Annotated in this window: 77 protein-coding genes, 16 pseudogenes and 1 riboswitch; of the genes and pseudogenes, 75 read left to right on the forward strand and 18 right to left on the reverse strand. The window is 40.4% G+C overall.

Annotation, left to right across the window (positions count from 1 at the left end; genetic code table 11):
- Positions 1–304 (reverse strand): IS1182 family transposase (locus tag MFLO_RS02840; protein WP_036096240.1); only part of this gene is annotated, 304 nt, incomplete at its 3' end.
- A gap of 206 nt (positions 305–510) precedes the next feature.
- Between MFLO_RS02840 and MFLO_RS02845 the strand changes: the two genes are divergently transcribed.
- The 11 genes and pseudogenes from MFLO_RS02845 to MFLO_RS02895 all read left to right on the forward strand — a co-directional run bounded on the left by MFLO_RS02845 (position 511) and on the right by MFLO_RS02895 (position 10,763).
- On the forward strand, positions 511–702 hold the full coding sequence (locus tag MFLO_RS02845) for a hypothetical protein (protein WP_036096241.1): 192 nt from the start codon (positions 511–513) through the stop codon (positions 700–702).
- 13 nt (positions 703–715) lie between these two features.
- Complete coding sequence (locus MFLO_RS02850; protein ID WP_051993457.1) at positions 716–1,348, forward strand: DNA-processing protein DprA; 633 nt, start codon at positions 716–718, stop codon at positions 1,346–1,348.
- Between the two features lie 285 nt (positions 1,349–1,633).
- Positions 1,634–3,714, forward strand: a pseudogene (gene topA / locus MFLO_RS02855) (type I DNA topoisomerase).
- Between the two features lie 89 nt (positions 3,715–3,803).
- Positions 3,804–5,108, forward strand: a complete 1,305-nt coding sequence (gene trmFO / locus MFLO_RS02860) for an FADH(2)-oxidizing methylenetetrahydrofolate--tRNA-(uracil(54)-C(5))-methyltransferase TrmFO (protein WP_036096243.1) — start codon at positions 3,804–3,806, stop codon at positions 5,106–5,108.
- Positions 5,109–5,334: 226 nt separating this feature from the next.
- A complete protein-coding gene (xerC, locus tag MFLO_RS02865; protein WP_036096245.1) occupies positions 5,335–6,237 on the forward strand; it encodes a tyrosine recombinase XerC in 903 nt (300 codons plus the stop codon).
- Positions 6,238–6,258: 21 nt separating this feature from the next.
- A complete protein-coding gene (hslV, locus tag MFLO_RS02870) occupies positions 6,259–6,798 on the forward strand; it encodes an ATP-dependent protease subunit HslV (protein ID WP_036096247.1) in 540 nt (179 codons plus the stop codon).
- Between the two features lie 11 nt (positions 6,799–6,809).
- Positions 6,810–8,219 carry an ATP-dependent protease ATPase subunit HslU gene (hslU, locus tag MFLO_RS02875; RefSeq protein WP_036096248.1) on the forward strand — a complete coding sequence of 470 codons (1,410 nt, stop codon included), beginning with the start codon at positions 6,810–6,812 and terminating at the stop codon, positions 8,217–8,219.
- A gap of 23 nt (positions 8,220–8,242) precedes the next feature.
- Positions 8,243–9,022: a GTP-sensing pleiotropic transcriptional regulator CodY gene (gene codY / locus MFLO_RS02880; protein WP_036096250.1), complete on the forward strand. Its 780-nt coding sequence runs from the start codon at positions 8,243–8,245 to the stop codon at positions 9,020–9,022.
- A 124-nt stretch (positions 9,023–9,146) separates the two neighbouring features.
- Positions 9,147–9,578: an acyl-CoA thioesterase gene (locus MFLO_RS02885; protein ID WP_036096252.1), complete on the forward strand. Its 432-nt coding sequence runs from the start codon at positions 9,147–9,149 to the stop codon at positions 9,576–9,578.
- On the forward strand, positions 9,578–9,898 hold the full coding sequence (locus MFLO_RS02890) for a hypothetical protein (protein ID WP_036096254.1): 321 nt from the start codon (positions 9,578–9,580) through the stop codon (positions 9,896–9,898). The genes MFLO_RS02885 and MFLO_RS02890 overlap by 1 nt, the downstream gene beginning before the upstream one ends.
- Positions 9,891–10,763, forward strand: a complete 873-nt coding sequence (locus MFLO_RS02895; RefSeq protein WP_036096256.1) for an aldose 1-epimerase family protein — start codon at positions 9,891–9,893, stop codon at positions 10,761–10,763. The genes MFLO_RS02890 and MFLO_RS02895 overlap by 8 nt, the downstream gene beginning before the upstream one ends.
- A 52-nt stretch (positions 10,764–10,815) precedes the next feature.
- Here the strand turns inward: MFLO_RS02895 and plsY are convergent, their stop codons facing one another.
- Positions 10,816–11,412: a glycerol-3-phosphate 1-O-acyltransferase PlsY gene (gene plsY, locus MFLO_RS02900; RefSeq protein WP_036096257.1), complete on the reverse strand. Its 597-nt coding sequence runs from the start codon at positions 11,410–11,412 to the stop codon at positions 10,816–10,818.
- A 216-nt stretch (positions 11,413–11,628) separates the two neighbouring features.
- Between plsY and MFLO_RS02905 the strand changes: the two genes are divergently transcribed.
- The 4 genes and pseudogenes from MFLO_RS02905 to MFLO_RS02920 all read left to right on the forward strand — a co-directional run bounded on the left by MFLO_RS02905 (position 11,629) and on the right by MFLO_RS02920 (position 17,363).
- Entirely contained in the window at positions 11,629–12,036 is a 408-nt protein-coding gene (locus MFLO_RS02905) for a CoA-binding protein (RefSeq protein WP_036096259.1), read from the forward strand.
- Between the two features lie 141 nt (positions 12,037–12,177).
- A pseudogene (parE, locus tag MFLO_RS02910) lies at positions 12,178–14,146 on the forward strand (DNA topoisomerase IV subunit B).
- Positions 14,143–16,605, forward strand: coding sequence for a DNA topoisomerase IV subunit A (parC, locus tag MFLO_RS02915; protein ID WP_036096260.1), 2,463 nt, complete (start codon positions 14,143–14,145; stop codon positions 16,603–16,605). Before parE ends, parC begins: the two are co-directional and overlap by 4 nt.
- 293 nt (positions 16,606–16,898) lie before the next feature.
- Positions 16,899–17,363 (forward strand): S-ribosylhomocysteine lyase, encoded by a 465-nt coding sequence (locus MFLO_RS02920; RefSeq protein ID WP_036096261.1) that lies wholly within the window; start codon positions 16,899–16,901, stop codon positions 17,361–17,363.
- A 40-nt stretch (positions 17,364–17,403) separates the two neighbouring features.
- Here MFLO_RS02920 and MFLO_RS02925 read toward each other — a convergent pair.
- Positions 17,404–19,274 (reverse strand): annotated as a pseudogene (locus tag MFLO_RS02925) (acyltransferase family protein).
- 513 nt (positions 19,275–19,787) lie between these two features.
- On the opposite strand from MFLO_RS02925, the gene MFLO_RS02930 reads away from it, so the two are divergent.
- The 6 genes and pseudogenes from MFLO_RS02930 (at position 19,788) to glnA (ending at position 26,162) form a co-directional block, all read left to right on the forward strand.
- Positions 19,788–21,473 (forward strand): glycerol-3-phosphate dehydrogenase/oxidase, encoded by a 1,686-nt coding sequence (locus MFLO_RS02930; protein WP_036096263.1) that lies wholly within the window; start codon positions 19,788–19,790, stop codon positions 21,471–21,473.
- 144 nt (positions 21,474–21,617) lie between these two features.
- Complete coding sequence (gene miaA / locus MFLO_RS02935; protein WP_036096264.1) at positions 21,618–22,541, forward strand: tRNA (adenosine(37)-N6)-dimethylallyltransferase MiaA; 924 nt, start codon at positions 21,618–21,620, stop codon at positions 22,539–22,541.
- A gap of 108 nt (positions 22,542–22,649) precedes the next feature.
- On the forward strand, positions 22,650–22,868 hold the full coding sequence (gene hfq, locus MFLO_RS02940; protein ID WP_036096267.1) for an RNA chaperone Hfq: 219 nt from the start codon (positions 22,650–22,652) through the stop codon (positions 22,866–22,868).
- Between the two features lie 120 nt (positions 22,869–22,988).
- Complete coding sequence (locus tag MFLO_RS02945) at positions 22,989–24,233, forward strand: methionine gamma-lyase family protein (RefSeq protein WP_036096268.1); 1,245 nt, start codon at positions 22,989–22,991, stop codon at positions 24,231–24,233.
- Between the two features lie 161 nt (positions 24,234–24,394).
- Positions 24,395–24,763 (forward strand): MerR family transcriptional regulator, encoded by a 369-nt coding sequence (locus MFLO_RS02950; protein WP_036096271.1) that lies wholly within the window; start codon positions 24,395–24,397, stop codon positions 24,761–24,763.
- Positions 24,764–24,826: 63 nt separating this feature from the next.
- A pseudogene (gene glnA, locus MFLO_RS02955) lies at positions 24,827–26,162 on the forward strand (type I glutamate--ammonia ligase).
- Between the two features lie 102 nt (positions 26,163–26,264).
- On the opposite strand, the gene MFLO_RS17130 reads toward glnA, so the two are convergent.
- Genes MFLO_RS17130 through lexA form a run of 3 tightly spaced genes read right to left on the reverse strand, consistent with a single transcriptional unit; the run spans position 26,265 to position 27,395 of the window.
- Positions 26,265–26,582 (reverse strand): GNAT family N-acetyltransferase, encoded by a 318-nt coding sequence (locus tag MFLO_RS17130; RefSeq protein WP_077913142.1) that lies wholly within the window; start codon positions 26,580–26,582, stop codon positions 26,265–26,267.
- Positions 26,515–26,727: a GNAT family N-acetyltransferase gene (locus MFLO_RS14495; protein WP_051993462.1), complete on the reverse strand. Its 213-nt coding sequence runs from the start codon at positions 26,725–26,727 to the stop codon at positions 26,515–26,517. Before MFLO_RS14495 ends, MFLO_RS17130 begins: the two co-directional genes overlap by 68 nt.
- A 53-nt stretch (positions 26,728–26,780) precedes the next feature.
- The gene (lexA, locus tag MFLO_RS02965; RefSeq protein ID WP_036096272.1) at positions 26,781–27,395 is read right to left on the reverse strand and encodes a transcriptional repressor LexA; all 615 of its coding nucleotides are present in this window, start codon (positions 27,393–27,395) and stop codon (positions 26,781–26,783) included.
- Between the two features lie 155 nt (positions 27,396–27,550).
- Between lexA and yneA the strand changes: the two genes are divergently transcribed.
- The 20 genes and pseudogenes from yneA (at position 27,551) to era (ending at position 46,688) form a co-directional block, all read left to right on the forward strand.
- On the forward strand, positions 27,551–27,880 hold the full coding sequence (gene yneA, locus MFLO_RS02970; protein ID WP_036096275.1) for a cell division suppressor protein YneA: 330 nt from the start codon (positions 27,551–27,553) through the stop codon (positions 27,878–27,880).
- Positions 27,881–27,984: 104 nt separating this feature from the next.
- A pseudogene (locus tag MFLO_RS16220) lies at positions 27,985–28,219 on the forward strand (DUF896 domain-containing protein).
- Positions 28,220–28,345: 126 nt separating this feature from the next.
- Positions 28,346–30,343, forward strand: coding sequence for a transketolase (tkt, locus tag MFLO_RS02980; RefSeq protein WP_036096277.1), 1,998 nt, complete (start codon positions 28,346–28,348; stop codon positions 30,341–30,343).
- 125 nt (positions 30,344–30,468) lie between these two features.
- Positions 30,469–30,723 carry a YneF family protein gene (locus MFLO_RS02985; protein WP_036096278.1) on the forward strand — a complete coding sequence of 85 codons (255 nt, stop codon included), beginning with the start codon at positions 30,469–30,471 and terminating at the stop codon, positions 30,721–30,723.
- Positions 30,724–32,018: 1,295 nt separating this feature from the next.
- On the forward strand, positions 32,019–32,438 hold the full coding sequence (locus MFLO_RS02990) for a DUF4064 domain-containing protein (RefSeq protein ID WP_036096280.1): 420 nt from the start codon (positions 32,019–32,021) through the stop codon (positions 32,436–32,438).
- Positions 32,439–32,564: 126 nt separating this feature from the next.
- Positions 32,565–33,692: a radical SAM family heme chaperone HemW gene (gene hemW / locus MFLO_RS02995; RefSeq protein ID WP_036096282.1), complete on the forward strand. Its 1,128-nt coding sequence runs from the start codon at positions 32,565–32,567 to the stop codon at positions 33,690–33,692.
- Between the two features lie 147 nt (positions 33,693–33,839).
- A pseudogene (hrcA, locus tag MFLO_RS03005) lies at positions 33,840–34,878 on the forward strand (heat-inducible transcriptional repressor HrcA).
- Between the two features lie 42 nt (positions 34,879–34,920).
- Positions 34,921–35,487, forward strand: coding sequence for a nucleotide exchange factor GrpE (gene grpE / locus MFLO_RS03010; RefSeq protein WP_036096287.1), 567 nt, complete (start codon positions 34,921–34,923; stop codon positions 35,485–35,487).
- A gap of 34 nt (positions 35,488–35,521) precedes the next feature.
- Positions 35,522–37,371 (forward strand): annotated as a pseudogene (dnaK, locus tag MFLO_RS03015) (molecular chaperone DnaK).
- Positions 37,372–37,510: 139 nt separating this feature from the next.
- Positions 37,511–38,654, forward strand: a pseudogene (gene dnaJ / locus MFLO_RS03020) (molecular chaperone DnaJ).
- A 68-nt stretch (positions 38,655–38,722) separates the two neighbouring features.
- Positions 38,723–39,664, forward strand: coding sequence for a 50S ribosomal protein L11 methyltransferase (prmA, locus tag MFLO_RS03025; protein ID WP_036096289.1), 942 nt, complete (start codon positions 38,723–38,725; stop codon positions 39,662–39,664).
- Between the two features lies 1 nt (position 39,665).
- Positions 39,666–40,434 (forward strand): annotated as a pseudogene (locus MFLO_RS03030) (16S rRNA (uracil(1498)-N(3))-methyltransferase).
- A gap of 186 nt (positions 40,435–40,620) precedes the next feature.
- The gene (rpsU, locus tag MFLO_RS03035; protein ID WP_036074031.1) at positions 40,621–40,794 is read left to right on the forward strand and encodes a 30S ribosomal protein S21; all 174 of its coding nucleotides are present in this window, start codon (positions 40,621–40,623) and stop codon (positions 40,792–40,794) included.
- Between the two features lie 20 nt (positions 40,795–40,814).
- A complete protein-coding gene (locus tag MFLO_RS03040; protein ID WP_036096291.1) occupies positions 40,815–41,258 on the forward strand; it encodes a GatB/YqeY domain-containing protein in 444 nt (147 codons plus the stop codon).
- Positions 41,259–41,409: 151 nt separating this feature from the next.
- Positions 41,410–42,366: a PhoH family protein gene (locus MFLO_RS03045; RefSeq protein WP_036096293.1), complete on the forward strand. Its 957-nt coding sequence runs from the start codon at positions 41,410–41,412 to the stop codon at positions 42,364–42,366.
- A gap of 15 nt (positions 42,367–42,381) precedes the next feature.
- Positions 42,382–44,517, forward strand: a complete 2,136-nt coding sequence (locus tag MFLO_RS03050; RefSeq protein ID WP_051993464.1) for an HD family phosphohydrolase — start codon at positions 42,382–42,384, stop codon at positions 44,515–44,517.
- Positions 44,517–44,996, forward strand: a complete 480-nt coding sequence (gene ybeY, locus MFLO_RS03055; protein ID WP_036096295.1) for an rRNA maturation RNase YbeY — start codon at positions 44,517–44,519, stop codon at positions 44,994–44,996. Before MFLO_RS03050 ends, ybeY begins: the two co-directional genes overlap by 1 nt.
- Positions 44,974–45,373 (forward strand): annotated as a pseudogene (locus tag MFLO_RS03060) (diacylglycerol kinase family protein). The gene ybeY and the pseudogene MFLO_RS03060 overlap by 23 nt, the downstream one beginning before the upstream one ends.
- A 15-nt stretch (positions 45,374–45,388) precedes the next feature.
- The gene (locus MFLO_RS03065) at positions 45,389–45,799 is read left to right on the forward strand and encodes a cytidine deaminase (protein WP_036096297.1); all 411 of its coding nucleotides are present in this window, start codon (positions 45,389–45,391) and stop codon (positions 45,797–45,799) included.
- Entirely contained in the window at positions 45,783–46,688 is a 906-nt protein-coding gene (era, locus tag MFLO_RS03070) for a GTPase Era (protein ID WP_077913145.1), read from the forward strand. Before MFLO_RS03065 ends, era begins: the two co-directional genes overlap by 17 nt.
- A 31-nt stretch (positions 46,689–46,719) precedes the next feature.
- Here era and MFLO_RS03075 read toward each other — a convergent pair whose 3' ends face one another.
- Complete coding sequence (locus MFLO_RS03075; protein ID WP_036096301.1) at positions 46,720–47,322, reverse strand: DUF4352 domain-containing protein; 603 nt, start codon at positions 47,320–47,322, stop codon at positions 46,720–46,722.
- Between the two features lie 109 nt (positions 47,323–47,431).
- On the opposite strand from MFLO_RS03075, the gene recO reads away from it, so the two are divergent.
- From recO to MFLO_RS03125, 10 genes and pseudogenes are all read left to right on the forward strand, one after another.
- Positions 47,432–48,199 carry a DNA repair protein RecO gene (recO, locus tag MFLO_RS03080; protein WP_036096303.1) on the forward strand — a complete coding sequence of 256 codons (768 nt, stop codon included), beginning with the start codon at positions 47,432–47,434 and terminating at the stop codon, positions 48,197–48,199.
- Between the two features lie 285 nt (positions 48,200–48,484).
- Positions 48,485–49,369 carry a glycine--tRNA ligase subunit alpha gene (gene glyQ, locus MFLO_RS03085; RefSeq protein WP_036096363.1) on the forward strand — a complete coding sequence of 295 codons (885 nt, stop codon included), beginning with the start codon at positions 48,485–48,487 and terminating at the stop codon, positions 49,367–49,369.
- Positions 49,362–51,428, forward strand: a complete 2,067-nt coding sequence (gene glyS, locus MFLO_RS03090; RefSeq protein ID WP_036096304.1) for a glycine--tRNA ligase subunit beta — start codon at positions 49,362–49,364, stop codon at positions 51,426–51,428. The genes glyQ and glyS overlap by 8 nt, the downstream gene beginning before the upstream one ends.
- 72 nt (positions 51,429–51,500) lie before the next feature.
- Positions 51,501–52,325, forward strand: coding sequence for a pyruvate, water dikinase regulatory protein (locus MFLO_RS03095; RefSeq protein WP_036096306.1), 825 nt, complete (start codon positions 51,501–51,503; stop codon positions 52,323–52,325).
- A 183-nt stretch (positions 52,326–52,508) separates the two neighbouring features.
- Positions 52,509–52,970 carry a YaiI/YqxD family protein gene (locus MFLO_RS03100; RefSeq protein WP_036096308.1) on the forward strand — a complete coding sequence of 154 codons (462 nt, stop codon included), beginning with the start codon at positions 52,509–52,511 and terminating at the stop codon, positions 52,968–52,970.
- Positions 52,970–54,872: pseudogene (gene dnaG, locus MFLO_RS03105) on the forward strand (DNA primase). The gene MFLO_RS03100 and the pseudogene dnaG overlap by 1 nt, the downstream one beginning before the upstream one ends.
- Positions 54,873–54,952: 80 nt before the next feature.
- Positions 54,953–56,074, forward strand: coding sequence for an RNA polymerase sigma factor RpoD (gene rpoD, locus MFLO_RS03110; protein ID WP_036096309.1), 1,122 nt, complete (start codon positions 54,953–54,955; stop codon positions 56,072–56,074).
- A 66-nt stretch (positions 56,075–56,140) separates the two neighbouring features.
- Entirely contained in the window at positions 56,141–56,842 is a 702-nt protein-coding gene (locus MFLO_RS03115; RefSeq protein ID WP_036096311.1) for a tRNA (adenine(22)-N(1))-methyltransferase, read from the forward strand.
- Positions 56,839–57,961 (forward strand): annotated as a pseudogene (locus MFLO_RS16935) (Nif3-like dinuclear metal center hexameric protein). Before MFLO_RS03115 ends, MFLO_RS16935 begins: the two are co-directional and overlap by 4 nt.
- Positions 57,962–57,983: 22 nt before the next feature.
- Positions 57,984–58,760, forward strand: a complete 777-nt coding sequence (locus MFLO_RS03125; protein ID WP_036096314.1) for an alpha/beta fold hydrolase — start codon at positions 57,984–57,986, stop codon at positions 58,758–58,760.
- A 64-nt stretch (positions 58,761–58,824) separates the two neighbouring features.
- Here the strand turns inward: MFLO_RS03125 and MFLO_RS03130 are convergent, their stop codons facing one another.
- Complete coding sequence (locus MFLO_RS03130) at positions 58,825–59,820, reverse strand: 4-hydroxy-3-methylbut-2-enyl diphosphate reductase (RefSeq protein WP_036096315.1); 996 nt, start codon at positions 59,818–59,820, stop codon at positions 58,825–58,827.
- A gap of 147 nt (positions 59,821–59,967) precedes the next feature.
- Here MFLO_RS03130 and MFLO_RS03135 point away from each other — a divergent pair, with 147 nt between their 5' ends.
- The 3 genes from MFLO_RS03135 to MFLO_RS03145 are packed head-to-tail and all read left to right on the forward strand — an operon-like array spanning position 59,968 to position 63,131.
- Positions 59,968–61,284, forward strand: coding sequence for a DEAD/DEAH box helicase (locus MFLO_RS03135; protein WP_036096319.1), 1,317 nt, complete (start codon positions 59,968–59,970; stop codon positions 61,282–61,284).
- Positions 61,281–62,180, forward strand: a complete 900-nt coding sequence (locus MFLO_RS03140; RefSeq protein ID WP_036096321.1) for a deoxyribonuclease IV — start codon at positions 61,281–61,283, stop codon at positions 62,178–62,180. Before MFLO_RS03135 ends, MFLO_RS03140 begins: the two co-directional genes overlap by 4 nt.
- Before the next feature lie 24 nt (positions 62,181–62,204).
- The gene (locus tag MFLO_RS03145; protein WP_036096322.1) at positions 62,205–63,131 is read left to right on the forward strand and encodes a manganese-dependent inorganic pyrophosphatase; all 927 of its coding nucleotides are present in this window, start codon (positions 62,205–62,207) and stop codon (positions 63,129–63,131) included.
- 45 nt (positions 63,132–63,176) lie between these two features.
- Here the strand turns inward: MFLO_RS03145 and MFLO_RS03150 are convergent, their stop codons facing one another.
- Entirely contained in the window at positions 63,177–63,875 is a 699-nt protein-coding gene (locus tag MFLO_RS03150) for a tryptophan-rich sensory protein (RefSeq protein ID WP_036096324.1), read from the reverse strand.
- Between the two features lie 164 nt (positions 63,876–64,039).
- On the opposite strand from MFLO_RS03150, the gene MFLO_RS03155 reads away from it, so the two are divergent.
- From MFLO_RS03155 to MFLO_RS03165, 3 genes are read left to right on the forward strand one after another with little or no spacing between them, the layout of a single operon-like run.
- Complete coding sequence (locus tag MFLO_RS03155) at positions 64,040–64,816, forward strand: metal ABC transporter ATP-binding protein (protein ID WP_036096326.1); 777 nt, start codon at positions 64,040–64,042, stop codon at positions 64,814–64,816.
- Positions 64,791–65,669, forward strand: a complete 879-nt coding sequence (locus MFLO_RS03160; RefSeq protein ID WP_036096328.1) for a metal ABC transporter permease — start codon at positions 64,791–64,793, stop codon at positions 65,667–65,669. The genes MFLO_RS03155 and MFLO_RS03160 overlap by 26 nt, the downstream gene beginning before the upstream one ends.
- Positions 65,650–66,084 carry a Fur family transcriptional regulator gene (locus MFLO_RS03165; RefSeq protein WP_036096330.1) on the forward strand — a complete coding sequence of 145 codons (435 nt, stop codon included), beginning with the start codon at positions 65,650–65,652 and terminating at the stop codon, positions 66,082–66,084. Before MFLO_RS03160 ends, MFLO_RS03165 begins: the two co-directional genes overlap by 20 nt.
- 22 nt (positions 66,085–66,106) lie before the next feature.
- On the opposite strand, the gene MFLO_RS03170 is transcribed toward MFLO_RS03165, so the two are convergent.
- From MFLO_RS03170 to MFLO_RS03185, 4 genes are all read right to left on the reverse strand, one after another.
- Positions 66,107–66,433 (reverse strand): AzlD domain-containing protein, encoded by a 327-nt coding sequence (locus tag MFLO_RS03170; protein WP_036096331.1) that lies wholly within the window; start codon positions 66,431–66,433, stop codon positions 66,107–66,109.
- Positions 66,430–67,125 carry an AzlC family ABC transporter permease gene (locus tag MFLO_RS03175; RefSeq protein WP_036096333.1) on the reverse strand — a complete coding sequence of 232 codons (696 nt, stop codon included), beginning with the start codon at positions 67,123–67,125 and terminating at the stop codon, positions 66,430–66,432. Before MFLO_RS03175 ends, MFLO_RS03170 begins: the two co-directional genes overlap by 4 nt.
- A 136-nt stretch (positions 67,126–67,261) precedes the next feature.
- Entirely contained in the window at positions 67,262–68,380 is a 1,119-nt protein-coding gene (gene ispG / locus MFLO_RS03180; protein WP_036096335.1) for a flavodoxin-dependent (E)-4-hydroxy-3-methylbut-2-enyl-diphosphate synthase, read from the reverse strand.
- A gap of 168 nt (positions 68,381–68,548) precedes the next feature.
- Positions 68,549–69,337 (reverse strand): DUF1189 domain-containing protein, encoded by a 789-nt coding sequence (locus tag MFLO_RS03185; protein WP_036096337.1) that lies wholly within the window; start codon positions 69,335–69,337, stop codon positions 68,549–68,551.
- Positions 69,338–69,643: 306 nt separating this feature from the next.
- On the opposite strand from MFLO_RS03185, the gene MFLO_RS03190 reads away from it, so the two are divergent.
- The 8 genes and pseudogenes from MFLO_RS03190 (at position 69,644) to MFLO_RS03225 (ending at position 79,726) form a co-directional block, all read left to right on the forward strand.
- A complete protein-coding gene (locus MFLO_RS03190; RefSeq protein ID WP_036096339.1) occupies positions 69,644–70,252 on the forward strand; it encodes a superoxide dismutase in 609 nt (202 codons plus the stop codon).
- A 158-nt stretch (positions 70,253–70,410) separates the two neighbouring features.
- A pseudogene (locus tag MFLO_RS16720) lies at positions 70,411–72,580 on the forward strand (peptidoglycan D,D-transpeptidase FtsI family protein).
- Positions 72,581–72,683: 103 nt separating this feature from the next.
- Complete coding sequence (locus MFLO_RS03200; protein WP_051993467.1) at positions 72,684–73,769, forward strand: aspartate-semialdehyde dehydrogenase; 1,086 nt, start codon at positions 72,684–72,686, stop codon at positions 73,767–73,769.
- A 13-nt stretch (positions 73,770–73,782) separates the two neighbouring features.
- Positions 73,783–74,996: pseudogene (gene dapG, locus MFLO_RS03205) on the forward strand (aspartate kinase).
- Between the two features lie 27 nt (positions 74,997–75,023).
- Positions 75,024–75,908, forward strand: a complete 885-nt coding sequence (gene dapA, locus MFLO_RS03210; RefSeq protein WP_036096341.1) for a 4-hydroxy-tetrahydrodipicolinate synthase — start codon at positions 75,024–75,026, stop codon at positions 75,906–75,908.
- A 15-nt stretch (positions 75,909–75,923) separates the two neighbouring features.
- Positions 75,924–77,592: pseudogene (locus MFLO_RS03215) on the forward strand (ribonuclease J).
- Between the two features lie 96 nt (positions 77,593–77,688).
- Positions 77,689–79,018 (forward strand): annotated as a pseudogene (locus MFLO_RS03220) (dihydrolipoyl dehydrogenase family protein).
- A gap of 51 nt (positions 79,019–79,069) precedes the next feature.
- Positions 79,070–79,726, forward strand: a complete 657-nt coding sequence (locus tag MFLO_RS03225) for a DUF4352 domain-containing protein (RefSeq protein WP_036096342.1) — start codon at positions 79,070–79,072, stop codon at positions 79,724–79,726.
- 37 nt (positions 79,727–79,763) lie between these two features.
- Here MFLO_RS03225 and MFLO_RS03230 read toward each other — a convergent pair whose 3' ends face one another.
- Positions 79,764–81,365 carry an ABC-F family ATP-binding cassette domain-containing protein gene (locus MFLO_RS03230; RefSeq protein ID WP_036096343.1) on the reverse strand — a complete coding sequence of 534 codons (1,602 nt, stop codon included), beginning with the start codon at positions 81,363–81,365 and terminating at the stop codon, positions 79,764–79,766.
- Positions 81,366–81,470: 105 nt separating this feature from the next.
- Between MFLO_RS03230 and MFLO_RS03235 the strand changes: the two genes are divergently transcribed.
- Positions 81,471–81,842, forward strand: a complete 372-nt coding sequence (locus MFLO_RS03235) for an MmcQ/YjbR family DNA-binding protein (RefSeq protein ID WP_036096344.1) — start codon at positions 81,471–81,473, stop codon at positions 81,840–81,842.
- 65 nt (positions 81,843–81,907) lie between these two features.
- A riboswitch (TPP riboswitch) is annotated at positions 81,908–82,016 on the forward strand.
- A gap of 70 nt (positions 82,017–82,086) precedes the next feature.
- On the forward strand, positions 82,087–82,653 hold the full coding sequence (thiT, locus tag MFLO_RS03240) for an energy-coupled thiamine transporter ThiT (protein ID WP_036096345.1): 567 nt from the start codon (positions 82,087–82,089) through the stop codon (positions 82,651–82,653).
- Positions 82,654–82,697: 44 nt separating this feature from the next.
- Here the strand turns inward: thiT and MFLO_RS17135 are convergent, their stop codons facing one another.
- Positions 82,698–82,907 (reverse strand): hypothetical protein, encoded by a 210-nt coding sequence (locus MFLO_RS17135; protein ID WP_036096346.1) that lies wholly within the window; start codon positions 82,905–82,907, stop codon positions 82,698–82,700.
- Between the two features lie 35 nt (positions 82,908–82,942).
- Positions 82,943–84,646, reverse strand: coding sequence for a cation:proton antiporter (locus MFLO_RS03250; protein ID WP_420912511.1), 1,704 nt, complete (start codon positions 84,644–84,646; stop codon positions 82,943–82,945).
- Between the two features lie 275 nt (positions 84,647–84,921).
- Here MFLO_RS03250 and MFLO_RS03255 point away from each other — a divergent pair, with 275 nt between their 5' ends.
- The 6 genes from MFLO_RS03255 (at position 84,922) to MFLO_RS03280 (ending at position 90,728) form a co-directional block, all read left to right on the forward strand.
- Positions 84,922–86,100, forward strand: a complete 1,179-nt coding sequence (locus tag MFLO_RS03255) for a betaine/proline/choline family ABC transporter ATP-binding protein (protein WP_036096347.1) — start codon at positions 84,922–84,924, stop codon at positions 86,098–86,100.
- Positions 86,101–86,103: 3 nt separating this feature from the next.
- Complete coding sequence (locus tag MFLO_RS03260) at positions 86,104–86,757, forward strand: ABC transporter permease (protein ID WP_036096348.1); 654 nt, start codon at positions 86,104–86,106, stop codon at positions 86,755–86,757.
- A 13-nt stretch (positions 86,758–86,770) separates the two neighbouring features.
- Positions 86,771–87,697, forward strand: a complete 927-nt coding sequence (locus tag MFLO_RS03265; protein ID WP_036096349.1) for an osmoprotectant ABC transporter substrate-binding protein — start codon at positions 86,771–86,773, stop codon at positions 87,695–87,697.
- Between the two features lie 13 nt (positions 87,698–87,710).
- Positions 87,711–88,382, forward strand: a complete 672-nt coding sequence (locus MFLO_RS03270; RefSeq protein ID WP_036096350.1) for an ABC transporter permease — start codon at positions 87,711–87,713, stop codon at positions 88,380–88,382.
- 64 nt (positions 88,383–88,446) lie between these two features.
- The gene (locus MFLO_RS03275) at positions 88,447–89,778 is read left to right on the forward strand and encodes an Nramp family divalent metal transporter (protein ID WP_036096351.1); all 1,332 of its coding nucleotides are present in this window, start codon (positions 88,447–88,449) and stop codon (positions 89,776–89,778) included.
- A 119-nt stretch (positions 89,779–89,897) separates the two neighbouring features.
- Positions 89,898–90,728 (forward strand): hypothetical protein, encoded by an 831-nt coding sequence (locus MFLO_RS03280; RefSeq protein WP_036096352.1) that lies wholly within the window; start codon positions 89,898–89,900, stop codon positions 90,726–90,728.
- A gap of 53 nt (positions 90,729–90,781) precedes the next feature.
- On the opposite strand, the gene MFLO_RS03285 is transcribed toward MFLO_RS03280, so the two are convergent.
- Both MFLO_RS03285 and MFLO_RS03290 read right to left on the reverse strand, forming a co-directional pair.
- The gene (locus tag MFLO_RS03285; RefSeq protein WP_036096353.1) at positions 90,782–92,299 is read right to left on the reverse strand and encodes an ABC transporter permease/substrate-binding protein; all 1,518 of its coding nucleotides are present in this window, start codon (positions 92,297–92,299) and stop codon (positions 90,782–90,784) included.
- Positions 92,296–93,276: an ABC transporter ATP-binding protein gene (locus MFLO_RS03290; protein ID WP_036096354.1), complete on the reverse strand. Its 981-nt coding sequence runs from the start codon at positions 93,274–93,276 to the stop codon at positions 92,296–92,298. Before MFLO_RS03290 ends, MFLO_RS03285 begins: the two co-directional genes overlap by 4 nt.
- A gap of 191 nt (positions 93,277–93,467) precedes the next feature.
- On the opposite strand from MFLO_RS03290, the gene murB reads away from it, so the two are divergent.
- Complete coding sequence (gene murB / locus MFLO_RS03295) at positions 93,468–94,382, forward strand: UDP-N-acetylmuramate dehydrogenase (protein ID WP_036096355.1); 915 nt, start codon at positions 93,468–93,470, stop codon at positions 94,380–94,382.
- Between the two features lie 78 nt (positions 94,383–94,460).
- Positions 94,461–94,747 (forward strand): alcohol dehydrogenase catalytic domain-containing protein (locus MFLO_RS03300; protein ID WP_036096356.1); only part of this gene is annotated, 287 nt, incomplete at its 3' end.

Below are 94,747 nucleotides of genomic sequence, written 5' to 3' on the forward strand. Positions count from 1 at the left end.
AATTTTCATCGATAAAATCATAGCCTAAAAACCATCGATACGCTACATTGGTTTCGATTTCTTTAATCGTTTGGCGCATTGAGCGAATCCCGAATAAGTATTGGATGAGCACGAGTTTGATCAGCACCACAGGATCCACACTAGGTCTTCCTGTATGCGAATAGGTATGTTCGACAAGGGGGTAGATAAAATCAAAATCAATCACCGCATCCACTTTTCGAACTAAATGGTCTTCTGGCACTAAATCATCCATGGAGATGGCCACCATTTGGTGGCGAATATCGTCTTGATGTTTGGATAACATGTTCTTCACCTCTTGTTTTTTATGTCAGTTCTCTCCTTAGTATAATCAAAAAAAAGACTGTAAACAAAGTTTTTTCACTACTTTGTCTACAGTCTGAGACCATTTTCAATTGAAAATGGTCTTTTTATAAAGCAAGAAATTCAATTTTACTGATTTTACAGTTTGACATTTCCTCGCTATGATGGGCAAAAAGGAGATGCTGAAAAATGGATTTAAATAAAAAAGAAACATGGCTTGAATTGCTTCATTTGCCTGCACGCATTCGTGCTGAAATTTGGGATTTTGCACGAACTTCAAATGAATATCAGACAAGCAGTTATAAAATGAAAAAGCGATTTGGTTCTTATTTTAAAAAAAGAAACGGGATCATCATCATTAAACGCACAAATTCAAAATGAGGACAATCAAATCTTGTTTTATCACGATAAAGAATATCCTATTCAGTTGAAAGAGATCAGTTTTGCGCCGCCTATTCTTTTTTATCGAGGCAATCTTAGTCTACTGCATTCGGATATTATTGGAATCGTTGGATCACATGCGATGCGTCCATATGGTCGAGCTGTAACTCGCTTGTTTGTAAATGGTTTATACGGCACATCTTTTAACTTGATGAGTGGTTCCTTACATGGAATTGAAGAATTAACTTTACGAATAGCGCTACAATGCGGCGGACGAATTATTTGTGTGCTGACAACTGGGATCGATCAAGTGTTTCCAAGGTGCAATCAACAACTGGTGAATCAGGTCAGCGAATCAGGATTAATCATTAGTGAATATACGCCAGAAACAGTTTTTCAAAGAAAAAACCTTGAAGAAAGAAGCAGGTTGATTAGCGGAATTGCACGAGGGATTTTAATACCAGAAGCTGCTAAACAAAGCAGTTCGCTTCGAACAGTTTATTATGGTGTTGAGCAAAATCGGGAAATTTTTGCAGTGCCGGGAAATATTTTCTCAGAAGAATCTGGTGGAGCAAATGCCTTAATTGCGGAAGGCGCTCAGATGGTTACTAAACCAAAAGAAATTGTAGAAAGCTTCAAATTTTGAGTCATTAGATTAATTTTTAATGAGAAAAGAGTAGTTTGGCTTGCATTTCTGTTTTTTTTTAAGATAAGTTTGCTAAAGAATGATTAAAACCTTCTATATAATAGCTTGTAAAAACGGCAGTCTAAAAAATATAGATTGACAAACTTTTTTTTACGGGCTATGATTGACTACTGAATTGAGCTGTTCGTATTTCTTCGTAGTTTGCGAACACGAAAACGAGGCAGAAAGTAATAGATAATGATTATTTAGCCCGTTTATTTGACCCAATTAGGGAGGAAAAATTTTATGGCAGACTATCTTGTTATTGTAGAATCACCGGCAAAAGCAAAGACGATTGAGAAATATTTAGGAAAGAAATTTCAAGTGAAAGCTTCGATGGGACATGTTCGCGATTTACCGAAAAGTCAAATGGGTGTTGACACTGAACATGACTTTGAGCCACGTTATATTACGATTCGTGGTAAAGGGCCGGTTCTAAAAGAACTTAAGCAAGCTGCTAAGAAAGCAAAAAAAAGTCTATCTCGCAGCCGATCCCGATCGCGAAGGAGAAGCAATCGCATGGCACTTGGCAAATAGTTTAGATTTAGACCAAACAGATGATTTACGTGTTGTGTTTAATGAAATCACAAAAGATGCAGTTAAAGAATCATTTAAGCATCCTCGTAAAATCGACATGGACCTTGTCGATGCGCAACAAGCTCGACGAATTTTGGATCGCTTGGTCGGATACAATATTAGTCCAATATTATGGAAAAAAGTAAAGAAAGGACTAAGTGCGGGGCGTGTGCAGTCGATTGCACTGCGATTAATCATTGATCGTGAAAAAGAAATTAATGACTTTAAACCTGAAGAATATTGGACTATTGACGGCAACTTTAAAAAAGGCCGCAAAAGTTTTCAAGCCAACTTCTATGGCGTAGACGGGAAAAAGAAAAAAATTGCAAAATGCAGAAGATGTTAAAACAGTGATGGCAAAAATTAAAGGTAAGTCTTTTGATGTTATAGATGTAATGAAAAAAGAACGTCTTCGAAATCCGGCTGCTCCTTTTACGACTTCTTCACTTCAACAAGAAGCAGCGCGCAAACTCAATTTTAGAACACGTAAGACGATGATGCTTGCGCAACAGCTTTATGAAGGGATTGCACTTGGGCGCCAGGGTACAGTTGGTTTAATCACTTATATGCGTACTGATTCGACAAGGATTTCCGATACCGCAACAGCAGAAGCGTTGAACTACATTGAAGAAAATTATGGAACGGATTTTACCCGAAAGAAAAAACGGCAAGATAAGAATCAAAAAGGTTCGCAGGATGCCCATGAAGCCATTCGTCCAACAAGTATACTTCGTTCACCGCAAGAAGTGAAGGAATATTTGAGCCGTGATCAACTGCGTCTTTACCGGTTAATCTGGGAACGCTTTGTAGCGAGCCAAATGGCACCGGCAGTTCTCGATACTATGCGAGTAGATATGGAAAATAACGGTGTCTTATTCCGTGCTAACGGTTCCAAGGTGAAATTTGCCGGATTTATGAAAGTTTACGTGGAAAGCAATGACGACAATAAGGAAGAAAAAGAAAACATCTTGCCTGATCTTGAAAAAGGCGACAAAGTAACTTATGAAACGCTTGAACAGCGTCAACATTTCACCCAGCCGCCTCCACGCTATACAGAGGCGCGCCTTGTTCGAACGCTTGAAGAAATTGGAATTGGCAGACCTTCCACTTACTCCCCGACGCTTGATACAATTCAGCGGCGAAACTATGTCTCGCTTACGAATAAGCGTTTTATCCCAACGGAGCTTGGGGAAATCGTAAATGAAATGATTGAAGAGTATTTCCCTGAAATTCTTGATGTTAGTTTCACAGCGAATATGGAAAATGAGCTGGATGAAATTGAACATGGAAAAATGGAATGGGTTAAAGTTATTGATGAATTCTATAAGAGTTTTGAACCGAATGTAATACGTGCGGATAAAGAAATGGAAAAAATTGAAATCAAGGATGAGCCGGCAGGGATCGATTGCGATGTTTGCGGCGCACCGATGGTTTATAAGATGGGGCGTTATGGTAAGTTTTTGGCTTGCAGTCGTTTCCCAGATTGCCGTAATACAAAAGCGATTGTAAAAGAAATCGGTGTAACTTGTCCAAAATGTCGCGAAGGTCAAGTTATTGAAAGAAAGAGCAAGAAAAAGCGAATTTTCTTTGGCTGTAATCGATATCCAGATTGTGATTATGTTTCTTGGGATAAACCTGTGGAACGTCCATGTCCAAAATGTAATGAACATGCACTTGTTGAGAAGAAACTTAAAAAAGGAATTCAAATTCAGTGTACCAACTGTGATTATAAGGAAGAAACACAAAAATAACCGGAAGCCAAGATCGTCAAATTGTGAATAGGCGATTTTGGCTTTTGTCTCGAACTAGAGAATCGGCTTTTAAAAGAGGAGGAAGTAATGTGGAGAAAAAGGTAAACGTGATTGGGGCAGGGCTTGCTGGAAGTGAAGCAGCTTGGCAGCTCGCTAAAAGAGGGATTGAAGTCCATTTATACGAAATGCGACCTGTTAAGCAAACACCCGCACACCATACGGATAAATTTGCTGAACTTGTATGTACAAATTCACTTCGCGCGAACGGCTTAACAAATGCAGTTGGGGTTATTAAAGAAGAAATGCGCATGCTTGATTCCATTATTATCGAGGCGGCAGATCAAGCAGCGGTTCCAGCAGGAGGTGCTCTTGCTGTTGATCGTCATGAGTTTTCCGGCTATGTTACTGACAAAGTGAAGAATCATCCGCTTGTGACGGTTTTCAGTGAAGAAGTTACTGAGATTCCGGAAGGACCAACGATTATTGCGACTGGTCCGCTAACAAGCGAGGCTTTGGCAGAAAAAATCAAACTTTTAACTGGCGAAGACTATCTATATTTTTATGATGCAGCGGCTCCTATCATTGAAAAAGACAGCATTGATATGGACAAGGTTTATTTGAAATCGCGCTATGACAAGGGCGAGGCGGCTTACCTAAATTGCCCAATGACAGAAGAAGAATTTAATGCTTTTTACGAAGCGCTTATTAGTGCGGAGACTGCTGAACTTAAAAGCTTTGAAAAAGAAGTGTTTTTCGAGGGATGTATGCCGATTGAAGTTATGGCGAAGCGAGGTATTAAAACGATGTTGTTTGGCCCGCTTAAGCCTGTTGGATTAGAAGATCCGAAAACCGGAAAGCGCCCATATGCAGTGCTGCAACTGCGTCAAGATGATGCTGCAGGAACACTTTATAATATGGTAGGCTTTCAAACGCATTTGAAATGGGGCGAGCAGAAACGAGTCTTTGGTTTAATTCCTGGGCTTGAAAGTGCAGAAATCGTGCGCTATGGTGTCATGCACCGTAATACATTTATCAATTCTCCAAAAGCAATGCTTGCTACTTACCAACTGAAATCGCGTCCTGATTTGTTCTTTGCTGGTCAAATGACAGGAGTAGAAGGATATGTGGAGTCTGCTGCGAGCGGGCTTGTAGCAGGAATTAATGCTGCTCGGTTCGTCCTTGGCGAAGAACCAATTATTTTTCCAAAAGAAAGCGCGATCGGCAGTATGGCGAACTACATCACAGCAACAAATACGAAAACATTCCAGCCGATGAATGTAAACTTTGGTCTATTCCCAGAGTTAGGTGAGAAAATTCGTGCGAAACAAGAAAGAAATGCAAAACTTGCTGAAAGAGCGCTCGATTCTATAAAAATTGTTGCAGAACAATTATAAAGCGACTATAATGATAGGGGCTTCACTTGTGCAGCTCTTATCATTGTGCTATTTTGAATCGTTAGACTTTTAGAATGTTTCATTAATGACTAGAAAATAAGAATTATTGAGCAATTGAATTGAAGCGTATTCTAGTTTAATTGGAAATGTTGCGAAAAATGTGGAAAATTGTTGCAACTCATTCTCTCGTATGTTACGATGATAGTGTTTGAGAGGTGTGTCAATCATGCAGGAAGAACAATGGGTATCAAAGTTCATGGATTATCTGCGTGTCGAAAGAAACTATTCCGATAATACGGCAATTGCCTATTATGAGGATATTCTGGATTTTCAAACTTTTTTAAATCAACAAGCAATTTCAGAATTTGAAAAAGTTGATTATTTAGAAGTTCGGCTATATTTAACTACGCTTAAGGAACGTCGATTTGCTAGGACTTCTGTGGCGCGTAAGATTTCTAGTTTGCGAAGCTTCTACTACTTTCTTGTTAGAGAAGAAGCAATTTCAAGCAATCCCTTTACTTTTGTCTCACATGCGAAAAAAGAACTCAGGCTTCCAAAGTTTTTCTACAATGAAGAAATGGAGGCTTTATTTCAGGTGGTTTACGCGGATGACGAGCCGCTTACACTTCGGAATAGAGTGATTTTGGAGCTGTTATACGGCACGGGTATTCGTGTCTCTGAGGCTAGCGATGTGCGTCTTTCGGATATTGATGAAACCTACCAAGCGATTTTAATTAGGGGAAAAGGAAATAAGGAAAGATATGTACCGTTTGGCTCTTTTTTACAAGATGCGTTAACACTTTATTTGGAAAAGGGAAGGTCTGTTCTTTCACAAAAATATAAGAAGCAACATGATTATCTGCTGATCAATCATTATGCGGATCCGCTTTCTGCAAGAGGGATTCGTTATTGTTTGACGAAAACTATTGAAAAAGCAGCGCTTACTCGGAAAATCCATCCGCACATGTTGCGCCATACTTTTGCAACAGATCTGCTTAATAATGGGGCGGACATGCGAACTGTGCAGGAACTACTCGGTCATGCCAGTTTATCGTCGACACAAATTTACACGCATGTGACGAAAGAGCATTTGAAAAGCACTTATATGAAACATCATCCTAGAGCTTAAAGAATAGGAGGAAGTGGACTAATGGAAATGCATGCAACGACTATTTTTGCTGTGAAACATGAAGGGAAAGGCGCGATGGCCGGAGATGGTCAAGTGACGCTTGGTGAATCAGTCATTATGAAACACACGGCGAGAAAAGTAAGACGTTTGTTTCACGATCGTGTGATTGCTGGTTTCGCCGGTTCAGTAGCTGATGCGTTTACCCTTTTTGAAAAATTTGAAGGTAAGCTTAATGAATTTAACGGCAATCTTGAACGAGCAGCCGTTGAGCTAGCGAAGGAATGGAGAAGCGACAATGCCCTCCGCAAACTTGAAGCTATGCTGATTGTCATGGATGAAGAAACACTTTTGCTTGTTTCTGGAACAGGTGAAGTGATTGAGCCAGATGACGGTATCCTTGCGATTGGTTCAGGCGGTAATTATGCACTTGCAGCTGGACGAGCTCTTAAACGGTATAACGGAGCTGAGATGGAAGCAAAAGAAATTGCTCAGCATGCGCTTGAAATTGCTTCGGAAATCTGTGTTTTCACGAACAGCAATATCATTGTCGAGGAATTATAAAGGAGTGATAGATGTTGGAGAACGGAGAAACTTCAAAATTAACGCCGCGGCAAATTGTCGAACGGCTTGATCAGTATATTGTTGGGCAAAAGGGAGCGAAAAAATCTGTGGCGGTTGCCCTCAGAAATCGCTATCGTCGCATGATGATGGATGATGCCATGCGTGATGAGGTTATCCCTAAAAACATCTTAATGATCGGGCCAACCGGAGTTGGAAAAACAGAAATTGCCCGTCGAATTGCTAAAATTGTCAAAGCACCGTTTACGAAAGTCGAGGCAACAAAGTTTACTGAAGTCGGTTATGTTGGCCGAGATGTTGAAGCAATGGTTCGTGATTTAGTCGAAGTTTCAGTTCGGCTTGTGAAGGAAGAAAAAATGCAAACTGTTCGTTATCGGGCAGAGAAAAACGCGGAAAAACGCATCATCAAATTGCTTGCGCCGGCACAAAAGAAAAAACAAACGACATCACAAAATCCATTTGAAGCTCTTTTTCAAAACGCGGCGCGACAATCTGAAGAGGAATCCGAAGTGGTTGATGAAGATTTACGGCAAAAACGTAATCAGCTTGAGGATCGGCTTGAACGCGGTGATCTCGATGAGGAAATGGTGACGATTGAAGTTACGGAACAGCAAAATCAGATGTTTGATTTGATGCGCGGAAGCGGGATGGATCAAATGGCTGGAATGCAAGAAGCGTTTTCCAATTTGCTGCCTAAAAACAAAAAGAAACGTAGAGTAACCGTGAAAGAAGCTAAGCAAATTTTGTTTGAAGATGAAGCTTCTAAGTTAATTGATTCAGACGAAGTGGCAGCACTTGCCGTTAGACGTGCGGAACAAACAGGCATCATCTTTATTGATGAGATTGATAAAGTAGCGGTTAAAAGCGGTGCTGGAAGCGGTCAAGTTTCGCGTGAAGGTGTACAACGTGATATTTTGCCGATTGTAGAAGGTTCGCAAGTCGCAACTAAATATGGACTCGTCAACACAGAGTTTATTTTGTTTATTGCTGCTGGAGCATTTCATATGTCGAAACCCTCAGATTTAATTCCAGAACTGCAAGGTCGTTTTCCTATTCGAATTGAGCTTGATAAATTATCACAAGAAGATTTTATCAAAATTTTAACAGAACCAGATAATGCCTTAATCAAGCAATATAAGGCCTTACTTCAGACAGAGGGAATTGACTTGATTTTCACGAAAGAAGCGATTGAACGTATAGCTGAAATTGCCTTTCTTGTCAATCAAGATACAGATAATATCGGAGCAAGAAGACTCCACACTATTTTGGAAAAACTGTTAGAGGATTTGCTGTTTGAAGCACCAGATATCAATCTAGAATCAGTAACCGTAACTGAAAGTTACGTTAATGACAAACTGGAATCCATTATCGAAAGCAAAGATTTAACGCAGTTTATATTATAATAAAAATTTAGGAGGATCTAATAATGAGTTTATTAGAAAAAACAAGAAAGATTAATTCAATGTTACAAAATGCGGCAGGAAAAACGGTCAATTTTAAAGAAATGGCAGATACATTAAGTGATGTAATCGAAGCCAATACTTATATTGTAAGCCGAAAAGGGAAATTGCTCGGCTATTCTGAAATGTTGCCAATTGAAAATGAACGGATGAAACAAATGCTGACTGAACGTCAATTCCCAGAAGAATATACACAAAGTCTTTTTAATGTAAACGAAACTTCGCCAAACTTAGAAGTTTCAAGTCAATACACAGCTTTTCCAATTGAAAACAGCGATCTTTTCACTAAAGGACTAACCACTATTGTTCCTGTAGTTGGAGGAGGGGAACGCCTTGGTACACTCATTCTTTCACGCCTAGATACTAATTTTACAGATGATGATCTTCTACTAGCTGAATATGGTAGCACAGTTGTCGGCATGGAAATCCTTCACGAAAAAGCCGAAGAAATTGAAGAAGAAGCACGTAGCCGTGCTGTCGTTCAAATGGCAATTAGCTCGCTTTCATATAGTGAATTAGAAGCAATTGAACATATTTTTGATGAACTAAACGGAAAAGAAGGCTTGCTCGTCGCTTCAAAAATTGCTGACCGTGTCGGAATTACTCGTTCTGTAATCGTAAATGCATTGCGCAAACTTGAAAGTGCTGGGGTAATTGATTCTCGTTCCCTTGGAATGAAAGGAACATTTATCCGCGTCTTGAATGATAAATTCTTAGTAGAACTTGAAAAATTAAAAAATAACTGATCATAAATCTAGTTCTAGCCTCTATTCTGAATATGAATAGAGGCTTTTTATTAGTTAAAATTTCTTTTTTTTAAGCAGAATTTGCTAAAATAAATGAAGATATAGTTTTTTGGAGGGACGCCTTATGACATTTACGGAGACAAAAATTGAAGTTCGTTACGCGGAAACCGATCAAATGGGCGTGGTTTATCATGCAAATTATTTGATTTGGATGGAACTTGGGCGAACTAGATTTATCGAGAGTTTAGGTTTACGTTATTTTGATATGGAACAGCTTGGATACTTGTCGCCTGTGATTGATGTAGAGATTCACTATGGCAAGCCGCTTCGATACGGACAGGAAGCGATTGTGAAGACGTGGCTTTCCGACTATGACGGTCTGCGTGTAACTTACGGCTATGAAATTCGCTACGCAGAAAGCGGAGATATTGCCATTACCGGAAAAACCAAACACGTTTGTGTTACAAAAGATGAGTTTAAACCGGTCGCGCTCAAACGCGAACTAAAAGACTGGCATGAGAAATATCAGCAAGCGATACAAAAGAGGGAAAACTGATGGCTTTCGGTGTTAAAAGGGACGAACTAAAAGCTTTTCAGCAAAAGGCAGAGAGCGGAGAAGTTGCGTTACTTACGCATTATTGGCTGGATAAGCGGTTTCCAAATTCGAAAACTGTGACAAAAGCTGCAAGTAGTGATCTGGAAGCACTCAAAAAATGGGGCAGCCAATATCATTTGCCTGAGGCTTATATTGATTATGGACATAAAAATTTGCCACACTATGATTTATTTGGTGAAATACAGCTTAAAGTACTTGAACAGGAAGGAAAATGGGATCAAATCGAACGATTTCATTTGAGGGGAGAAAAGAATGATTAGATTAGAAAACGATACTTTACTTGTAGAGATTGCTGAAGCGGGGGCTGAGCTTTCGCGCATTTATAATAAAACAACGAAACTGGATTATTTATGGAATGCAGATTCAAAATTCTGGGGTCGTCATGCACCAGTATTGTTTCCAACGGTCGGACGATTAATTGATGATACGTATTATGTAGACGGTGAGGCTTTCCATTTGCCACAGCACGGTTTTGCTCGTGATCGAGATTTTTCAGTTGTAGAGCTTGTTCAGGATCGCGCCGTGCTTGAACTTAAGGCTGATGATAAATCAAAGCTCGTTTATCCGTATAACTTTCGTTTAGCGATCAGTTACACACTCGTGGATGATCAAGTGCGCGTGGAGTACCAAGTAGAGAATACAGATGATAAACGGATCTATTTTTCGATCGGCGCTCATCCAGCTTTCAATGTTCCGCTGACAGAAGGAACAGCATTTGAAGATTACTACTTAGATTTTGGCGGGAAAGAAAAACTCGACACGCTTTTGCTTGACGGACCGTATCGGAGTGGTAAATTGAAGTCGCTAGCTGATAAAAAAGCTGAAACATTAGCGCTGAATTATCCATTGTTTGAGGGTGATGCATTAATCTTCGAGGGACTGAATCATAACGAAATTGCAATCCGTTCAAAAAAGCATCCCCACTTTGTTAAAGTTCGTTTTCCAGAGTTTCCTTTTGTCGGGGTTTGGACAGCGGGTCCTGGAACACCATTTCTTTGTATCGAACCATGGTTTGGAATTGCAGACGGTGTTGGTAGTCCCGTTGAACTTCGCGACAAAGCAGCTATTGAACAGCTAGAGCCAGAAGCCATTTTTACTGCAGAGTATAACATTCAAATCGGATAAAAAAAATCAAGGAATTGTGCTGAAAAGATAGTTCAGCAGGTTCCTTGATTTTTTACATCCATGTAATTTTGGGCTCTTCGCCATTTTTAATTCGCTTAATATTGGCTCGGTGACGCCAGATGATGAAGATCGCGATACAGGTGATTAGGACAAATAGAATCGGATCACCTAGAAATAGTGTGATTAAAAAAGCAGCCAAAGCAGCGACCATTGAGCTGAGAGAAACATATTTGCTGATTTTAAGCGTAATCAGAAAAACGATTAAGACAGCGATGAAAAGTAGAGGAGCATAAGCAAGAACAACCCCAGCAGATGTTGCTACGGCTTTACCGCCGCGAAAGCCTGCAAAGATTGGAAAACTGTGGCCAATAATTGCACAAACTCCAGTTAAAAGCATGAAATGCGGATTAAGTTCCGGTAAGAAGAAAAACGGTAGCAGCGTTGCAATTGTTCCTTTTAAAATATCAATTACGGTAACAACAGAGCCGGCTTTTACACCAAGCACGCGAAACGAATTTGTTGCACCGAGGTTTCCGCTTCCAAAATTGCGAATATCTTTTTTATAGAATATTTTACCGATCCAAAGCCCAGATGGAATGGAGCCGATCAAATAGGCGATCACAGATAGTAAAACTAATTTGACAATCATCTCAAAACTCCTTTTTACGAACATTTTATTCTGCTATGAATTATAGCATAATTTCATGGCGAATTGGTGAAAAAGCATGTAAAAAGAGATTTTCTTTTCATAGCAATTTAGTTGCCCCGCTTTACAACCATGCATTTAAACGATAAAATAGTATTTTGAAAAGAGGCATCAAAAGCGCTTTATTATTTTTGTTGACTAGCGAAGGGAGCGGGCACGGTGCAAAATCCGAATAAAAAACAAATCGATGCAATCTTAAAACAAGCAAAAACAATTGCTGTTGTAGGTTTAAGTGATAAACCAGAACGTACAAGCTATAAAGTTGCAAAATTTATGCAGGAGGCAGGATACAAAATTATTCCAGTCAATCCTAATGCGAAGGAGATACTTTCCGAAAAAGCAGTAGCAACCCTTGGTGAAATTGACCAGCACATTGACATTGTGAATGTTTTCAGACGTTCTGAGTTTTTGCCGGATGTGGCACGCGAGTTTGAACAAGTTGACGCAGATGTTTTTTGGGCACAACTTGGAATTATAAACGAAGAGGCCTATGAACTTTTAAAAGACAAGCATCCAGTTATCATGGACAAATGCATCATGGTGGCTTATCGTGAACGTGAGGAATAGAAAAATAGACAGGTTCTTTACTAGAGCCTGTTTTTTTTACGACTTTCTATTTTTGAAAGAGCGTGCTATCCTGTATAGGTAGTTTATTTGAGACAGCTTCTAAAATAGACAGATCGCAAGCAAGAGAGGGGTTACGAATAGATGAGGAAAAGCGAATATAATGATGATTCTATTCAGGTACTGGAAGGACTAGAAGCAGTCCGAAAAAGACCTGCTATGTATATCGGATCGACAGATGTACGAGGTCTGCATCATTTAGTATATGAAATTGTTGACAATGCAGTCGATGAGGCGCTAAATGGATACGGAAAAGAAATCAAAGTTATTTTACATGATGATGGTAGTGTGAGCGTGACGGATCACGGTCGGGGGCTGCCAATTGGTATGCATAAATTAGGGAAATCCACTGTAGAGGTAATTTTTACTGTACTGCATGCAGGCGGTAAATTTGGACAAGAAGGCGGATATAAGACGAGCGGTGGCCTTCATGGTGTTGGTTCATCGGTCGTTAACGCTTTATCAGAATGGCTTACTGTGACCACTCATCGCGACAATGCGATCTATGAGCAACGTTTTGAAAACGGTGGAACACCAGTTACCAAACTTACAAAGATAGGGAAATCTAAAGAGAGTGGTTCAACAATTCGGTTTAAACCAGATCCTGCTATTTTCCCTGTTACTTCATTTAACTATGAGACATTATCAGAGCGACTAAGAGAGTCTGCATTCTTGCTCAAAGGAATGCGCATTGAATTAATCGATGAACGAGTAGGTATGGGAGAAGCCTTTCACTTTGAAGAGGGCGTCAAAAACTTTGTTGAATACATCAATGAAGGAAAAGATGTCTTGCATCCTGTTGTAGCCCTTGAGGGCGAAAATAACGGTATGGAAATCGAAATGGCCTTTCAATTCAATGACGGTTATTCGGAAACGGTTTTGAGTTTCGTAAATAACGTTCGTACACCAAATGCGGGAACACATGAAGCGGGAATGCGCGCTGCGATGACTCGTGTTTTTAATGAATATGCGAAGCGTGTCGGTTTATTAAAAGAAAAAGATAAAAATCTTGAAGGAAGCGATATTCGGGAAGGACTCTCGGCCGTTTTATCCATTCGCGTTCCAGAAAGCCTTTTGCAATTTGAAGGCCAAACGAAAGAAAAATTAGGTACAGTGGAAGCTAGGGCTGCTGTTGATGCAGTGGTGGCAGAACACATGGCATACTTCTTGGCAGAAAACCCTGACACGAGTAGCCTTTTGATCAAAAAAGCAGTCAAAGCGCGTGAAGCCCGTGAAGCGGCTCGTAAGGCACGTGAGGAGACACGAAACGGTAAAAAAAAGAAAGCGCTCCGAGACACTTTTATCTGGAAAATTGACACCGGCTCAGTCGCGGAATGCGAAGCGCAATGAACTTTATCTGGTTGAAGGGGATTCTGCTGGTGGTTCAGCTAAACAAGGACGAGATCGGCATTTTCAAGCGATTTTACCTCTGCGTGGAAAAGTAATCAATGCTGAAAAAGCTAAACTGCAAGATATCTTAAAAAACGAAGAAATCAATACAATTATCCATACAGTCGGTGCAGGCGTTGGGTCTGAATTTGAGATAGAGGATTGTAACTACGACAAAGTGATCATCATGACCGATGCCGATACTGATGGAGCTCATATTCAAGTGTTGCTACTTACTTTCTTTTACCGCTATATGCGTCCGCTGATTGAAGCTGGAAAAGTATATATTGCACTTCCACCGCTTTATAAAGTGAGTCGCGGTAGTGGGAAAAAAGAAGTTATTGAATACGCTTGGACAGACGATGAACTTGATGGGGCAATTAAAAAAATCGGTAAGGGATACATGATTCAGCGCTATAAAGGTCTTGGTGAAATGAATGCTGACCAACTTTGGGAAACGACGATGAATCCTGAAACGCGTACGCTTATTCGTGTGCGTGTTGAAGATGTGGCCCGTGCTGAGCGGCGTGTTGCTACTCTGATGGGCGACAAAGTTGAGCCACGTCGAAAATGGATTGAAAATCATGTTGAGTTCGGTCTTGAAGACGATCAAAATATTTTAGATAACGAGAACATGGTGACAGAGGAGGCGAATGAAGTTTGAGTACTCCAGGACAGCAACAGATTCAAGATTTAGCACTAGAAGAAGTAATGGGCGACCGCTTCGGCCGCTATAGTAAATATATTATTCAAGAACGTGCCCTTCCAGATGCGCGCGATGGTTTAAAACCAGTGCAAAGACGTATTTTATTCGCAATGAATGAAGAAGGCAATACGGCTGATAAAGGGTTTCGAAAATCAGCAAAAACGGTCGGAAATGTTATCGGGAACTACCATCCGCATGGAGATACTTCGGTTTATGATGCGATGGTGCGGATGAGTCAAGACTGGAAAGTGCGCAATCTGTTGATTGAAATGCACGGCAATAACGGAAGCGTCGACGGAGATCCTCCGGCTGCGATGCGTTATACGGAGGCTAGGCTTGCTCCGATTGCAGCCGAGCTTTTGCGCGACATCGAAAAGGAAACGGTTGATTTTGTGCCAAACTTTGATGATACGTCGAGCGAACCGACTGTACTTCCAGCGCGTTTTCCAAACTTGCTTGTGAATGGTTCCACGGGGATATCCGCGGGGTATGCAACAGATATTCCGCCGCATAACTTGGTTGAGATCATAGATGCTGTCGTAAAGCGGCTTGAGAATCCAGAAATTGGTTTGGATGCGCTGCTTAAAATTGTGAAGGGACCAGATTTTCCGACAGGCGGAATTATTCAAGGTGCTGATGGAATTCGGAAAGCTTATGAAACTGGGAAGGGACGCATCATTGTCCGTTCCAAAACTGAAATTGAAGAGATTCGCGGTGGTAGAAAGCAAATTACGGTTCACGAGATTCCATATGAGGTGAATAAGGCTAATCTTGTGAAGCGAATGGATGAGCTGCGAATTGATAAGAAAATTGAAGGGATTTCGGAGGTTCGTGACGAAACAGACCGGACAGGACTGCGGATTGCAATTGAACTTAAGAAAGAAGCGAATGCGGAAGGTGTGCTTAATTATTTATTTAAGAACACGGATCTTCAAGTCAGTTACAATTTCAACATGGTTGCGATTCACAATAAGCGTCCCGTTCTGATGGGGCTTATCGGGCTTTTGGATGCATATATTGCACACCAAAAGGAGATTATTACAAAGCGTTCTGAATTTGATATTCGTAAAGCGCGAGCACGTGAGCACATTCTTTCGGGATTAATGAAAGCATTATCCATTCTTGATGAAGTGATTCGCTTAATTCGAGAGTCGAAAGATAAGCGCGATGCGAAAATTAATTTGCAAGACCGCTATGAATTCAGCGAGAAGCAGGCTGAGGCTATTGTTTCCCTCCAACTTTATCGGTTGACCAATACGGATATCACGGATCTCAGAAATGAAGCAAAAGAATTGCAGGAAAAAATAACGCGGCTTGAAAAGATTTTGGGCGATCCTCGTGAACTAATTGCGGTTTTAAAACAAGAGTTGACTGAAATTAAGAAGTCTTATAAAACCCCGCGCCTTACTGAAATTCAAGCTGAAATTGAAGAAATTAAAATTGATACGGAAGTACTTGTTGCAAGTGAGGATGTTATTGTGTCTGTTACGAAAGAAGGCTATGTTAAACGGACAAGTATTCGCTCTTATACGGCTTCAAACGGACGAGATTTAGCAATGAAGGAAATGGATCACCCGCTCTTTATTGAGAAGCTCAATACAATGGATGCTCTTTTGCTCTTCACAAATCGAGGCAATTACATTTATCGTCCGGTTCATGAACTTCCGGATATTCGCTGGAAGAACCTTGGCGATCACATTAGTCATTTGGCAGGAGATCTAGCACCGGGTGAAGAGATCATTGCTGCCAAAGCGATCACACAACATGATGATCACCTGTCACGTTATTTCTTGTTTGTCACAAAGAATGGCATGATAAAAGCATCGCAATGTGTAAACTATAAGCCGCAGCGTTATTCAAAAGCCATGATGGCAATCAAACTAAAAGCTGAAGACAGTCTAATTGCTGTTTCATTCATTGATCAAACGGAAGATATCTTTTTAGCTAGTAAGTTTGGATATGGTCTGCGTTATGCGACAAGTGAAGTACCTGATTCTGGTGCACGAACTGCCGGAGTTAAAGCAATCAATTTGAAAGATGGCGATGAGGTAAGCGGGGCGGTAATTATTCCGCAAAATGAGCGAAGACAATTAGTTGTTCTAACTCAACGCGGGTCACTAAAGAAAATGAAGCTTGAGGAATTTGAGCCGATTTCACGTGCAAAGCGTGGATTGATTATGCTGCGTGAATTAAAATCGAATCCACATCGCGTCTTTGCTGTTTTCTTGGCGAACTCAGACGATCTGCTTATGATTGAAACGGATAAAGAGCAGTTTGCTCAGGTTGAGCTTGGCAATATCCGCACAAATGACCGGTATTCGAATGGTTCTTTTGTCATCGATGAAGTACTGGAAGGTGCGCCGAAAGATGCGTGGCTCGCTTTGCCTGAGATAAAGGATGAAGGCGAAACAGATTAGTTAGAAAAAAAGTCAGTCGTTTAAAATACAATACGGCTGACTTTTTTATATAAAAATGAAAAGAAATACATTTCAAATAATTGAACAACGGAGAATAAAGGTGTACAATAAAAGAAAAATCTAATTATCCCTTTTTTAGATTTTTTTCTTTTTTTGTCATATTCTAGAATTTTTTCTAGACTTTAACCCTCGATTTCGATTGAGGGTTATTTTTTTTGCGGAAGATTTGCGAAATACCCCTAAAACGTATTAAGATAAAGTAGAAATTATTGGAAGAAGGGAAGGATAGAGTAATGGCAGACAAAATGAATGTAGAAAGCTTCAATTTGGATCACACCAAAGTAAAAGTACCATACGTCAGGCTTGCGGGTATAAAAAAAGGAGAATATGGCGACGAAATATATAAATATGATGTGCGGTTTAAGCAGCCGAATGTAGCGCATATGGAAATGCCAGCGCTTCATTCACTTGAACATTTACTGGCAGAATTGTCGCGCAACCATTCTGATAAGATTGTGGATATTAGTCCAATGGGTTGTCAGACCGGATTTTACCTATCTGTGATCAATCACGATGATTATGATGATTTGTTGAATATTCTCGAAGCAACACTTAATGATGTGCTTTCAGCGAAAGAAGTTCCAGCGTGCAACGAAGTACAATGCGGTTTCGCGGTTAGTCATAGTCACGAAGGTGCAAAAGAACTTGCTCGCGCGTTTTTGGCAGAGCGTGCGGCTTGGAAGAACGTATTTGCCTAATAAAAAACCTCTTTTTCACTTAAGAAAAAGAGGTTTTTACTTATTTTTTAATGTTTTGTATTAACAAATCGACATAGGCTTTTGCGCCAGTTTTTTTTCAAGTGAACCCCATCTGGTTCAAAAAAGCTACTATTGCTTGATGCAAGTGAATACCAATCAATCACTGTCACATTTGAGCGTGATCTGGCTGTTTCAATAGCAGCATTAACTTCGGATTCCCAACCACGTGGTACACGAGAATTAACCAGATAAATATGTGCTTGGTCAAACTGATCAAGCAGACGATTCAACTGCTTTTCGGTAAAAGGTCCATTCGTGCCAAGTTCAATAATTATGCCGCTGTCTTTTGTGTTAAAGGCTCGGTACCCAGTAGCAAGATCAATTGCATCTGAAAGCTGTCTGCCGATTTTACCATCAATCGTAATATTCGGCACAGCTTCTTTTAAATACGGCTCTATGTCAATCATAATAGAATCGCCTATTGCCAAGGTCTGCTTATGTGGGTAGAGCTTTTCCGTTTTTGGAACAGCTGCATTTTTATTTGGGTTCGGTTTTTGCTGATTGGAAGAATTTGCTGTGTTATTTTTAGATTCTGATGAGGATGTCTTTGGTGTTTCTTTTGGCTTTTCGCTTTTGTTAGAAGTTTTTACTTCTGTCACTTTTTTTATCAGCTTGATCTGCTTTAGGGTGAAGCGGAAGTAGACCTGACATTCCAACTCCGAAAATGCTAACAGCTACAATTAGAGTAATAAGCGAAGCCCAAAGTCCTATCGGTTTATTTTTGATAACTGCATAGCGCTTATAACGGAAACTGCGTATAAAATCAATGAACCCTCGCTTGCGAATCGGTGTTTCAATAAATCGGAAGGATAGTTCAGCGATAATAAACGTTGCTGCCACTTGCAAAAGCGGGCGGATAATACTAGGTTGACCGATTTCTGTGACAGGTGTTGTAAGTGTAATAATAGGATAATGCCATAAATAAATTCCGTAAGAACGAGTTCCGATCCATCGTAGAGGCCGGAAACTGAATAGTCGGCTTAAGTAGCTGGAAGGATGAGCAATTGTCGCAATCATGACAACGCCAAGAATAGCAACAAGGAACAAGCCGCCCCGATATAGGAATGGTTGATATTCATTCATCAAATAGATCAGGGCACCAAAGACGATAATGCTTAAAGTTCCGGCTATGTTTAAAATCCAACGGCTCTTAGCGGGCACTTTTGGACTTAAACGATTGAACGGCCAGAGGAATGCAAGTGCACATCCGCTGAGTAAGTCAAACAGCCGAGTGTCTGTTCCGTAATAAACACGGCTTGGATCACTGCCTGGCGTGTAAAGGATTCCCATCCAGATCACAGACGCAATGGCTAATAGAATGATCGTCCGAAGTAGCCATTTTGGATTTTTAATGAAGCGCAAGAATCCATAAAGAAACAGTGGCCAGATTAAGTAAAATTGTTCCTCGATCGCAAGTGACCAAAGGTTTTTAAGCGGTGAAGGAACTCCGAATGAATCGAAATAAGATACATTATGGAAGATAAACCACCAGTTGCTTACATAGAAAAAGGAAGCAATGCTGTCGCTGCGAAGGTTAGGAAGCAGCTCCCGGTTAAACAAAACTGCAAAGATAACCACACATATGATCATAAAATAAGCGGCTGGAATCAGTCGCCGGATACGTCTAAGCCAAAATTGTTTTAAGTCAATTGTATTTTTAGTTTCCCACTGGGTGAGAAGAATATTTGTAATTAAATAACCAGATAATACGAAAAATATGTCAACGCCTATAAAACCGCCTTTAGCCCATGAAAAATTCAAATGGTAAGCGATAACCGCCAATACAGCTACTGCGCGGAGGCCGTCAATACTCGGAACGTATTTCCTACTGTAACGAGCAGTTCTTTTCAAAATAACATCTCCCAAATCAGCAAATTCAAATTAAGTGAATTTTTTAAGTCACACTCAATAATACCACAGAAGTTCTGTGGTGTAACGGATAAAGGGGCTAGTTTAAAGAGATTTTTAAGTTTTTGATACATTTGATATAGTTAGAAAAAAAAATATCAGGAAGTTTCGCCTATGTGGGAGCGCTTTCAGAAGAAAAAAAGTTGGGCTAATTTTGCTGCACCTGACATTGTTAGTCCTTAAAAACGCTAACTTCAATAACGAAGAAATAAAAAAAGAGGCAAAGCGCTTTCCCTTTTTGATTATTTCCGGTATAATGAAGACAAGTTAATAATTATTATTGTCTATTGAGATTAGAGAGACTGCAAACGACGATTCTATCGTCTGGTTTGTGGTCTCTTTTTTTTCTTTCTATCTGTACTCTTGCAAGCAGAAAGCGTTTCAAAAGGAGAGTTTAGTGGAAAAGAGCGAATAGATTGAAATAGATAATATCGAGATTTTAAGGGGGATAAATTGATGGTACAATTATTTTCAGCATTTGACAGAGAAACAATTGAAAGAAAACTGCAAGATGAAAAATTTGATATTGTAATTGTTGGTGGTGGTATTACAGGAGCAGGGATTGCGCTTGATGCGGTTTCGCGTGGCATGACTGTTGCACTCGTTGAAATGAATGATTTTGCAAGCGGAACATCTAGCCGCTCAACAAAGCTTGTTCACGGAGGACTACGTTATTTGCAGCAATTTGAGGTTAAGGAAGTAGCCGAGCTTGGTAAGGAAAGAGCCATTGTCTATGAAAATGGACCGCATGTAACAACACCGGAATGGATGATGCTTCCGTTCCATAAAGGCGGAAATATGGGCAAATTTACAGCGTCGGCTGGGATTCGGCTTTATGATTATCTGGCTGGTGTTAAAAAAGATGAACGACGTAAAATTTTATCCAAAGAAGAAACACTTGCGAAAAATCCATTCGTGAAAAAAGACGGCTTGAAAGGATCTGGATATTATGTTGAATATCGAACAGATGATGCGCGTCTTACTATTGAAGTAATGAAAAAAGCCGTTGAACTTGGAGCAAAAGTAATTAATTATACACGTGCAGATCAATTTATTTACGATGAAAACAAAAAAGTGCAAGGGGTTACGGTGACTGATCGACTATCAGGGAAAGTTTACGATATTTATGGCCACCGAGTTATTAATGCTGCTGGTCCATGGGTGGATAAAGTAAGAAAGCTTGATTATTCACATAACAATAAACATTTACGCTTAACAAAAGGTATTCACCTTGTAATTGATAAGAAAAAATTCCCGATGGAGCAAGCAGTATACTTTGATACTCCAGACGGTCGTATGGTTTTTGCGATTCCGCGCGACAAAAAAGTCTATGTGGGAACGACAGATACTTTTTATGAGGAAACACTAATCAATCCGAAAGCGCTCGAATCTGATCATAATTATGTGATTAAAGCTATCAACTATATGTTCCCGGATGTCCATGTTAGTGAAAAAGATATTGAATCCAGCTGGGCCGGTGTACGTCCTTTGATTTATGAAGAAGGTAAAGATCCATCTGAAATTTCACGGAAAGATGAAGTGTGGTTTTCTGAAAGTGGCTTGATTACAATGGCTGGTGGGAAACTAACAGGTTATCGCAAAATGGCTGAAAAGCTGTTGAATGATATTGTGAAAGATTTAAGTAAGGAAACTGGTAAAGCATACAAAGAGGTTCAAACGAAACATTTGCCAATTTCTGGAGGAGATATCGGAGGCTCGCAAAACCTAGAAGCTTTTATTGATAAAAAAGCGAAAGAAGCGATCAATCGTTTTGGTTGGACATTAGCGGAAGCTCGTGAAATCGTGAAGCGCTTTGGAACGAATATCGATCAATTATTTACTTATGCACAAGAACATAAAGAAAAGGGAATTGAAACCCTTCCAAATAGTTTGTATGCAGAGTTACACTATTCGGTCTATCATGAATCGGTAGTTGATCCAGTTGATTTCTTGTTAAGACGTACTGGATATTTGTTGTTTGATATGCCTTATCTACTAGAGTGGAAAGAGCCGGTATTTGAGGAAATGGATCGCTTATTCCATTGGGATGAAAAGACAAAAGCCGCACACTTGGATGAACTAGATACACAAATCGCTGATGCGAGAGAACCTGCTGATTGGCATGATCGCAAAAGTGAATAATGAATAACGAAAACAAGCCTTTCCGCTAGCGGAAAGGCTTGTTTTCGTTATGTTTGGTTTTTTATGCACTCTGTATGCAAAAAGGGTTTTCTTTCTGTTGTTTTCGTGGTAAATTAGTAGTAGACGAAAAGGAGGTTTTTTCGTTTGACTAGAATTCCTGTAATCGTTCTCGTTGGTCCGACTGCCGTTGGAAAAACGGCTTTAAGCATTGCTCTAGCTAAAAAATGGCAAGGGGAAATAATTAGTGGCGACTCAATGCAAGTATACAAGCAGCTTGATATTGGGACTGCCAAAATTACAAAAGAAGAAATGCACGGAATTCCCCATCATTTGATCGACGTTGTAGAGCCAAAGGAACCTTTCACAGCTTCAAAATTCAAACATGAGACGAGAAAGTGGATCGAAATAATCCATGAGCAAGGGAAGCTTCCTTTTGTAGTGGGTGGTACGGGTCTTTATATTCAGTCTGTTTTTTATGATTATTCATTTGGTACCGTTGCGGACGATCCGAATTATCGACACGAACTTGATCAACTCGACACGGATGAACTTCACAAAAAATTGACAGAACTCGATCCAACAAGTGCTGAATTGATTCATCCAAATAACAAACGCCGTGTTATACGTGCGCTTGAAGTGATGAAACTAACTGGAGAACCGTTTAGCGAACACCAAACACAAACAAAACTTTCGGAAGAATTTTTCCCGCTTTTTCTGGGATTAGACTTAGAAAGAAGTCTTTTATATGATCGTATTGATCGTCGTGTTGATATAATGATTAAAAATGGACTTGAAATTGAAGCACGCAAACTTTATGAAATGCGGTTGGGGGATAATTCGGCAACACGAGGGATCGGTTATAAAGAGTTATTTTTATATTTTGATGGCGAGATTTCGAAAAACGAAGCGATCCAACTAATCAAAAAAAATTCACGTCATTTCGCCAAACGACAAATGACATGGTTTCGGAATAGAATGGATATTCAGTGGATTAAAGCGCTTGAAATGGACACGGAAGTACAAGCAAATAATGCAATTGAACAATTTTTAAAAATTGGTTCTGTTTGATTCTTTCAAATAAGGGGTAATATTTTTTAAATAGCATTTTCGTATTAGGCTATTTTCAAACTTACCTCATAAGGGGTTCTTATAAAGATAGAGATTGGAGAGGGAAACATGAGTAAGGGTGGACAAGCATTACAAGATCAGTATTTAAATCAATTACGTAAAGAAAAAATCTTAGCAACGGTGTTTTTGACAAATGGCTTTCAATTGCGCGGGCGTGTAGTGAGCTTCGATAATTTCACTGTCCTTTTGGATGTGGAAGGAAAGCAGCAACTTGTATTTAAACATGCGATTTCTACTTTCTCACCACAAAAAAAATGTGACGCTTAATCAAGAAGATTAAAAACGAAAAGGCAGGGGTTCCTGCCTTTTTATATGGAGAAATCCAGATAAATGGATGTTTTAAAAACAAATAAACTTATTTCAAAAGTATGAAAGAAAGGGTAGCCGATGAATGAACAAGTGAAACAATTAAAAAGTCGAGCTGAGCAGATGATTAAAGACTTAAATCAAGAAACAGATTACTTGGCAGAACTGAATCAAGCGAAGGTACTCCAAGCGTTTAGAGCAAACAAAGTCAGTGATTTTCATTTTAATCCGTCAACTGGTTACGGATATGATGATGACGGCAGAGACACGCTTGAACGTGTCTATCGAGATGTGTTCCATACAGAAGCCGCAATTGTGCGGCCGCAGCTCATTTCTGGAACGCATGCGATCAGTACAGCACTTTTCGGCGTGCTTCGTCCAGGCGATGCACTGCTTTATATTACAGGTAATCCGTATGATACTTTAGAAGAGATCGTTGGTGTTCGGGGGATTTCTGGAAACGGCTCGCTTAGAGACTTTCAAATAGACTATGATGCAGTTCCGCTCATAGAAAATCAAGTCGATTTTGATACTGTCAGCCAAAAAATAACTGAAAAAACTAAAATGATCGGGATTCAGCGCTCAAAAGGATATGCTGAACGTGATTCATTTTCGATCGAACAAATTGCTGAGATGATTCGTTTTGTAAAAGAGATCAAGCCTGATGTTGTGGTGTTTGTTGATAATTGTTATGGTGAATTTGTGGAAGAGTTAGAACCAACAGATGTAGGTGCTGACTTGATTGCCGGGTCATTAATTAAAAATCCTGGAGGCGGCTTGGCAAAGATTGGTGGTTATTTAGCGGGGCGATCAGATTTAATTGAGTTATGTGGATATCGACTGACGACGCCTGGAATTGGACTTGAAGCCGGAGCATCACTCTACAGTCTGCTCGAAATGTATCAAGGTTTTTTTCTTGCGCCTCATGTTACGGCTCAAGCTGTCAAGGGAGCGCGTTTTACAGCGGCATTATTATCACTTTGCGGAATTGAAACAAAGCCAAACTGGGATGACCATCGTACGGATTTAATTCAAAGTGTCTCGTTCCATGATCAATCGAAAATGGTGTTGTTTGCACAAGCTATTCAAAAGTTTTCACCAGTTAATGCGCATGTTATACCAGTTGGAGCCTACATGCCTGGTTATGAGCATGATGTAATTATGGCTGCTGGAACATTTATCCAAGGTGCAAGTTTAGAATTAACAGCAGACGGTCCTATTCGTGCACCTTATGAACTCTATGTTCAAGGTGGTCTGACCTATGAGCATATAAAAATTGCAGTAACAGAAGCTGTCAATGATTTATTTGAGCATGAAAAAATTTAAAAAAAATTTGATACGAGCGAAATGCTCGTATTTTTTTATTCTGACATTAATTGGTAGCAGTGGATTTTTATTGAATGTTAGATTATCTTACATAAATTTGACAAAAGAAATGACATCCTTTATAATTCAACTATCATGAATGATGAAAGGGGATAACGGCAATGAGTGAAAAGGAGATTCGCAGGTCTATGCCTCTTTTCCCGATCGGGCCAGTAATGAAGCTGACTAATCTGACAGCAAGGCAAATTCGCTATTATGAAGATCAAGGTTTGATTCATCCTGCTCGAAATCAAGGAAATCACCGCCACTATTCTCTGCAAGACATCGACATACTACTTGAGATTAAGGATTATTTAAACGATGGTCTGAATATTGCAGGAATTAAGAAAATGTATCAGATTAAAGAACAAGAAACAAAGTCGCCTTTGACTGATGAAGACGTACGTAAGATTTTGCGTAAGGAAATGCAACAGGTTGGACGTTTTGTAAAGAATAGCGATATTCAAAAGAATCAATATCCAAAACTATGATTTATAATTGGTATTTACTTTTTCAGAAGTTAATATAAAAAACAATTTGGGAGGATTTTATTCATGGCAAATTATACAAAAGAAGATATTTTCCGCTTCGCAGATGAGCAAAATGTAAAATTCATTCGACTCCAATTCACGGACATTCTCGGGATCATTAAAAATGTGGAAATTCCTGTAAGTCAGCTAAAAAAAAGCCTTAGACAATAAAATGATGTTTGACGGTTCTTCGATCGAAGGTTTTGTTCGGATTGAAGAATCTGACATGTATCTTTTCCCGGATCTTGACACTTGGGTGGTCTTCCCTTGGACTGCTGAAAAAGGAAAAGTTGCTCGTATGATTTGCGATATTTACAATCCTGATATGACGCCGTTTTCTGGTGACCCGCGTGCAAATTTAAAACGTGTGCTGGCAGAGATGCACGAACTTGGATTTACAGATTTTAACTTAGGACCTGAACCAGAGTTCTTCCTCTTTAAATTGGACGAAAATCGTAAACCAACACTTGAACTGAATGATTCAGGCGGTTACTTCGATTTAGCACCGACGGACCTTGGGGAAAACTGCCGCCGAGATATCGTACTCGAACTTGAAGAAATGGGCTTTGAAATTGAAGCATCTCACCATGAAGTAGCACCTGGGCAGCACGAGATTGATTTCAAATACGAGGATGCTGTAACAGCATGTGATAATATCCAAACGTTTAAACTTGTTGTTAAAACAATTGCACGTAAGCATGGATTGCATGCAACCTTTATGCCGAAACCACTTTTCGGTGTGAACGGCTCAGGAATGCATTTTAACATGTCGCTTTTCAAAGGTAATGAAAATGCATTTTACGATGAAAAAGGCGAACTGCAATTGAGTGAAACAGCTTATCAATTTTTAGCCGGAATGCTTAAACATGCTAAAGGCTATACAGCGGTAACGAATCCGACAATTAATTCATATAAGCGTCTTGTGCCGGGATATGAAGCACCATGTTATATCGCTTGGAGCGGTAAAAACCGTAGTCCCCTTGTGCGTGTTCCAAGTTCACGTGGGTTAAGTACACGCTTAGAGCTTCGCAGTGTCGATCCGTCAGCTAATCCATACTTGGCAATGGCAGTACTTCTGAAAGCAGGGCTTGATGGAGTGAAAAACAAGTTGACTCCGCCTGCACCAGTTGACCGCAATATTTATGGTATGCAAGAAGATGAACGCCATGAAGCAGGAATTTATGATTTGCCAGAAAGCTTGTCGCATGCGATGGTAGAATTATCAAAAAATGATGTGATTCAAGATGGTCTTGGCGATCATATTTACGAACACTTTATCGAAGCGAAAGAAATCGAATGCGATATGTTTAGAACTGCTGTTCATCCTTGGGAACGTGATCAATACTTAGAAATTTATTAAGAAAAAACCAGTTGCCAAGCGGCAACTGTTTTTTTAAGTTAAAGCTCGATTTTGTATAGAACATGGTGCAGAAGCGGTGAGTTTGACGGAAGTTTTGGATGATTAAAATTTTTTTTGAAATCGCATTCCGATTCGCTTCATTAGTTTTTGAGAAGGAGTGTTCACAGTTGCGGTAATGCTGTAAATTTCTTGCAGTCTCAGATTGTCTTTAGCAAATTTAAGCGCAGCGAGTGAAGCTTCTGTTGCCAGCCCTTGATGCCAAAAGGATGGTAGAATCCGCCAATTTATTTCAATGCAGGGTGTAAAAGTTTCTTCGTAAGTTACCTTATTAAAGCCGCAAAAACCAATAAATTTAGCGCTTCTTTTTAAAAAAAAGAGCATAAATCCCGAAATCAGCTTGATAATTTGCCAAAAGTGCATCAAATGAAGTTCGGGCTTCTGCTTCTGTCAGCGGCTGCGGAAAGTAACGCATTACTTCTTCGTTTTGAGTCAAATCTGCATAATGAGGAAAGTCTGCTTCAGTAAACTTACGAGCTTCGATACGCTCGGTAGTGAAAATGCTCATTTCTATACTCCTTTCGAGGAAAAGAACCGTCCCTAACTGGGGCGGTTCTTTTTTTAACGAATATCACGGAACAAGCCAATCACTTTTCCGAGAATAGTGACGTTGTCTAAAATAATCGGGGCAAGTGAATCATTTTCAGGTTGAAGACGAAAATGATTTTGTTCTTTAAAAAAGCGTTTGCATGTGGCTTCGTTGTCATCTGTCATGGCTACTACGATCTCACCGTTATCAGCATTATTTTGTTTGCGGACAATCACACGGTCTCCATCAAGAATACCTGCATTAATCATACTTTCGCCATCGATTTCTAACATGAAGATATCTTTTTCACCAGCTGCCATACTCTCTGGGAGTGGGAAATAGTCATCAATATTTTCAATCGCTGTAATCGGCATTCCAGCAGTTACTTTACCTATCAACGGGATGTTGACAACTGCAGGAGCAGGAATCTCATCTTCAAGCGATAGAATTTCAATAGCACGAGGTTTCGTTGGATCGCGCCGAATCAGTCCCTTTGCTTCAAGTCTCGCAAGATGTCCATGAACGGTAGAGCTAGAGGCGAGGCCGACAGCTTCTCCGATTTCTCGGACGGAAGGCGGGTACCCTTTTTCTTTAACTTCAGATTTAATAAATTCGTAAATATCTTGTTGACGTTTTGATAATTTCATGGTTTCACCCCGTTAAAATGATAATAATGATTAAATTTAGTATAGCAAACCTTATGCCAATATGCAAACAAAGGTTCGATTTTTTTGTTGACAAATAGGAACGAATGTTCTAATATAATAAAAAAGCGAACGTATATTCTTATGAAAGGATAGAAATGACAATTAAAAGTTTTTGGGATAAATACTATATTGCAGTTATTTTTGTAGCCGCTTCAATAATAATGGGAGTAACTTTTCTCCTTTTTATTAGCTCAACGGACGAATCCAATTATTCAAAAGTAGATATTGTTTCAGGAGATTCTGTGTGGGCATTAGCAGAGCGGCATGCAACAGATGCAAAGATGGATAAAGTTAGCTTTGTAGAATGGGTAGAAAAAAAGAATAATCTGGATACAAATGAAGTAAAAGCAGGGGATCAATTGGTGATTCCGGTTCGGGAAAAACAAGTTAGACAGGATGCAACGATTCAACTGGCAAATGAATAAACAGACAACATTTTACAAGTCATGTATAATAAGAGGAGTAGCTAAACTGCTTCTCTTTTTTATGCCCTATTCAGTAAAATCTAATAACAAAAGGATGAATAAATATGTTAGAACAAGCTAAAATTGACCGCATTAATGAACTTTCTCGCAAAAAGAAGGCGGAAGGATTAACAGCAAATGAAAAAATCGAGCAGGAAGAATTACGACGTGAATACTTAAAATCATTTCGTACTCATATGAAGGGAACCATTGAAAACACAACGATTATCGATCCAAACGGTAAAGATATAACTCCTAAAAAAAGTAAAACAAATGCGAAAAAAAAAGGAAGTAAATTGAATGAAATGAGCATAAATGAACAAATGCGCAAAAATAATGATCATTTCTGCGTTTTCAGTTGAGTAATTCCCTAATTAGGACTAAAATAAAGGGGAGTTGATTATAAAACGAGAGAGGATGTTTCAATTGTTTGATAAAACAGATCAATTAGCGATTAACACGATTCGCACTTTGTCGATTGACGCGATTCAAAAAGCCAATTCCGGACACCCAGGTTTACCGATGGGGGCGGCTCCTATGGCTTATACTTTATTTTCACGGGTATTAAATGCGAATCCTGCCAATTCACACTGGTTCAATCGTGATCGCTTCGTGCTTTCGGCTGGACACGGTTCAATGCTTTTATATAGCTTACTTCATTTAAGCGGTTACAAATTAAGTTTAGATGATATTAAAAACTTCCGTCAATGGGGAAGTAAAACACCAGGGCATCCTGAGTATCGTCATACTGATGGTGTCGATGCTACAACTGGGCCACTTGGACAAGGAATTGGGATGGCCGTTGGGATGGCGATGGCTGAGCGGCATTTAGCAGCTCTTTATAATAAAGCTGATTATAATATTGTAGATCACTATACGTTTGCACTTTGCGGCGATGGCGACTTGATGGAAGGGATTTCATCTGAAGCTTCTAGTCTTGCTGGACATCAGCAACTTGGTCGTTTGATCGTGCTCTATGATTCAAATAATATTTCGCTTGATGGTGATTTGGATCATTCTTTCTCGGAAGATGTGCAAAAACGTTATGAAAGCTACGGCTGGGAACATTTGTTGGTTAAAGATGGTAACAATACCGATGAAATCTTAGCTGCGATTGAAAAAGCTAAACAAAATGAAACACAACCTACTTTGATTGAAGTTAAAACTGTAATTGGGTTTGGTGCTCCTGATGCTGGTACGAGCAAAGTTCACGGTGCTCCGCTTGGAGATGAAGGCGTGAAAACAGCAAAACAAGCTTATGGCTGGAATTATGATGAAGCCTTCTTTGTTCCTGAAGAAGTATATGAACGCTTTGGTTCTACAATTGTTGAACGAGGTGCAAAAGCAGAAAAAGAATGGAGTGATTTGTTCGTTTCTTATAAGAAGGATTTCCCTGAGCTTGCGAAACAGTTAGAAGATAGTATTGATGGGCATCAAGCTCCTGGTTTTGCTGATGGACTGACGACTTATCACGAAGGAGATAAAGCTCTTGCAAGTCGTGCTTCGAGCGGCGAAGCGATTAATGCCTTTGCTGAAAAAATGCCATGTCTGTTTGGCGGTTCCGCTGACCTAGCTGGTTCTAATAACACAATGATTAAAACGGATGGAGAGTTTACGAAGGATAATCCGGCTGCACGCAATATATGGTTTGGTGTGCGTGAATTTGCAATGGGTGCTGCTTTAAACGGGATGGCTCTTCATGAAGGGCTAAAAGTTTATGGCGGAACATTCTTTGTATTTTCCGATTACTTGCGTGCTGCGATTCGTTTAGCATCAATTCAACAACTCCCAGTCACATATGTGCTAACTCATGATAGCATTGCTGTCGGGGAAGACGGCCCTACACATGAGCCTGTTGAACAGTTAGCCTCTCTTCGTGCTATGCCTGGTCTTTCCGTCATTCGCCCTGCTGACGGAAATGAAGTGAATACCGCATGGAAAATTGCAATCGAATCAACAAACAAACCTCATGCACTTGTTTTAACCAGACAAGGTTTGCCTGTTCTTAAAAACAGCGATAAGTTGGCAGAGGAAGGGGTTCGCAAAGGAGCATATGTAATTTCACCGGCGAAAAAAGGAACACCTGATGCGATCTTACTTGCCAGCGGTTCAGAAGTCCACTTGGCTATTGAAGCACAAACTACTTTGCTTGAAAAAGGAATAGATGTATCAGTTGTTTCGGTACCATCATTTGACTTATTTGAATCTCAATCTGCAGAGTATAAAGAAAGTGTGCTTCCAAACGCTGTACGGAAACGCCTTGCTATTGAGATGGGATCGAGTTTCGGCTGGGGACGTTATGTTGGTCTTGACGGTCAAGTGCTTGGAATTGATAAATTCGGCGCTTCTGCACCAGGTGAAACGATTATTGAAAACTATGGCTTTACAGTCGAAAATATTGTCAAATTAGTTGAAGAGCTTTAATAAAACAGGCAGAAGTCAGGTTTATACTGTACTTCTGCCTGTTCTTTTGTAAAAAAGTATTGTTTGTTAATCGCAAATCAAGTACAATGTAAGAGGTATATTCGTTCAAGGAGGAGAAAGAAACTATGTGGATTTACATTCTTGTCGGTCTGATTTGCTTGTTAGCTGGACTGGCTGGCGGCTTCTTTATTGCAAGACGCTACATGATGAACTATTTGAAAAACAATCCGCCTGTCAATGAGCAAATGCTTCAAATGATGATGGCGCAAATGGGACAAAAACCGTCTCAAAAGAAAGTCAACCAAATGATGAACGCGATGAACAAACAAAGTGAAAAAGAAATGAAGAAAAAAGAAAAAAATAATTTATTGTTCTTATAAGATTAGGATGATTGATGTCAATAAAGGTTTGTGAAAATTATTTCCACTGATTTTTCATTAATATATCCATGTGATTCTTGTATTATTTTTTCACCAACTTTCAATGATTTAAGAAACGACACTTAATTGTTGCAGTATAATCTGTGATGATTAAGTGTTTTTTGATGTGGAAAAAGCTAGGTACGACTTGCAAAGTCAGAGAGGTTTAATAGTTTTAGGAAAAATGTGGAAAGTGAAAATTAAGTGATTGGTCATCTAACTATATAATTGCTTAAAAAAGCAAATGTGGAATACTCTCTTTTAGGCAGAGGAAGATTCTAAACGAACAGCACGAATACTTAAAATGTAGCTTTATTGATCTTTCAACTTTTGTCATGATTTACATTTCTTTATACTTTTATTTCTAACGTTTTAATTCGATCACACTAAAATTAAAGTAAGGAAAAGGAAAGTGGATTTTTTGGTTGAAAAGAGATTTATGCAATTATTACTGTTCTTTTCTTTGGGTTGGATACTAAATATCATTTTATTATTGTTATTAAATGCCTGATCATTTCTATCTTGAGTGTTGCAATGCTAATTTGATTTTTGAGAGAGTGTTATGAATGGTGGAAGTGCTTTTCTTAATTTTATATCTTTAGAATTTCCTCTAGTAGTATTCAAATGCAACTAAATTTATCGCTGTTTCATACAATTCAGTGGGTCATTATGAGCGAAACGAATGTACTCTATGCCAGCGCGTGGAGGTTGGAAAAAAGTAGTAAACTTACAATGAAACGCTTTGTTAGTAAAACTAGCAGAAAAATTTCAATCATAAACCAGATTCTTACTTTTTTAAAAAACCAATAAAGAGATTCTAAACTCAGTTTGGCTTAGGTGGAAAAATTCTCATTGTTAGACTTTGGATTTTCAAAGAGATACGGGTTGAAATTGATGTTTTAGATGCATTTTCGCCTGATGAAAAACTATCAAAATATCACTTTTTTCCTGCTATAAGTATTTGACTGTGAACGAGCGATGGAATATACCCAAAATGGGTAGATAGATCGCTTATTCAAGTTAGCTCGATATGTGACTGATAATTTGATTGCTTTATAAAAGGTTATCATTACTAGTAATGTATCATAGAGTCGCTTGTTAAGAAATCGAAAGACGAATGTATAGGAATTTATCACTAATAAGATGATAAATCAATTATTTCTTACTTTTTATAAAATAGATTCATTTATTTCTACTGTTCAAAATTACTTATTTTCGTTATAATAAATTTACTACAATCAGAAAGAGGTAAGAGAATGAACAACAGAAAAGCTGAATTTATCATGACAATTATCGGAGCGAGCCTAGGTGCTTTAGGGGTTCTAATTACTGCTCCCATGCTACTTATGATTATGTTTGTAGCAACAACAAGTTCCTCAGGAATGATGTCGTCACGTACGATGATGCACGGAGACGACTTGTTAGGATTAGTGTTTGGAGGCGGCTTAATTGTTATTTCGCTGTTGCTGGCTATTGTTGCATGCTTATTCGGCTTTATTGCTGCTTTTAAACTTAAAAAAGGTAACTCAGTAAAAGCTTGGTCGATTGCTTTGATTGTAATCGGGGCACTTTGTTTCTTCAGTTATGGCTGGATCACAGGGGTATTGTTCTTGATTTCTGGGATTATGTCGCTTACAAAGCTGTCGAGCGATCGAAATAGTTTTGATGATTTCTAAAATAAAAGCTTGAAAAAAGTGCTACTCATTATAAGAGTGGCACTTTTTTTTAATATCGAAACTCAAGTGATAAAGTGTTATAATATAACGATGTTTGATAGGATTTTAAAGGAAAGAAGGGACGTTATGACGGCTGTTTATATCCACATTCCATTTTGTGAACATATTTGCTATTATTGCGATTTTAATAAAGTTTTTTTAGAAGGTCAGCCAGTTGATGAATATGTAAATCTTTTGATTCGTGAGATGGAGCTTGCTACTGAAGGCAAGCAACTAGAAACGGTTGAAACTATATTTGTCGGGGGAGGAACGCCAACGACACTCACAGAAAAACAAATTGAACGACTTTGTAGTGCGGTTAAGCGCATTTTTCCCTTATCAAAAAACGCAGAGTTTACATTCGAATCAAATCCAGGAGATTTGTCGGTAGAAAAACTTTCTGTCATGCAAGCGAGTGGTGTGAATCGGCTTAGCATGGGAGTACAAAGCTTTAATAATGAGTTGCTGAAAAAAATCGGACGGATTCATACGGTGCAGGATGTGTACCAGTCAATTCGAAATGCGGAGCAGGTTGGTTTTGAAAATCTAAGTATTGATTTGATTTTCAGTCTACCCGGACAAAGTGAGGCAGATTTTAAAGATACGCTTGAAAAAGCACTGGCGCTTGATTTACCGCATTATTCGGCTTACTCGCTCATTATCGAACCGAAAACCATTTTTTATAATTTGATGCAAAAGGGAGAATTAATTTTGCCAAGCCAAGATGCGGAAGCAAATATGTACGACTTTTTGATGTCAGAAATGGAAAAAAACGGGAAAAAACAATATGAAATCAGTAATTTCGCGCGGACGGGCTTTGAAAGTCGGCACAATCTCGTTTACTGGAGCAACGAACATTACTATGGTTTTGGAGCGGGGGCGCACGGATATTTGGCAGATCGGCGCTACAGCAATTTTGGGCCGCTTAAACAATATATGACTCCCCTCAGTGAAAATAAGCTGCCTATTTTTCAAGTGAAAGATTTATCTTTGAAAGAAGAAATGGAAGAAGAAATGTTTCTTGGTTTGCGAAAAGTGGCTGGTGTTAATAAAAAACGTTTTTTTGAAAAGTTTGACCGTAATTTGGATGAGGTCTTTAAGGATGCTCTTGAAACTACTTCTGAAAAAGGATGGCTGATTCATGATCAGCAAAATGTAAAGTTGACACGTGAAGGTCGTTTTTTAGGAAATAATGTTTTTCGTGAATTCCTTTAAAATCGCATGGTTGACCAATTTTGACCAAATAGGTCGGTCCCTAGTATGAAATTAAGTGTTTTCAGTTGACGGGAGCCGATTTGTTTGGTAAATTTATACTTGTATTTAGCACTTGAAACTTTAGAGTGCTAAAAAGAGGTGATAAAAATGTTGACGGAAAGGCAGTTGCAAATTTTTCGGGCAATCATTGATCATTTCACTTGGACAGTTCAGCCTGTTGGTTCAAAAAATTTGCTAAAGGAAAGCGAACTGCCATATAGTTCGGCGACCATTCGAAATGAAATGAGTGTTCTTGAAGAGTATGGTTTTATTGAAAAGACGCATTCATCATCAGGGCGAGTTCCGTCTGAAAAAGGCTACCGCTTTTATGTTGATTATTTGCTTCAACCAAAGGCGCTTACGGCAGAAGATAAACGGCTGATTCGATCGCTTTTTTTCGGCAGATTATTATGAAGCGGAGCAGTTGATTCAAAATTCTGCTTTGATGCTTTCTGAACTTACAAACTATACTTCAATTGTTCTTGGACCGGAAACATCGAGAAATAAGTTAAGCGGTTTTCGGATTGTACCGATCAGTGAAGCGCAGGCTATGTTGCTTTTAATTACAGATCAAGGACATGTTGATCACCATCTTGTGAATTTGCCGAAAGAAGTCACACTTTCTGATGTAGAAAGAACGGTCAATATTTTGAATGAGCGTCTTGTTGGAGTTCCGCTTGATGAACTTTCGAGCAGAATCCCAACCGAGGTTAAGGAACTTCTCGTAGGTCATGTGGAAAATTCAGAACGGTTGAGTAGTATCGTGTTTGATACGCTGAAAAATTCGAATCAAGAAAAAGTTTATTTCGGTGGTAAGACGAATATCTTGAATCAACCGGAATTTCACGATGTGGCAAAGATTCGTGATTTTTTACAATTAGTTGAGGAAGAAAAGGGAATATATGATATGTTTCGTAATATTCCCGATGGCATTCAAGTGAAGATAGGTCGAGAGCTTGATAATGATTTGCTAAACAATTTAAGCATCATCACAGCTACGTATCAAATTGCAGATGAGCGGGTCGGCGGAATTATTCTGCTTGGTCCAACGCGAATGGAATATGCGCGGATGATGGGACTTGTCGATGTATTCAGCAAAGACTTAACAGCAGTTTTAACAAAACTTTATCGAGATCAACAAAAATAGAAAGGAATAGAAAAATCTCGATTTTTCTAAGAGGTGATTTCTGTGTCTGAACCTAAAGATAAACAAACCAAGATTGAAGATGAAATTGAAAAAGAAGCTGAAATTGAAGCAAATGAAACGATTGAACAGATGGATGAGCAAAATGATGTTACTGAAATTGATCAGAAATTAGCGGAACTTGAAGAAAAGCTTGAAGCGAGCGAAAATCGTTACTTGCGTCTCCAAGCAGATTTTGAAAATGTAAAAAAACGCACAATTTCTGATCGAGAAGCGGCGATGAAATATCGCTCGCAAAGTCTTGCAGAAGATCTTTTACCAGCACTTGATAGCTTTGAAAAAGCGTTGGCGACTGCAAGTGATAATGAAGAGGTTGCTGCAATTTTAACGGGCTTGGAAATGGTTCATGGCCAAATTGTTGCAGCCCTAAAAAAAGAAGGCATTGAGCCGATTGAAGCACTTGGTGAACAATTTGATCCAAATTTCCACCAAGCTGTGTTACAAGATAATGACCCAGAGAAGGCAAGCAATGAAATTACTGCTGAGCTACAAAAAGGCTATAAAATTAAAGATCGGGTAATTCGTCCTTCAATGGTAAAAGTAAACGAATAAAAATAGAAATTGATTTTTCAGGAGGAAATAAATTATGAGTAAAATTATTGGTATTGACTTAGGAACAACAAATTCTGCTGTGGCTGTCCTTGAAGGTGGCGAAGCAAAAATTATCCCAAATCCGGAAGGTGCTCGTACAACACCATCAGTTGTCGGCTTTAAAAAATGGCGAACGTCAAGTCGGAGAAGTGGCAAAACGCGCTGCAATTACAAACCCAAATACTGTGAGCTCGATTAAACGCCATATGGGAACAGATTACAAAGAAACGATTGACGGTAAAGACTATTCGCCGCAAGAGATCAGTGCGATTATCTTACAGTATCTAAAAGGTTATGCAGAAGATTATCTTGGTGAAACTGTAGATAAAGCTGTAATCACTGTACCGGCTTATTTTAATGACGCGCAACGTCAAGCAACAAAAGATGCTGGTAAAATTGCTGGTCTTGAAGTAGAACGGATTATTAATGAACCTACGGCTGCTGCTCTTGCATATGGGATGGACAAAACAGATAAAGATCAAACCATTCTCGTCTTTGACCTTGGCGGCGGGACTTTCGATGTATCTATTCTTGAACTTGGTGACGGTGTATTTGAAGTACATTCTACTGCTGGAGACAATAACCTTGGCGGCGATGATTTTGACCAAAAAATCATTGATTATTTAGTGGCTGAATTTAAAAAAAGAAAATGGAATTGATTTAAGCAAAGATAAAATGGCACTCCAACGTTTGAAAGATGCTGCTGAAAAAGCGAAAAAAGATCTTTCTGGTGTAATGAGCACACAAATTTCGTTACCGTTTATTACGGCTGGAGAAGCTGGACCGCTTCACTTAGAAGTAAACTTGACTCGTGCGAAATTTGATGAACTAACAAGTGATCTTGTAGAACGTACAGTTGGACCAACTCGTCAAGCGCTTAAAGATGCTAATCTTTCTGCAAGTGATATCGATCAAGTTATCTTAGTCGGCGGATCTACTCGGATTCCTGCGGTTCAAGAAATGATTACGAAAGAACTCGGTAAAGAACCTCACCGTGGTGTAAACCCTGATGAAGTTGTGGCGATGGGTGCTGCCATTCAAGGTGGTGTCATTACTGGTGATGTGAAAGATGTTGTCTTGCTTGATGTTACTCCACTTTCCCTTGGAATTGAAACAATGGGCGGCGTTATGACAACACTGATCGAACGCAATACAACGATTCCAACTTCAAAATCGCAAACTTTCTCAACGGCGGCTGACAATCAACCAGCTGTTGATATCCATGTTCTTCAAGGGGAACGTCCAATGGCAAAAGACAATAAAACGCTCGGACGCTTCCAACTAGCTGATATTCCGGCTGCACCACGCGGTATTCCACAAATTGAAGTTTCGTTTGATATTGACAAAAACGGTATTGTAACGGTTCGTGCGAAAGATCTTGGAACTGGTAAGGAACAAAACATTGTGATCAAATCTTCCTCAGGTTTAACTGATGAAGAAATCGATAAGATGATCAAAGATGCAGAAGCAAATGCAGAAGAAGATAAGAAAAACAAAGAAAATGTTGAAACACGCAACAATGCAGATCAACTTATCTTCACTGTAGATAAAACACTCAAAGAACTTGAAGGTAAAGTCGAAGAAGAAGAAGTGAAAAAAGCTGAAACGGCACGTGATGAACTTCAAGAAGCGCTGAAGGGCGACGATTTCGAAGTAATCAAGACAAAATCGGATGCTTTAAATGAAATCGTACAAAACCTTTCTGTTAAGCTTTATGAGCAAGCAGCGGCAGCGCAACAAGCGCAAGGCGAAAACCCAGAAGCAAATGCTGCTGACGGTAGTGAAGATGTTGTAGATGCTGAATTTGAAGAAATCAACGATGACGATAAAAAAGAAGATAAATAAGCAAGAATAAGGAATGAATGTAGATAAAGAGTCAAAGTCTTGCTGACTTTGGCTTTTTATCTGATATACGCTATATTTATGTGAAGAGTTATGATACAATACCTTAGGATTAAACTATAATAGACAGGAGTGATGGCGGATGGCAAAACGCGATTATTATGAAGTTCTCGGCGTTTCGAAGAGTGCGACCGCGGATGAAATCAAAAAAGCCTACCGGAAGCTTTCGAAACAATACCATCCGGATATCAATAAAGAAGAAGGCGCGGATGAAAAATTCAAAGAGATTTCTGAGGCTTATGAAGTCTTAAGCGATGAAAATAAGCGCGCTCAATATGATCAATATGGACATGTTGATCCGAACCAAGGATTTGGCGGCGGAGCTGGCGGATTTTCCGGCGGTTTCTCATCAGGCGGTTTTTCTGGATTTGAAGATATTTTTGATACATTCTTTGGTGGAGGCGGCGGACGTCAGCGTGATCCCAACGCCCCTAGACAAGGGAATGACTTACAATATACGATGCAGTTAAAATTTAAGGAAGCGGTTTTCGGAAAAGAAGCAGAGATTGAAATTCCTCGTGAAGAAAACTGTGAAACTTGTCACGGCTCAGGTGCAAAACCGGGGACGCATCCGGAAAAATGTTCGCACTGCGGTGGTAAAGGCTCAATCAATGTTGAACAAAATACACCGTTTGGTCGGATTGTTAACAAACAAACGTGTTCATACTGTCATGGAACTGGAAAAGAAATCAAAGAGAAATGCCCGACTTGTCACGGTTCTGGACGCGTAACGAAAAACAAAAAAAATCAAACTTAAAGTCCCTGCTGGTGTCAATGATGGACAGCAAATGCGCGTAGCTGGTGAAGGTGAAGCAGGCGTGAACGGCGGACCGAATGGTGATTTATTTGTCGTGTTTGTGATCATTCCAGATGAATTCTTTGAACGCGACGGCGATGATATCTTTGTTGAAGTACCGCTCACATTTGTTCAGGCGGCGCTTGGAGACGAAATTGATGTGCCGACGGTTCACGGGAAAGTAAGGCTTAAAATTCCTGCTGGAACGCAAACTGGGACAACATTCCGTTTGAGAGGAAAAGGTGTGCCACATTTGCGCGGAAGCGGAACAGGGGATCAACATGTAGCGGTTAAAGTCATTGTGCCGAAAAAACTCGATGATAATCAGAAGGAAATCTTGCGCAGTTTTGCTGATACGACCGGAGATAAAGTTGACGAGCAAAATTCGGGATTCTTTGATAAAATGAAGAGAGCATTTAAAGGCGATTAAAACCAAAAAAGCGGACGTTGGATAAAAGACTATCAACATCCGCTTTTTTTAACGAGGAGGGCATAAATGTGGAATGGTCAGAGGTTGAGATTCACACTGTAAACGAGGCGGTAGAGCCGGTTGCAAATTTGCTTAGTGAGTACGGGGCAAGCGGTGTCGCGATTGAAGATGCGGCGGATTTCTTTAAAGAAAGAGAAGATCAGTTTGGTGAAATTTATGCGCTTAGCCGCGAGGATTATCCAGAAGACGGTGTGATTGTGAAGGCTTATTTTCTGAAGACTAATGAGTTTTTGCAGCAAATACCGGAAATGGAGCTGGGGCTGCGCAATTTGAGTGAATTTGATATTCCACTTGGCAACTTTAAATTTTTTGTGAACGATGTGAACGATGAAGACTGGGCAACAGCTTGGAAAAAATACTATCATCCGGTTCAAATTACCGATCACATCACAGTTGCGCCGACATGGGAAGAATACACGCCGCGAGCAGATGAACTCGTGATTGAGCTTGATCCAGGAATGGCATTTGGAACGGGAACTCATCCAACGACACAGCTTTCAATGCGGGCACTTTCAGAATTTTTGAAGAAGGGCGATCGTGTGATTGACGTTGGTACCGGCTCAGGTGTGCTGGCCATCTTAAGCGCAAAACTCGGAGCGCATTCCGTGCTTGCGCTAGACCTCGATGAAGTGGCCGTCCGAGCCGCACGAGAAAATGTAGAGCAGAATCAAGTGGCGAATTTAGTTGAACTGCGTCAAAATGACTTGCTTAACGGTATTAATCAAGAAGCAGATTTAATTGTTGCTAATATTTTAGCAGAAGTTATTCTGCTGTTCCCGAAGGATGTCCATCGCTTGCTTAAACCAGGCGGCATATTTATCGCTTCAGGTATTATTGAAGGAAAAGCGGAAGATGTGCGCGAGGCTTTGATCGAAGCATCGCTTACTGTGCTTGAAACGCGCCAACAGGGCGATTGGGGTGCTATCATCGCTAAACGAGGCGAAGAGTAACATGCAGCGCTATTTCATTGATCAGACGATAGTAGAAGATAAGCCTTTTTTTTATTACGGGGTCTGATTTTCATCATATTACGCGAGTTATGCGGATGAAGGCAAACGATCGAGTGTTTGTGGTTGATTTATCGGAGCGGGCATTCTTAGCTGAGATTACAGAAGTTTTGGAAGATCAGGTTGTACTTCGCTTTTTAAGCTGGCAGGAGTCAGAAACGGAACTTCCAATTCGTATTGCGATTGCAAGCGGTTTGCCAAAAGGGGATAAACTAGATTTCATTGTGCAAAAAGGAACGGAGCTCGGTGCAGTCGCTTTTTATCCGTTTAAGGCAGAACGTTCGGTTACGAAATGGGAGCCGAAAAAAACTGCGAAGAAGATTGAACGTTTGGAGCGAATTGCAAAGGAAGCTGCTGAACAGTCTCACAGAACCCATATTCCAAAAATTGAGTTTGCTTCTGATTTAGGAAAACTGCTAACATTGATGGAGGCATTTGATTATGTCGTTTGTGCGTATGAAGAAAGTTCGCGAGCAGGTGAAAAGAATGTGCTTGCTACAGTTTTTGAGGAAATTCCGCACGGGGCTTCTTTACTTGTAATTTTTGGACCGGAAGGCGGACTCAGTGAAACAGAAGTCGAGCAGTTTGGTAAAAAAGACGTGCATTTTGCAGGGCTTGGACCGCGAATTTTGCGAACAGAAACAGCACCACTTTATTTGCTTGCTGCGGCATCTTATCATTTTGAGTTGGCAGATTCATTTTTTAATGAATAATGTATAAGAAAAATGTATAAAGTTAACGATTTCATGTTGACGTGATTTTAAGTTTCCGCTATAATTTTATATGAGTGAATGCCAATTCTGTTATGCTTTTAAGCTCAGGAGCATTCTGAAGCCTTATGAGGGTTCGGGGATTTTGATTCTCGTACTCGTGTAAGTGTCGGAGGGAGGGAAAGAGAGATGTCAAAAACAGTAGTTCGTAAAAACGAATCGCTTGACGATGCTCTTCGTCGCTTTAAACGTACTGTTTCGAAAAGTGGAACTTTGCAAGAATCGAGAAAGCGCGAATTTTATGAAAAGCCAAGCGTAAAACGTAAGAAAAAATCAGAGGCAGCAAGAAAACGCAAATTCTAATTGTTAAAGGCGATGATTTTGTGACACTGCTTGATAAGTTAAATGACGATATGAAGCAAGCAATGCGTGATAAAGAGAAAGAAAAACTTTCTGTTATCCGAATGCTGAAAGCTGCTCTTCAAAACGAGGCAATTGGTCAAGGTGGAGATCTTTCTCCGGATGACGAAATTACGGTTCTTTCGCGTGAGATGAAGCAGCGCAGAGATTCTCTTTCTGAGTTTGAAAAAGCTGGCAGGGATGATCTAGCTGAAAAAGTTCGAGCTGAAATCAAAATTGTGGAAGCGTACTCGCCGAAACAACTTTCTGATGAAGAGCTTGAAAATATTGTGAAAGCAACGATTGCAGAAGTTGGAGCGACGTCTAAGGCGGACTTTGGGAAAGTCATGGGCGCGATTATGCCGAAAGTAAAAGGCAAAGCTGACGGAAATGCAGTAAACAAATTTGTGAAACAATATCTTTCATGAGACTTTAAAGACCGGCTTTGGCCGGTCTTTTTATTTATGCCAAAAAATCGGAAGAAATAGTAAGGCTAAAGGAGATGCGGTTTTAATTCTACGGCTTTTTCGTGTATAATGAATACGAGATCATGGAAGTTTAAAACAAAGGGGTTAGAGAATGCAAAATGAATCCTATAAAGAAACCATTGAACTAACTGAAGAAATTGATGCACGCGATTTGTTTGGAAATCAGGATGCACATCTGGATATATTAGAAGAAAGTTTTGATGTGAAAATTGTTTCGCGCGGCGGAGATGTTTTGGTTACAGGAGAGCCTGAGAATGTGAAACATACTCGTCACGTTCTTCATGCGTTGTTTTCTGTTTTAAAGCGCGGCGACCACCTCGATGGACGTGATGTTGCGCAAGCGATTAAGATGGAAAATGGTGGAACGCTTGAGTATTTCGGGACGCTATTCGATGATGAAATTACGAAAAATACAAATGGAAAGCCGATTCGGCCGAAGACATTTGGTCAGCGAGAATACATTCAAATGGTGCGCAGGTTTGATATTGTATTTGGGATAGGGCCTGCCGGAACCGGAAAAACATATTTGGCTGTTGTTATGGCTGTCGATGCTTGGAAAAAAGGTAAAGTGAGCAAAATTATTTTAACGCGTCCTGCTGTTGAAGCGGGAGAAAGTCTTGGATTCTTGCCAGGCGATTTGAAGGAAAAAGTCGATCCGTATTTGCGCCCTGTGTATGATGCACTTTATGATATTTTAGGCGTAGAACATACGACAAGGCTGATGGAACGCGGTGTGATTGAAATTGCTCCACTCGCTTATATGCGTGGCCGGACTCTTGATCATGCATTTGTTATTCTTGATGAAGCGCAAAATACAACGATTGCACAAATGAAGATGTTTTTAACGCGCCTCGGATACGATTCGAAGATGATCGTGAACGGGGATATGACGCAAATCGATTTGCCAAAAGGTGTCGTGAGCGGTCTTGTTAATGCGGAACAGGTTTTAAACCATGTAAAAAATATCGGTTTTGTTTACTTTGAACACCATGATGTGGTGCGGCATCCGCTTGTTGCTGAAATTATTAAAGCTTATGAACGAAACTAAAGGAGTCGAACCAGCATGATGCAAAAATGGAACCGCTTGTACGAAAAATATGGTCAGAAAGTGATCGTTCCATGTTTTCTTGTCATTTTAATGCTTCTTGCGTATCTCCTAATGATCCAAATGACAAAGCCGGAATCTTTTAACGCTAAGCTGTTTTCGGTTGCTGAACGGACGATTCGCTCGCCGCAAACGATGATTGACACGAAAAAAACGGAAGAAGAGAAAACGGCAGCTGAAAACTCGGTTGAAGACGTGTACACGTTTAATCGTGAAACAGGGCAAAATCGTGTAGCACTGATGGATTCGTTTTTTGCTTATATCAGTGAAGTTCAAGGTGAAGTGAAAGAGAAGACGAATAAGCAGGAGACGGTTTCTGCTGCTGATAAAGTAAAACTGATCAAGGCGAAGCTTTCAAGTAATGTTTCGGAGAAGATTACGGCAAGTATTTCAGATACGATGCTACTTGGGCTGATCAATGCTGACGCGAAAGACTTAGAGACGGTCAAAACGATTGTATCTAAAGAAGTCAGTCTGATTATGGAAGGTAATATTCGCGAAGCGGATTTAAATACCAAGAAAGTTCAAGCTCGTGATGACATTGAGCTGTCAAATTTGCCTAGCCAGTTTAAGACGACTGCAAAGGCGCTCGCTTCTTATGCAATTGTCCCTAACGAAACGTTTAATGAAAAAGAAACGACGGCACGCCAAAAAGAAGCAGCAGCAAGTGTGATTCCGGAAAAGATCCTGCAAGGTCAGGTTATCGTGCAGGAAGGGCAGATTATTGATCGTGAAACGTATCGTCAGCTTGGAATGCTCCATTTGCTCGATCAAAAGATGCCGATTAAACAATATGCTGGTTATGCACTACTGATTTTGGTTTTAGCATCTATTCTTTATTTTTTCACGACAAAAACAAAAATTTCACGGAAAAAGCGGCAGCAAACGCTGATGATTTTCGGAGTGGCTTATTTGTTTACTTTGCTGTTGCTGTTTATTGTTCGACTGCTTGAAGGAGCAAATTTAAATAATATTGCGTTTATATTTCCAGCATCATTCCTTCCGGTTGTTCTTAAAATTTTGCTACGCGAACGCTACGCATTCTTAGGATTGCTTTTTATCTCAACGACGAGTTTATTTGTTTTTCAATCGGATGAAGCAAGCGTTGTCAGTAGTATAATAACACCGTTTATTTTACTGAGTGGCTTTGTGTCAATTATTTCATTGCGTGATTATTCACGCCGCATTGCTATTTTTAGGGCTGGTTTTATTGTCGGGCTGTTTAATGTGTTTTGTGTTGTTTTTTTGATGATGATTAATAATTCCACTATTTTAAATGAAAACTCGCTGCAATCAGTTTTTTATGCTTTTATCGGCGGATTAGGCGCTTTCATTTTAGCGCTTGGACTCATTCCACTTTTTGAGTTGTTATTCGGCGTACTTACGACAAGTCGGCTTGTAGAGCTTGCGAACCCGAATCATCCACTTTTAAAACGAATTTTGATGCGAGCACCGGGTACTTACCACCACAGCATGATGGTAGCGAATTTAGCGGAAGCTTGCGCAGATAAAATCGGAGCGAATGGTTTGCTTGTTCGTGTCGGCTGTTTCTATCATGATATTGGTAAGACTTTGCGTCCACCCTACTTTGTTGAGAATCAGTTACAAGGCATTAATCCGCATGATCGATTGACTCCTGAGCAAAGTCGCGATATTATTTTAGCTCATACTGTTGACGGGGCTGACATCTTGCGGGAAAATCACATGCCGGAACCAATTGTTGATATTGCCCTTGAGCATCATGGAACTACACTTTTAAAATACTTTTATTTGAAGGAAAAAGAACAGAATCCAGATGTGGATGAAGCAAGCTTCCGCTATCCAGGTCCTAAGCCCCAAACGAAGGAAACAGCCATTATTAATATTGCTGATAGTGTTGAGGCCGCTGTTCGAGCATGCGCGGAACCTACCCGTGAAAAAATCGAACAGATTATCGAAGGGATCATTAAAGAGCGCTTGCTTGACGGGCAGTTTTCAGAATGTGATTTGTCCATGAAAGAATTGGAACAAATTCGTGAAACATTAAATCAAACCTTAAACGGGATATATCACCAACGGATTCAGTATCCGGATGAAAAGAAAGGGGAAAACTGATGGCGATTCTTGAACTCGACTTAATCGATGAAACTGAAAAGCTTTCAAATGATGCTTCTCTACTTGTTGCTGACATTTTGGAGTTTGCTGCCAGTTATTTAAAACTGGACGAAGGAACAGAAATGTCCGTTACTTTTATGGACAATTCAGGTATTCAAGAAATTAATCGTGAATATCGCGGCAAGGATGCACCAACGGATGTGATTTCGTTTGCGCTTGAAGAGCAGGGCGAAGATGAAATGCCGATTATTTTTGAAGAAGACATGATGCCGCGAAATCTTGGCGATATTATTATTTCAACAGAACGGGCAGCGGAACAAGCCGAGGAATACGGCCATTCCTTTGACCGCGAGCTTGGATTTTTAGCCGTGCACGGTTTGCTGCATCTGCTTGGCTATGATCACATGGAAAAAGAAGAAGAAAAAGAGATGTTCGGTCTTCAAAAAGAAGTGTTGGATGCTTATGGTCTCAAACGATAGAAAATTCCGGCGCAGCAAAAGTTACCTCGACTCGTTTCGGCATGCACTTGCTGGGATTAAAACTGTTGTTGTGGAAGAGCGCAATATGCGAGTGCATCTATTCGCTGCTATCCTTGTCATTTTGTTCGCTGTTTTATTCCGCGTTAGTCAAACAGAATGGCTGATTCTTACGCTTTGTATCGCTTCTGTCCTCGTGCTTGAAATTGTGAATACAGCGATTGAGCGGACAGTCGATACAGTGACATCTGAGTTTATGCCTGAAGCAAAAAAAAGCAAAAGATGCTGCTGCTGGCGCTGTCTTAGTAGCTTCACTTGCCTCAGCCATCATCGGATTCATTATTTTTATTCCTTATTTTTGGCAATTAATTCATTTATAGATTGGAGTTTCCTGTATGAAAGAAATGAGTTTTATTGAACTCGCAAAAAAAGCCCGTGATTTCGCTTATGTACCCTATTCCAAATTTCCAGTTGGAGCTGCGCTCATAACGACTGATGATGAAGTGATTCTCGGTGCAAATATCGAAAATGCTTCATTCGGTTTAACGAATTGTGCAGAACGAACAGCGATATTTAAAGCTGTGTCAGAAGGAAAGCGCGACTTTAAAAAACTGGTTGTTGTTGCGGATACTGACGGTCCGGTTTCGCCTTGCGGAGCTTGTCGCCAAGTCATCAGCGAATTTTGCGCACCGGATATGCCGGTTGTATTAACGAATTTAAAAGGCGATGTGGCGGAAGTGACAGTGAAAGAACTTCTTCCAGGCGCTTTTATGGCGGGGGACATGAATGATGAGCGATACATTTAAATCAGGCTTTGTGGCAATTGTAGGGCGGCCGAATGTTGGGAAATCAACACTTTTAAACCGTATTATCGGTCAAAAAATTGCAATTATGAGCGACAAAGCGCAGACGACACGTAATAAAATTCAAGGTGTTTACACAACGGATGATGCCCAAGTGGTCTTTATTGATACGCCTGGTATTCATAAGCCGAAACATAAACTAGGCGATTTTATGGTGAAAATTGCTTTAAATACATTTCGAGAAGTGGATTTAATTTATTTTGTGATTGATGCTGCCGCTGGATTTGGCCGCGGTGATGAATTTATCATTGAGAAATTAAAGCAAGTGGATACGCCTGTTTTTCTTTTAATCAATAAAATCGATTTAGTTTCACCTGAGGAACTCGTCCTTTTAATTGATAAGTACCGTGAAATGCTTGACTTTGCTGAGATTATTCCGATTTCTGCTCTTGAAGGGAATAACGTTCCAAATTTGTTAGAGCAAACTACGACCCACCTCGAACAAGGCCCCATGTATTATCCTAAAGACCAAATTACTGACCACCCAGAGCGGTTTATCATTTCTGAGCTGATTCGCGAGCAAGTGCTGAATTTGACGCGTGAAGAAGTTCCACATTCAGTTGCGGTTGTGATTGAAGGAATCGAGAAGAATCCGAAGACGGAAAAATTGACGATTATGGCGACAATTATTGTTGAGCGTAGCACTCAAAAAGGCATTATCATCGGCAAACAAGGCCAGATGTTGAAGCAAATTGGGATGCGGGCGCGTAAAGAAATCGAATTGCTGCTTGGATCTAAAGTGTTTCTTGAAATTTGGGTGAAAGTTCAAAAGAATTGGCGAGATAAAGAACACTATCTACAAGATTACGGCTTTGATAAAGATGAGTATTAAAAAAAAGACGCGTGCAAAACGCGTCTTTTTCTTATTCGTGCCAAAGCAGGTTATCATATTCGACTTCCAGTTTTCCTTTTCCAATATATTGATAGTAGATTGAAAATGTAACAGTTTTACCCGGATCTATTTTCTCATGGAAATAATCTTTTTTCAGAACTTCCGGATATTCATCTTTTTCATAATTGTATAGAAAAAAATCTTTTGCGGACACGTAAACGGTTTCTTTGCTATCATTTCGCATGGTGACATTCATCTTATAATATTTATCAATTCCGCGCTCATCCAAATCCCCAGTTGTCGGTTTTGTTACTTTAACAACAACTTGTTCGGTATTTTTTCCTTCTTTTCCGAAATCAAGTTCAAGATACTCATCATCATATTCATCATAGAAGTTGTCGCTTGCTGCTTTTGAAGATTCTTCAACTTGGACATTTTGATTATTTGCTTCTGTGACATAAAATAAAAACGCTCCGGTGAAAACGATTAAACTAATTAAAAGAATTCCGCCACCAACACTGACAAATGTGACCGCTAGCCATTTCTTGACTTTTATGAACAGTAAAACAATCCCAATAATCAAAAGTACAAATGCAAAAAAGGAAATAATCCCTAAAATCCCGATAAATACCATTTAATAGACTCCTTTTTCTAACCTCTAATAACGATATTGTATCATTTTTATACAAACAGGGGAATAAAAAAAGCATTTTCTGCTATAATAAAACAAGGGGGTGAGCAGTTTGGAAAAATGTGAAGGGATTGTGCTACGCCAGACGAGTTATCGTGAATCGGATAAAATTGTTGTCGTTTATACACGTGAATTCGGAAAAATCGGAATGGTTGCACGCGGCGCAAAAAAAGGGAAAAGTCGCTTAGCAGCTGTCACTCAGCCGTTTACAACTGGAATGTTTACGTTTTTCGGCAGTAAAGGACTTGTTACTTTACAGCAAGGCGATGTGATTGAAACATTCTCAAGCATTCAACAAGACATTTTTTTAACGGCATATGCGTCCTTTGTATGCGAACTTTTAGATAAAGCAACCGAAGAAAGGCGGAAAAATGCTTACCTCTATGAACTGACATTTGCCATTTTACGTGACATTGATGAAGGCTATGATGCGCAAATCCTGACTCAAATCTATGAAATGAAAATGCTTAATGTGCTTGGTCTTTATCCAGTCATGGACCGCTGTGCCATTTGCGGCGAGACAGAAGGCCATTTCGATTTTTCTACCCATAGCGACGGTCTTGTTTGCCATCGCTGTTATGATAAAGACCCGTATCGAATGCATCTTCCGGCCAGTGTTGTGAAACTTCTCCGGCTGTTTTATATTTTCAGGATTGATCGTCTTGGGGAAATTAATGTTAAAGAGGAGACAAAAATGCTTCTTGAAAAAGCGATTGATACGTATTACGATGAAAAATCTGGATTATATTTGAAAAGCAAAAAGTTCCTGCGTGACATGAATAAGTGGAGTGATATGCTCGGTGAAAAGAAAGAAGATTGACAAATCGAGCTTAATCCAGTATCTTTAAAGTATTATGAATAGCTAAGTGCGATGATGAAAAAGAGTAAAAATAAGCCCTGATGAAAACAGCGAAATCGGAAATGGTGGGAGCCGATGATCATCTTATTTTGAAGGCGTTTCGGAGCACATGTTAAAAGAGGTGGAGTCTTCGTTCGAGGATTCAAATAGGGTGGAACCGCGAGAATACTCTCGTCCCTATATGCAAAACAGCATATAGAGACGGGAGTTTTTATATGCTTGAACTTTTTCGGAGGTGGGAAAAAAATGAATTTACAAACGATGATTCGCACGTTGCAAGATTTTTGGTCCGAACAGGGCTGTATCATGCTGCAATCGTACGATGTTGAAAAAGGTGCCGGTACAATGAGTCCGTATACGTTCCTAAAAGCGATCGGTCCAGAACCGTGGAAAGCAGGATACGTTGAGCCGTCAAGACGACCGGCAGACGGAAGATATGGTGAAAATCCAAACCGCCTATTCCAGCATCACCAGTTCCAAGTTGTAATGAAGCCGTCCCCAGATAACATCCAAGAGCTTTACCTTGCTTCTCTTGAAAAAATCGGAATCGATCCGCTAAAGCATGATATTCGCTTTGTAGAAGATAACTGGGAAAATCCTTCACTTGGCTGTGCCGGACTGGGTTGGGAAGTCTGGCTCGATGGAATGGAAATCACACAGTTCACGTATTTCCAGCAAGTCGGCGGTTTAGACTGCTTCCCAGTTACATCTGAAATCACGTATGGCGTAGAGCGCCTTGCAAGTTATATTCAAGATAAAGAAAATGTATTCGATCTTGAATGGACAGACGGCATCACATATCGCGATATTTTTCTTCAAGCTGAGTTTGAAAACTCTAAATATGCTTTTGAAACTTCAAATACAGAAATGCTTTTACACTTGTTTGATACGTATGAACGCGAAGCGACAAACCAAATGGATGAAGGGCTTGTATTCCCTGCTTACGACTATGTTCTCAAATGTTCACACACGTTCAACTTGCTTGATGCACGAGGTGTGGTTTCCGTTACAGAGCGCGCACAGTACATCGGGCGTATTCGCCACTTGGCGCGTCGCATTGCAAGAACTTTTTATGAAGAACGCGAAAAATTAGGATTCCCCTTAATAAAGGAGGCGAAAGATCATGAATAAAGATTTTTTACTGGAAATCGGACTTGAAGAAATGCCAGCTAAATACATCACCGATTCGTTGAAACAGCTTGAAGAACGTACTGCAAACTGGTTTTTAGAGCAAAAAATTGAGCATGGCGAGATCCTTTCATTTCAATCGCCGCGCCGCTTAGCTGTCCTTGTAAAAGATGTTGCGGAAAAACAAGCTGACCGAGTAGAAGAAGCTAAAGGACCCGCAAAAAAGATTGCTTTTGATGAAACAGGAGACTGGTCTAAAGCCGCACTTGGATTCGCACGCGGACAAGGTGTTGATCCAACTGAACTTACTTTTCGCGAGCTTAAAGGCGTTGAATATATCTACATTGAAAAGAAGGTAGCGGGTGTTGAAACGATCCAGCTTCTTCCTGAGTTTAAAAAAATCATTACAGATATGGCTTTCCCAGTTAATATGCACTGGGGCGCAAATGAATTGCGTTACATTCGCCCCATTAAATGGTTGATTGCATTATTTGGCGAGACAGTCATTCCATTTGAAATCACTGGTGTTAAAACCGGTAATACAACACGCGGTCATCGCTTCCTCGGAAAAGAAGTAACCATTTCAAACCCTGCTGATTATGAGATGAAACTGCTTGAACAGTTTGTTGTAGCAGATCCAACGAAACGGAAAAGTGCAATTCGCGAACAAATTGAAGAAATCGAAGCTGTTAAGGGATGGGTGATTCCACAAGACGAAGCTTTGCTCGAAGAAGTCAACAATTTAGTAGAATATCCGACAGTGCTTGACGGTGCATTCGAAGAACACTTTTTAACACTTCCGGAAGAAATTCTAATCACTTCGATGAAGGAGCATCAACGTTATTTCCCAGTATTTAACGCAGAAGATGTTTTATTGCCGCATTTTATTACCGTGCGAAACGGCAATCATGAACATCTCGATATGGTTGTTCGTGGAAATGAAAAGGTTCTCCGGGCACGGCTTTCGGATGGTCAATTCTTTTACGATGAAGACTTGAAAATTAAAATTGATGATGCCGTTCAAAAGTTGTCTCATATTGTATTTCATGAAAAACTTGGCTCGTTGTCAGAAAAAATGAAACGCGTGCAGAAAGTGGCCCTTCTAATTGCTGATTTGTTAGACTGGAATAAAGATGAACAAGCAGATATTATACGAGCAACAGATATTTATAAATTTGATTTAGTCACAAATGTCGTTGGTGAATTCCCCGAGCTTCAAGGGATCATGGGTGAAAAATACGCATTGCTTCAAGGTGAAAAAGCTGAAGTTGCTACAGCAATTCGCGAGCATTATATGCCAACTTCGGCTGATGGTGCGCTTCCTGAAACGGAACTTGGAAGCTTGATTGCTATTTCTGATAAACTCGAAACACTCGTTAGCTTTTTCTGCGTCGGTTTGATTCCAACAGGCTCGCAAGACCCGTTTAGTTTGCGGCGCAGTGCTTTTGGTGTGATACGTATTATTCTTAAAAACGGCTGGAATTTACCACTTGCTGAACTTCTTCACGCAGTTGTTGAGATGGAAAAAGAAGCAGGGATCGGTGAAATTTCTGCTGCTGAAGTCTATCAAGACGTTCAGAACTTCTTGAAAAACCGTTTACGTGTTATTTTGCAAGATGAAAAAGTCAGAGCGGATATTATTGATGCAGTCACAAGTGAGGATTCTAATTTTGTGCCGTTGATTATCGAGCGGGCGAAACTGTTAAATGAAAATGCTAAATCGGAGTGGTTTAGGCCGACAATTGAAGCTTTATCGCGTGTATCTAACTTAGCGAAGAAACATGTGGATGATGTCGAGATTGATGAAAGCTTATTCGAAAATGCTTCTGAAAAAGCGCTGTTTGACGAATTGACACTCATGAAGCGCGATTTCCCAAGCCTCTCGAGTGCTGAACGCTTGGAACGTTTTGCTGAACTTCGCAGTACGATTGATGCGTATTTTGATGAAACGCTTGTTATGAGTGACGATGAACAAGTCCGAAGCAATCGCTTGGAACTATTATTCGAACTCGCTCTTTTTATCAAAGAATTTGCCGAAATGGATGCAATTAATGTAAAATAAGAAGTAGCTAGAAAAGCAGGAATTTTTCACGTGAGAAGTTCCTGCTTTTTCGAATGAAAAGGAGATTTAAAAATGACTCAACCAGCTGTTTATGTTGTTTCTGATTCAACGGGAGAAACTGCTGAACTCGTCACAAGAGCGGCTCTTTCTCAGTTTGGACAAACACCAAAATTTATTCATCGTTTTCATCACATTGATTCGAAAGAAATGATTGAAGAAATTGTCGATCTTGTTGCTGTAAATAATGGTATTATTGTACACACGGTCGTTTTAGAAGATGTGCGGAAAGAACTCAATGAACAAGCTGAGGCATACGGCGTGCCGATCATTGATATTTTCGGGCCACTGCTTGGGCAACTTGAGAAAACGTATAAAATTAAGCCACTATCGGAACCTGGTAGAGTTCGGTCGCTTGATGAAGCGTACTTCAATAAAGTTGCAGCGATCGAATTTGCAGTAGAAAATGATGACGGGCGCAACCCGCGCGGTATTCTTCAAGCAGATTATGTATTGATTGGGGTGTCGCGGACATCTAAAACGCCACTTTCGCAGTATTTAGCTTTGAAGGGACTTAAAATCTGCAATATTCCAATTGTGCCAGAAGCTTCCATTCCGGAAGAGCTGTTTGAAATTGATCCGAATAAAATTATTGGATTAAAAATCAGTAAGACAAAGCTTAATCAGATTCGCTCGAAACGCTTGATTTCAATGGGGTTAAACGGAACTGGAATGTACTCAAGTGATGACCGTATTACAGAAGAACTGGTTTTCTTTAAAAAGCTGACAGATAAATTGGGATGTTTCGTTTTGGATGTGACCAATAAAGCCATTGAAGAGACAGCAAATGAAATTTTGATGCATATTGGTGAAATTGCTGACGAAAATTTAGAACTTTAAGGAGGACTTTTGCTTTTTATGGCGAATAAGTATAATATGCGAGGTTTATAAGCTTGAAATCGGCTTTTTAATCGCGTATAATCCATTCTTGCGGATTTACTTTCTTTCCGCTTGCATGTCGAATGAAAAACGGGTTTTTTACTCGTTTTTTGATTTGTTGAAGCTTGGTAAGGAGGGGGATTTTTGCCTAGAATGATTGTCGATGCGGATGCTTGTCCGGTCAAAACAGAAATCAATCAGTTAGCGGAACGTTATCAGATTGATGTTGTTTTTGTGGCTTCATATAATCACTTCAGCCCGTCAAAAGATGAAGGAACATGGGTGTATGTCGATACAGACAAAGAATCGGCAGATCTCAAAATCGTAAATTTATCAAAAAAGGGCGATATCGTGATTACACAAGACATTGGACTGGCGAGTATGCTTCTAGCAAAATGTACTATATTTTCGAATCGCGGCGAAATGTATCAAAATGATGCGATGACAATGCTACTCGAACAGCGTGAGTCTCGTGCAAAAGCAAGACGCCGCGGCGAGTATGGTAAAGGACCGCGAAAGTTGACGGAAAAAGATCGCCAAACTTTCACACAGAATTTGGATGGATTTTTAATGAATTTGAATGACGAGGGAGTTGACGGCAAATGATGCAACGGATTCCTGAAGAAACGATTGATCAAATTAGGAATCAAGCAGATATTGTCGATGTCATCGGGAATTATGTTCAGCTCAAAAAACAAGGACGAAATTATATTGGTCTTTGTCCATTTCACGGTGAAAAAACACCTTCTTTTTCTGTTTCTCCCGAAAAGCAGATTTTTCATTGTTTTGGATGCGGAAAAGGCGGGAATGTGTTCTCCTTTTTGATGGAACATGATCATCTGTCTTTTGTTGAATCGGTAAAAAAAGCCGCCGAATTAGCGCACTTGAACGTGGATTTGCCTGAAAATGTGGCCGGTGAAACGGATACAGGTGGAAAAGAGCAATCGAGCGAGGCCCGCAAGATGGTGGAGCTACATCAGCTGGCTGCAAAACTCTATCATTACCTGTTGCTTGAAACCGAGGAAGGCTTCCAAGCGCTTGAATATTTGAAGGAACGCGGAATGTCCGAGGCTATGATGACAGAATTTCAAGTCGGATTTGCGCCGAATCATCACGCCACGTTGACGTCTTTTCTAAAAAAAACGCGGGGTTGATCTTAATATGGCGGTTGAGGCAGGGCTGCTTTCGGAGCGGGATGACGGCACGATAACGGATCGTTTCAGGGGGAGAATCATGTTTCCAATTACAGACGATCGTGGACAGCTTGTCGGTTTTTCAGGTCGGCTTGTGAATCAAGAAAATGGGCCAAAGTATTTGAACACGCCGGAAACACCTATTTTCAACAAGCGCCGTCTGCTTTACCATTTTTCAGAAGGAAGAAGCGAAATCAGGAGGCGCGAAGAAGTGCTTTTGCTTGAGGGATTTATGGATGTGATTTCGTCGAGTGAAGCAGGACTTGCAAATGGAATTGCTTCGATGGGGACAAGTCTTACAGAGGAGCATATTCAGCTGATTAGGCGAATTGCAAATCGAGCAGTCATCTGTTATGACGGGGACCGGGCTGGAACGGAGGCCGCGTATAAAGCAGGACTACTTCTTGAAGAGAAAAGTCAGATGGAAATTTTTGTGTTGGCACTGCCAGGTGGAAAAGATCCGGATGAGTTTATCAAGGAATACGGCAAAGAACGCTATCTTGAGGTGTATCAGCATGAGCGGATGACTTGGACGGCGTACAAGCTGTTTTACTTGCGCAAGACACGAAACTTGAATAATGAGTCGGAGCAGCTATTATATATTGAGGAAGCACTCCAAGAAATTGGTAAGTTGAATCAAGCAGTTGAACGCGAACTTTATTTGAAACAGCTGAGTGATGAATTTGAAGTTTCGATTCCTGCTCTTAAAGAACAGTTGCAGCAATCGATTGCTGCAACTCGAACCAAAAAATCTTCTCAGCCGGCAAATGATGTTTATTATTTTGATGCTACACCGCCACCGGATGATTCTTTTGGCGGAATGCCGAGTTTTGAACGGCAGCCAAAGCAGACACTTAAAGCTTACCATGCTTCCGAGTACTTCTTAATGAAAGCGATGATTGGAGAAGCAGATGCTTTTTCTTCGATTCATCAGCTGTTGAATGGAATTTTATTTCAGCATGATGAATTTCAAGCTTTATATACGCATTTAATGGCTTATTATTTGGATGGAAACGAAGCGGACCCAGTGCGCTTTATGGATTATTTGACCGATCCGACATTGAAAAATCTGGTTTCCGAGCTTGAAATGCTTGATATACCTGATGAACAAACGATAAATGAATATATGGATTATATTAACAGCTTGAAAAAACAAAAGTTGCTGAGCATCATTAAAGAGAAGGAAGCGGAAGCAGCTGAAAAGGATCGCCTAGGCGATCAAGATGGAGCGAAAAAAGCACTAGTTAAAGTCATTTCTCTGCGCCAAAAATTGGATAAAGGCGATTATGATATAGAAGATGAGGATACGTTTTAAAACTGCGAAATAATGGTATGGAAAAGAGTATTTCCACCACATTGAATCGGCAGTATTTTTGGGAGGAGGAAATAGGCAGTATGAGCGAAAAACAAGAAAGTGTTAAACAAGGTACAGAAACGTTAGAACAAGTTAAAGAGGCATTAGAGGCAGAAGGTAAGAAAACAGGGGTTTTAACTTACAGCAATGTAGCCGCTAAATTAGCTCCCTTCACGCTTGATTCTGATCAAATGGATGAATATCTTGAGCACTTAACACAAGTTGGACTTGAAGTCGTAGACGACGATGAAGATGCAGATCCTGATGAAAAGGAACTTGTGAAAGAAGAAAGCGAAGAATTTGATTTAACCGATATGAGTGTGCCACCAGGTGTTAAAATAAACGACCCGGTTAGAATGTATTTGAAAGAAATCGGTCGGGTTGATTTGCTTTCTGCTGATGAAGAAATTGCACTCGCAAAACGAATCGAACAAGGGGATATTGAAGCAAAAGGACGTCTTGCTGAAGCCAATCTCCGTCTTGTAGTCAGTATCGCGAAACGGTATGTTGGTCGTGGTATGTTGTTCCTAGATTTGATCCAAGAAGGAAATATGGGATTAATGAAAGCTGTTGAAAAATTCGATTTCAACAAAGGATTCAAATTCAGTACCTACGCAACGTGGTGGATTCGTCAAGCGATTACCCGTGCGATTGCCGACCAAGCGCGTACGATTCGGATTCCGGTTCACATGGTTGAAACGATTAACAAATTGATTCGTGTTCAGCGTTCACTTCTGCAAGATTTAGGTCGTGATCCTTCTCCAGAGGAAATCGGAGAGGAAATGGATTTGCCGACAGAAAAAGTTCGTGAAATCTTGAAGATCGCGCAAGAACCAGTGTCGCTTGAAACGCCAATTGGTGAAGAAGACGATTCCCATTTAGGTGATTTCATCGAAGATCAAGAAGCCACTTCACCATCTGATCATGCTGCGTATGAACTGCTGAAAGAACAGTTGGAAGACGTGCTCGATACACTCACTGACCGCGAGGAAAATGTGCTTCGTCTCCGCTTCGGTCTTGACGACGGCAGAACACGTACTCTTGAAGAAGTCGGCCGTGTGTTTGGGGTAACTCGTGAACGGATTAGACAAATTGAAGCGAAAGCTCTTCGTAAATTACGCCACCCAAGCAGAAGCAAACAATTAAAGGACTTTTTAGAATAAAAAATAAGCGCCACATTCCTATCCGAATGTGGCGCTTCCTAAATAAAGACGTTTTGGGGTGATAAAATGAATGAGCAAAAATTATCGCTTCGCTTGGAAAAAGTAGCTAGTTTTATTGAACCGGAAAGCAGGATTGCTGATATCGGAAGCGATCATGCATACTTACCATGCTTTGCGGTACTTAAAAAGTTAGCGAGCTTCGCTGTAGCGGGTGAAATTGCTTTAGGACCGCTGAAATCAGCGGAAGAGCAAGTTGAAAAGACTGGATTAAGAGAGCAGATTATAGTTCGAAAAGGCGATGGACTTGAAGTCATTCAAGCAGAAGATCAGATTGATACGATTGTCATTGCCGGAATGGGTGGGCCACTGATAGCCTCGATTCTCGAACAAGGCAAGTCGAAGCTTGAAGGTGTGAAACGTTTAATTCTGCAACCGAACATCGCTGCGAATCGAATTCGCGAATGGGGTGTAAAAAATCACTTCCGCATTACGGCAGAAACAATTTTAAGTGAGGACCATAAAATTTATGAAATTTTGGTTTTGGAGCCGAGCGAGATGGCTTTGGAATACTCGGAGCAGGAACTAATTTTTGGACCGCTTTTACTTCAAGAAAAAAATCAAGTTTTTCGTGAAAAATGGCGTCATGAGCAAGAAATTTGGCAGAAGATCATTCAAAATATCGAAAATGAAGGCGGAGATGTGGCTAAACAAGCTAAAATCGCCGAATTAACAGCTAAAATCAAACTTGCAGAGGATGTGTTGAAATGAAAACAGCAAATGGTCATGAATATGCAGCAATACTTGAAGAAATTGCACCTAAAAAGCTCGCAATGGACGGAGATCCAATTGGTCTTCAACTTGGAGACTTATCAAAGAAAGTAAGAAAAATTATGTTTACTCTCGATGTGCTTGAAGAGGTAGTGGATGAAGCGGTTGAGGAAGGCGTTGATATGATTATTGCACACCATCCGTTTTTATACCGACCACTCAAGAAGATTGATATCGAGACAGCGCAAGGGCGAATGATTCGCAAGCTGATCAAGCATGACATTATTGTTTATGCGGCGCACACCAACCTCGATATTGCACAGGGCGGTGTCAATGACATTTTGGCAGATTTACTTGAACTTCGAGATACGCAGGTGATTGTGCCAACGTATCAAGAAGAATATACAAAAATTGTTGTTTTCGTTCCGGAAGATGCAGCTGATGCTGTGCGAAATGCTTTGATGCAAGCTGGAGCTGGTCAAATTGGTACAGAATATCAAGAATGCAGCTACGAAACGCTCGGCACAGGTCGTTTTAAACCGAGTAAAAACGCCAACCCGGCCATTGGGGAAAAAGAGGTGCTCGCAGAAGTTCCTGAGTTACGACTTGAAGCGATTGTGCGCAGCGGTCTTGCGCGTGCAGCAGCCCGCGCGGCGCAAGATGCCCATCCATATGAAGAGCCGGCAATTGATATCTATCCACTTCGTGAAAAAAAAATACATGGAAGGCCTTGGACGCGTTGGCAGACTGAAAAAAGAAATGAGCTTAGAAGCTTTCATCGATGTCGTAAAAGGTGTTCTTTCCATTGAAAATGTACGTCTGATTGGTGATCCAAGTACAAAAGTACGCAAAGTTGCGGTGCTTGGCGGCGATGGGAATAAATTCATCAACGAGGCGAAAAGAAGTGGGGCAGATGTGCTGATTACGGGCGATATTTATTATCATACGGGACATGATCTGCTTTCAATCGGACTTCCAACAATTGATGCAGGACATAATATTGAAAAAGTAATGAAAAGTTATTTAAAAACCAAATTTGAAGAGAAAGCAGCGGAAGCGGCTTACGATGTAAAATTAATGGTTTCTGAGAAAAATACCGATCCGTTTACTTATTTATAAACGCGAAGGAGCGTGGCTACAGTTGAAGCAAGAATGGCTGAATACGGGAAATGCTGAGATCTATCTGGAAAGTGCCGGAAGCGGCGAAGCGGTGATTTTTCTTCACGCTGGAGTGGCTGATCACCGGATGTGGCGCAAGGAATGGGAAGTGTTAAAAGAAAACCATCAAGTGATCAACCTTGATTTGCCGGGATTTGGTAAAAGCAAGTTCCTAACGAAAGATTTTTCTTACATAGAGATGCTTGAGTCGATCTTGGAGTATTTCAAGCTGGCGCGCGTTTCCTTTGTAGCTGCTTCTTATGGGGGAAAGATCGCACTGCAGTTTTTCTGTGCACGGCCGAATCTAGTTAACAAATTAGTGCTCATCTCACCGGCCGCAAGCGGCCTCGCCGAATCCCCAAGGTTGATTGAGTTTGAAGAAGCTGAAGAAAAACTACTTGAAGCGGGGAAATTGGAAGATGCTGCTTTGTTAAATGCTCATGTCTGGGCTTCTAATGCAGATCAGACGGTTCAAGATTTGATTTATGACATGCAGCTTGAGGCGTTTCAGGTTGAAATTGATCTCGATGTGACAGAGAAAGATGCTGTAGAAAACTTGCTTGCGCTCTATCAAAATCAAACGGCTCCAGTTTTATTGATTAATGGTGCTGACGATTTACCTGATTTTCTTGAAATTGCAGAGCATCTTGCTGGAAAGACCGAACAAGTTGAACGAATTATCCTCCCCAATACAGCGCATTTACCGAATTTAGAACAGCCGGATCAGATTGCTAGCCGGATCTCGAAGTTCCTTAGCTGAACTAGAAGCATTAAAAAGCCTGAAAATCAAACTTCAATACTTGATTTCCAGGCTTTTTGCGGCTTTAACGACCACCGTTTTTCAAATGTTCGAGTCGGGCACGCCGTTTTTCTTCCATATTTTTCTTTTTGGCACGCGGTAAAATAGCATCAGCATTCGTTTCATGATGCCGTTCCCAGGTTGTTGCATCATTCGGATCAAATTGATCTAAAAAGACGAGAACTTCGCGGATGACTTGTGTCGGTGTACTCGCTCCAGCTGTAACTGCGGCTTTTTTAGCATTCATCAGCCAATCAAGTTCAATTTCAGTGACATCAGAAACGCGATAAGCTTTTACGCCAGCTTTTTCTTCTGAAACTTGAGCAAGTCGGTTGGTATTGTTGCTACGCGGATCTCCAACAACAATCGTTAAATCGGCTCCTTTTGCTTGCTCAGCGACTGCTTCTTGACGTACTTGGGTAGCCATACAGATTTCTTTGTGATTTTCAGATTGTGGATACAGCGTGTGAATATAATCCATTAAATCAAGCACATCCCACTGGCTCATAGTGGTTTGATTGGTTACGAAGATTTTTTCTGCTGTTAAGTGCAGTGCATCGATATCTTCTTTTGTTTCAACGAGATGTACGATATCTGGAGCCGTACCGTAAGCACCTTCAGGCTCGGGATGCCCCTTTTTACCAATGTAAATCACATGATAGCCTTCTGCTTTTTTTTCTAAAATCAAATCGTACGTGCGCATAACGTCGGGGCAAGTTGCATCAATCGTGACCAGCCCTTTTTGTTTGGCGAGCTCTTTCACGCGTGGCGAAACACCATGCGCTGTGAAGATTACAGTGCCAGAATCAATTTGTTCTAGGATTTCCTCTCGATTTTCCCCGTCAAGTGTGCGGATACCAACTTCTTCAAAAGCATCCGTGACATGTTTATTATGAACGATCATTCCTAAAATATGAATAGGTCGCGGCAAATTTGGATCAAGCGATGCATTTTTGGCAATCACCATCGCATCAACCACGCCATAACAGTATCCGCGTGGACTTATTTTAATAATCTCCATTCGTGTTATTCCTCCTAGAGAGTCTTCTTTAAAACTTAATTATATAAGAGAAATGACTTTTTGGCTATATTTTGTCTTTTACTCTCGCGAGATAGGCCTTGTAATGGTATAATGACACAAGAAACTGAAACGGAGTGAAGTGAATTTATGAAAAAAACAAGGTTCGACCAATTTGGTTTTAAGCCTTTTATTAACGAAGCGATCAACGCACTTGGATTTTACGAACCGACACCGGTTCAGCAAAAATTGATTCCAGGGGTGCTTCGCGGTGAAAGTATCATTGGCCAGTCACAAACGGGAACAGGAAAAACGCATACGTTCCTTCTTCCTATCCTTGAAAAGATCAATCCAAACGAGGAAGGCGTTTTTGCTGTGATTACAGCGCCAAGCCGTGAACTTGCGACACAAATTTATAATGAAGTTCGGAAAATCACAAAACATAGTGAAGCGGACATTTCAACGCACTTGATTATCGGTGGAACGGATAAACAGCGATCCATCGAGAAGCTGAAAAAACAACCACACATCGTAATCGGAACACCTGGACGGATTAATGATATGATTCGTGAACAAGCACTCTTTGTGCACACTGCAAAAGTACTCGTAATCGATGAAGCGGACATGACACTTGATATGGGCTTTTTAACTGATGTCGATCAAATTGCTGGTAAAATGCCACAAAACTTGCAAATGCTTGTCTTTTCAGCAACGATTCCTGAGAAGTTAAAACCTTTTTTGAAAAAGTATATGGAAAATCCACGTTATGAGCATATTTCGCCGAATGTTGTGGCGACACAAACAATTGAGCATTGGCTTATGCCGCAAAAGAGCCGAAATAAACTCGATTTGCTTAAAGAAACCTTGGTAACATTCCAGCCATTTTTGGCGATTGTTTTTGCCAATACAAAGCAAACAGCTGATTTCATCCATGAAGGCCTTGTGAAGCGCGGTCTTAAAGTTGCGAAAATTCATGGCGATGTTCCACCTCGTGAGCGGAAACGGACAATGAAGCAAATTGAAAACATGGACTTCCAATATATCGTGGCGACAGATTTAGCTGCGCGCGGAATTGATATTCAAGGAATTAGCCATGTAGTCAATTATGAGCTACCTGAGGATAATGATTTTTACATTCACCGAACGGGACGAACAGGTCGCGCAGGTCATAACGGGATTGCACTGACAATTTTTGAACCGAAAGATGAAGATCGTTTAAATCAGCTTGAAAAACTCGGAATCAGCTTTAAACATGTGGAGCTAAAAAACGGCGAATTTGTAGAGACATTTGATCGCAACAAACGTGCTAAACGTGAAGCCAAACGTGAAGCTGCTGATCCGCGTGAAATCGGTATGCGTAAGAAAGCAAAACAAAAACGCAAACCAGGTTATAAGAAAAAGATCAACTATAAAATGGCGGAGATTAAACGCCGTGAAAATCGCAAAAAGAATCGAGGGAAAAGATGAGTAATTTACGAATCGGCTCGCACGTTTCAATGAGTGGAAAGAAGATGCTTCTCGGCGCGAGCGAAGAAGCCCTTTCTTATCAAGCGAATACGTTTATGATTTACACAGGAGCACCGCAAAACACACGCCGCAAACCGATTGATGAACTGAACATTGAAGCGGGGCTTGCACATATGAAAGCGAACGGGATGGACGATATTGTTGTTCATGCCCCGTACATTATTAATATTGGCAATGCCGTTAAACCAGAGACTTTTGAACTTGGCGTGAGCTTCTTGCAGCAAGAAATTGAGCGGACGGCTGCGCTTTCAGCCAAGCAAATTGTACTGCATCCAGGGGCACATGTCGGTGAGGGAGCAGAAACCGGGATCAAGCAAATTATCAAAGGATTGAACGAAGCAATTGATCCAAAATATGATGTTCAAATTGCACTTGAAACTATGGCAGGAAAAGGTACTGAAATCGGTCGGAGTTTTGATGAGTTGGCAAAAATTATCGACGGAGTAACGCATAATGAACGTCTTTCTGTTACATTCGACACGTGTCACGTGCATGATGCAGGCTACGATATCGTGCAGGATTTTGATGGTGTCTTGAATGAATTTGACAAAATTATCGGTTTAGAAAGATTGAAAGTGCTTCATATCAATGATAGTAAAAATGAGCGCGGAGCCCACAAAGACCGTCATGCGAATATTGGTTTCGGGCACATCGGCTTCGATGCGCTGAATTACATTGTCCATCATGATCAACTGATGGATCGCCCGAAAATTCTTGAAACACCCTATGTCGGTGAGGATAAAACGAATAAAAAACCGCCTTACAAATTTGAGATTGAAATGTTGCGCAAGCAAAGTTTTGATCCAGATTTACTAGCCAAAATTATGGCTGAATAACAAGGAAATAAGGAGAGATTTATAATGGAAAAAATGTTGGTTTTTGGTCATAAAAATCCAGATACAGATACAATTTGCTCGGCAATTGCCTTTAGCGAACTAAAAAAAGCTGCAGGTATCGAAGTGGAGCCTGTTCGTCTTGGCGAACTTAATTCAGAGACAGCCTTTGTACTTGAAAAAGCAGGTATTGAAGCTCCTAGGCTTGTTAAAACCGTTGCAAATGAAGTGAAAACCGTTTGCTTAGTTGACCATAATGAAGCGCAGCAAAGCGTGGATGACCTTAAGGACGTAACGATACATAGCGTTGTTGATCATCACCGGATTGCAAACTTTGAAACGGCTGATCCGCTTTATTATCGCGCGGAACCGGTAGGCTGTACGGCAACGATCTTAACAAAAATGTTCCATGAAGCTGATGCCCCCATTTCGAAGCTAGCCGCTCGTTTAATGGTTTCTGCAATTGTTTCAGATACTTTGCTGTTTAAATCACCGACATCAACGGCTGAGGATGAAAATGCAGCACGTGAACTAGCTGCAATTGCTGGACTTGATCTTGAAGTATATGGGATGGAACTGCTACGCGCTGGTGCTGATGTGAGTACAAAAACAGTTGCTGAACTTTTACTTGATGCAAAAGAATTTGAGATGGGTAGTGCGAAGGTCGAGATTGCTCAAATTAATGTCGTAGATGAAAATGATGTTATTTCACGACTTGAAGAAGTGACACCTGTCATTACCAAGACAGTTGCTGACAAAGGTCTAGATTTATACTTGTTTGTTGTTACTAACATCTTAACGAATGATTCTGTTGGTATTGCTTATGGCGAGAAAACAGCAGCTGTTGAGGAAGCTTACGGGGTAACACTTATTGATCACAAGGCACCGCTTGTCGGCGTAGTTTCACGTAAAAAACAAGTTGTGCCAGTTCTGACAGAAATTTTCACAAATTGATTTGCAAAAACCTGCTTGATTCGTTCAAGCAGGTTTTTTTGACGGCTAAATTTTCTTAAGTTTAAACCAATTGAGCATAAAGAGCAGAATGGCACAAATAAGAGCAATATAGCGAACGAGCATATTTCCATCTAGCTGGGCAATAAAAATGCCAATATAAGCCCAAACAAAGATAAGCGGGTAAACAAAGTCGTTTTGTGCATATCTGAAAATGAGTGCAATCACGCTACCGAGTAAGATGAAAATTACTGTTAAAAGCGGCTCATAAATGGTACTATTATGTGCAGCAAGGAAATAGCTGATATTTGCAAAAGTCGCGACGGAAATCCAGCCGAGATAAACGGAAAATGGCAAGCGCCAAAGCCGTTTTCGTGCAAGTTGTTTTTGACCAATGTAAATGCGAATAAGTGATAGTAAAATGGCAAACATAATGATGAGCGATAAAAAAATCAAACTAAAATGCCAAGCAAAGATCCACGCTGCATTTAGCAAGTTACTAATACTGATCGTTGTCATCAGCTTTTTATCGAGCTTGCGATAATTCATTGAAGCCCCGATCAGCCACAACAAAAGAAGAAGATAAATCAGTCCCCAAATTGAAAATACGTAGCCTGCAGGAGTGAATAGGGCGGCATATCGATCGCTTATTTCTCCAGTTGTCATTCCATTAAGTGGAAGTAAATTTGCGAGTATATTCACAGCTAACATCGTAAAATAAGTTAAATACATCCAAATTAGCGGCATATGTAATTTTTCCTCCTTTACAATACAATAGCATTATTCCCCGAAAAATAAAAATATAATCCTGATAATTCTTAATCGAAATCATTTCGATTTACAAAAAAATGAAATTCAGCTATAATGATAATGCATCTTGAATAGGCTTATTTTTTAAAGGAGCTGAAAGTATGACTGAAATCTTAAGGATCTCGGATTTGTCGTTTCATTACGATAGGGAAGAGGTGCTTCAACATATTTATCTATCAATACAAAAGGGTAGTTTTACAGGATTGATCGGACCAAATGGTTCAGGGAAATCGACTTTACTTAAATTAATTTTAGGGTTACTAAAAGTGCAGAAGGGTGAGATCGCGCTATTTGGCGAAACACAAACGGATTTAAAGGAAAGAGAAAAAATTGGTTTTGTTTCGCAAAAATCAAATTCCTTTAACTCCGCCTTTCCTGCCACAGTTAAAGAAGTTGTGGCCAGTGGTTTGACGAAGAAAAAAGGGTTGTTTCATATGCTTGGAAAAGCAGATCATGAAGCTGTCGAGACTGCTCTTGAAAAAGTGGCAATGGTAGATTTTATCGGGCGAAATATCGGTGAGCTTTCTGGCGGACAGCAGCAGCGGGTTTTCATTGCTCGTTCACTTGTCAGCAATCCGGAACTTTTAATTTTAGATGAGCCAACGGTTGGCGTCGATGCTAAAAATGTGCAGGCCTTTTATGAACTGCTACAGAAGTTAAATCAGCAATCCGGCATGACATTACTGCTTGTCACACACGATCTCTTGGCGGTCAGTCATTATCTGGATCATGTGATCAGTTTGAATAAGCGGGTTCTCTTTGATGGATCAGCCCGCGACTATGGACTATATCTCGAAGAACGTGAAATCGAAGCAACAGCTGGAATTTACGGGAAGCAGGAGGGAACAAACTGTGATTGCCACGCTGTTTCAATATGAATTTATTCGCAATACGTTTATTGTTGGGCTTGTGATAGGTGTAGTTGCTCCGCTTCTTGGCAGTTTTATCGTGGTTCGTAAGCTGTCACTTATGGCGGACGCACTTAGTCATGTCAGCTTAGCAGGTATTGCGGTCAGTTTATTTTTAAGCAAGACTTATCTGCCGCTTGCTGGGCTTAACCCGCTTTATCTTGGATTCGCTTTTGCAACAGGCGGTTCACTTTTGATGGAGCGGCTACGATCGGCTTATCGTCATTTTGAAGAACTGGCCATTCCAATTATCATGTCATTTGGGATGGGATTTTCGGTAATTTTTATTTCGCTTGCCAATGGTTTTAATACCGATTTATTCAGCTACTTATTCGGCAGTGTTAGCGCGGTTAGCAAATCGGATATGTGGTCAATTACTGTGATTGCCGTGATTGTGTTTGTTGTGATTTTACTGCTTTATAAAGAATTATTTTTGCTGTCATTTGATGAAGAATATGCGCGAGTTTCAGGGATACGTGCCAAGGTTTTTGATGTCATCTTTATGGTACTTGTAGCACTTGTAATCGCAAGCTCAATGCGAATTGTTGGAATACTGCTTGTTTCTTCGCTTATGACGCTTCCGGTTGCGGCAGCAATTCGGATTGCAAACGGCTTTAAGCAAACGATTATTATTGCGATTGTTTTTGGTGAAATCGCAGTTCTTGGCGGACTTGTCAGCGCGTATTATTTAGATCTTGCGCCGGGAGGTTCGATCGTGATGATTTCTGTTTTGATTCTGATCTTCACGATGATTTATCAAAAGCTTAGAATCAAGTGGATTATTTCAAAACGAGGTGAAGAAAATGGCACTGTCAGCGAGTGAAGCATTGCTTAAAATGAAAGATTCTGGATACAAACATACAGACAAACGTGAATTTTTGATTCAATTATTCGTGCAGAAAAACCGTTACTTAACGGCAAAAGAAGTACAGGAAAGTATGAAAGATGATTTTCCAGGAATCAGTTTTGATACAATTTATCGGAATTTATCTCTATTTGTCGATCTTAATATTTTGGAGGAAACCGAGCTTTCGGGAGAGAAAAATTTCCGCCTAGCCTGTTCGCACGAGCATCACCATCATCATTTTATTTGCCTAGCTTGTGGCAAGACAAAAGAAATCATGCTTTGTCCAATGGATTTTTTGACAGATGCACTTCCTGATTATGAAATTGAAGGGCATAAATTTGAAATTTACGGTAAATGCCCGGATTGTATTAAAAATGGAAAAACTGCGTAAGGCACAAGCCTTACGCAATTTTTTATAAGAAAAGCCGCAATAATACCATTGATACGACTCCGACAATAACGATAGCAACCAGGCTTTTCGTGAGGATTGCCGTGATAATTGCTGGAAGTGAAGCAAGAAATGGCAAAAGTTGGATAGTTGGAAAATGTCCCGGATCAGATTTTAGCAGACTTTGAACGAAAAGAGCTGTCAAAATGGCCAAGGGAACATAGGAAAGATAGCTTAAGACGCTACTTGGCAGATTGATCTTTTTAACAAAAAGAAAGGGTAAAACGCGTGGCCCGACGGTTGCTACGGCACTTGCCAAGATAGCGAGAAAGGTATACATATGTATGGTCATTTTTCTGTCACCACCCCAATCAAGCAGCCGATCAGTGTTGCTGCGAGCACGGCTAGTTCAGGGCTTAAAAACCGCATGAAGAAGACGACAAGAACGGTTACTGTTAACATAATGAGAAGCGAATGCCCGATTTTTTTTGTTTTATCGTCGATGATTTGAAGATAAAGCAAACCGATGAACATCGCGGTAAGTGCAAAGTCGAGCCCGAAACTTTCAGGGTTTGGCAAAAAAGCACCGAGTACTGCGCCGAGGATACAGGATAGTACCCAAGCTACATATGCTGTGAGGTTCAAACCGTGCATCCAGCTCGTATTGATCATCTTAGTGCGACTAATTTGATTCATTGCAACAGCGAAAGATTCATCTGTTAGAAGAGAACCAATTCCAATATTTTGGAGGAGCGAGTCTTGTTTGAAATTTGGTGCTGTAGCCATACTCATGAGTAGATAACGTGAATTGACTAGAAATGTAGTGATAAAGATGGCAGAAACAGGTGTATGAAGCAAGAGCATGCCACAAATGATGAACTGTGCAGCACCTGCATAAACAAGACCAGACATGAGTCCGACTTCAAGAATGCTTAGCTCAGATGCCTTGCCAACGACGCCAGCAGCAATTCCGATACCAACATATCCGAGCACTGTCGGCAGGCAAGCTTTGACTCCGTCTACAAAAGTTAGATTATTTTCCATATTCCGCCTCCTTGGTGAATTTGGAATTATCATACCATAGTTGGCATAAAAAAGCCGGATTGATCTGTTTCCTGCATTTTGCAAGAATCAAACCATTCCGGCTTGGGTAAATTTAAAGTGTTTCGCGCTCTTTGATTTACTTGGCTTCAGCAGAAGCAGCTTCTTCGGCTGCTTTTTTAGCAAAGTATTCTTCAGCGAGAATATCAATTTCTTTTTTCAGTTCATCTACCATGATTTCCTCAGGAACTTTCCGAACGATTTTTCCATGACGGAATAATAGTCCTTCGCCGTGAGCACCAGCAATTCCGATGTCTGCTTCACGTGCTTCTCCTGGACCGTTTACAGCACAGCCAAGTACGGCAACTTTAATCGGCGCTTTAATCGTCGAAATATACTCTTCAACTTCATTTGCAATACTGATTAAATCAATCTCAATACGACCGCATGTTGGACAAGAAATTAAGGTAGCAGCGTTTGATGAAAGTCCGAACGATTTAAGCAGTTCACGAGCAACTTTCACTTCTTCAACCGGATCAGCACTGAGCGATACGCGGAGCGTATTGCCGATTCCACGACTTAGGATAGCTCCGAGTCCTGCAGCACTTTTGATGCCGCCGGCGAACTGGGTTCCGGATTCGGTAATACCAAGGTGAAGTGGGTAATTGAATGCTCGGCTCGCTTTATCATACGCTTCAATTGCAAGATTTACATCCGATGCTTTCAGTGAAACAATGATGTCATGGAAATCAAGGTCTTCCAATATCTTGATGTGATGAAGTGCGCTTTCGACCATACCATCAGCAGTTGGATAGCCGTATTTTTGGATGATTTTCTTTTCAAGGCTTCCGGCATTTACACCAATGCGGATCGGGATGCCTTTTGCTTTTGCAGCATTCACTACTTTTTCAACGCGCTCACGACGTCCGATATTCCCCGGATTGATCCGGATTTTATCAACACCTGCTTCGATTGCCATCAGAGCAAGGCGATAATCAAAATGAATATCGGCTACAAGTGGAATGTTAATGCGTTTTTTTATATCACTTAAAGCGTTAGCCGCGCGTTCATCTGGGCATGCTACCCGGACGATTTGACAGCCGGCTTCTTCAAGCCGTAAAATTTCAGCAACAGTAGCCTCGACATCATGCGTTTTGGTTGTTGCCATACTTTGAATAAATAGTTCGTTACTTCCGCCGATCGTTAGATTTCCAACTTTCACGGGACGGGTTTCAGTACGTAATGTTCTCTCGTTCAAGGATATTCGCTCCTTTTTCATTCACAATCTTAGTTTTTTCTTATCCTAAGTATCATACCACTTTTTTTTCAGTGAAAGCACTAGTTCAGCCGATTAGAATTTTCTCAGAAATAAAAAATCAGCTGTTTACAAGAAGACCGTAGCTTGCTTGTAACAACTGATTCGCTATTATTCTTTTTTGTCTTGCGGAATTGTTCGAATGGCTAAGAAAATGATAATCAAACTTACACCAATATTGATTTCCATTCCAAATGGCACTTGGATTTGGAACCATTCCATGATCATTGTAAAGACAGTGGCAAGCGTGATACTGTATGCGGCCATCATCCAGTTTTCTTTGTAGCTGATACCGCCACGTCCAAATCCAGATAAGATGAATCCGAATAATCCGTAAATCGCAACACGGAAAAAGGCTGATCCGAGCATAAAGAGGAAAAGAACGAACAGAATAAGCGGGATCACATATTTAGAAACATCTGTAATTGAACTGTAAATGCTCATCAAATCCGCTTTGTCGGAAATGCCAAGTGCAGAATAGCTGAACGATTGCGACATGCCGCCTGCTGTAATATAAATGCCATCAGATAAGAAAGCAAAGGCGCTTTCGTAAGAACCGATTTTGTTATCAACATCATCCTTATCAAGCGTTCCGCTTGCATCATAATAGATGTGCAGACTGCCTTCATCAATTGAAATCGGTAAATTTTCCGCTGCCCCATCTTTCGTTTGAAGTTTTCCATCAGCAACAGTAAAATCTGGAATTTGTTTTTCAAGGGTTTCTTCACTAAGTTTTAATGCATTTTGAGTTGTGGTTGTTGTATAGTAAGCAAGCGGCAAAAAAGCAAGAAACGATAAAACAATAATATAAATGATACTCTTACTTACTTTATCTTTGCGAAAGCTTGCAATATCTTGTGGCGAGTATAAACTCTTCCAAAAACGCTTAAAGATATTCATTTTCGTTGTCAGCACCTCACAGTATTAGTTTAAAAAAATGAGTAAAGGGAAGAGAATAAACGCGTGCGATTTTTCTTTCACCTGCCTACAATAATAGCTTGATTTTCTGCTAAAAGCAAACGGCTTAACTGCTTGGAGCAGAAAAATTGCAACTCGGTTTTGATCGTGATAGGCTAAAAGGTGTAAACGAATCGGTGATAAAAAGGCTTTCACTTTCATTTATTAGTACAATAGATGTGTGAGGTAAGCTAATAGACATACCCGAACTTCGCTTGCGACAATCAAAATTTCAAGGAGGAATTTACAGTGGCATATGAACTACCGAAATTACCATATACGTATGATGCGCTTGAACCAAACTTTGACAAGGAAACAATGGAAATCCATTATACGAAACACCACAATACTTACGTAACAAACTTGAATAACGCAGTGAAAGACTATCCTGAGCTAGCTGCAAAATCGGTTGAAGATTTAGTAGCAGATCTAAATAGTGTGCCTGAAAGCATTCGCACAGCGGTTCGCAATAACGGAGGCGGTCATGCAAATCACAGCTTATTCTGGACAATTCTTAGCCCTACTGGCGGCGGGGAACCAACTGGAGCTTTGAAAGATGCAATTGATAGCACATTTGGAGGCTTTGATGCTTTCAAAGAAAAATTTGCGGCTGCAGCAACCACTCGTTTCGGTTCTGGCTGGGCGTGGCTTGTTGTAAAAGACGGAAAACTTGAAATCATCAGCTTGCCAAACCAAGATTCTCCGCTTACAGAAGGTTATACGCCTGTACTCGGACTTGATGTTTGGGAACATGCCTACTACTTGAAATTCCAAAATCGCCGTCCTGAGTATATCAATACTTTCTGGAATGTGATTGACTGGAATGAAGCAAATCGTCGTTTTGAAGCGGCTAAATAAATTTGACAGTCACAACGCGGCTTGGAGAGTTTTCTCTTAGCCGCTTTTTTAATGTCCAAATGATTTTAATGAAATTCTCATTTTGAGAGAGTGGAAAAGTTGTCAGTTTTCCGATACAATAGGAAGAGGCATTTTACCATAGAGAGGGTTTGTGATACGTGAAACTGAATTTTAGAAAGAAGAAAGATCGGACGAAAAAAGAAAAAAACGTGCGGTCATTCCACTCCGTCTCAATATTTTATTTTTCGTGATTTTTATTTTATTTTCTGTTTTGATTCTACGTCTCGGTATTGTGCAGATTGTACAAGGAGACACCTATAAAAGGCAACTTGAGGAAACGGATAATGTGACGGTTTCAAAAAATGTACCACGCGGTGTTATTTTTGACCGTAATTATAATCTTATGGTTGGAAATACGGCAGTGAAGTCAATTACTTATACGCGTAGTCAAAAAAACAAAAAACATCAGAAATGCTTGAAGTGGCTCAAAAACTCGATAAAATGATTGATGTAGAAGTAGAAAAATTAACAGAACGTGATTTGAAAGATTACTGGATTTTGACGCATGAAAAAGAATCGCTTAATCGTTTATCGAAAAAAGAGCAAAATCTAGACGCTTCGAAAGCCTATAAAAAACAAGTGGAAGATGTCACTGAGAAAGATATCGCTTCACTGACAGACGAAGATAAACGCATCGCTACAATTTATAAGAAAATGACAAGCGGTTACGCAATGACAGAATCAATTGTTAAGGGTAAAGGTGTCACGGACGAGGAAATTGCGAAAGTCAGCGAAAACTTGGAGAGCCTTCCGGGTGTGGATACAACAACTGACTGGAATCGTTTCTATACCTATAATGAAACACTGCGTTCAATCCTCGGATCGGTTTCTTCCGCAAAAGAAGGGCTACCAAAAGAAAAAGCGGAATATTATTTATCGCAAGGTTACAGCCGCAATGATCGCGTCGGAAAGAGTTACTTGGAAGCGGAATATCAAAATATTTTAGCAGGGCAAAAATCGCAATCAGAAAGCGTGATGGATGCTCAAGGGAATATTATTGAAACGGTTCAAAAAAATGAAGGTTCAAAAGGCAAAGACCTAGTGCTTTCTGTTGATGTCGATTTCCAGCGTGCAGTGGAAGATATTTTACGAAAAAACATTCAAAAAGGAAAATCATCTGGGGGTTCTGATTTGTTAGACCGAGCTTTCGTTGTAGCGATGGATCCCTATAGCGGAGAAGTACTTGCGCTTGCTGGTCAAAAATTAAATGATAAAGGCAAATTTGAAGATTACTCGCTTGGAACGTTTACGACAGCTTATAATATGGGCTCGGCTGTAAAGGGGGCAACTGTTCTCGGCGGAATTATGAGTGATGCAATTACAAAGGACACTTATTTTACCGATCAGCCGATTAAGTTCAAAGGAACAAAAGCGAAGAGTTCTTGGTTTAACCGAAATGGTGAAGGAACGCGTACGCTGAACCCAGTAGGGGCTCTTGAAATTTCATCAAACTCATATATGTACCAAGTTTCAATGAAAATGGGTGGAGCAAAGTATGTCTACGATGGCCCGCTTCGTGCCCCTCTTTCAACATTTGACAAAATGCGCTACTATTATAATCAATTCGGATTAGGCGTTCGTACTGGAGTTGATCTTCCTGGCGAGCAAATTGGATATAAAGGTCCGGATGACACAGCTGGTAAAATTCTCGACTTTGCGATTGGACAATATGACTCATATACACCGCTTCAGCTAGCGCAATACTCATCCGTTGTCGCGAATGGTGGTTCACGAATTGCACCAACAATGTTGAAGGAAATTCGTAATCCAAGTACAAGCGGAGATACTGTTGGAACACTTGCAACAAGTACGAAACCAGATGTGCTAAACCGACTTGGTGTAACAGAGGCAGACATTCAAACTGTTCAAAATGGTTTTTATCAAGTAACACACGGTTCATCAGGAACTGCACGAACAGTCTTCACATCATCTGACTATGATGTGGCCGGAAAAACAGGAACTGCACAAGGATTCTATGACGGTCCAAAAGAAGGTTCGAAAATGGCAGATGTGTGGAATACAACTTTTGTTGGCTATGCACCGGTCAAAAAACCAGAAATTTCGATTGCTGTTGTTGTTCCGTGGGAATATCGTGATGGTTACAGCGATTCAAAAATTAATATGAGCATTGCAAAAGAAGTATTTGATAAATATTTTGAGCTTAAGAAAAAACGTGCAGAAGAGAAAAAGGAAACATCGCATGTCGATCAGCCAATCAATAATGTGCAGCAAGCACGTGCTGCACAATCGAAACAAACTGAAAAATAATTTGGCTTAGACCCCCGCTTCATGAAGCAGGGGTCTTTTTGATAAAACATACCAAAAGAACTGCGGAATAGCGGCTTTTATGGTATGATAAGAGAAGTTTAAAGTGAGCGAGTCACTTTTTGATGGAAAAAGGAGGAATCAGGTATGGCAAAAAAAATATCATGTAGCGGTTGTCGGCGCAACTGGAGCCGTTGGAACACAAATGATCGAACTCTTGGAAGAAGTATCTTCTTTTGAAATTGGGGAAGTTTCTTTTCTATCGTCTGCTCGGTCAGCAGGCCAAAAGAAAACATTCCGCGGGGAAGAAATCGAAATTAAAGAAGCTAAACCTGAGAGTTTTGAAGGCGTAGATATTGCGCTTTTCAGTGCTGGCGGTTCTGTTTCGAAAGAACTTGCTAAAGAAGCTGTCGAACGCGGAGCAATTGTGATCGACAATACGAGCGCCTTCCGCATGGACCCGACAGTTCCGCTCGTTGTTCCTGAGGTGAATGAACATGCGCTCAAAGGGCATAATGGAATTATTGCTAATCCGAACTGCTCAACGATTCAAATGGTGGCTGCTCTTGAGCCGATTCGTAAAGAATTCGGATTGAGTCGCATCATTGTTTCAACCTATCAAGCTGTGTCAGGTTCAGGCGTTTCGGCGATCAAAGAATTAAATGAACAATCGCAAGCCATTTTGAATGGCGAAGAATTTAAACCAAAAATTCTGCCGGTTAAAGGCGACAAAAAACACTATCAAATTGCGTTCAATGCTCTTCCACAAATCGATGTATTTACAGAAAATGATTATACATACGAAGAGATGAAGATGATCAATGAAACGCGTAAAATCATGGAAGATGATTCTATCAAAGTGGCAGCGACATGTGTGCGTATCCCGGTTGTAACTGGACACTCTGAATCGGTTTATATTGAAGTTGAGCAAGAAGGAATCTCTGCAGATGCGATTAAAAATAGCTTAAAAAATGCTCCAGGCGTTATTCTTGAAGATGATCCTGCTAATCAAGTGTATCCGCAAGCAGCAACAGCTGTTCACAAAAAAGAAGTGTTTGTCGGACGCATTCGTTCTGACCTTGATGATCCAAAAGGCTTCCATATGTGGATTGTCTCGGATAATTTGCTGAAAGGCGCGGCTTGGAACTCCATTCAAATCGCTGAAAGCTTAGTGAAACTAGAAATAATTTAGAGGTGTCTCTGGAATGAAAATTATCGTACAAAAATTTGGCGGAACTTCCGTCCAAAGCGCTGAAACTAGGCAAATGGCTTTTCGTCACATCGAGCGTGCGACGCAAGAAGGCTATAAAGTTGTTGTAGTTGTCTCAGCGATCGGACGTTTTGGCGACCCTTACGCAACAGATACTTTGCTTGAATTAATTGGTGCCAAGGGAACGAAACTTTCTAATCGCGAGCAGGACATGCTGCTTTCTGTTGGTGAAACGATTTCTTGCGCAGTATTCACGAATATGCTGAAAGAAGCTGGAATTGATGCGGTGGGCTTCTCAGGCGGTCAAGCTGGTATCCGCACAACAAGCGATCATTTGAACGCAAAAATCCTTGAAATTGATACAAAACGTCTTTTAAAAGCGCTTGAACAAGTGAGTGTGGCAGTTGTGGCTGGTTTTCAAGGACTTGATGAACTGGGTGACATTACGACACTTGGACGTGGGGGAAGCGATACATCAGCTGCCGCGCTTGGCGTTGCACTCGGTGCAGATTACGTAGATATTTTTACAGATGTTGACGGGATGATGACGGCCGATCCGCGTATTGTCGAACATGCTAAAAGTTTGCCGCGCGTAAGTTACAATGAAGTAAGTAACATGGCTTATCAAGGTGCAAAAGTCATTCATCCGAGAGCTGTTGAAATTGCGATGATGGCGAAGATTCCCATGCGGATTCGCTCGACTTACCTGGACGGTGAGGGAACGCTCGTCGCCGCTTTGCCGCATACAGATGGGCATTTTGATATTAAAGAACGACTCGTTACCGGAATTGCGCATGTGACAAACTTGACGCAAATAACCGTGGATACGGCTTCGGCAGATAAGCAGCAAGAAGCTTTTAGTTTATTGGCCGATCAAGGTATCAGCTTGGATTTCATCAACATCGGGGTAACGAGTATCGCTTTCACGGTTCCAGAAGAAAAAACTAAGAAAACTGCTGATTTGTTGAAAGCAGAAGGTTTCCTTGTAGAAATTAAAGAGCGGTGCGCAAAAGTGTCGATTGTTGGAGCCGGCATTACTGGCGTCCCTGGCGTAACCGCTAAGATTGTCAGTGCGCTTGCAAAAGAACATATTAAAATTTTTGCAGTCTGCTGACAGCCACACAACCATCTGGGTTTTAATCAGTGAAGAGGATTTAAAAAAAAGCAGTCAATGCTTTGCATGATACGTTTTGTTTAGAAATGGAATAAAACAGTGCTGGATTAGGAGGAGTAAAAATGAATTTTGGAAAAGTCATTACAGCGATGGTCACCCCGATTCATCCCGAGAAGAATGTGGTTTGCCGTAAGCGTATCCATCGTTTAGTCGATCATTTGATTGAAACGGGTTCGGATGGTCTCGTTGTTGCGGGTACAACCGGGGAATCACCTACGCTTTCCCACGAAGAAAAAATCAAACTTCTAACAGAAGTCGTGAAAGCAAATGACGGTCGTGCCAAACTGATTGCTGGAACGGGCACGAATAATACGGCAGAAACCATTCGTTTTACAAAGGAAGTAGCAGAGCTTGGCGGATTTGATGCGGCTCTTGTCGTAACACCTTATTATAATAAACCCAATCAGCGCGGTATTTACGAGCATTTCAAAGCAGTAGCAGAGAGCAGCCCGCTACCGATCATGATTTATAACATTCCTGGTCGATCTGTTGTAAATATTGAACCAGAAACAATCATTGAGCTTTCCAAGCTACCAAATATCGTTTCAGTCAAAGAATCAAGCGGAAATCTGGAAAATATTTCGCAGATCATCGAAGAAACCTCAGATGATTTTACGGTATATAGCGGAGACGACAGTCTGACACTTCCGATTTTATCCGTTGGCGGAAACGGTGTGGTATCCGTATTGAGCAACGTGTTAGGACGTGAAACCAAAGCAGTAATCGAAGCCTATGAACGGGGAGATGTTGGTTTAGCAGCAGCTAAACACCGAAAACTCCTTCCACTGATGCGAGGCTTGTTCAGTTCACCAAATCCTGCTCCAACAAAATATCTTTTAAATAAACAAGGTATTGATGTTGGCCCGGTTCGCTTGCCGCTCGTTGATGTTGACGAAGAGCAGGGAAAAAAATTAGAAGCTATTTTCGAGCAGTCGAAAGAAAGCTAAAGGAGGTTTTTCGCTTTGGCATTAAAAAAAGCGAAGCATATTAAAATTATTCCGTTAGGCGGAGTAGATGAAAGCGGAAAAAACATGTACGTCGTAGAAGTGGACGATGAAATTTTTGTTTTAGATGCAGGACTGATGTTCCCTGAGGATGAACTTCTAGGAATTGATGTTGTTATCCCTGATTTTAAATATTTAGAAGAAAATAAAGATCGTGTGAAAGCAATTATTCTTTCTCATGGACATGAAGATGCCATCGGTGCACTTCCTTACTTGCTACAAAAAGTGAAAGTGCCGGTTTATGGAACAGAACTCACCATTGCACTTGCAAAAAATTCCGTGAAAGAGTATCGCAAAGTTCGTTTTAAAAAATTTCCATGTTATTGATGAAGACAGCGTAATCAAATTTAATAAGGCAACGATTCAATTCTTCCGTACCACACACACAATTCCCGATTCTGTCGGCATTGTAGTGAATACAAGCGAAGGATCAATCGTTTACTCTGGTGATTTTAAATTTGATCAATCTGCAAAAGAAGGCTATGAAACAAGCCTAAGTGCAATTGCAGATGTCGGCGAAGCAGGTGTACTTGCGCTCTTATCAGATAGTTCTGAAGCAGAACATCCGGGAACGACATCAAGCGATAGCGAAATTGAAGAAGAAGTCCGACATGCTTTCCGAACAGCCGAGGGACGTATTATCGTAGCATGTGTCGCTTCCAATGTAATTCGACTGCAGCAAGTGATGGATGCCTCTGCGGCAACGAAACGCAAAGTTGTCATTGTCGGAAAAGAGTTAGAACGTGTAGTTGAGATTACACGCGAACTTGATAAGCTTAAGGTTGAAGATGATTTGATCATTCCGTTTAAAGAAATGAAGAAATACAAAGACGAGCAAATTACAATTATCGAAACAGGAAACCTTGGAGAACCCATCCAATCGCTGCAACAGATGACAAAAGGTAGCCACCCACAAGTGAATATTAAAGCAGGAGATACAGTTTATATCACAACCACACCAAGTCCTTCACTCGAAACCATGATGGCGAAAACAATTGATATGCTTTATCGTGCAGGTGCGCGCGTTCTAACAATGAGCCGTAATCTTTTCATATCTGGCCATGCGAGCCAAGATGATTTGAAACTGCTGATTAATCTCTTGAAACCAACCTATTTTGTTCCAGTTCACGGGGAGTATCGAATGCTGATCAGTCATGCAAAACTTGCAAATAGCGTCGGGATTCCAAAATCAAATGTCTTTGTCGTCGGTAAAGGAGAAATCGTCGAATATAAAGCAGGCAAAATGAGCGTTGGAAACCGTGTTTACGCTGGGAATACGCTGATTGACGGACTTGGAGTAGGGGATGTCGGCAATATTGTTCTTAGAGACCGCAAACTGCTTTCAGAAGACGGAATCTTTATTGTCGTTGTGACATTAAGCCGTCGCCAGAAGATCCTTGTTTCCGGTCCAGAAATCATTTCGAGAGGCTTCATCTATGTACGTGAATCCGAGCATTTGATCGAAGAATCGCAGAAACTTGTTACGAAAATCGTAGAAAAGAACCTTGAAGATAGTGAATTTGAGTGGTCGAAACTGAAACAAGATGTGCGTGATCAACTTAATCGTTATCTATTTGAGCAAACAAAACGCCGTCCCATGATTTTACCGATCATTATGGAAGTGTAAAAAAAAGCCTAAACCGTTCGTTGGTTTGGGCTTTTTGTTTGAATCAAGCGGATCAGGGAAATTACATATCAGAGAAAAAGAGAGGATGAGGAAAAGGTGAACTATCAGTTTGATGTAATCGTAATCGGAAGCGGAGTAAGCGGAACAGCTGTCGCTTATGCACTAAATGCCGCAGGAAAAAAAAGTTGCTATTATTGAAGAACGAGATTGGGGCGGAACTTGCGTACTCCGTGGTTGTGATCCTAAAAAAGTTTTAGCCGGAGCAATGGAAGCACGTAATTTTTCAGAACGTTTGCGTGGGAAAGGAATTAAGCAAGCTGCAACGATTGACTGGCAAGATCTCCAAGCCTTCAAACACAGTTTTGTTGATCCTGTACCCGAAAGCCGGTTGGAAGGCTTCCAAGCAGCAAAAATTGAAACTTTTAAAGCACACGCAGAGTTTCTTGACAATCATACCCTTCAAGTGGGTGCTGACACGTTACTTGCAGAAGATATCGTAGTTGCAATAGGCGCACGGCCAAACATTCCAGAGCTTCCAGGTAGTGAAGCCTTATTAACAAGTGATGATTTTTTAGATTTGAAAGAATTGCCGCCGCGAATTGCGTTTGTCGGTGCTGGATATATCGCTTTTGAATTTGCGTCCATTGCGCACGCCGCAGGAAGCGAAGTGCACTTAATCCATCATAACAGCCGTCCTCTCAAGGGATTTGACCCCGATCACGCCGCCATGCTCGTTAAATCGCTTCAATCTGACGGCGTACAGTTTCATTTTGATACGGATTTGGAACGAATTGAGCATCAAAATACAGGCTATAAACTGCAAGGGGCTAACTTTGAACTCGAAGTCGATGCAGTTTTTGCGGCCACTGGCCGCAAGCCGAATGTGGATCGGATGAAAATAGAAAATACAGATGCCCAAGTTGGAAAAGGAGGTCTCGTCGTAAATCAGTTTCTTGAAGCAGCACCCCATCTTTATGCAATAGGAGATGTTGCCGCTTCTAAAGGTCTTCCGCTTACGCCAGTTGATAGTTTTGAAGCAAGCTATGTAGCGGAACGCATTCTTGGTAGCCAAGAAGAAATTCATTATCCGGCAATACCGAGCGCTGTTTTTTCTAGTCCAAAGCTTGCACAAATCGGCATCACAGCAGATGCAGCGAAACAAGAATCTGAAAAGTATCATGTTAATGAAATCGATATGAAAAATTGGTATACGTATCGCCGCACCAATGAGTATCTCAGTCATGCTAAAATTATCACAGAAAAAGAATCAGGTAAAATAGCGGGTGCTTCGTTTATCAATGAGGAAGCCGATATTTTGATCAACTATATCGTACTTTTGATGAAAGCCGGGCTGACACTTGAGGCTCTTGATCAATTAATTTTTGCTTATCCTTCACCAGCTTCTGACCTGCCTTCGTTGCGCTAGCGAGCGACAAATGGTATGATTAAACAAATCTAGCACGAAGGAGTATTCTAAATGGTAATGTGGATTTTTGGCGGAATCATCGCCTTTATTCTTTTTATTGTAGGGCTTGTGATTTTGTTTTTTCCAACCCGAAGAAAAGTTGGTGCGATTTTAGTTGGAGTTGGAATGGTTCTGATGATTATATCGATTACTGCAATTTTCCTGCAGTTTAAACAGTTGAATGATGTAAATAACAGCGTATTAAACTATTCATCGAATAAAGCCGCAAAACAGTCTGATACAGCAAATGATTCTAAAACGTATAAGCTGAATCAAAAAATGAGTGAAGTCGGTATTGAGGCTGAAATTACTGCGGTCAAAGTAGAAAAGAAGGCTGTCTATTCAACCATCGATCAAAAAGAAATGCCAGGAAGCATCTCGATTACACTATCAATCAAAAATACGGGAACAGAAGAGCTCACGACTTATCCTAACCAAGGGACGTTAATTGCTATAAAGCAGGAAGTAACCGGCGGTGACGCATTGCTCTCAAAATTTGATGATAGTAAAGTCGCACCCGGTAAGACGATCCAAGGAACGGTTGTTTTTCCGCTTGAGAAATTGGACAAAGTGAACGACATCCAATCAATTTCATTCTCTTGGCTGAGCTATGCGGGCAGTAGTACAGAGCCGAGTACAGTGGATAGCGGCGAAATTAAATTGAAATAAAAAAAGCACGGTTCCGCGGAACCGTGCTTTTCTCGTGTTATTCCGATACTTGAAGAACTTCTTCCAAGTAACCATCGTAACTGATTTCTTTGTTGTAGAAAGTATCACTAGATAGATTAATAATTCGAGTTGCGATACTTTGTAAGAGTTGATGGTCATGTGATGCGAAAATCATAGCACCGTTAAAGCCCATCAAACCATTATTAAGTGCTGTAATTGATTCAAGGTCTAAGTGGTTGGTCGGTTCGTCAAGCAATAGCACGTTCGAGCCGGAAAGCATCATTTTCGAAAGCATACAACGCACTTTTTCTCCTCCAGAAAGCACTTTAACTTTTTTCAGTACTTCGTCGCCGCTAAAGAGCATACGACCAAGGAAACCGCGCAAGAATGCTTCAGAATCATCCTGCGGCGAATATTGGCGTAACCATTCAACAAGATTTAAATTGTTTTCAGTGAAAAACTCCGAGTTATCTTTCGGGAAATAGCTTTGACTTGTCGTTACTCCCCAACGGAAAGAACCAGAATCAGCTTCAAGTTCGCCCACTAAAATTTGCATTAATGTTGTTTTTGCAACTTCATCATCGCCGACAAGTGCTACTTTATCATTGCGATTAATCGTAAACGAGACGTTATCAAGGACTTTAACACCATCAATTTCCTTTGTCAGATTTTCGACCGTCAAAAGATCATTGCCGACTTCGCGATCTGGTTTAAATTGGATGAACGGATAGCGTCTACTTGATGGCTGAATGTCTTCAAGCGTAATTTTATCAAGCATTTTCTTACGACTTGTGGCTTGCTTCGATTTTGAAGCATTGGCACTAAAGCGTGCGATAAATTCTTGTAATTCTTTGATCTTTTCTTCTTTTTTCTTGTTGCGGTCGCCCATCATTTGTTGGGCAAGCTGACTTGATTCATACCAGAAATCATAGTTACCGACATAAAGCTGAATTTTGCTGAAATCAAGATCAGCAATATGGGTACAAATCTTATTTAAGAAGTGCCGATCATGTGAAACGACAATAACCGTGTTCTCAAAGTTAATCAAAAACTCTTCAAGCCAGTGAATGGCACGAATATCAAGGTGGTTGGTCGGTTCATCAAGTAAAAGAATGTCTGGTTTGCCAAATAGAGCTTGAGCTAGCAATACTTTTACTTTTTCTCCACCGGTTAAATCTTTCATATATTTGCTGTGAAGGCTAGATTCAATACCTAGACCATTCAAAAGAACAGCTGCTTCTGCTTCTGCTTCCCATCCGCCTAACTCACCGAAATCGCCTTCAAGTTCAGCAGCACGAATTCCATCTTCATCACTGAAATCTGGTTTCATATAAATCGCATTTTTTTCAGTCATAATATCATACAGCTTTTTGTGCCCCATGATAACCGTGTTAAGCACAAGTTCTTCATCATATTGGAAGTGATCTTGCTGTAAAACTGCAAGTCGCTCACCGGGTGTAATATGGACATTTCCGGCTTGCGAATCTACTTCACCAGATAAAACCTTTAAGAAAGTGGATTTCCCGGCACCGTTCGCTCCGATCAAGCCGTAGCAGTTTCCGGGTGTAAATTTAATTGAGACATCTTCAAACAGTTTTTTATCGCCGTAGCGAAGACCTAAATTACTAACTGTTAACATTTTTTTCCTCCTAAAAAGCACATTATCCCTATAATAACACGCTTGCGTCTGTAAATAAAGCTTTTGTCATGCTACAATGAAAATGAGGAAAGGGAGGAGATTTTGATGAATTTAAAGCCCGCCGATTTAAGAAAGCGTGTTGAGTTTTGCCTGTCACTTCCTGGCACAGCAGAAACGTTTCCATTTGGCAAAGAAGCCCACGTCCTTCGTGTGGATCAAAAGATGTTTGCGCTGATTCACTGGATGAACGACAAACTTTATGTGAGCGCAAAATGCGAGCCTGAAAAAGGGGAGCGGCTGCGTGCGGAATATGACTTTATTATACCAGCCTATCACCTCAATAAAACACACTGGGTTTCAGTAACTGTCACAGATAACAGCCATTTTGACCTAGAACAAGCGATTCTTTTAAATAGTTATGAACTAGTATTCAACAAGCTGACAAAGAAAAAACAAGCTGAAATTCGAAGTCAATAAGTAAAAGTACTTTACAATTAAAGACCTTCTATTTATAATGGGGTTTGTGTTAAAAATACATAAAACGTTACCACAGGGGGGGCTTTTAGCTGAGATTGAGCCCGATTCACGTCGGCTCTGACCCTTTGAACCTGTTCGTTAGCACGAGCGTAGGGATTGTGGCGATTGCATTTTTCTGTTTTAGAAAAACTGCTTTCTTCTGCGGTGCGTTTTTTGACCAAAAGAAGAAGGGAGTTTATTTTTTATGGCTAATAAACGGCTGATTATTTGGATTGAATGTGCAATTTTTGCAGCAATTGCAATGGTTTTAAGCTTTATCCCGCTTGATTTCGGTTCCAGCTTCTCGGTTTCGCTAGGGATGATTCCAATGTATATTGTTGCGCTAAGACGAGGATTTTTTGCAGCAGGATTTGCAGGACTACTTTGGGGGCTTTTACATTTTCTGACCGGAAAAGCTTACATTTTGACTTTCAACCAAGCACTGATTGAATACATCCTAGCATTTGCCTTTATTGCTTTTGCGGGTATTTTTTCTGAAAAAGTAAGAAATAGTTTACGGAGCAGAAATTTGAACCGAGCTATCGCTTATGCTTGGGCTTCGATGTTCGCCGGAGGTATTGCACGTTACTTTTGGCATTATGTCGCAGGTGTGGTTTTTTGGGGAGCATATGCATTTAAAGGCTGGAGCGCACAAGTTTTTTCAATCGTCATGAACGGGGCAAGCGGTCTTGCGACTGTCCTTGTCTCTGGCATTGTAATCACGATCATCCTTAAAATAAAACCCAGTTTATTTTTACCAAAAGAAAGCTAAAAAAACGGCGGCACTTCCATATGTGGAGGTGCCGCCGTTTTAATTCAGCTTAACAAATCAGTTTCCATCAGCATCACATCTTCACGACATTTTTTCATTTCTGCACGTGAAATTTTGCCTTTTTCAAAGTAACGCTGGATTAAGTCACGCTCCACTTGGATGGCAAATTCTGAAAGTGTATCGAGTTCGGTTTCAAGTTCAGCACGTGATTTACGGCTTTGTTTGAGATCTTCTATTGGCTGATAGCGCGCCAAGTAAATTTCAAGAATTTCTGGATTGGCACTTTTTTTTAGCGGAAAGTTTTTTTTAGTTTTTTGTAGATGTATTCGCGCGATCCACGCTGTAATAACGTCCGTTCTTCTTTACGGTCTTTGAATGACAAGCGACCAGTGTGCCATTTGATGAACATCATTCGTGCTAGCTCGTTTCTGCGGCGCTTGTCGTGCGTAAGCTGATAGCGATGCTTATTCAAGCGGCGAATCGCCTGACTGAATGTTTGGATAGAAATTTTTTCTTCGCGGTAAAGTGATAATGTATACTCAATTTGCCAGTCAAGAACTTGAAGGCGAATCGCTTTTTCATCTTTGCTCGCTGTACTGCTTTGAGCAAGTTCAAAGATACGGCGATTGTACATATGAATTAAAATCTGCATGGCTTTTTCGTTGTCTTGCGTCATTTCTTTCTTCAATTTCTTCACTACATCTCGTAGAATCGCTTTTTCCATCTCTTGATTCGTATCGTGATTCGTTTGATTTTTTTCAGCAAGAAGCGGAAGCAAGAAGTTAGAAAGTACCAAGGTACACAGAATGACACCAGCAGCAATGGCGATCAATAAGTCTCGTTCGGCAAATTTTTCCCCGTTACCAAGCACAAGTGGCAGGGAGAGCGCACTCACGAGCGAAATCGTACCGCGAACTCCGGAAAGGGTGTAAAGAATGGCATCTTTTACTCGCAGTCGCCAGCTCTTCTTTTCTTGACTGAAAGAACGGAACAGAAGCAGTAGCAAAAAGCGCAATCCAAGCAGTACAACGAGGATTAGCAAAACGTAGCCGATTAAGCTGAAATTTGAAACGCCGGAATTTTCAAAGATACTTGTCGCAATATGAGGTAGCTGTGTTCCAAGTAAAACGAAAACAATGCCGTTTAAACTGAAAATAATTACTGACCAGGTATTTTTGGAAATCGTGTTGAGTTTAGCACTTTCAGGGTTCATTTTTTGATAACCAAGCGATTGAACGAGTCCACCACTTACGACGGCCAAAATTCCGTTGACACCAAGTTTTTCCGCGACTAGATAAATGATAAACGGCGTTAGAATATCCATTAACATGAATGAAATGATATTTTCAATGCCAAGCTGACGTAGCCAGCGCATCAAGAAGCTCTTGAACAAGCTGAGGATGGCTCCAAGTAAGACGCCGCCAAGTGAAATCAAAAGAAAACTGATACTTGCTTGTGTGAGTGAAAATGTTCCTGTCATCAGTGCTAAAACAGCGAATTGAAAGGAAACAAGTCCGGATGCATCGTTAATCAGCGACTCGCCTTCAAGGATATGTAAAGCTTTATGCGGAATTTTAATCTTATCAGCGAGTGATCCAACGGCTACAGCATCGGTTGGAGCAAGTGCTGCGGCAAGAGCAAATGCGGCTGCATGCGGAACAACCGGAAGCAGCGAATGAATGACACCACCAAGTAAAAATACTGTACAAAAAACAAGAATGATTGCTAGGATGAAAATCGGTTTGCGCCATTTCCAAAGTGAAGTTTTATCGGCATTTTTTCCATCACTAAAAAGTAGCGGAGCAATAAAGAGCAACATAAACAGCTCGGGATCAATCTCCATTTCATATTGAAAACCAAGAAACGGAACGGCAATCAAAACGCCAAGCCCGATTTGAATGAGCGGGATCGAGATGCTCGGTAAAAAACGGCTAAGTACATTTGAGAGAAATACAGCACCAAGCATAATTAGTATAAATTCAAATACTTCCATAGTTGTATAAGCTTCCTTTCCTTCTTTGACTAATATATTCTATTATACTAGCGATGAAGTTTTATAATTGAGGTAGGAATAGCAATTATTCTGTCGACAATTCTTACTTATTTTATTAGATAGAATTCTAATTGTCAAACGAGATTAGTCATAAAAAATAGTTATTGAAAAGTTGTTTTTAAATAAGTTTTTCTTAAAAAATGTTTTATAGGGCGAAAGTAGGGAAAAGTTACAAAGTGAGTGTCACCCAAAAAGAGTAACGGAGGTGTTTTTGAGTGTTGCGATTTGAACACGTATCAAAAACTTATAAAGGCGGCAAAAAGGCAGTCGATGATCTCAATTTGAATATCAATCAAGGTGAATTCATTTGTTTTATCGGGCCAAGTGGCTGCGGAAAAACAACAACAATGAAAATGATTAACCGTTTGATTGACCCGTCAGAAGGTAAAATTTTTGTAGACGACAAAGATATTTTGCAAGAAGACCCAGTTAAACTGCGTCGTTCAATCGGTTATGTCATTCAGCAAATCGGTTTGATGCCGCATATGACGATTCGAGAAAATATTGTACTGGTTCCAAAACTATTGAAATGGCCAGAAGATAAGAAAAATGAGCGGGCGAAAGAACTCATTAAATTGGTCGATTTACCAGAAGAGTATCTGGATCGGTATCCCTATGAGTTAAGCGGCGGTCAGCAGCAACGGATCGGTGTTTTGCGTGCGCTAGCTGCCGAGCAGAATTTGATTCTGATGGATGAACCATTTGGAGCACTTGATCCGATCACGCGGGATACACTTCAAGAAGAGTTTAAAAACTTACAGCAAGAACTCGGAAAAACCATTATTTTTGTGACGCACGATATGGATGAAGCGATTAAACTCGCAGATCGGATTGTTATTATGCAGGCTGGTAAAGTCGTTCAATTTGATACACCTGATGAAATATTACGTCATCCGGCCAACAAGTTTGTTGAAGAATTTATCGGAAAAGATCGCTTGATTGAAGCTCAACCGAATGTGACAAAAGTCAGCCAGATAATGAATCCAAATCCAGTTTCGATTACAGCTGATAAATCGCTTCAAGCTGCCATTCAGCTAATGAAAGAACGACGTGTAGATACGCTTCTTGTGGTTGATGAACAGAATATTTTGAAAGGCTTCATTGATGTTGAGCAAATCGATTCACAAAGAAGAACAGCTACTTCAGTGGTGGATATCTTGGAAAAAAATGTTTTCTATGTAAAAGAAGATGCACTGCTACGTGATACGATTCAACGGATTTTAAAACGCGGTTATAAATATGTACCGGTAGTTGACGATAAAAAACGGCTGGTCGGAATCGTGACGCGCGCAAGCCTTGTAGATATGGTGTACGATTCTATCTGGGGAGAAGATGAGGAACAAACCGAATCGCCGGATGCTGAAAAAGCTAACGTTTCTGAAGGAGGCGAGTAAATTATGAATGCACTGCAAAATTTCTTTCAGGAAAATGGACATAATTTACTGGTGCAAACTTGGCAACATTTATACATATCGCTTGCCGCTGTGATTTTAGGGATTGTCGTTGCTGTTCCGCTTGGAATCATTTTAACGAAATCTCCCAAAATAGCTAACTTTGTTATCGGTGTTGTTGGTGTTCTACAAACGGTGCCATCACTTGCGATCTTAGCATTTATCATTCCAATTCTCGGCGTTGGAACTTTTCCGGCGATAATTGCGCTGTTTATCTATGCACTGCTGCCGATTTTAAGAAATACATTTATCGGGGTGCGCGGTGTGGATAAAAACTTAATTGAGTCAGGAAAAGGAATGGGGATGACGACTTGGCAGCTGATTGTCAATGTTGAAATTCCGAATTCTATTTCGGTGATTATGGCAGGAATCAGGCTGTCAGCTGTTTACATTATTGCTTGGGCAACGCTTGCTTCGTATATTGGTGCAGGTGGTCTCGGCGACTTTATCTTTAACGGACTGAACTTATATCGTCCAGATTTGATATTAGGCGGTGCCATTCCAGTTACAATTCTTGCGCTACTTGTTGAATTTTGTCTTGGCAAACTTGAGAATGCACTTACCCCAAAACCACTGCGCGATGCAAGGAATAACGGATAGGAGGATGAATAGAATGAAAAAGAAAAGCTTACTTGTTATTGCTGCGATTTTTTTATCCTTCGGTACGATCCTATCAGGTTGTGCACTTCCGGGACTTGGAGGAGCGTCAAAAGGAACCGTAAGAGTCGGCTCGCTTTCGACGACAGAATCGCAAATTGTATCAAATATTGTGAAACAAATGATTGAACATGATACCGATCTTAAAGTTGAACTAGTCAACAATCTTGGTTCATCTGTCGTACAGCACCAAGCGATGGTAAATGGGGATGTTGATATTACTGCAACACGCTACACCGGAACAGATTTAGTCGGACCGCTTGGCGAAGAACCGATTAAAGACCCGGAAAAAGCACTTGCAGCTGTGAAAAAAGGATTTCAAGATAAATTTCAGCAAACCTGGTTCGATTCCTACGGATTTGCTAATACTTATGCATTTATGGTTCGTCAAGATACAGCCAAAAAATATAAGTTGAACAACATCAGCGACATGCGTGCTGTTCAAGATAAGCTTTCGGCCGGCGTTGATAATTCATGGATGGAGCGAAAAGGAGATGGCTACAAGGCCTTCTCGAAAGAATACTCGATCAACTTCAAAAAGATTTTCCCAATGCAAATCGGTTTGATTTATACCGCATTGAAAAATGACCAAATGGATGTGGCGCTCGGTTATTCAACCGATGGCCGGATTCCGACTTACAATTTGAAAGTCTTAAAAGATGATAAAAAATTCTTTCCACCCTATGATGCATCACCGCTTGCAACGGATAAAATTCTAAAAGAACATCCTGAAATTAAAACGACACTGAATAAACTTGTCGGGAAAATTTCAACCGAAGAAATGCAGAAGCTAAATTACCAAGCGGATGGCGAATTAAAAGAACCGTCAATTGTCGCAAAAGAATTTTTAGAGAAGCATAATTATTTTGAGGACGAAAAATGAGGAGGACTGAAACGTGGAAACGCTGAAACAATTAGTTGATTATTATGCAACAAACGGAAGTTACGTGATGGAAGAATTTTGGCGCCACTTTCTGATGAGTATTTACGGTGTGCTTTTTGCAAGCATTATCGCGATTCCACTTGGGATCTATATTGCTCGTAAAAAACGTCTTGCAGGTTGGGTGATTCAAATTGCCAACATCATCCAAACAATTCCTGCACTCGCGATGCTTGCTGTTTTAATGCTTATCATGGGACTTGGTACGAATACAGTTGTCTTATCACTCTTCCTTTATTCCCTTCTTCCTATTTTAAAAAATACGTACACCGGCATTCAAAATGTCGACAGCGCTTTGCTTGAATCAGGAAAAGCGATGGGTATGACAAAATGGCAAGTGCTTAGAATGGTTGAATTGCCGCTTTCACTTTCCGTCATCATGGCTGGAATTCGAAATGCCCTAGTGATCGCGATTGGAGTTGCGGCAATCGGAACCTTTGTCGGTGCAGGCGGACTTGGGGATATCATCGTTCGCGGAACCAATGCAACAAACGGTACAGCAATCATTTTAGCAGGAGCAATACCAACTGCTCTAATGGCGATTATTACGGACTTGTTGCTTGGCTGGATTGAACGGGCCATTAATCCTGTGAAAAATAAAAAGCAAAAATTATCAGAAGCATTGTAAGGTCAAGAGGCGGGGCGGGGGGAAGTTTCCCCGCTCGCTTTTTTGATGCAAGGAGGAATCAAATATGGCGAAAAAAGACGAGAAAAGCGCCTGGCGGCAAGATAGACATACTGAAAGCTTAAGCGAAGTCAATAATAGTGTTAAAATCCCGCAAAATGCTTCTTTTTTTCGAAAACTGCTTGCCTTTATGGGACCAGGAGCCTTAATCGCCGTAGGTTATGTCGATCCGGGGAACTGGGCTACTTCCATTGCCGGTGGCTCAGAATTCGGCTACACACTACTTTCCGTAATATTAATTTCAAATTTGCTCGCTATTTTACTACAATCACTTGCCGCAAAACTTGGAATTGCAACAGGGCGTGATTTAGCGCAGGCTTCACGTGATAGCTTTCCAAAAGGCGTATCCTTTGTTCTATGGCTACTAGCTGAGCTTGCTATTATTGCAACCGATATTGCAGAAGTAATAGGAAGCGCGATTGCGCTTAATTTGCTATTCGGTATTCCGCTCATCGTAGGTGTCTGCATCACAGCACTTGATATCTTTCTGGTTTTATTGCTGCAGCACCGTGGCTTTCGTTACATCGAAGTCATTGTCATTACACTAATGACTACCATATTGGTTTGCTTTGCTGTGGAACTTTTCATGAGCCGTCCAGAAATCAAGCAAGTCCTCGGAGGTTTTGTCCCGCAAAAAGAAATTGTAGCGAATCCGACGATGCTTTATATCGCTCTCGGTATCCTAGGGGCAACAGTGATGCCGCATAATCTTTATCTGCATTCGTCCATCGTCCAGACACGCCAATATGAACGCAGTTTGAAAGGAAAAAAAGAAGCCATCAAATTTTCATTTATCGACTCCACCTTTTCTTTAACGATTGCTTTATTTATTAATGCAGCAATTCTCATCTTGTCCGCATCCGCATTTTACTTTTCTGGTCATACTGAGGTTGCTGGAATCGAAGACGCCTACCAGCTGCTTAATTCCGTTCTCGGAAGCAGTGTGGCTAGTGTGATCTTTGCGGTTGCTCTGCTTGCATCTGGACAGAATTCAACACTTACAGGAACACTCGCAGGTCAAATTGTCATGGAAGGCTTCTTGAACATTCGCTTGAAACCATGGCTTAGAAGACTATTAACACGTATCCTCGCCATTATCCCAGCGGTTATCGTTACTGCACTTTACGGAGCAAAGGGGACAAACGAGCTGCTGATTTTAAGCCAAGTTATTCTATCAATGCAGCTTTCTTTCGCCGTGATTCCACTTGTCATGTTTACGAGCGATAAACGCAAAATGGGCATCTTCGTTAATGGCTTCTGGCTCAAAACGATATCGTGGCTTGTTGCGATTTTTATTGCCGTTTTAAACATCTATTTACTGATTCACACATTCACTTAACAATAGATTTATTATGTTAACAATAAATTAAAAGAATTTTACGAGTTTCCCTCGAATTTTTCACTTGAATTCGTTATAATTGAATTAAGCGAATAACGGTAGTAAAGGTGTTGAATAGGATGACGGATAAAGCAGTGAAACAACAAAAAAGATTATTAGAGCAAGTACATTTATTGCCCTATACGATTGATGTGGAAGAAGAGTCTTTCCAAATTAAAATCTATACGAAACTAGGAAAGATTTCTGGGATTAGTGTCTTAGACAAAGAAGGCAGTCTCTCTGAAAGATCAAAAGCCGAGCAGGCTGTTGCAAAACTCCAGCGTTACAACTTTTATTTCGAATATCTGACAAAACGTTCAAATGTCGTGAAAGAGCGTGATAGTATCATTGCTGAAAGAATTGAACAAACACAGTTGATTTTAAATAACAATCAGCTGTTTGGTTCAAAAATGCAGCCGATTGTTGATAATTTAAGTTTAGCTCTTGAAGTTTATAAACAGCAGCAGCACAAAATGGATATTTACCAAGAAGATATTGCGCTTTTAAACGAAAAAATCAAAGAACAAGGAAGTATTCAACCAGAAGATTGGCATTCTGCCGAAGATTTGTCAATTGCATTTATGAGTGCGGCTTATGCACAAACCATATACTTGGAAGCAACTCGAACAAATCGGCAATTGCTCGCGAAATGGTTTCATGAACATCAAAAGCGGATACCGAGCAACGAGCGTAAGGCGCTTGGCAAGCTTATTTCGTTGCTTAGTGATACTAATGCAGGGCTTGTTTTCGATCAAATCATTTCACTTTTACCGCTTCTAGAAAACGATCTTTTAATTGACAGGGACGACGAACTTCCAAAGCGTTCCCAAGAGTTTAACAAAGAATATGCAGCCCATTGCCGTTTTTACAAGCCGAATGTTGAGAAAATGGCGAAGTTTATTCGTAATTAGGCAAAAAGAAACCTCCTTGTACACTTAATCGGTGCATAAGGAGGTTTTTCAATTTATTTTGCTAGCAAACCTTGTTTTACTAGATAATTGCGTGCCACGGACTCAGCCGATTCGCCTTTTACATTGACCGCATAATTCATCTTTCGCATTTCATCATCCGTAATCTTACCTGAAAGCTTGTTCAACGGTTTTTTGAGCTCAGGATATTTTTTAAGTGTCTCCGTAAGCATCAGCGGCGCCCCTTGATAAGGAGGGAAGAGTTTCTTATCATCTTCAAGCACCTTCAAATTATATTGCGCAAGCTCGCTGTCTGTCGAGTAGGCATCCAGTACATTGATGTCGCCAGCCTTTATAGCACTATAGCGCAATTTAGGTTCCATTTTTTCGAGAGAGGCAAACTTAATGCCGTATTTCTCTTGAATCCCCTTATACCCATCCCCGCGATCGGCAAATTCAGCTGTAAAACCAACTTTGACATCTGATTCAATTGGACGCAGATCAGAGATAGTTTTCAAATCATATTGCTTTGCAAGTTCAGGTGAGACGGCAAGAGCATACGTATTATTGTATTTCATCGGCTCAAGCAAAGTCATCTTAAACTGTTTCTTAAGTCCATCACGAGCTTGCTGATACACTTGATTCGCATCATGCGATTTGGCAGCTTCTTTTGTAAAAGTTTCAAGAACTGTTCCGGTAAATTCCGGATAGATATCAATGTCGCCAGACTTAAGTGCATTGAATAAGAAACTAGTTTTCCCCATGCTTGGCTTAAGTTCCACATTTAAGTCCGTTTCATCTTCAATCAAAAGTTTGTACATATTAATGAGTATCTCAGGTTCTGATCCAAGCTTTCCAGCAATCGTGATGTCTTTTTTATCAGAAGTAAATTGCGGAACAATCACAAGTGCTGCAGTCAAAAGAATGGCTGCCGAAATGGTAATAAGCGTACTTTTAAATGAAGCTTTTTGAAAGAAACGCAAAATAACATCAAATAAGATGGCAAGTAAAGCTGCCGGGATAGCTCCAAGTAGAATTAAGCTGTTGTTATTGCGATCAATCCCAAGTAATATTAAATCCCCAAGACCACCCGCGCCAATTAAAGCAGCGAGCGTTGCTGTCCCAATAATAAGTACCATCGCTGTACGAATCCCAGCCATGATAACCGGCATCGCGAGGGGGAGTTGAATCCTATAAAGCCGTTTCCATTTATTCATTCCCATTGCACGCGAAGCTTCCACTAAAGCTGGATCTACTTCTTGAATCCCAGTATATGTATTCCGTAAGATTGGCAGAAGTGCATAAACAACCAGTGCAACAATCGCAGGAAGCATCCCGATCCCAACTAGCGGAATCAACAAACCAAGTAAAGCAAGTGAAGGTATCGTCTGGAAAATCGCTGCAACTTGAATGATTGGTTCGGCAATCCGTTTGTGACGCGTTAAATAGATTCCAAGTGGCAAAGCGATGAGGACCGCAATAAATAAGGAAATAAAAGAAATCTGTATATGTTCAAGAAGTGCAGTCAATAAATCGTCTTTTCGTTCAGTAAAAGTAGTAAAAAACTGATTCATGCTAATGCACCTTCTTTCAACTGGTCTGACAAGAAGACAAGCAAGTGCTCAGAATTCACCACACCGAGTTCTTCATCGTTCTCTCCAAGAACTAAAATACTTGAATGGTTGGAGAGAGCCGTAATAAGTGTTTCAATTGAATCAGTGGCACTTAGTACAGCCATTGTTTTATCTGAATGATGTGGAACAAATAATTTTTTATCCAGCATATCTTGAACTGTCAGTGTTTCTGTAAGCAAAGGCTTGTGCGCAACATTCCCTGATTCAATAAAATTGCGTACAAAGTCAGTTTCTGGATTTTTTAAGATATTGTCCGGAGTATCACATTGAACAATTTTTCCATCCTGCATTAAACAAATTCGATCGCCGAGTGCCAGCGCTTCCTTCATATCGTGTGTCACGAAAACGATCGTCTTCTTTATTTTTTTCTGGAGCTCAGAAATATCTTGTTGTAATTTTTGACGAGAGATCGGGTCTAGTGCACTAAACGGTTCATCCATCAAAATAATACTTGGATCAGCCGCAAGGGCACGAACAACTCCAACGCGCTGCTGCTCACCTCCTGAAAGCTCCTCAGGCTTGCGATTTCGGTAAAGTTCTGGGTCGAGCCCAACCATTTCAAGCAGTTCTGTTATTCTGTCATAGATTTTTTTCTTATCCCATTTTTTTAATTCTGGTACAATTGCAATGTTTTCAGATATTGTCATGTGTGGGAAAAGCGCAATTTGTTGAAGGACATAGCCGATATCATAGCGAAGTTCATGAATATCATAATCACTAATCCGTTTTTCATTAATATAGATTGTTCCCGTTGTGAGCGGAATAAGCCGATTAATCATTTTCAAAGTCGTCGTTTTACCGCAACCGCTTGGTCCAATAAAGACAAAGAACTCGCCGTCTTTAATATTTAAGTTGATATGATCAACTGCAACCGTATCGGACGTATATTTTTTCGTTACGTTTTCAAAGCGTATCATAATTTCCTCCTTTTATTTTCTCTCTATAAACAAGCATTTAAGTTTTATACCCTAAATTTAGCATTTTTAAGCATAAATAGAAATTGATTAGAATTCATTTTGTAAAATCTCTGCTTCATGGTAGAATGAATAGGATGAAGTTTTTAATCGCTGGATAATGAAACAGCAAGAATGGGAAGGTTTTGAAGAACGTGGAAAAGATAGCTCAAAAATTAAAAATTAAAATACCTGATCTTTTACTGAAAGAAAACGAATCACTTGCTCCCTATACGTATACGAAAACCGGAGGAAATGCTGACTTATTTGCCGTACCAAAGAACTCTATTGAAGCACAAAAAGTGGTGATGTTTTGTTATGAAAACGCTGTGCCTCTCATGATACTCGGAAACGGTTCAAACTTAATCGTAAAAGATGGGGGCATTCGCGGAATGGTGATGTACCTCGATTTACTGAATGAAATAAAACGAACAGGAACACATATTATTGCTGGAAGTGGGGCAAAACTAATTGATGTATCTCGATTTGCTCTTAATGAAAGCTTAAGCGGTTTGGAGTTTGCCTGCGGAATTCCGGGCTCTATCGGTGGAGCACTATACATGAATGCCGGTGCATATGGCGGGGAAATTAGTGATGTACTTGATGGAGCTACCGTTTTAACACGTACTGGTGAGCTTCTGCACTTAAAGCGAAGCGAATTAGCTGCTAAATACCGTCATAGTACAGTTGCAGAACAAGACTACATTGTGCTAGAAGCAGAGTTTGCGCTAAAACTTTCAGAGCGTCAACCGATTGAAGTGAAAATGGCAGAGCTTACTGAATCGCGTGAATCAAAACAACCGCTTGAATATCCGTCTTGTGGCAGTGTATTTAAACGCCCACCAGGTCACTTTGCTGGAAAGTTAATTCAAGACAGCCATTTACAAGGCTTTCAAGTCGGTGGAGCGCAAGTTTCTAAAAAACATGCCGGTTTCATCGTTAATATTGGAGGAGCGACCGCAACCGATTATATGAAAGTAATTCGACATGTTCAAGAGACCGTAAAAATGAACTTTGATGTTGATCTTGAAACAGAAGTAAAAATTATTGGTGAAGACAAGGGTTTATAAACTCTTGTCTTTTTTATGTTTAAAAAAAATCGGAAAAGGAAATAAAAAGAGGAGGTCTAAGAAAGGAAGAGATAAAAAATGAAAGCAGTAATCATGAATCAATACGGAGACAGTCAGGTACTCGAATATGTCGAGGATTTCCCAAAACCCGAACTTAAAGCGGATGATGTTTTAATCGAAGTGAAAGCTGCTGCTGTCAACCCGATTGACTGGAAAATGAGACAAGGTTATCTAAAAGAAATGATTGAAATTCCATTCCCTTTTATTTTGGGACTTGATGTTTCTGGCGTTGTGAAAGAAGTAGGTAAAGAAGTAACGATGTTTAAAATAGGCGATGAAGTATATGCACGAGCGGATACTAGCCG

Origin of the sequence: Listeria floridensis FSL S10-1187 (assembly GCF_000525875.1) — a bacterium.
Taxonomy (GTDB): Bacteria; Bacillota; Bacilli; order Lactobacillales; family Listeriaceae; genus Listeria; species Listeria floridensis.

Coding starts and splice junctions, on each gene's coding strand:
- MFLO_RS02890 (WP_036096254.1), top strand. CDS start 9,578: ATGGCTTTCGGTGTTAAAAGGGACGAACTAAAAGCTTTTCAGCAAAAG.
- MFLO_RS03175 (WP_036096333.1), bottom strand. CDS start 67,125: ATGGAAAATAATCTAACTTTTGTAGACGGAGTCAAAGCTTGCCTGCCG.
- MFLO_RS03075 (WP_036096301.1), bottom strand. CDS start 47,322: ATGGTATTTATCGGGATTTTAGGGATTATTTCCTTTTTTGCATTTGTA.
- era (WP_077913145.1), top strand. CDS start 45,783: ATGAGCGATACATTTAAATCAGGCTTTGTGGCAATTGTAGGGCGGCCG.
- MFLO_RS03165 (WP_036096330.1), top strand. CDS start 65,650: ATGGCACTGTCAGCGAGTGAAGCATTGCTTAAAATGAAAGATTCTGGA.
- hslV (WP_036096247.1), top strand. CDS start 6,259: ATGGAAATGCATGCAACGACTATTTTTGCTGTGAAACATGAAGGGAAA.
- thiT (WP_036096345.1), top strand. CDS start 82,087: ATGGCTAATAAACGGCTGATTATTTGGATTGAATGTGCAATTTTTGCA.
- MFLO_RS03260 (WP_036096348.1), top strand. CDS start 86,104: ATGAATGCACTGCAAAATTTCTTTCAGGAAAATGGACATAATTTACTG.
- hslU (WP_036096248.1), top strand. CDS start 6,810: ATGTTGGAGAACGGAGAAACTTCAAAATTAACGCCGCGGCAAATTGTC.
- rpoD (WP_036096309.1), top strand. CDS start 54,953: ATGAGCGAAAAACAAGAAAGTGTTAAACAAGGTACAGAAACGTTAGAA.
- hemW (WP_036096282.1), top strand. CDS start 32,565: ATGACGGCTGTTTATATCCACATTCCATTTTGTGAACATATTTGCTAT.
- MFLO_RS03225 (WP_036096342.1), top strand. CDS start 79,070: ATGGTAATGTGGATTTTTGGCGGAATCATCGCCTTTATTCTTTTTATT.
- codY (WP_036096250.1), top strand. CDS start 8,243: ATGAGTTTATTAGAAAAAACAAGAAAGATTAATTCAATGTTACAAAAT.
- MFLO_RS03045 (WP_036096293.1), top strand. CDS start 41,410: ATGCAAAATGAATCCTATAAAGAAACCATTGAACTAACTGAAGAAATT.
- plsY (WP_036096257.1), bottom strand. CDS start 11,412: ATGATTGTCAAATTAGTTTTACTATCTGTGATCGCCTATTTGATCGGC.
- MFLO_RS03095 (WP_036096306.1), top strand. CDS start 51,501: ATGACTCAACCAGCTGTTTATGTTGTTTCTGATTCAACGGGAGAAACT.
- MFLO_RS03250 (WP_420912511.1), bottom strand. CDS start 84,646: ATGGAAGTATTTGAATTTATACTAATTATGCTTGGTGCTGTATTTCTC.
- hfq (WP_036096267.1), top strand. CDS start 22,650: ATGAGTAAGGGTGGACAAGCATTACAAGATCAGTATTTAAATCAATTA.
- MFLO_RS03115 (WP_036096311.1), top strand. CDS start 56,141: ATGAATGAGCAAAAATTATCGCTTCGCTTGGAAAAAGTAGCTAGTTTT.
- MFLO_RS02845 (WP_036096241.1), top strand. CDS start 511: ATGGATTTAAATAAAAAAGAAACATGGCTTGAATTGCTTCATTTGCCT.
- MFLO_RS03170 (WP_036096331.1), bottom strand. CDS start 66,433: ATGACCATACATATGTATACCTTTCTCGCTATCTTGGCAAGTGCCGTA.
- rpsU (WP_036074031.1), top strand. CDS start 40,621: ATGTCAAAAACAGTAGTTCGTAAAAACGAATCGCTTGACGATGCTCTT.
- MFLO_RS03185 (WP_036096337.1), bottom strand. CDS start 69,337: ATGAATATCTTTAAGCGTTTTTGGAAGAGTTTATACTCGCCACAAGAT.
- MFLO_RS03145 (WP_036096322.1), top strand. CDS start 62,205: ATGGAAAAAATGTTGGTTTTTGGTCATAAAAATCCAGATACAGATACA.
- MFLO_RS03265 (WP_036096349.1), top strand. CDS start 86,771: ATGAAAAAGAAAAGCTTACTTGTTATTGCTGCGATTTTTTTATCCTTC.
- MFLO_RS03285 (WP_036096353.1), bottom strand. CDS start 92,299: ATGAATCAGTTTTTTACTACTTTTACTGAACGAAAAGACGATTTATTG.
- MFLO_RS02895 (WP_036096256.1), top strand. CDS start 9,891: ATGATTAGATTAGAAAACGATACTTTACTTGTAGAGATTGCTGAAGCG.
- MFLO_RS17130 (WP_077913142.1), bottom strand. CDS start 26,582: ATGCACTTTTGGCAAATTATCAAGCTGATTTCGGGATTTATGCTCTTT.
- MFLO_RS02985 (WP_036096278.1), top strand. CDS start 30,469: ATGTGGATTTACATTCTTGTCGGTCTGATTTGCTTGTTAGCTGGACTG.
- MFLO_RS03155 (WP_036096326.1), top strand. CDS start 64,040: ATGACTGAAATCTTAAGGATCTCGGATTTGTCGTTTCATTACGATAGG.
- MFLO_RS02945 (WP_036096268.1), top strand. CDS start 22,989: ATGAATGAACAAGTGAAACAATTAAAAAGTCGAGCTGAGCAGATGATT.
- MFLO_RS02930 (WP_036096263.1), top strand. CDS start 19,788: ATGGTACAATTATTTTCAGCATTTGACAGAGAAACAATTGAAAGAAAA.
- MFLO_RS03275 (WP_036096351.1), top strand. CDS start 88,447: ATGGCGAAAAAAGACGAGAAAAGCGCCTGGCGGCAAGATAGACATACT.
- MFLO_RS14495 (WP_051993462.1), bottom strand. CDS start 26,727: ATGAGCATTTTCACTACCGAGCGTATCGAAGCTCGTAAGTTTACTGAA.
- dapA (WP_036096341.1), top strand. CDS start 75,024: ATGAATTTTGGAAAAGTCATTACAGCGATGGTCACCCCGATTCATCCC.
- MFLO_RS02950 (WP_036096271.1), top strand. CDS start 24,395: ATGAGTGAAAAGGAGATTCGCAGGTCTATGCCTCTTTTCCCGATCGGG.
- MFLO_RS03050 (WP_051993464.1), top strand. CDS start 42,382: ATGATGCAAAAATGGAACCGCTTGTACGAAAAATATGGTCAGAAAGTG.
- MFLO_RS03290 (WP_036096354.1), bottom strand. CDS start 93,276: ATGATACGCTTTGAAAACGTAACGAAAAAATATACGTCCGATACGGTT.
- MFLO_RS03130 (WP_036096315.1), bottom strand. CDS start 59,820: ATGGAGATTATTAAAATAAGTCCACGCGGATACTGTTATGGCGTGGTT.
- MFLO_RS02920 (WP_036096261.1), top strand. CDS start 16,899: ATGGCAGACAAAATGAATGTAGAAAGCTTCAATTTGGATCACACCAAA.
- MFLO_RS03150 (WP_036096324.1), bottom strand. CDS start 63,875: ATGCCGCTAATTTGGATGTATTTAACTTATTTTACGATGTTAGCTGTG.
- MFLO_RS03230 (WP_036096343.1), bottom strand. CDS start 81,365: ATGTTAACAGTTAGTAATTTAGGTCTTCGCTACGGCGATAAAAAACTG.
- MFLO_RS03235 (WP_036096344.1), top strand. CDS start 81,471: ATGAATTTAAAGCCCGCCGATTTAAGAAAGCGTGTTGAGTTTTGCCTG.
- MFLO_RS03065 (WP_036096297.1), top strand. CDS start 45,389: ATGAAAGAAATGAGTTTTATTGAACTCGCAAAAAAAGCCCGTGATTTC.
- MFLO_RS03140 (WP_036096321.1), top strand. CDS start 61,281: ATGAGTAATTTACGAATCGGCTCGCACGTTTCAATGAGTGGAAAGAAG.
- MFLO_RS02990 (WP_036096280.1), top strand. CDS start 32,019: ATGAACAACAGAAAAGCTGAATTTATCATGACAATTATCGGAGCGAGC.
- lexA (WP_036096272.1), bottom strand. CDS start 27,395: ATGAAATTATCAAAACGTCAACAAGATATTTACGAATTTATTAAATCT.
- glyQ (WP_036096363.1), top strand. CDS start 48,485: ATGAATTTACAAACGATGATTCGCACGTTGCAAGATTTTTGGTCCGAA.
- ybeY (WP_036096295.1), top strand. CDS start 44,517: ATGGCGATTCTTGAACTCGACTTAATCGATGAAACTGAAAAGCTTTCA.
- yneA (WP_036096275.1), top strand. CDS start 27,551: ATGACAATTAAAAGTTTTTGGGATAAATACTATATTGCAGTTATTTTT.
- MFLO_RS02885 (WP_036096252.1), top strand. CDS start 9,147: ATGACATTTACGGAGACAAAAATTGAAGTTCGTTACGCGGAAACCGAT.
- glyS (WP_036096304.1), top strand. CDS start 49,362: ATGAATAAAGATTTTTTACTGGAAATCGGACTTGAAGAAATGCCAGCT.
- MFLO_RS03280 (WP_036096352.1), top strand. CDS start 89,898: ATGACGGATAAAGCAGTGAAACAACAAAAAAGATTATTAGAGCAAGTA.
- MFLO_RS03135 (WP_036096319.1), top strand. CDS start 59,968: ATGAAAAAAACAAGGTTCGACCAATTTGGTTTTAAGCCTTTTATTAAC.
- xerC (WP_036096245.1), top strand. CDS start 5,335: ATGCAGGAAGAACAATGGGTATCAAAGTTCATGGATTATCTGCGTGTC.